This is a genomic window from Yoonia vestfoldensis DSM 16212 (assembly GCF_000382265.1).
Classification (GTDB): domain Bacteria; phylum Pseudomonadota; class Alphaproteobacteria; order Rhodobacterales; family Rhodobacteraceae; genus Yoonia; species Yoonia vestfoldensis.
Genome location: NZ_KB907984.1, coordinates 1 through 112,580, shown reverse-complemented (window position 1 = coordinate 112,580; position 112,580 = coordinate 1). Strand labels below are relative to the sequence as shown.

The 112,580-nt window shown below is 62.5% G+C and carries 111 protein-coding genes and 1 tRNA gene (1 of these 112 running past the window's edge); 60 read left to right on the top strand and 52 right to left on the bottom strand.

From position 1 onward, the window contains the following. Together H147_RS0113335 and H147_RS0113330 are read left to right on the top strand one after the other, a co-directional pair. Window positions 1–167, top strand: partial view of a YcgN family cysteine cluster protein gene (locus H147_RS0113335; protein WP_019955876.1) — the end only. Its footprint begins 304 nt before the window's first position; 167 of the gene's 471 nt are visible here — the last part of the coding sequence; the start codon falls outside the window, past its left edge; the stop codon is at window positions 165–167. Next, window positions 168–1,214, top strand: coding sequence for a threonine aldolase family protein (locus tag H147_RS0113330; protein ID WP_019955875.1), 1,047 nt, complete (start codon window positions 168–170; stop codon window positions 1,212–1,214). Here H147_RS0113330 and H147_RS0113325 read toward each other — a convergent pair. Together H147_RS0113325 and H147_RS0113320 are read right to left on the bottom strand one after the other, a co-directional pair. Next, window positions 1,183–1,944, bottom strand: coding sequence for an alpha/beta fold hydrolase (locus H147_RS0113325; protein WP_019955874.1), 762 nt, complete (start codon window positions 1,942–1,944; stop codon window positions 1,183–1,185). The two genes, H147_RS0113330 and H147_RS0113325, sit on opposite strands and share 32 nt — an antisense overlap. Continuing rightward, entirely contained in the window at window positions 1,944–2,540 is a 597-nt protein-coding gene (locus H147_RS0113320) for a 2-hydroxychromene-2-carboxylate isomerase (RefSeq protein ID WP_019955873.1), read from the bottom strand. Before H147_RS0113320 ends, H147_RS0113325 begins: the two co-directional genes overlap by 1 nt. A 118-nt stretch (window positions 2,541–2,658) precedes the next feature. Here H147_RS0113320 and H147_RS0113315 point away from each other — a divergent pair, with 118 nt between their 5' ends. Next, window positions 2,659–3,678, top strand: a complete 1,020-nt coding sequence (locus H147_RS0113315; protein WP_019955872.1) for a ribose-phosphate pyrophosphokinase — start codon at window positions 2,659–2,661, stop codon at window positions 3,676–3,678. A 60-nt stretch (window positions 3,679–3,738) separates the two neighbouring features. Here H147_RS0113315 and H147_RS0113310 read toward each other — a convergent pair whose 3' ends face one another. The 6 genes from H147_RS0113310 to H147_RS0113285 all read right to left on the bottom strand — a co-directional run bounded on the left by H147_RS0113310 (window position 3,739) and on the right by H147_RS0113285 (window position 9,683). Then, the gene (locus tag H147_RS0113310; RefSeq protein ID WP_019955871.1) at window positions 3,739–4,176 is read right to left on the bottom strand and encodes a F0F1 ATP synthase subunit epsilon; all 438 of its coding nucleotides are present in this window, start codon (window positions 4,174–4,176) and stop codon (window positions 3,739–3,741) included. Between the two features lie 12 nt (window positions 4,177–4,188). Next, a complete protein-coding gene (atpD, locus tag H147_RS0113305) occupies window positions 4,189–5,613 on the bottom strand; it encodes a F0F1 ATP synthase subunit beta (RefSeq protein ID WP_019955870.1) in 1,425 nt (474 codons plus the stop codon). Window positions 5,614–5,631: 18 nt separating this feature from the next. After that, window positions 5,632–6,504, bottom strand: coding sequence for a F0F1 ATP synthase subunit gamma (locus tag H147_RS0113300; protein WP_019955869.1), 873 nt, complete (start codon window positions 6,502–6,504; stop codon window positions 5,632–5,634). Between the two features lie 23 nt (window positions 6,505–6,527). Beyond that, a complete protein-coding gene (gene atpA, locus H147_RS0113295) occupies window positions 6,528–8,063 on the bottom strand; it encodes a F0F1 ATP synthase subunit alpha (RefSeq protein ID WP_019955868.1) in 1,536 nt (511 codons plus the stop codon). Then, complete coding sequence (locus H147_RS0113290; RefSeq protein WP_026352514.1) at window positions 8,063–8,623, bottom strand: F0F1 ATP synthase subunit delta; 561 nt, start codon at window positions 8,621–8,623, stop codon at window positions 8,063–8,065. Before H147_RS0113290 ends, atpA begins: the two co-directional genes overlap by 1 nt. A gap of 304 nt (window positions 8,624–8,927) precedes the next feature. Then, complete coding sequence (locus H147_RS0113285) at window positions 8,928–9,683, bottom strand: DUF2793 domain-containing protein (RefSeq protein ID WP_019955866.1); 756 nt, start codon at window positions 9,681–9,683, stop codon at window positions 8,928–8,930. A 157-nt stretch (window positions 9,684–9,840) separates the two neighbouring features. On the opposite strand from H147_RS0113285, the gene gmd reads away from it, so the two are divergent. The 4 genes from gmd to galE are packed head-to-tail and all read left to right on the top strand — an operon-like array spanning window position 9,841 to window position 14,395. Beyond that, window positions 9,841–10,962 (top strand): GDP-mannose 4,6-dehydratase, encoded by a 1,122-nt coding sequence (gene gmd / locus H147_RS0113280; RefSeq protein WP_019955865.1) that lies wholly within the window; start codon window positions 9,841–9,843, stop codon window positions 10,960–10,962. Continuing rightward, the gene (locus H147_RS0113275) at window positions 10,963–11,931 is read left to right on the top strand and encodes a GDP-L-fucose synthase family protein (RefSeq protein ID WP_019955864.1); all 969 of its coding nucleotides are present in this window, start codon (window positions 10,963–10,965) and stop codon (window positions 11,929–11,931) included. 7 nt (window positions 11,932–11,938) lie between these two features. Next, window positions 11,939–13,357, top strand: coding sequence for a mannose-1-phosphate guanylyltransferase/mannose-6-phosphate isomerase (locus tag H147_RS0113270; protein ID WP_019955863.1), 1,419 nt, complete (start codon window positions 11,939–11,941; stop codon window positions 13,355–13,357). 21 nt (window positions 13,358–13,378) lie between these two features. Continuing rightward, entirely contained in the window at window positions 13,379–14,395 is a 1,017-nt protein-coding gene (galE, locus tag H147_RS0113265) for a UDP-glucose 4-epimerase GalE (RefSeq protein WP_019955862.1), read from the top strand. On the opposite strand, the gene H147_RS0113260 is transcribed toward galE, so the two are convergent. The 6 genes from H147_RS0113260 to H147_RS19725 form a co-directional block, all read right to left on the bottom strand. Further along, window positions 14,392–15,912 (bottom strand): tripartite tricarboxylate transporter permease, encoded by a 1,521-nt coding sequence (locus tag H147_RS0113260; RefSeq protein WP_019955861.1) that lies wholly within the window; start codon window positions 15,910–15,912, stop codon window positions 14,392–14,394. The genes galE and H147_RS0113260 overlap by 4 nt on opposite strands. A gap of 4 nt (window positions 15,913–15,916) precedes the next feature. Continuing rightward, window positions 15,917–16,468: a tripartite tricarboxylate transporter TctB family protein gene (locus H147_RS0113255; protein WP_019955860.1), complete on the bottom strand. Its 552-nt coding sequence runs from the start codon at window positions 16,466–16,468 to the stop codon at window positions 15,917–15,919. Further along, on the bottom strand, window positions 16,468–17,421 hold the full coding sequence (locus H147_RS0113250) for a Bug family tripartite tricarboxylate transporter substrate binding protein (protein ID WP_019955859.1): 954 nt from the start codon (window positions 17,419–17,421) through the stop codon (window positions 16,468–16,470). Before H147_RS0113250 ends, H147_RS0113255 begins: the two co-directional genes overlap by 1 nt. Window positions 17,422–17,598: 177 nt before the next feature. Then, window positions 17,599–20,085 (bottom strand): sensor histidine kinase, encoded by a 2,487-nt coding sequence (locus H147_RS0113245; RefSeq protein ID WP_019955858.1) that lies wholly within the window; start codon window positions 20,083–20,085, stop codon window positions 17,599–17,601. Beyond that, entirely contained in the window at window positions 20,072–20,752 is a 681-nt protein-coding gene (locus H147_RS0113240) for a response regulator transcription factor (RefSeq protein ID WP_026352513.1), read from the bottom strand. The genes H147_RS0113245 and H147_RS0113240 overlap by 14 nt, the downstream gene beginning before the upstream one ends. Window positions 20,753–20,841: 89 nt before the next feature. Continuing rightward, window positions 20,842–21,267, bottom strand: a complete 426-nt coding sequence (locus tag H147_RS19725; RefSeq protein WP_019955856.1) for an OmpA family protein — start codon at window positions 21,265–21,267, stop codon at window positions 20,842–20,844. A 203-nt stretch (window positions 21,268–21,470) separates the two neighbouring features. On the opposite strand from H147_RS19725, the gene H147_RS0113230 reads away from it, so the two are divergent. The 4 genes from H147_RS0113230 (at window position 21,471) to H147_RS0113215 (ending at window position 25,279) form a co-directional block, all read left to right on the top strand. Next, window positions 21,471–22,610 carry a PQQ-dependent sugar dehydrogenase gene (locus H147_RS0113230; RefSeq protein ID WP_019955855.1) on the top strand — a complete coding sequence of 380 codons (1,140 nt, stop codon included), beginning with the start codon at window positions 21,471–21,473 and terminating at the stop codon, window positions 22,608–22,610. A gap of 182 nt (window positions 22,611–22,792) precedes the next feature. Then, window positions 22,793–23,638, top strand: a complete 846-nt coding sequence (locus H147_RS0113225) for a substrate-binding periplasmic protein (protein ID WP_245541148.1) — start codon at window positions 22,793–22,795, stop codon at window positions 23,636–23,638. Then, complete coding sequence (locus H147_RS0113220) at window positions 23,635–24,525, top strand: amino acid ABC transporter permease (RefSeq protein WP_019955853.1); 891 nt, start codon at window positions 23,635–23,637, stop codon at window positions 24,523–24,525. The genes H147_RS0113225 and H147_RS0113220 overlap by 4 nt, the downstream gene beginning before the upstream one ends. 4 nt (window positions 24,526–24,529) lie before the next feature. Then, window positions 24,530–25,279: an amino acid ABC transporter ATP-binding protein gene (locus tag H147_RS0113215; RefSeq protein ID WP_026352511.1), complete on the top strand. Its 750-nt coding sequence runs from the start codon at window positions 24,530–24,532 to the stop codon at window positions 25,277–25,279. 6 nt (window positions 25,280–25,285) lie between these two features. On the opposite strand, the gene H147_RS0113210 is transcribed toward H147_RS0113215, so the two are convergent. The 7 genes from H147_RS0113210 to H147_RS0113180 all read right to left on the bottom strand — a co-directional run bounded on the left by H147_RS0113210 (window position 25,286) and on the right by H147_RS0113180 (window position 32,744). Further along, window positions 25,286–26,758 carry a mannitol dehydrogenase family protein gene (locus tag H147_RS0113210; RefSeq protein ID WP_019955851.1) on the bottom strand — a complete coding sequence of 491 codons (1,473 nt, stop codon included), beginning with the start codon at window positions 26,756–26,758 and terminating at the stop codon, window positions 25,286–25,288. Beyond that, window positions 26,746–27,519: an L-iditol 2-dehydrogenase gene (locus tag H147_RS0113205; protein WP_019955850.1), complete on the bottom strand. Its 774-nt coding sequence runs from the start codon at window positions 27,517–27,519 to the stop codon at window positions 26,746–26,748. The genes H147_RS0113210 and H147_RS0113205 overlap by 13 nt, the downstream gene beginning before the upstream one ends. Further along, the gene (locus H147_RS0113200) at window positions 27,516–28,520 is read right to left on the bottom strand and encodes an ABC transporter ATP-binding protein (RefSeq protein WP_019955849.1); all 1,005 of its coding nucleotides are present in this window, start codon (window positions 28,518–28,520) and stop codon (window positions 27,516–27,518) included. The genes H147_RS0113205 and H147_RS0113200 overlap by 4 nt, the downstream gene beginning before the upstream one ends. Window positions 28,521–28,532: 12 nt before the next feature. After that, a complete protein-coding gene (locus H147_RS0113195) occupies window positions 28,533–29,363 on the bottom strand; it encodes a carbohydrate ABC transporter permease (RefSeq protein ID WP_019955848.1) in 831 nt (276 codons plus the stop codon). A gap of 9 nt (window positions 29,364–29,372) precedes the next feature. After that, window positions 29,373–30,239: a carbohydrate ABC transporter permease gene (locus H147_RS0113190; RefSeq protein WP_019955847.1), complete on the bottom strand. Its 867-nt coding sequence runs from the start codon at window positions 30,237–30,239 to the stop codon at window positions 29,373–29,375. A gap of 78 nt (window positions 30,240–30,317) precedes the next feature. Then, entirely contained in the window at window positions 30,318–31,631 is a 1,314-nt protein-coding gene (locus tag H147_RS0113185) for an ABC transporter substrate-binding protein (protein WP_019955846.1), read from the bottom strand. 90 nt (window positions 31,632–31,721) lie between these two features. Continuing rightward, the gene (locus H147_RS0113180) at window positions 31,722–32,744 is read right to left on the bottom strand and encodes a LacI family DNA-binding transcriptional regulator (protein ID WP_019955845.1); all 1,023 of its coding nucleotides are present in this window, start codon (window positions 32,742–32,744) and stop codon (window positions 31,722–31,724) included. A 128-nt stretch (window positions 32,745–32,872) separates the two neighbouring features. Here H147_RS0113180 and H147_RS0113175 point away from each other — a divergent pair, with 128 nt between their 5' ends. Continuing rightward, complete coding sequence (locus H147_RS0113175; protein ID WP_019955844.1) at window positions 32,873–33,268, top strand: hypothetical protein; 396 nt, start codon at window positions 32,873–32,875, stop codon at window positions 33,266–33,268. On the opposite strand, the gene H147_RS0113170 is transcribed toward H147_RS0113175, so the two are convergent. The 5 genes from H147_RS0113170 to H147_RS0113150 all read right to left on the bottom strand — a co-directional run bounded on the left by H147_RS0113170 (window position 33,265) and on the right by H147_RS0113150 (window position 39,521). Further along, entirely contained in the window at window positions 33,265–33,975 is a 711-nt protein-coding gene (locus tag H147_RS0113170; protein ID WP_026352510.1) for a L,D-transpeptidase, read from the bottom strand. The two genes, H147_RS0113175 and H147_RS0113170, sit on opposite strands and share 4 nt — an antisense overlap. 59 nt (window positions 33,976–34,034) lie before the next feature. Continuing rightward, window positions 34,035–34,370: a hypothetical protein gene (locus tag H147_RS0113165; RefSeq protein WP_162561671.1), complete on the bottom strand. Its 336-nt coding sequence runs from the start codon at window positions 34,368–34,370 to the stop codon at window positions 34,035–34,037. Between the two features lie 67 nt (window positions 34,371–34,437). After that, window positions 34,438–35,241, bottom strand: coding sequence for an SDR family NAD(P)-dependent oxidoreductase (locus H147_RS0113160; RefSeq protein ID WP_026352509.1), 804 nt, complete (start codon window positions 35,239–35,241; stop codon window positions 34,438–34,440). A gap of 27 nt (window positions 35,242–35,268) precedes the next feature. Beyond that, window positions 35,269–38,361, bottom strand: a complete 3,093-nt coding sequence (locus H147_RS0113155) for an efflux RND transporter permease subunit (protein ID WP_019955840.1) — start codon at window positions 38,359–38,361, stop codon at window positions 35,269–35,271. Between the two features lie 5 nt (window positions 38,362–38,366). Next, a complete protein-coding gene (locus H147_RS0113150; RefSeq protein ID WP_019955839.1) occupies window positions 38,367–39,521 on the bottom strand; it encodes an efflux RND transporter periplasmic adaptor subunit in 1,155 nt (384 codons plus the stop codon). A gap of 188 nt (window positions 39,522–39,709) precedes the next feature. On the opposite strand from H147_RS0113150, the gene H147_RS0113145 reads away from it, so the two are divergent. Then, a complete protein-coding gene (locus H147_RS0113145) occupies window positions 39,710–40,345 on the top strand; it encodes a TetR/AcrR family transcriptional regulator (RefSeq protein WP_019955838.1) in 636 nt (211 codons plus the stop codon). A gap of 177 nt (window positions 40,346–40,522) precedes the next feature. On the opposite strand, the gene H147_RS0113140 is transcribed toward H147_RS0113145, so the two are convergent. Continuing rightward, entirely contained in the window at window positions 40,523–41,146 is a 624-nt protein-coding gene (locus H147_RS0113140) for a hypothetical protein (protein ID WP_162561670.1), read from the bottom strand. 537 nt (window positions 41,147–41,683) lie between these two features. Next, complete coding sequence (locus H147_RS0113135; RefSeq protein WP_026352508.1) at window positions 41,684–43,057, bottom strand: phosphomannomutase; 1,374 nt, start codon at window positions 43,055–43,057, stop codon at window positions 41,684–41,686. Window positions 43,058–43,223: 166 nt separating this feature from the next. On the opposite strand from H147_RS0113135, the gene H147_RS0113130 reads away from it, so the two are divergent. Then, window positions 43,224–45,359: a calcium-binding protein gene (locus H147_RS0113130; protein WP_019955835.1), complete on the top strand. Its 2,136-nt coding sequence runs from the start codon at window positions 43,224–43,226 to the stop codon at window positions 45,357–45,359. A gap of 2 nt (window positions 45,360–45,361) precedes the next feature. Here H147_RS0113130 and H147_RS0113125 read toward each other — a convergent pair whose 3' ends face one another. Then, entirely contained in the window at window positions 45,362–46,450 is a 1,089-nt protein-coding gene (locus H147_RS0113125) for a polysaccharide biosynthesis/export family protein (RefSeq protein WP_245541147.1), read from the bottom strand. 147 nt (window positions 46,451–46,597) lie between these two features. Next, on the bottom strand, window positions 46,598–46,774 hold the full coding sequence (locus H147_RS19720) for a DUF1674 domain-containing protein (RefSeq protein WP_043699939.1): 177 nt from the start codon (window positions 46,772–46,774) through the stop codon (window positions 46,598–46,600). A gap of 67 nt (window positions 46,775–46,841) precedes the next feature. Here H147_RS19720 and H147_RS0113115 point away from each other — a divergent pair, with 67 nt between their 5' ends. From H147_RS0113115 to H147_RS0113075, 9 genes are all read left to right on the top strand, one after another. Next, a complete protein-coding gene (locus tag H147_RS0113115) occupies window positions 46,842–48,110 on the top strand; it encodes an RsmB/NOP family class I SAM-dependent RNA methyltransferase (protein ID WP_019955832.1) in 1,269 nt (422 codons plus the stop codon). Window positions 48,111–48,181: 71 nt separating this feature from the next. Then, window positions 48,182–49,906 carry a heparinase II/III family protein gene (locus tag H147_RS0113110; RefSeq protein WP_043699936.1) on the top strand — a complete coding sequence of 575 codons (1,725 nt, stop codon included), beginning with the start codon at window positions 48,182–48,184 and terminating at the stop codon, window positions 49,904–49,906. A 13-nt stretch (window positions 49,907–49,919) separates the two neighbouring features. Continuing rightward, window positions 49,920–51,509, top strand: a complete 1,590-nt coding sequence (gene purH, locus H147_RS0113105; RefSeq protein ID WP_026352507.1) for a bifunctional phosphoribosylaminoimidazolecarboxamide formyltransferase/IMP cyclohydrolase — start codon at window positions 49,920–49,922, stop codon at window positions 51,507–51,509. 10 nt (window positions 51,510–51,519) lie between these two features. Next, complete coding sequence (lspA, locus tag H147_RS0113100; RefSeq protein ID WP_019955829.1) at window positions 51,520–51,993, top strand: signal peptidase II; 474 nt, start codon at window positions 51,520–51,522, stop codon at window positions 51,991–51,993. A gap of 52 nt (window positions 51,994–52,045) precedes the next feature. Further along, the gene (locus H147_RS20545; protein WP_081625857.1) at window positions 52,046–52,264 is read left to right on the top strand and encodes a DUF3035 domain-containing protein; all 219 of its coding nucleotides are present in this window, start codon (window positions 52,046–52,048) and stop codon (window positions 52,262–52,264) included. Window positions 52,265–52,351: 87 nt separating this feature from the next. After that, the gene (locus tag H147_RS0113090) at window positions 52,352–53,683 is read left to right on the top strand and encodes a M16 family metallopeptidase (RefSeq protein ID WP_019955827.1); all 1,332 of its coding nucleotides are present in this window, start codon (window positions 52,352–52,354) and stop codon (window positions 53,681–53,683) included. Continuing rightward, the gene (locus H147_RS0113085) at window positions 53,683–54,993 is read left to right on the top strand and encodes a M16 family metallopeptidase (RefSeq protein WP_019955826.1); all 1,311 of its coding nucleotides are present in this window, start codon (window positions 53,683–53,685) and stop codon (window positions 54,991–54,993) included. Before H147_RS0113090 ends, H147_RS0113085 begins: the two co-directional genes overlap by 1 nt. 48 nt (window positions 54,994–55,041) lie before the next feature. Continuing rightward, on the top strand, window positions 55,042–56,853 hold the full coding sequence (mutL, locus tag H147_RS0113080) for a DNA mismatch repair endonuclease MutL (protein WP_026352506.1): 1,812 nt from the start codon (window positions 55,042–55,044) through the stop codon (window positions 56,851–56,853). Further along, window positions 56,850–58,082: a DNA recombination protein RmuC gene (locus H147_RS0113075; protein WP_019955824.1), complete on the top strand. Its 1,233-nt coding sequence runs from the start codon at window positions 56,850–56,852 to the stop codon at window positions 58,080–58,082. The genes mutL and H147_RS0113075 overlap by 4 nt, the downstream gene beginning before the upstream one ends. A gap of 26 nt (window positions 58,083–58,108) precedes the next feature. Here H147_RS0113075 and H147_RS0113070 read toward each other — a convergent pair whose 3' ends face one another. Next, entirely contained in the window at window positions 58,109–58,762 is a 654-nt protein-coding gene (locus H147_RS0113070; RefSeq protein ID WP_019955823.1) for a ChrR family anti-sigma-E factor, read from the bottom strand. A 1-nt stretch (window position 58,763) separates the two neighbouring features. Continuing rightward, entirely contained in the window at window positions 58,764–59,420 is a 657-nt protein-coding gene (locus H147_RS0113065; RefSeq protein ID WP_019955822.1) for a sigma-70 family RNA polymerase sigma factor, read from the bottom strand. 120 nt (window positions 59,421–59,540) lie between these two features. On the opposite strand from H147_RS0113065, the gene H147_RS0113060 reads away from it, so the two are divergent. The 6 genes from H147_RS0113060 to H147_RS0113035 all read left to right on the top strand — a co-directional run bounded on the left by H147_RS0113060 (window position 59,541) and on the right by H147_RS0113035 (window position 64,531). Next, a complete protein-coding gene (locus tag H147_RS0113060) occupies window positions 59,541–60,839 on the top strand; it encodes an NAD(P)/FAD-dependent oxidoreductase (RefSeq protein ID WP_026352505.1) in 1,299 nt (432 codons plus the stop codon). Then, window positions 60,836–61,591, top strand: a complete 756-nt coding sequence (locus H147_RS0113055; RefSeq protein WP_019955820.1) for a DUF1365 domain-containing protein — start codon at window positions 60,836–60,838, stop codon at window positions 61,589–61,591. The genes H147_RS0113060 and H147_RS0113055 overlap by 4 nt, the downstream gene beginning before the upstream one ends. After that, entirely contained in the window at window positions 61,588–62,814 is a 1,227-nt protein-coding gene (locus H147_RS0113050) for an MFS transporter (RefSeq protein ID WP_019955819.1), read from the top strand. Before H147_RS0113055 ends, H147_RS0113050 begins: the two co-directional genes overlap by 4 nt. A 3-nt stretch (window positions 62,815–62,817) precedes the next feature. Then, on the top strand, window positions 62,818–63,390 hold the full coding sequence (locus H147_RS0113045; RefSeq protein WP_019955818.1) for a DUF3833 family protein: 573 nt from the start codon (window positions 62,818–62,820) through the stop codon (window positions 63,388–63,390). A 1-nt stretch (window position 63,391) separates the two neighbouring features. After that, window positions 63,392–64,129 carry an SDR family NAD(P)-dependent oxidoreductase gene (locus tag H147_RS0113040; RefSeq protein WP_019955817.1) on the top strand — a complete coding sequence of 246 codons (738 nt, stop codon included), beginning with the start codon at window positions 63,392–63,394 and terminating at the stop codon, window positions 64,127–64,129. 75 nt (window positions 64,130–64,204) lie between these two features. Further along, entirely contained in the window at window positions 64,205–64,531 is a 327-nt protein-coding gene (locus tag H147_RS0113035) for a DUF3775 domain-containing protein (protein WP_026352504.1), read from the top strand. Here H147_RS0113035 and H147_RS0113030 read toward each other — a convergent pair. Both H147_RS0113030 and H147_RS0113025 read right to left on the bottom strand, forming a co-directional pair. Further along, complete coding sequence (locus tag H147_RS0113030; RefSeq protein WP_019955815.1) at window positions 64,516–65,580, bottom strand: saccharopine dehydrogenase; 1,065 nt, start codon at window positions 65,578–65,580, stop codon at window positions 64,516–64,518. The two genes, H147_RS0113035 and H147_RS0113030, sit on opposite strands and share 16 nt — an antisense overlap. Window positions 65,581–65,592: 12 nt before the next feature. After that, entirely contained in the window at window positions 65,593–66,237 is a 645-nt protein-coding gene (locus H147_RS0113025) for a histidine phosphatase family protein (protein WP_019955814.1), read from the bottom strand. 449 nt (window positions 66,238–66,686) lie between these two features. On the opposite strand from H147_RS0113025, the gene H147_RS0113020 reads away from it, so the two are divergent. The 3 genes from H147_RS0113020 to H147_RS0113010 all read left to right on the top strand — a co-directional run bounded on the left by H147_RS0113020 (window position 66,687) and on the right by H147_RS0113010 (window position 70,028). Further along, the gene (locus H147_RS0113020) at window positions 66,687–67,019 is read left to right on the top strand and encodes a hypothetical protein (RefSeq protein WP_019955813.1); all 333 of its coding nucleotides are present in this window, start codon (window positions 66,687–66,689) and stop codon (window positions 67,017–67,019) included. Between the two features lie 148 nt (window positions 67,020–67,167). Next, window positions 67,168–69,210: a DNA helicase RecQ gene (gene recQ, locus H147_RS0113015; protein ID WP_019955812.1), complete on the top strand. Its 2,043-nt coding sequence runs from the start codon at window positions 67,168–67,170 to the stop codon at window positions 69,208–69,210. Between the two features lie 125 nt (window positions 69,211–69,335). After that, window positions 69,336–70,028, top strand: coding sequence for a hypothetical protein (locus H147_RS0113010; RefSeq protein ID WP_019955811.1), 693 nt, complete (start codon window positions 69,336–69,338; stop codon window positions 70,026–70,028). Between the two features lie 30 nt (window positions 70,029–70,058). Here the strand turns inward: H147_RS0113010 and H147_RS0113005 are convergent, their stop codons facing one another. From H147_RS0113005 to H147_RS0112995, 3 genes are read right to left on the bottom strand one after another with little or no spacing between them, the layout of a single operon-like run. After that, complete coding sequence (locus H147_RS0113005) at window positions 70,059–71,102, bottom strand: succinylglutamate desuccinylase/aspartoacylase family protein (protein ID WP_019955810.1); 1,044 nt, start codon at window positions 71,100–71,102, stop codon at window positions 70,059–70,061. Further along, window positions 71,099–72,004 (bottom strand): 30S ribosomal protein S6--L-glutamate ligase, encoded by a 906-nt coding sequence (rimK, locus tag H147_RS0113000; RefSeq protein ID WP_019955809.1) that lies wholly within the window; start codon window positions 72,002–72,004, stop codon window positions 71,099–71,101. Before rimK ends, H147_RS0113005 begins: the two co-directional genes overlap by 4 nt. Next, window positions 72,001–72,471: an ATP-dependent zinc protease family protein gene (locus H147_RS0112995; protein WP_019955808.1), complete on the bottom strand. Its 471-nt coding sequence runs from the start codon at window positions 72,469–72,471 to the stop codon at window positions 72,001–72,003. The genes rimK and H147_RS0112995 overlap by 4 nt, the downstream gene beginning before the upstream one ends. A 106-nt stretch (window positions 72,472–72,577) precedes the next feature. Between H147_RS0112995 and truB the strand changes: the two genes are divergently transcribed. The 5 genes from truB (at window position 72,578) to rpsO (ending at window position 76,249) form a co-directional block, all read left to right on the top strand. Then, complete coding sequence (gene truB, locus H147_RS0112990; protein ID WP_019955807.1) at window positions 72,578–73,483, top strand: tRNA pseudouridine(55) synthase TruB; 906 nt, start codon at window positions 72,578–72,580, stop codon at window positions 73,481–73,483. A 33-nt stretch (window positions 73,484–73,516) separates the two neighbouring features. Further along, complete coding sequence (locus tag H147_RS0112985) at window positions 73,517–74,029, top strand: DUF1643 domain-containing protein (protein ID WP_019955806.1); 513 nt, start codon at window positions 73,517–73,519, stop codon at window positions 74,027–74,029. Beyond that, window positions 74,026–74,913, top strand: coding sequence for an alpha/beta fold hydrolase (locus H147_RS0112980; protein ID WP_019955805.1), 888 nt, complete (start codon window positions 74,026–74,028; stop codon window positions 74,911–74,913). Before H147_RS0112985 ends, H147_RS0112980 begins: the two co-directional genes overlap by 4 nt. A gap of 92 nt (window positions 74,914–75,005) precedes the next feature. Beyond that, on the top strand, window positions 75,006–75,848 hold the full coding sequence (locus H147_RS0112975; protein WP_026352502.1) for a calcium-binding protein: 843 nt from the start codon (window positions 75,006–75,008) through the stop codon (window positions 75,846–75,848). 131 nt (window positions 75,849–75,979) lie between these two features. Beyond that, window positions 75,980–76,249 carry a 30S ribosomal protein S15 gene (gene rpsO, locus H147_RS0112970; RefSeq protein WP_019955803.1) on the top strand — a complete coding sequence of 90 codons (270 nt, stop codon included), beginning with the start codon at window positions 75,980–75,982 and terminating at the stop codon, window positions 76,247–76,249. Between the two features lie 58 nt (window positions 76,250–76,307). Here the strand turns inward: rpsO and H147_RS0112965 are convergent, their stop codons facing one another. Beyond that, entirely contained in the window at window positions 76,308–77,219 is a 912-nt protein-coding gene (locus tag H147_RS0112965; RefSeq protein ID WP_019955802.1) for an endonuclease/exonuclease/phosphatase family protein, read from the bottom strand. Window positions 77,220–77,409: 190 nt separating this feature from the next. On the opposite strand from H147_RS0112965, the gene pnp reads away from it, so the two are divergent. After that, on the top strand, window positions 77,410–79,545 hold the full coding sequence (gene pnp, locus H147_RS0112960; RefSeq protein ID WP_026352501.1) for a polyribonucleotide nucleotidyltransferase: 2,136 nt from the start codon (window positions 77,410–77,412) through the stop codon (window positions 79,543–79,545). 194 nt (window positions 79,546–79,739) lie between these two features. Beyond that, a complete protein-coding gene (locus tag H147_RS0112955; RefSeq protein WP_019955800.1) occupies window positions 79,740–80,333 on the top strand; it encodes a putative outer membrane beta-barrel protein in 594 nt (197 codons plus the stop codon). A 53-nt stretch (window positions 80,334–80,386) separates the two neighbouring features. On the opposite strand, the gene H147_RS0112950 is transcribed toward H147_RS0112955, so the two are convergent. Beyond that, window positions 80,387–81,034, bottom strand: a complete 648-nt coding sequence (locus H147_RS0112950; RefSeq protein WP_019955799.1) for a peroxiredoxin — start codon at window positions 81,032–81,034, stop codon at window positions 80,387–80,389. A 123-nt stretch (window positions 81,035–81,157) separates the two neighbouring features. Here H147_RS0112950 and H147_RS0112945 point away from each other — a divergent pair, with 123 nt between their 5' ends. The 3 genes from H147_RS0112945 (at window position 81,158) to H147_RS0112935 (ending at window position 84,221) form a co-directional block, all read left to right on the top strand. Then, complete coding sequence (locus H147_RS0112945) at window positions 81,158–82,597, top strand: aldehyde dehydrogenase family protein (RefSeq protein ID WP_019955798.1); 1,440 nt, start codon at window positions 81,158–81,160, stop codon at window positions 82,595–82,597. Between the two features lie 96 nt (window positions 82,598–82,693). Further along, entirely contained in the window at window positions 82,694–83,623 is a 930-nt protein-coding gene (locus H147_RS0112940; protein WP_019955797.1) for a VOC family protein, read from the top strand. Window position 83,624: 1 nt separating this feature from the next. Further along, on the top strand, window positions 83,625–84,221 hold the full coding sequence (locus H147_RS0112935) for an alpha/beta hydrolase (RefSeq protein WP_019955796.1): 597 nt from the start codon (window positions 83,625–83,627) through the stop codon (window positions 84,219–84,221). Window positions 84,222–84,317: 96 nt separating this feature from the next. On the opposite strand, the gene H147_RS0112930 is transcribed toward H147_RS0112935, so the two are convergent. From H147_RS0112930 to H147_RS0112920, 3 genes are all read right to left on the bottom strand, one after another. Further along, window positions 84,318–84,962 (bottom strand): pseudouridine synthase, encoded by a 645-nt coding sequence (locus tag H147_RS0112930; RefSeq protein WP_019955795.1) that lies wholly within the window; start codon window positions 84,960–84,962, stop codon window positions 84,318–84,320. Continuing rightward, complete coding sequence (locus H147_RS0112925; protein WP_019955794.1) at window positions 84,959–85,612, bottom strand: YggS family pyridoxal phosphate-dependent enzyme; 654 nt, start codon at window positions 85,610–85,612, stop codon at window positions 84,959–84,961. Before H147_RS0112925 ends, H147_RS0112930 begins: the two co-directional genes overlap by 4 nt. A gap of 87 nt (window positions 85,613–85,699) precedes the next feature. Beyond that, entirely contained in the window at window positions 85,700–86,593 is an 894-nt protein-coding gene (locus H147_RS0112920; RefSeq protein WP_019955793.1) for a porin, read from the bottom strand. 390 nt (window positions 86,594–86,983) lie between these two features. Between H147_RS0112920 and leuS the strand changes: the two genes are divergently transcribed. Genes leuS through holA form a run of 3 tightly spaced genes read left to right on the top strand, consistent with a single transcriptional unit; the run spans window position 86,984 to window position 91,009 of the window. Beyond that, complete coding sequence (gene leuS / locus H147_RS0112915) at window positions 86,984–89,515, top strand: leucine--tRNA ligase (RefSeq protein WP_026352500.1); 2,532 nt, start codon at window positions 86,984–86,986, stop codon at window positions 89,513–89,515. Further along, entirely contained in the window at window positions 89,505–89,990 is a 486-nt protein-coding gene (lptE, locus tag H147_RS0112910) for an LPS assembly lipoprotein LptE (protein ID WP_043699913.1), read from the top strand. Before leuS ends, lptE begins: the two co-directional genes overlap by 11 nt. Then, window positions 89,987–91,009, top strand: a complete 1,023-nt coding sequence (holA, locus tag H147_RS0112905) for a DNA polymerase III subunit delta (RefSeq protein ID WP_019955790.1) — start codon at window positions 89,987–89,989, stop codon at window positions 91,007–91,009. Before lptE ends, holA begins: the two co-directional genes overlap by 4 nt. Window positions 91,010–91,379: 370 nt before the next feature. Here holA and H147_RS0112895 read toward each other — a convergent pair whose 3' ends face one another. Beyond that, the gene (locus H147_RS0112895; protein ID WP_162561669.1) at window positions 91,380–92,036 is read right to left on the bottom strand and encodes a YjbF family lipoprotein; all 657 of its coding nucleotides are present in this window, start codon (window positions 92,034–92,036) and stop codon (window positions 91,380–91,382) included. Continuing rightward, window positions 92,033–94,141, bottom strand: coding sequence for a YjbH domain-containing protein (locus H147_RS0112890; protein ID WP_019955787.1), 2,109 nt, complete (start codon window positions 94,139–94,141; stop codon window positions 92,033–92,035). The genes H147_RS0112895 and H147_RS0112890 overlap by 4 nt, the downstream gene beginning before the upstream one ends. A gap of 179 nt (window positions 94,142–94,320) precedes the next feature. Here H147_RS0112890 and H147_RS0112885 point away from each other — a divergent pair, with 179 nt between their 5' ends. Next, window positions 94,321–94,902 (top strand): glutathione S-transferase family protein, encoded by a 582-nt coding sequence (locus H147_RS0112885; RefSeq protein ID WP_019955786.1) that lies wholly within the window; start codon window positions 94,321–94,323, stop codon window positions 94,900–94,902. On the opposite strand, the gene H147_RS0112880 is transcribed toward H147_RS0112885, so the two are convergent. From H147_RS0112880 to H147_RS0112870, 3 genes are read right to left on the bottom strand one after another with little or no spacing between them, the layout of a single operon-like run. Then, window positions 94,884–96,047, bottom strand: a complete 1,164-nt coding sequence (locus H147_RS0112880; protein WP_019955785.1) for a TIGR03862 family flavoprotein — start codon at window positions 96,045–96,047, stop codon at window positions 94,884–94,886. The two genes, H147_RS0112885 and H147_RS0112880, sit on opposite strands and share 19 nt — an antisense overlap. Next, window positions 96,044–96,658, bottom strand: a complete 615-nt coding sequence (locus H147_RS0112875; RefSeq protein WP_019955784.1) for an enoyl-CoA hydratase/isomerase family protein — start codon at window positions 96,656–96,658, stop codon at window positions 96,044–96,046. Before H147_RS0112875 ends, H147_RS0112880 begins: the two co-directional genes overlap by 4 nt. After that, complete coding sequence (locus tag H147_RS0112870; RefSeq protein ID WP_019955783.1) at window positions 96,655–97,413, bottom strand: SDR family oxidoreductase; 759 nt, start codon at window positions 97,411–97,413, stop codon at window positions 96,655–96,657. The genes H147_RS0112875 and H147_RS0112870 overlap by 4 nt, the downstream gene beginning before the upstream one ends. A 117-nt stretch (window positions 97,414–97,530) precedes the next feature. Between H147_RS0112870 and H147_RS0112865 the strand changes: the two genes are divergently transcribed. The 6 genes from H147_RS0112865 (at window position 97,531) to lpxK (ending at window position 103,762) form a co-directional block, all read left to right on the top strand. Further along, window positions 97,531–99,033 (top strand): DUF2125 domain-containing protein, encoded by a 1,503-nt coding sequence (locus H147_RS0112865; protein WP_245541146.1) that lies wholly within the window; start codon window positions 97,531–97,533, stop codon window positions 99,031–99,033. A 117-nt stretch (window positions 99,034–99,150) separates the two neighbouring features. Continuing rightward, window positions 99,151–100,497 (top strand): TldD/PmbA family protein, encoded by a 1,347-nt coding sequence (locus H147_RS0112860; protein WP_026352498.1) that lies wholly within the window; start codon window positions 99,151–99,153, stop codon window positions 100,495–100,497. After that, window positions 100,484–101,275, top strand: coding sequence for a 3'(2'),5'-bisphosphate nucleotidase CysQ (locus H147_RS0112855; RefSeq protein ID WP_019955780.1), 792 nt, complete (start codon window positions 100,484–100,486; stop codon window positions 101,273–101,275). Before H147_RS0112860 ends, H147_RS0112855 begins: the two co-directional genes overlap by 14 nt. A 36-nt stretch (window positions 101,276–101,311) precedes the next feature. Beyond that, window positions 101,312–101,557 (top strand): DUF4170 domain-containing protein, encoded by a 246-nt coding sequence (locus H147_RS0112850; protein WP_019955779.1) that lies wholly within the window; start codon window positions 101,312–101,314, stop codon window positions 101,555–101,557. A gap of 21 nt (window positions 101,558–101,578) precedes the next feature. Beyond that, window positions 101,579–102,775 carry a 3-deoxy-D-manno-octulosonic acid transferase gene (locus H147_RS0112845; RefSeq protein ID WP_019955778.1) on the top strand — a complete coding sequence of 399 codons (1,197 nt, stop codon included), beginning with the start codon at window positions 101,579–101,581 and terminating at the stop codon, window positions 102,773–102,775. Continuing rightward, window positions 102,776–103,762, top strand: a complete 987-nt coding sequence (lpxK, locus tag H147_RS0112840) for a tetraacyldisaccharide 4'-kinase (protein WP_019955777.1) — start codon at window positions 102,776–102,778, stop codon at window positions 103,760–103,762. On the opposite strand, the gene H147_RS0112835 is transcribed toward lpxK, so the two are convergent. Further along, the gene (locus tag H147_RS0112835; RefSeq protein WP_019955776.1) at window positions 103,759–104,424 is read right to left on the bottom strand and encodes a DsbA family protein; all 666 of its coding nucleotides are present in this window, start codon (window positions 104,422–104,424) and stop codon (window positions 103,759–103,761) included. The genes lpxK and H147_RS0112835 overlap by 4 nt on opposite strands. A gap of 12 nt (window positions 104,425–104,436) precedes the next feature. After that, window positions 104,437–104,946, bottom strand: coding sequence for a DUF721 domain-containing protein (locus H147_RS0112830; protein WP_019955775.1), 510 nt, complete (start codon window positions 104,944–104,946; stop codon window positions 104,437–104,439). A gap of 66 nt (window positions 104,947–105,012) precedes the next feature. Between H147_RS0112830 and mutY the strand changes: the two genes are divergently transcribed. The 3 genes from mutY (at window position 105,013) to H147_RS21025 (ending at window position 107,544) form a co-directional block, all read left to right on the top strand. Continuing rightward, the gene (gene mutY, locus H147_RS0112825) at window positions 105,013–106,065 is read left to right on the top strand and encodes an A/G-specific adenine glycosylase (RefSeq protein ID WP_026352497.1); all 1,053 of its coding nucleotides are present in this window, start codon (window positions 105,013–105,015) and stop codon (window positions 106,063–106,065) included. A gap of 59 nt (window positions 106,066–106,124) precedes the next feature. Further along, entirely contained in the window at window positions 106,125–107,264 is a 1,140-nt protein-coding gene (locus H147_RS0112820; protein ID WP_019955773.1) for an alkane 1-monooxygenase, read from the top strand. A 106-nt stretch (window positions 107,265–107,370) separates the two neighbouring features. Next, a complete protein-coding gene (locus H147_RS21025) occupies window positions 107,371–107,544 on the top strand; it encodes a hypothetical protein (protein WP_019955772.1) in 174 nt (57 codons plus the stop codon). A 118-nt stretch (window positions 107,545–107,662) separates the two neighbouring features. On the opposite strand, the gene H147_RS0112810 is transcribed toward H147_RS21025, so the two are convergent. Continuing rightward, window positions 107,663–108,772: a site-specific DNA-methyltransferase gene (locus H147_RS0112810; protein WP_019955771.1), complete on the bottom strand. Its 1,110-nt coding sequence runs from the start codon at window positions 108,770–108,772 to the stop codon at window positions 107,663–107,665. Between the two features lie 88 nt (window positions 108,773–108,860). Next, the gene (gene rnhB, locus H147_RS0112805; RefSeq protein WP_019955770.1) at window positions 108,861–109,493 is read right to left on the bottom strand and encodes a ribonuclease HII; all 633 of its coding nucleotides are present in this window, start codon (window positions 109,491–109,493) and stop codon (window positions 108,861–108,863) included. Between the two features lie 234 nt (window positions 109,494–109,727). Between rnhB and H147_RS0112800 the strand changes: the two genes are divergently transcribed. Then, entirely contained in the window at window positions 109,728–110,009 is a 282-nt protein-coding gene (locus tag H147_RS0112800) for a hypothetical protein (RefSeq protein ID WP_026352496.1), read from the top strand. A gap of 25 nt (window positions 110,010–110,034) precedes the next feature. Further along, window positions 110,035–110,685 (top strand): winged helix-turn-helix domain-containing protein, encoded by a 651-nt coding sequence (locus tag H147_RS0112795; protein WP_019955768.1) that lies wholly within the window; start codon window positions 110,035–110,037, stop codon window positions 110,683–110,685. On the opposite strand, the gene H147_RS0112790 is transcribed toward H147_RS0112795, so the two are convergent. Next, window positions 110,682–111,707, bottom strand: a complete 1,026-nt coding sequence (locus tag H147_RS0112790; protein WP_019955767.1) for a LacI family DNA-binding transcriptional regulator — start codon at window positions 111,705–111,707, stop codon at window positions 110,682–110,684. The genes H147_RS0112795 and H147_RS0112790 overlap by 4 nt on opposite strands. A gap of 90 nt (window positions 111,708–111,797) precedes the next feature. Here H147_RS0112790 and H147_RS0112785 point away from each other — a divergent pair. From H147_RS0112785 to H147_RS0112775, 3 genes are all read left to right on the top strand, one after another. Continuing rightward, window positions 111,798–111,874, top strand: a tRNA-Arg gene (locus H147_RS0112785). Window positions 111,875–112,097: 223 nt separating this feature from the next. Further along, window positions 112,098–112,274 (top strand): hypothetical protein, encoded by a 177-nt coding sequence (locus H147_RS21365; protein ID WP_245541145.1) that lies wholly within the window; start codon window positions 112,098–112,100, stop codon window positions 112,272–112,274. A 144-nt stretch (window positions 112,275–112,418) separates the two neighbouring features. After that, on the top strand, window positions 112,419–112,580 hold a 162-nt coding region (locus tag H147_RS0112775; protein WP_019953608.1), incomplete at its 3' end, for a helix-turn-helix domain-containing protein.

Sequence of the window (112,580 nt, the reverse complement as noted above, 5' to 3'; positions counted from 1 at the left end):
ATCGCCTTGTGGCCGAAGGGCGCGACCTGTTCGACTGGCATCCGCTGATTTCGGGCGATCCAGGGTCCGTGCATCGCGCGGGTGTGTCGGTGCAGGGCATGACCATCCCCGAATTCGAGGTCGATGAAGACGATTGGGAAGACCATATCATCGAGGAGCCGCTTTAGATGTTTTTCGCCTCTGACAACACAGGCCCCGCGCATCCGAAAGTGATGGATGCCTTGGTCAAAGCCAACTCCGGCTATGCCATGGGCTATGGCGCCGACCCGATCATGGCCGAGGTCCGCCAACAGATCCGCGATGTGTTCGAAGCGCCCGACGCGGCGATCTATCTGGTCATCAACGGCACATCGGCCAATTCTCTGCTGCTGGCCACCATGTGCCAGCCGTGGCAGACGATTTTCTGCACCGATGTCGCCCATATCCACGAAGATGAATGCAATGCGCCCGAATTCTACACGCAGGCCAAGCTGTCGCTGGTGCAAGCAACCGCAGGCAAGATGACCGCCGACGCACTGCGCGCCAAGATCAAGGGCGAGGAAACGCGCGGCGTCCACGGCCCGCAGCGGGGGCCTGTTTCGGTAACGCAGGTGACCGAAAAGGGCACCGTTTATTCTTTGGATGAGATCAAGGCGCTGACCGATGTGGCGCGCGCATTCGGCCTGCCCACGCATCTGGACGGCGCGCGCTTTGCCAATGCGCTGGTGGCCCTCGACTGCACCCCTGCTGAAATGACATGGAAAGCGGGCATCGATGCGGTCAGTTTCGGTGGCACCAAGAACGGCGCTTTGGGGGTCGAGGCTTGCGTGATCTTTGACCCCAAGCTCGCATGGGAATTCGAACTGCGCCGCAAGCGTGGCGGGCATCTGCTGTCCAAGCACCGCTATCTGTCGGCGCAGATGCAGGCCTATCTGGCGGACGGGCTGTGGCTCGACATGGCGCGCGCGGCGAATGCGCGGTGTGCGCAACTGGCCGAAGGGCTGCGGCGGCACAACGCGGCAAGGATGCTGTTCGACCCTGCCGCCAATATCATCTTTTTCGACATGCCCCGCCGCGACCATCAGCGGATGCTGGCGGCAGGTGCTGTCTATTACGTCATGTCAGGCGATCCCGATCAGGGCGACGCGGACGAGATGCTGACAGCACGTCTGGTCACCGACTGGTCGATGACGGCCGATGGCGTCAGCCGGTTCCTCGATCTGCTGCACGGATAAGGGCTGCGACCTCAGCTGTGTGGGTCAAGGGTAGCATATGCCCTGCCCCCGCGACCACGTGATCCGTCGCATCAGGCAACCGCTGCGTCAGTGCGGCATGAATCGCACCGATGACAGGCGGGCTGTTGGCACCCCGGATCAGCGTGACAGGGATCGCGACCTTGGCAAGGCTTTCCGGCGTCGTGATCCCAGCCGGATCATCCTCGATCGCGGTTCCGCTGGCCGTGACAAGATGGATGCGGTCCATCAGATAGCCTTGGGTCCGTGGCGGCAGCGCGTCCCAAGGCACAGCGCCCCAAACGGCGTTGAAACGCGCAGCAGCATCGGATTGGTCATCCTGCGCCATCGCCTCCAGAAACGGGCGGAACCCTGCGGCGTGATCGGCATGGTCTGACGTGCCACGGGCGGCGGCGAAATAGACAGGCTCGATCAGGGTCAGGCGCCCCACGAGATCGGGCCGCTCCACCGCCAGCCGCAAGGCCACCGTCGCCCCGAAGGAATGACCGATCAGATGGGTCGGACCGTCACAACAGGCGGCAGCCCATGCCACCGCCTGCGCCTGAAAATCCCAACTGCCGTCCCAATCTGGGCTGCGCCCGTGGCCGGGCAGATCGAACAGCGTGGCCTGCCCGCCGACAGCCCCCGCCAGCGGCAGCAGGCTTTCATGCCGTGCCAGCATGCAATGGACCATGACGACAGGCGCGCCATGGCCGACAGTCACCTTGTGCATCAGATCTTGCCGGACAGATGCATATCCAGATCGGTCAAGCGATCCTCGCCCCAGAAACGGGCATCGGTGTCGGTGATGAAGAACGGCGCGCCAAAGGCCCCCGCCAGCACGGCATGTTCAAGGTTCTGCGAATAGGTATCGGCGCTGGTCATCATGTCGTGGTCCACAAGCGCAGGATCAAACCCTTCGGCCTGCAAACAATCGCGGATCACATCATCCTGGCTGATGTCACGCTCCTCGGCCCAGCAGGCCCGGGTGATCGCATAGACAAGGCCACCGACATCGGCTCCGGTCGCCTGCGCGGCAATGATCGCGAAGGACGACGGCGCAGGATTCGTCGGCCAGAACGCGGGTTTCACGTTCAGCGGCAGCCCCGCCACCTTGGCGCGGCGTTCCAGGTCCTGCAAGCGGTAGGCCTGACGATTCGGGTGCCGGTCCTTGGGCGGCACACCGCCGGTGCGCCCGAACAACCCCATAATATCGAGCGGTTTGTACGTGATCGTCGCACCATGTTTGCGCGCAATTTCTCCGGGGCGGAGACCGCAAAGGTAGGTGTAGGGCGACATGGTCGCAAAGTAGCAGTCGATATGCGGCATTTTGGCTATCCTTGGCTCAGCGAAATCTATCCGCGAAGGTACGCCTGTGCTAGTCGGTGTCAACGCTCCGAATCTGTGACTGACGAGTCTTGTCCCTGGCTGCCAAAGGACCTTTCCCATGCCGATGATAATGGAACCCAAGTTGATCAGCGGGAATGCCAACCTGCCGCTTGCCACTGCGATTGCGCGTCGCATGACGATGCACCGGGGGCGCGAAGTCAGCCTCGTCGATGCCCGCGTCGAACGGTTCAACGATGGCGAGATTTTCGTCGAAGTGTTCGAGAACGTCCGTGGCGAGGATATGTTCATCATTCAGCCCACCTCTAACCCCGCCAACGACAATCTGATGGAATTGCTGATCATCGCGGATGCGCTGCGCCGGTCGTCGGCGGCACGGATCACCGCTGTGATCCCCTATTTCGGATATGCCCGCCAGGATCGCCGGTCCAAGGCGCGCACGCCGATCACCGCGAAACTGGTGGCCAATATGCTGGTCGAAGCCGGTATCGAACGTATCCTGACCCTGGATTTGCACGCGACGCAGATTCAGGGTTTTTTCGATATTCCTGTCGACAACCTCTATGCCTCGCCGATTTACGCGCTGGATGCCAAACATCATTTCCGCGACATGTTGGATGACGTCATGGTGGTGTCGCCCGATGTCGGCGGCGTGGCCCGTGCCCGCGATCTGGCGCAGCGGATCGACGCGCCGTTGTCGATCGTCGACAAACGCCGTGGCAAACCCGGTGAAGTCGCCGAAATGACAGTGATCGGCGAGGTGAAGGACAAGGTCTGCGTCATCGTGGACGACATCGTCGATACGGCAGGCACCCTTTGCAAGGCCGCCGAGGTGCTGATGGAAAACGGCGCGCGCGAAGTCCATTCCTATATCACCCACGGCGTACTGTCGGGGCCAGCCGTGGACCGGATTTCGAAATCCGTAATGAAAACGCTGGTGATCACCGATACGATCGCACCGACCGCAGCCGTGCGGGCCTGCGCGAATATCCGCATCGTGCCGACGGCACCCATGTTCGCGCAGGCGATCCTGAACACGGCAAACGGCACATCGGTATCGTCATTGTTCGATCACAAGACGCTCGGGCCGATTTATGAGGGTCTTTATGCGGCGGAATAACCGCTGGTGAAACGCAAAAAGGCCCCGCCATGCGGGGCCTTTTTTGTTTGTTCAGCATTTTCAACCGAAGCTGGATTGCTTTGAGTCCAGACCGATGTGCGTGCCCACGGCGACCATGTCGGACAGCAGCTTGGCAGCGGCATCCACCACGTCTGGTTCGTCCTTTTGCTTGTCGCGTGCGTGGTCCAAGGCATTCCGGGCGTCCTCGACCATGCGGTCGAAAACCTCTTGCGTGACTTCGGACCGGGGCAGCGCCTGTTCGGCCAGAACCGACACGGATTCCGCGTTGATTTCGGCAAAACCGCCGGACACGACGTACTCGTCCATGCCACCATCATGCACGACCACCAGAACGCCGGGGCGCAGGGTGGTGATCGTGGGCAGGTGATTGGCCATTGCGGTCATGTCGCCTTCCGTTGCGGGAATGCGTACCTCGCTCGCCGCGACAGAGGCCAGACGGCGCTCTGGCGAGACGAGATCGAATTGTACATTTGCCATATCGGCAGCTCCTTATGCGGCGGCGGCAGCCATTTTCTGGGCTTTGGCTTTCACGTCTTCAATGCCGCCGACCATGTAGAACGCGCCTTCGGGGAAGTGATCGTATTCGCCCGCAACCACGGCCTTGAACGATGCGATCGTGTCTTCCAGTGGAACCTGCACACCCGGCGAACCAGTGAACACCTGCGCCACGTCGAAAGGCTGCGACAGGAAGCGTTCGATCTTGCGCGCGCGAGCCACGGTCAGCTTGTCCTCTTCGGACAATTCGTCCATCCCCAGGATGGCGATGATGTCCTGAAGCGACTTGTAACGCTGCAACATGTTCTGCACGTCGGCCGCCACGCGGTAATGCTCTTCACCCACGATGGCAGGGTCCAGCAGGCGCGATGTGGAATCGAGCGGGTCAACGGCGGGATAAATCCCTTTTTCCGAAATCGCACGGTTCAGAACGGTGGTCGCATCAAGGTGCGCGAACGAGGTCGCTGGCGCAGGGTCGGTCAAGTCATCGGCAGGGACGTAGATCGCCTGCACGGATGTGATCGACCCCGATTTTGTCGATGTGATGCGTTCTTGCATCTGGCCCATGTCGGTGGCCAGCGTCGGCTGATAGCCCACGGCGGACGGGATACGGCCCAACAGCGCGGATACTTCGGACCCTGCCTGCGTAAAGCGGAAGATGTTGTCGACGAAGAACAACACGTCGGAGCCGGACTGGTCGCGGAACGATTCCGCCATGGTCAGGCCGGACAGCGCCACGCGCATACGCGCCCCTGGTGGTTCGTTCATCTGACCGTAGACCAGCGCCACTTTGGATTTGGTCAGGTCGTCGATGTTGATGACCCCGGATTCGATGAATTCGTAGTAAAGGTCGTTGCCTTCACGGGTCCGCTCACCCACGCCCGCGAACACGGAATAACCCGAGTGCACCTTGGCGATGTTGTTGATCAGTTCCTGAATCAGCACCGTCTTGCCCACGCCGGCACCGCCGAACAGGCCGATCTTGCCGCCCTTGGCGTAAGGCGCCAGCAGGTCGATGACCTTGATGCCGGTGATCAGCACTTCGGACGCTGTCGATTGCGCTTCGAAGGGCGGCGCTTCGGCGTGGATCGAGCGGCGCTCGGTCTCGCCGATGGGGCCTTTTTCGTCGATCGGCGCGCCGACCACGTTCATGATGCGGCCAAGGGTGGCGTCGCCCACGGGCACGGTGATCGTGTTGTCCTGATCGATCACTTCCTGACCGCGCACCAGACCTTCTGTGCTGTCCATCGCGATGGCGCGGACGGTGTTTTCACCCAGGTGCTGCGCGACTTCCAACACCAGTTCCTTGCCGTTGTTGTCGGTGATCAGGGCGTTCAGAATCTCGGGCAGGTGATCGGTGAACTGCACGTCAACGACAGCGCCGATGACCTGCGTGATCTTGCCTTTTGCATTTGCCATAGTGGTTTTCTCCGGGGTCTAGAGCGCTTCAGCGCCCGAAATGATTTCAATCAGCTCGTTCGTGATGACGGCCTGACGTGAACGGTTGTACTGGATGGTCAGCTTGTCGATCATCTCGCCCGCGTTGCGGGTCGCGTTGTCCATGGCGGACATCCGCGCGCCCTGCTCGGACGCGGCATTTTCCAGCAGCGCGCTGAAAATCGCCGTGGCCACGCCGCGCGGCAACAGATCGGCAAGGATTTCCTCTTCACCGGGTTCGTATTCGTACAAGGTCACATCCGCATCGGCGTCCTGCTCGAACTTGGCGGGGATGATCTGCTGTGCGGTCGGGTGCTGCGACACGACGTTTTCAAACCGCGCAAAAAAGATCGTCGCAACGTCGAATTCGCCGCCGTCAAACCGTGCCAGCACATCGCGCGCGATGTCTTGCGCGTTGACATAGCCCACACGCTTGACCGCTGACAGGTCGATGTGGCCCACTGAATAGCTGCCGAAATCCCGCTTGAGCGCATCGCGGCCTTTCTTGCCGACCGTCAGGATCTTGACGGTCTTGCCTTGGCCCAGCAGTTTTTGCGCATGGATTTTCGCCAGCTTGGTGATGTTACCGTTGAAACCGCCGCAAAGACCACGCTCGGCGGTCATCACGATCAGCAGATGCACCTGATCGCTGCCGGTGCCCGACAGCAGTTTCGGCGCGGTATCCGACCCGCCCACCGACGCCGCTAGCCCCGCCATCACGGCATTGAACCGTTCGGTATAGGGACGCGACGCCTCGGCCGCATCTTGGGCGCGGCGCAATTTTGCGGCCGCGACCATCTGCATGGCCTTGGTGATCTTGCGGGTCGACTTGACCGACGCGATCCGGTTTTTAAGATCCTTAAGATTAGGCACGTTTTCGTCTCCTTATCTTAGGATTACGCGAAGTCGGCGGCGAATGCGTCCAGAGCGGCCTTGATCTTGGCTTCGGCGTCACCTTTGATCTTCGGATCTTCCTTGGTGATCATGTCCAGCACGTCCTTGCCGGTGGTCCGCAGGTATTTCAGCAGACCAGCCTCGAACCGACCGACATCCTTGACGGAAATCTTGTCGAGATAGCCCTTGGTGCCAGCATAGATCACGCAGACGATTTCCGCGTTGGTCAGCGGCGCATATTGCGGCTGCTTCATCAATTCGGTCAGGCGCGCGCCACGGTTCAGCAATTGCTGGGTGGCGGCGTCCAGATCGGACCCGAACTGCGCAAAGGCCGCCATTTCGCGGTACTGTGCCAATTCCAGCTTTACAGGACCGGCGACGGATTTCATCGCATTGGTTTGCGCGGAGGAGCCGACGCGCGACACCGACAGACCCGTGTTCACAGCAGGGCGGATGCCCTGATAGAACAATTCGGTCTCAAGGAAGATCTGGCCGTCGGTGATCGAAATCACGTTCGTCGGAATGAACGCGGACACGTCACCACCTTGGGTTTCGATGATCGGCAGCGCGGTCAGCGACCCGGCACCGTTGTCTTCGTTCAGCTTGGCAGACCGCTCCAGCAGGCGTGAGTGGAGGTAGAAAACGTCGCCCGGATAGGCTTCGCGTCCTGGTGGACGGCGCAGCAGCAGCGACATCTGGCGATAGGCCACGGCCTGCTTGGACAGATCGTCATAGATGATCAGCGCATGGCGGCCATTGTCGCGGAAATGTTCTGCCATTGCGGTGGCGGCATAAGGTGCAAGGAACTGCATCGGCGCCGGGTCGGACGCGGTGGCAGCCACGACGATCGTGTATTCAATCGCGCCGGATTCTTCGAGCTTTTTCACCAGCTGTGCCACGGTGGACCGCTTCTGGCCGATCGCGACATAGACGCAATAGAGCTTGTCATATTCGTTGGTCGCGGCGTCGTTATACGATTTCTGGTTCAGGATCGTATCGAGCGCCACAGCGGTTTTACCCGTCTGGCGGTCACCGATGATCAATTCGCGCTGGCCACGGCCAATCGGGATCATCGCATCGACCGATTTCAGGCCAGTCGCCATCGGTTCATGCACCGATTTGCGCGGGATGATACCGGGGGCCTTGCTGTCTGCAACGGCGCGCTTGGTCGTCTTGATCGGCCCTTTGCCATCAAGCGGGTTGCCCAGACCGTCCACGACGCGGCCCAGCAATTCGTCACCAATCGGCACGTCCACGATGGATTTGGTGCGCTTGACGACGTCGCCTTCCTTGATCTCGCGGTCGGACCCGAAGATCACGACGCCGACGTTGTCGGTTTCAAGGTTCAATGCCATCCCGCGGATACCGCCCGGGAATTCGACCATTTCACCGGCCTGCACGTTGTCCAGCCCGTAGACGCGGGCAATCCCGTCGCCGACGCTCAGCACACGGCCGACTTCGGCCACTTCGGCTTCTTGACCGAAGTTCTTGATCTGGTCCTTCAGGATCGCAGAGATTTCCGACGCTTGGATCGCCATTATCCGACCTCTTTCATGGTGTTCTGGAGTGCATTGAGCTTGGAGGCGATCGACGTGTCGATCATCCGGGAGCCCACTTTTACGATAAGACCGCCGATGATGCTTTCATCGACGGTTTGCTTGATGGTGACGGTCTTGCCAACCTGGCCCGAAAGCGTTTTGGCAAGCTTTTCTGTCTGCGCCTTGGTCAGGGATTTTGCGGCTGTGACCTCGGCGGTGATTTCGCCACGCTCTTCGGCGAGGCGGTCCTGCAGGACGGCCAGCATATGCGGCAGCACGAACAACCGCCGCTTGGCCGCCAGCAGGGACAGCACGTTGCTGACCGTCGTGGACAGGCCCATCTTTTTCGCGATGGCCAAAACAGCCGCGCCCTGTTCGTCGCGGTTGTACAATGGCGATGTCAGCAGCGTCCTGAAATCTGCACTGTCGTTTATCGCGGCCTGCAAAGCCGCGACGTCTGTTTCCAGTGCCTTGATGTCCTTGCCTTCCTTGGCGAGGTCAAACACGGCCGTCGCATAGCGCGCGGCGATGCCTGTGGAGATACCAGCAGTTTCGGACACGTCCACCCTTCCGATGTCTTGGGCCCAGCTTCACGACGCCCGACAAGAGGGCAGCAAAGGGGCAGCTCATTAGGCCTTCGTTTACACGAAAGCGTCAAAATCCTGCGCGATGTAGCAGACGTCCTATGGTGTCGCAAGCGCCATGCGACAAGAATCGATCCCGAAGGCCCGATATGGACCGCATGACGCAGCCGAACGGCGTTTTGCCCGGATTTCTGTCATTTTTCCGTTAAATTCTGCCCAGAAACGCAAAACGCAGGACCGTTGCTGGTCCTGCGTCTTTGCCTGCCGGAATGTGACTTTGCTAGAAAAGGTCTTGCCAGATCGTCCCGTCGAAACAGCGCAGCTTTGCAGTTGCAGAATCAAAATAGATGTCCCCCGGCTCCGCCGTTGTGGGGGCAGTACCGGGCGGCAGCCGAAGACCTTCGGCCAATCGCATGCGCCCCGTCGCGGCGGCGATACTGACCGCAGGCCGCCATGTCGTGCCATCGGCCGATACCTTGATGCTGAAATCGTCCTCACCGGCCAGCCCCATTTCGGCCCGTCCGCCATAGCCTGTCTGGAAAAGAACCGCCCCGGTGTCGGCCGCCGCCGCCTTGTTGATCTTGATCTGATGTCCGGCCCCTTCGTTGTCGAACAGCGTCGCGGGCGCGCGCAAGCTCAGCCGGTTGACCGGGTCGGCGGTCGTGTTGATCCCCACGCCGGGCAGGTTCTGTAAATCACCCTCGGGGGTCCAGATGCCATCCGCCCGTACGGAAAGCGCCGCAGCATCGGTGACCCAGGCAACCCAGCCGTCCTGCGGTGCGACAAACAGCCACCCCCCGCCCCGCCATGTCGCGATCATGCTGTCCTGACCTGCCCAATCGCCTGTCGCACCCGACGGCACGCCCCATGCCTGTCCTTCCGCGGGCGCGGCTGGCGGTGTGGTCTGCGACACGGATACCAGCGTCAGCTGCACGATCAGGTCCAACAATTCGATCGCCTCGTTATGGGTCACATGCTTTTGCGCCTGCGCCGGCAGGATGAACGGCAGGGACAGTCTCGGGGATTGGTCGGACATCGGGAACGGCACCTTTCATGATCGGGGATACCGCAATCTGCGCCTGAAACCTTAAGGCCCGCCTGCGGCACCGTTCGCGCATGTTACGGGTGTTAATCAATCCTTAAGCCTGCTACGCCAAAACGTGGTTAACAGAGCATCGTGATCGGACTGATTCATGACAAAGCGCGCGCTGATCACCGGCGTCACTGGGCAGGACGGGTCGTATCTTGCGGAGTTCCTGCTCGACAAAGGCTATGAGGTCCACGGGATCAAACGCCGTGCGTCGATGTTCAATACCGCCCGTGTCGATCACATCTATCAGGACCCGCAGACCGACGACGCCCGTTTTGTGCTGCATTATGGCGACCTGACCGATGCGTCCAACCTGACGCGGATCATCGCGCAGGTGCAGCCGGACGAGATTTATAACCTTGGCGCGCAATCCCATGTCGCCGTCAGTTTCGAAGCCCCCGAATACACCGCCGATGTCGATGCGATGGGCACCCTGCGCCTGCTTGAGGCGATCCGCTTTCTGGGGCTGGAAGGCAAGACGCGGTTCTATCAGGCGTCCACATCCGAATTATACGGACAGGTCGCACAATCGCCGCAAACGGAAACGACGCCTTTTCATCCACGCAGCCCTTATGGCGTGGCGAAACTCTATGCCTATTGGATCTGTGTAAACTACCGCGAGGCCTATGGTCTCTATGCCTGCAACGGAATCCTGTTCAATCACGAAAGCCCAAGACGTGGCGAAACCTTCGTCACCCGCAAGATCACGCGCGGGCTGACCAATATCGCGCTGGGGCTCGAAAGCTGCCTTTACATGGGCAACATCGACGCCCTACGCGACTGGGGGCATGCGAAGGATTATGTCCGGATGCAGTGGATGATGCTGCAACAGGACCAGCCCGAGGATTTCGTCATCGCCACAGGCGTGCAGCATTCGGTGCGCGATTTCATCCGGTGGTCTGCTGCTGAACTGGGTCTCGATCTGGATTTCACCGGCAAGGGGGATGCCGAAACCGCTGTCGTGACCGCCGTGCGCAGCGATCTGGCCCCCAACGTCAAGGTCGGCGATTCGATCATGCGGATCGACCCGCGCTATTACCGGCCCGCCGAGGTCGAGACGCTGTTGGGTGATCCGTCCAAGGCCAAGGCGCAGCTTGGCTGGACCCCGCAAATCACCGCCCGCCAGATGTGCGCCGAAATGGTCGCCGAAGATTACCGCGCCGCGCGCCGCCATGCGGTCCTGCGCGACTGCGGTCTTGACCTGCCGATGGCGATGCAGGGCTAGATGCGGATTTTCATCGCAGGTCATAACGGCATGGTCGGCAGCGCGATCCTGCGTCACCTGTCAACCATGGGCAGGCACGAACTGATCACAGCGGGCCGCCAGCAGCTCGACCTGACAGATCCGCGCGCGGTGCTTGATTTCATGTACGCCCGGCGCCCTGATGCTGTCGTGCTGGCCGCCGCCCGTGTTGGCGGGATTCTGGCGAATTCAACCTATCCTGCGGATTTCATCCACGACAACCTGATGATCGCGGCCAACGTGATCCACGCGGCCCACGCAACGGGTGTACGGCGCCTGCTCCAATTGGGATCATCCTGCATCTATCCGCGCGATGCCGCGCAGCCGATCAACGAAGACGCCTTGCTGACCGGCCCTCTGGAACCCTCGAATGAACCCTATGCGATCGCCAAGATCGCCGCGATCAAGCTTTGCGAAAGCTATAACAGGCAACACGGCACCGATTACCGATCCGTCATGCCGACCAATCTCTATGGTCCCGGCGATAACTTTCACCCAGAGAACGCACATGTGCTGCCCGGCCTGCTGGCGCGGTTTCATGCGGCTGCGCGCAGCGGTGCCAACACGGTAACGATCTGGGGAAGCGGGACGCCACGGCGCGAATTCCTGCACGTCGATGACCTTGCCGCCGCCGCAGTCTTCGTGATGGGACTGGAGAGCGCCGCCTATAACGCCGCAACAAAACCGATGCAAAGCCATCTGAACATCGGATGGGGAACGGATATCAGTATCCTCGACCTTGCGCGGATGATCGCGGACATCACCGGCTTTGAAGGGCAGATCATCTGCGACCGGACCAAACCTGACGGCACGCCGCGCAAAGTTCTGGACACCGGGCGGATGCAACGGCTGGGCTGGACGCCAAAGATCAGCTTGCAACTGGGATTGCGCGCAACTTACGATTGGTTTTTGTTGCAACAGCAAGCAGGTCATGCCCTGCGTTCGTCATAGGCAGGTCATGTCACGGATTGTCCCGATCATTTTGTGCGGCGGCGCGGGCACGCGGCTCTGGCCGCTGTCGCGCAAAAGCTATCCCAAGCAGTTCTCGGCGTTGACGGGGTCGGACAGCCTGTTCCAAGCTGGCTTGCGTCGTTTGAAAGGCGATGCTTTCGTTGCCCCCGTGGTCGTGACGGCGGATCAGTTCAGGTTCATCGCGGTGCAGCAGATGCATGCCGCGGGGATCACACCACAGGCTGTGTTGATCGAACCTTCGGGGCGTGATACCGGCCCTGCCGTCCTTGCCGCCGCACTGCACCTCGCGCAAAGCGATCCTGATGCGCTGATGCTGGTGGCCCCGTCCGATCACGTGATCCCCGACGCGGCGCTCTTTGCGCAGACCGTGGCGGCGGCGGTTTCTGCGGCACAAGCCGGGCAGATAGTGGCCTTCGGGATCACGCCCGAGCGGGCGGAAACCGGATACGGCTATCTTGAACTCGCCCGGCCATTGCAGGATTGCAACGGCGTTACGCCACTTGTCGGTTTCGTCGAGAAACCGGATGCCACCCGCGCCGCCGAAATGCTGGCCGAAGGCCGCTATCTGTGGAACGCGGGCCTATTTCTGTTCACGGTCAAGGACATTCTGGCCGCCTATGCGTTGTACGCGCCTGACATGGTCGAGGCGGTGCAGACGGCGGTGGATGACGCCCGCCATGATCTTGGGTTCCTGCGGCTCGCGGCGGAACCGTGGGACCGCGCGCCTGCGATCTCGATCGACTACGCGGTGATGGAACAGGCCGACAATCTCAGCGTGGTCCCATTTACCGGGCGCTGGTCCGATCTCGGCGATTGGGCGGCGGTCTGGCGCGAAACTGAAACCGACGGGCTCGCGCTGTCCGGCCCCGCCCATGCGATTGATTGCACCAATACCCTGCTGCGGTCGGAAAACGACGGGCAGGTCATCGTAGGGATCGGGCTGGACGACATCATCGCGGTCGCGATGCCCGACGCCGTCCTGATCAGCCACAAAAACCGCACGCAGGACGTCAAGCGGGCCGTGGCGTTGTTGAAATCGCACGGTGCCGATCAGGCCGAAAGCTTTCCCAAGGATCACCGCCCGTGGGGCTGGTTCGAAAGCCTCGCCATGGGCGAGCGTTTTCAGGTCAAGCGGATCGTCGTGCATGCTGGCGGCGCGCTGTCGCTGCAATCGCATCACCACCGCGCGGAACACTGGATCGTCGTCCAGGGGACCGCGCGTGTCACCTGCGACGGCACCGTGAAACTGCTGACCGAGAATGAATCCGTCTACATCCCGCTGGGGGCGACGCACCGTCTGGAAAACCCCGGCAAGCTGCCGGTCGTCCTGATCGAGGTGCAGACCGGCAGCTATCTGGGCGAGGACGACATCATCCGTTATGAAGATGTCTATGCCCGCGACTAGCGGCCTGACGAAAGACCAAGCATGCGCGTACTTGTCACTGGCGGGGCCGGATATATCGGCAGCCACACGCTGATCGAACTGATGGCGCAGGGCCACGAGGTCTGCGTGCTGGACAATTACACCAATGCCACGCCCGAGGTGCTGACCCGCGTGCGCAGCCTGACCAACGGCAAGATGACCGATGTGCGCGGCGATGTGCGTGATGCCGCAACGCTCGATCGCGTGATGCAGGATTTCGCGCCCGAGGCTGTCGTGCATTTTGCGGGGCTAAAGGCCGTGGGCGAAAGCCAGCAAAAACCCCTCGACTATTACGACGTGAATGTGGGCGGCACCTTGGCGCTGCTGCATGCGATGGACCGCGCGGGGTGTCGCCGGATTATCTTTTCCTCCTCTGCCACGGTCTACGGCGAACCCGACTACCTGCCCTATGACGAGGCGCATCCGACCCGTCCGACCTCGGTCTATGGCCGCACGAAACTGATGGCCGAACAGGTGCTGACCGATTGGGCCGCAGCGGATGCCAGCCGCAGCGCGATTTTGTTGCGTTATTTCAACCCGGTGGGGGCGCATGGCTCTGCCCACATCGGCGAGGATCCCAAGGACGTCCCCAACAACCTGATGCCCTATATCGCACAGGTGGCCGTGGGTCTGCGCCCTGCGCTGACGGTGTTCGGGGATGATTACGACACACCCGACGGCACCGGCCTGCGCGACTATGTTCACGTGGTCGATCTGGCCCGCGCGCATGTCGCGGCGATTGACTACGCCGCCAAGACACCCGGCGCGCGGCCTTTCAACATCGGCACCGGCCAAAGTTACAGCGTGATCGACATGGTCCGCGCCTTTGAACGCGCCTGCGGACAGCCGATCCCGACGGTGCCGGCCCCCCGCCGCGCAGGCGACATTGCGGCGATGCAGGCGAACCCCGCGCGCGCGCAGTCCGAATTGGGCTGGCGGGCCTCGCATGATCTGGATGCGATGACCGCCAGCACATGGGCGTGGCAATCCGCCAATCCCAAAGGCTATGACCCCGTTTAGGCTGTCCGACCGGCCCGCCGCGTGGCGTTGCGCAACAGCGCCCACAGACGGGGGCCGAACACCGACAGCAGCGCGATGGTATAGATCGCGAGCGAAATCCGCGATTCGATCAGGAACATCCAGTCACCCTGATTGATCATCAGACCGCGCCGCAACTGTTCCTCGGCCAAGGGCCCAAGGATCGCACCCACCAGCGCGGGGGCCAAAGGATAGCCGAAGCGGCGCATCACGAACCCGATCAGCCCGAAGCCCAGCAGTAGGATCAGCGCGAACGGCGAGCCTTGCGCGCCGACGATCCCCAATGTGGCGAAACACAGAATACCCGCATAAAGCCAAGGGCGCGGAATCATCAGCAGTTTCACCCAGATGCCGATGAACGGCACGTTCAGCACCAAGAGCATCAGGTTGGCGATGAAAAGGCTTGCCACCAGACCCCAGACCAGTTCGGCGTTGTTGGTGAACAACAGCGGGCCGGGTTGCAGACCGTATTGCTGGAACCCCGCCAGCATCATCGCCGCTGTCGCCGACGTGGGCAGGCCCAGCGTCAGAAGCGGGATCAGCGTGCCCGCGGCCGAGGCGTTGTTGGCGGCCTCTGGTCCGGCCACACCTTCGATGGCGCCCAGACCTTCGTCGAATTCGCGGCGGGCCTCGCCTTTCGCCAGACGCTTTTCAGTCGTGTAGGACAGGAAGGTCGGAATTTCAGCGCCCCCCGTGGGCAGCGGCCCGAACAGGAACCCAAGGCCGGTGCCGCGGATGTAAGGCCGGATGCAGCGCTTGAAATCGCCCCAGTTCAGCCAGACAGACCCGGACACGGCCTGCGCCTTTTCCTTGTGGTTCACATATTGCGACGCCAGATACATCGTCTCGCCGATGGCAAAAAGACCGACAGCCACGATTGCGATCGAGATATTGTCGCTCATCTCGGGGATGCCGAAGGCAAGGCGAACTTGTCCCGTCAGTTTGTCCGTGCCGACGATGCCGATGGTCAGGCCGATGAACAGCGCGGTCAGCCCGCGCGACATCGACCCGCCGAACGCCGCCGAGACGGTCATGAAGGACAAGACCATCAGCGCGAAATATTCCGCCGTGCCGAATGACAGCGCGACCATCACCATAAAGGGCGCGACAACCGCCAGACCCAAGGTTGCGAACATCCCGCCAAAGAACGACCCGAAGGCCGCAGCGCCCAAGGCCTTGCCGCCCCGGCCACGCTTGGCCATGCGGTTGCCTTCGAGCGCGGTCATAATCGACGCGGTTTCGCCGGGGGTATTCAGCAGGATCGACGATATCGCCCCCCCGTACATGCCCCCGTAATAGATGCCCGCGAACATGATCATCGACCCCGTCGCGCCAAAGGACAGGCTGACCGGCAGCAGCAAGGCGACGGTCAGCGCAGGCCCGATGCCGGGCATGACGCCCACGGCGGTCCCCAGCATCACGCCCAGCAACGCGAACATCAGGTTCGACGGTTGAGTCGCGGTCGCAAGACCCTCGAACAGCAGAATGAAGGTATCCATCAGCTTACCTCAGCAAAAGATCGATGGCCCGCTCGACCGGACCGGCCGGCAGCGACAGCCCCAACCCGTAACGGAACAGCAGATACAGCAGCGTCGACAGCACAGCCCCGATGGCAAGGTTCAAGAGCAGTGTCGCCTGACCAAAGGCACGCGCGGCAAAGGCGAACAGCACTGCCGACCCCGCGATAAAGCCGGTGCCGCCATACAGCATGAAAATCTCGATGACGATGCCACCGACCAGCCAAGACAGCGCGCCTAAGTTCAGCGGATCGCGCGCCTCGAACGCACCGCGCCAGGCCATGATGGCGGTGATCACGGCCATGACCGAAATGCCGGCAGCGACCAGATAGGGCACGATCTCTGGCCCGAACTGGGCATAGGACCGGCGGATCGGATAGCCTGACGCATCATTGACGATGACCATGGCCAGCCCGAACAGCGCCACCGCAATCACCAGTCCGGCCAGATCGCGTTTGCCCGTGCCTTGCCCGGCCTCGTCGTCGAAAGGCAGCCGAAGGTCCTCTTCGGCTGCTTGGTTTTTCGGATCGCCCGACATTACTCGGTGATTCCCAGATCGGCGAGGATCGCGGTCGTCGCGGTGATCTGCGCGTCCAGATAGGCCGCGAATTCGTCACCGGCGAGATAGGTGTTCACCCAGCCCTTGGTTTCCAGTTCGGCGTTCCATGTATCGGAGGCCGCCATCGTGCCGATCACGTCGAGCAGCGCCGCACGCTCTTCGTCGCTGATGCCGGGGGCGGCAGCGATCATGCGCCAGTTCTGCACATCGACGTCAAAGCCCTGTTCGACAAAGGTCGGCGCGTCCAGATAGGCCTGACGTTCCGGCGCGGTGATCCCGATGACCTTCAGCGCACCGGCCTCGATCTGGCTGGAAAACTCGCTGAAACCCGACACACCGACGCTGACCTGACCACCCAGGATCGCGGCCAACGCTTCACCACCGCCCGAATAGGGGATGTAGTTAATCTGCTCTGGCGCCACACCGGCGGCCTGCGCGAATTTGCCCGCAGCGATATGATCGACGCCACCGGCAGAACCGCCTGCCCATGTCACGCCACCGATGTCGGCGCGCAATGCGTTGGCAAGGTCTTCGGCGGTGCTGATCGGGCTGTCGGCAGACGCGACGACGACGACATATTCACCCGTCAGACGTGCCAGCGGGGTGATGTCGCTCAGCGTCACGTTGCTTTCGTTGGCGATGATCGCGCCGACCATGACATAGCCGCCGACGATCGTTGCGGATGCATCCCCGGTCGAACGGTTGACGAATTGCTGCAACCCGATGGTGCCACCGGCACCGGCCACGTTTTCAACCTGGATGTTCGGCACAAGCCCTTCGCTTTGCAGCGTGGACTGGATCGTGCGTGCGGTCTGGTCCCAACCGCCGCCCGGGCCTGCCGGTGCCATGATGCGCAGTTCCGATACCTGTGCCACGGCGGCAGACGCCATGACCGATGCGGCCACAAAGGCTGCGATTCCAAAATTCTTCATGTTTTCCTACCAAAAGGTCCAATTGACCGCGCAAGCGCGGAGCGGAGAGAGGAGATGTCTGGAACAGGTGCGCAACCATCGCCCAAAGGCTTGCCGTTGCCGTTTCCCCCCAGTCCCGGCACCTCCCATGCCCGACTGCGGGAAAGACTAGCAGCGGTTCCTGTCACCGTCCTGTCATCACGGGCGGCCCGGTGCCACGATTTCCTGCCATGTGGTCAAAAACCGGCTACGCCGCTGCGGATCGAGCGCCACCAGAAGCACGGGCGCAAGCGCGATCGGCTGGATCACACCCAACCCCATCGTCGAAATCCGTTCGGGCGTCCATGTGCCGGAGACACCGGGCATGATCGCACCCAACGCAGATGGCCCCGTACCCACGCGCTGCCCGGCGGGCGAAAGTGCGAAATCGACAAAGGCCCGCGCCAGATCGGGGCTGGTCGTCTGGCGGGGGATCAGCATGGTCCGCGTCAGGACCAGTACATAATCATCCGGCACGATGATTCCGATGGGTGCACCCGCCGCCTGCCGCGCAAAGGCATAGGACCCAAGGACGTTGTAGCCGAGGATCAGATCGCCGCTTGCAACGCTGTCCAATATCTCGGGGCTTGAATCACTGAGCCTTGCGCCGACCCTTCCGAAGGCCGCAGCAAGACGCCAGAACTGCGACGAAATCTGCTGATCCTGCGACGCCAACAGATAGCCCACCCCGCTGCGCGCGATGTCATAGGTGGCGACGCGCCCTGCAAAGCAGGCGGGCTGTTCCTCCAGCATCACCGCGAGGTCAAGATGCGTGCGCGGCTGTGTTCCGGGCGGCATCAGGCGCGGGTTGTAGATGATGACGGCCGGTTCATAGGTGAAACCGATTACCTCGGCCCGCCATTGCGCCCAGCTTGGCAACACGTCGAGCCAGGGGGATTGATAGGCCATCGCATGGCCGTCATTCGCCAGTTTGAGTTGCAGGTCGGACGCCGAAGAGATCAGCACATCCGGTGCGGGGTCCAGCGTACCGGCCAGAAAACCGTCATAAAGCGCCAGACTGTCGGTTTCGAGATAGGTGATTGCAACGCCGGGATTTTCCGCCTGAAACGCGGCGATGTAAGGCGCGAAAAGCGCGGTGTCGGTCGTACCCGCAATAGCAAACCGCCGTGTTTCAGGGGCATCGGACGCGAAAAGGATCGGCTGTGCTGAAACCGGACTGGACCAGCCCAGCACCGACGCAACACATGCCAGCAATATTGCCCCGGCGCCGGTGACCAGCCGCTTTCGCGGACCAGCGCCGCGCGCATCGACATCGACATCGACCGGCAAGGCCACGATAACCTCAAGCCCGCCGCCCGGGCGATCACCCAGAACAAGCGTACCGCCATGTCCGGCCACCACCCGCTGCGCAATCGCCAGTCCGAGCCCCGACCCGACTGTGCCGCCCGCATCCGTCCCGCGCACGAAGCGTTGCAGCACGCGTGTCTTGTCGGCATCGGGTATCCCCGGTCCCCGGTCAAGAACAGCCACACACACCTGGGCATCGGCCTGCTGGACCACGACGACGTCGATGACCTCCGATGAATAGGCCAGCGCGTTGTCGATCAGATTGCGCAGCATTTCCCTCAGCCCGACGCGATCGCCCACCACAACGAGCGTGTCGGTGCCAGCGCCGACATCCGTCCTGACACGCGGGCGCAGATCGGGATCGAGCCTGCCGACGACCTCTTCAACCAGCGCGGTGATCGAGATTGGGCGCATCTTCTCGGTCTCCATCCGGTGCGAAATCGTGGCGTCCATCAACAGCTGCGTGACAAGATGGCTTGCCTCCACGGCGGATGTGTGAATCCGGGCGACGCGGGTGCGCAGTTGCGTGGCGTTGGTTTCGTCGATCGCCATTTCCGATTGGGCCCGCAGCGATGCCAGCGGATTGCGCACCTGATGCGCCGCCTCTGCGACGAGGTCACCCATGCGCGCGGTCGATTGCTCGAGCCGGCCCATGAAGTTGTTCAACCCGCCGACCAGACGCTGCACCTCGATCGGGACAGGCACGTCAAGCGCCGAAAGATCGTCGGGCCGCCGCCGCCGCAGGGCCCGGTCGATCACCGCAAGCGGCGCGAAGGCGCGGCCGATGACGATCCACACCAGCGCCAGGGCCAGCAAAGTCAGCACGCTGACCGGCACCAACGCCGCGCCGACGATCTCGCCTGCGAGTGCCACACGTGCGCCCCGCGTCTCGGCAACCCTGATGGTGACCCAGCCCGTGCCTTGCGCGGTCGAGATCAATCGCCCCAACCTGACCATGCGGACTGGCTCGTCGTTGTGGCGAATGTCGGAAAAGACGGGATCGACCGACGTGGCCAAGGGCGTCTCGGGGGCAAGGTCGGGATAGCCCGTCACATGTTCGCCCTGCGGGCCGAGAACAGCATAGAAAATGCGTTCCTCGCCCGACACCATCGCGAAGGCGGCAAACGGCATTTCGACGACCACCGCGCCGTCTTCGACCAGAACCGCCCCCGCAATTGACAGCGCCGCCGCGGATAGCAGCCGGTCCAGCGCCTGATCGGCGGCGCGGTTCGCATAGTCCCGGATAAAGACCACAAGCAACGCAGCGGCGACCAGCAGCATCGTCGCCGCAAGGATCAGGACGCGGCGGCGCAGGGACGGCGGGCTAGGTCTGCGCATCCTGCACCACGCGCGCCATGTATCCGACACCGCGCACTGTCACGACATCCACCGTGCTGCCCGCGATCTTGCGCCGCAAACGCGACACCAACAATTCCAGCGCATTTTCCGATCCCCCGTCTTCAAGATGCGAAAGCCGAGACATCAGCCTTTCACGGGTCACGACGCGGCCAGCCTGTGCCATCAGCGCTTCGAGCAGGCCGAATTCGCGACGTCCCAGATCAATCACCTGACCGGCCAGCGTCACGATCCGGCCACCCGGATCAAGCTGCAGGTCACCCAGTTGCACAAGCGATGTGAATTGGCCTGCGGGCCGCCGCACCAGCGCGCGCAGCCGCGCCTCCATCTCGCGCATGTCGAACGGCTTGACGAGGTAATCGTCGGCTCCAAGATCAAGCAGGCTGACCTTGTCGTCGATTTCGGCCCTCGCCGTGATAACGAGCACCGGCAGGTCGCGCTGCTGCCGCCTGATCTGGCGCAAGATCACGATCCCGTCCGCAGCCGGCAGGGTCAGGTCAAGAATGACGGCGTCGACAGGATCATCCTCCAGCCCGGCGACGACATCCTGCCCGTCCCTGTTCCACGTCACGATATGACCCGCCATGCGCAAACGGCGTTCGACGGCTTCGCCGACATCGTGATTATCTTCAACCAAAAGAACTTTCATCGCCGATTTTGAAACCATGGGCCGCGTCAAGTAAAGTGCGATCCGATCATGCCTTTGGTCTGCATGCAGACGCAACCAATACCATCCATTCAGTTCCCGATGATCTCGACCCGGCGGTTCCGGGTTCGGCCTTCTTCGGTCTCATTGTCGGCAATCGGCTCTGCTTCGCCCCGCCCTTCGGCGACAATGGCGACCCCTGACAGGGCCGGTTGCGCAGCAAGATAATCCCGAACCGACAGTGCCCGTCCCTGCGACAGGGTCAGGTTGTAATCGTCCCTGCCTGTCGAATCCGTGTGCCCGACCACGCGAAACCGGGAAAGGTCCGCCGCAGCGATGTCCTGCGCCGACGCGTTCAGTGCTTCTTGTGCTTCGGGGCGCAGGTCGGTGCTGTCGACCGCAAACAGGACCGCACCGTCAAGCACGAACCGCAGGCTAGAGCCGATTGCGGCAACCGCGTCGATATCCGCACCGGCAAACCGGGTGCCGCGATCGATCCCGTCGTCGGTCAACCGCACAAACCGAAAGCTGGCGACGGGTCACGCCCGTCAACGCGATGATGCCCGCGCGTCCACCCATCGCCAAATCGAAACGATCCGACGGGACCGCGCGAAGGTACTTTCCCTGGTTTCCTTCGGTCGGCAGTTGGCAGGTTTGTGATGGAACACGGCGTCCGGCCTCACGTTGCCCTGATGAACGCAACAGACAAAGAGGTATCACCATGCACACGACAACCACGCTTTCGGCCGTGATCGCGCTTGTGGCAGGCGCGCCGGTGTTTGCGCAATCCTATTCGGTCGAAACCCTCGCCACGGGTCTGGACCGCCCATGGGCCATGACGTTTCTTCCCGACGGAGAGGACATATTGATGACGGGGCGCGGCGGCACGTTCCTTCTATACGACGCCGCAACCGGCGATGTGAACGAGCTGGACGGCGCGCCCGATGTCGACACCGCCGGTCAGGGCGGATTGCTCGACGTGGCGCTTGCGCCTGACTTCACCGACAGCAACACGATCTACATGACGTGGTCCGGCGCCGTCGACGGCGGCACCACGACCCATCTGGGGCGCGGCACGCTTGATCAGGTGGCGGGCACCGTCACCGACATCGAGACCCTGTTTCAGGTCAGCCCCGGCATCGACAGCGATGCGCATTATGGATCGCGGATCGTTTTCCATGACGACCACATCTACATGAGCACCGGCGACCGCGAGTCCAAGGCATTCGGTCCCGACCACATCGCGCAGGACCTGTCGAGCGAGAACGGCAGCGTCATCCGCCTGACGCTGGACGGAGAGGTGCCACAGGACAATCCCTTCGTCGACACAGACAACGCGGCCCCTGCGATCTGGTCTTACGGGCACCGCAATATTCAGGCGATGACCGTGCATCCCGACACCGGCGACATCTGGCTGGCTGAACATGGTGAAGCAGGCGGCGACGAGATCAACATCGTGGCGCGCGGCGAAAACTATGGCTGGCCGCTTGCGGCGTTTGGCGTAGATTACCGGACAGGCGAACAATTCGCCCCGACGCACGAGGCAGGCGATGGTTTTGTCGCGCCCGCCTATCACTGGGGGCCAGGCCGGGATGATCACTTTCCACCCTCGGGCATGACATTCTATGATGGCGATGCCTTCCCCGATTGGCAGGGCCATCTTTTGGTCGGAAACCTGTTGCAGCAATATCTGGGCGTCTTTCCGGTCGACGGCGCAAACGTGTCCGAGCCAGAGCGCGTTCTGGAAGGCGAGGGCCATCGCATCCGCGATGTCGCGGTCGGACCGAACGACGGGTATGTCTATGTGCTGACGGATGGCAACGATGTGCCGCTTCTTCGGCTGGTGCCGTCCGAAGGGTGACAGACTGCAAGATCTGATCATACCGTGCCGCGATTCTAGGCATTCGGCTGCATGATGTGCGCTGGCGGACCCCTGAATGCCGCCAGCGCCTTGCATCGCGCTTGACCAAGACGTGCAAGCAGGCGATTTTGCCGGAACCGCACGCCACTTGGGGAATGTCGGCACAGATGAAAGGATCATTTATGACAGACTACATGATCAACGCGGCGCGGCGCGGCGCGCTTGCGTTGTTCGCGGGCGCGCTTGTGGCCGCGCTGCCGCTGATGTCCAACGCACAGGAAAACACACCGATGGACCCGCGCCTGACGACGCCGGGCTTTCTGACGGTCGGCACGGGTGATCCGGTCTATCCACCATGGATGCTGAACAACGATCCCGCCGGCGGCGAGGGATTCGAGAATGGGTTGGTCTATGCACTGGCCGCTGAAATGGGCTTTGCGCCCGAACAGGTCGTCTGGGTTGCCCAGACTTTTGATCAGGCAATCGCGCCCGGTGCCAAGCCCTATGATTTCGGCATCCAGCAGATTTCCGTGACCGAGGCACGGTCCGAGATCGTCAGCTTCAGCCAGGTTTATTTCCAACCCGACAAGGCGGTCATCGCCCTGCCCGGCAGTGCCGCTGAAACCGCTACCAGTTTCGAAGACCTGCGCGGGCTGCGCTGGGGGGCCGTGATCGGAACGACCGATAACGATTACCTTGTGAACATCCTCGGCGTGACTGATGCCGCTATCTACAACGAACAGGTCGACGTGTTCCAGGCGTTGCAGGCAGGTCAGATCGACGCAACGCTGGCTGCCTTGCCGACGGCGCTGTTCATGACCGCCGTGCAGGTGCCCGAGGCAGGCATCGTCGCACTCGTGCCCGCCGACGAAAACGACAACGGCCATGGCCTGCTGTTCGAATTCGGCAGCCCGCTTGTGCCTTGGGTCGATGAAGCGCTGAGCGCGATCATCGCACGCGGTGTCGTCGATGAACTGATCGCGACCTATCTGGTCGCCGATCCGGATCTGCCGATCATCTCGGAATGACCAACAGACCTGTCGCCGCGCCACATGGTGCGGCCAATGATCCGACGCGGCGGGGACCACCCCCGCCGCCGCCACGGCGCGGTTTCGACTGGAAGGCAGCGGCAGCCCCGACAGCGATCGGGCTGTTCAGCTTTGTCGTGGTGTTCGGCCTGATCGGCTGGACCGTCACCTCGGCTGAACAATGGCCACGGATCAAACTGCAATTCTTCAATCTCGACGCCATGGTCGCGGCCTTTCCGCGCGTGCTTCAAGGGTTCTGGGTGAACATGCAGGTCTGGCTGACGGTGCTGGCCTGTGTGCTGGTCTGGGCGCTGGTGCTTGCGGTCGTGCGGTCCTTGCGTGCACCGTGGTGCGCGCCGTTCCGGTTGATGGTGGTGATCTACATCGACATTTTTCGGGGCGTTCCCGCGTTGCTGCTGGTGCTGCTGTTCGGCTTTGGCATCCCGGCGCTGAACCTGCCGGGCTTGCCCAATTCCGGGCTGTTCTGGGGTGGCGTCGCCATGGTTCTCAGCTATGCGGCCTATGTTGCGGAAATCTACCGATCCGGGATCGACGCGGTCCACCAAGGCCAGCGCGCAGCGGCAAAGTCGCTCGGGCTCAGCGAATGGCAGACCTTGCGCTATGCGATCCTGCCGCAAGCGCTGCGCAACGTGGTGCCCGCGCTGATGAACATCGTCGTCGCCTTGCAAAAGGACGTGGCGCTGTTGTCCGTCATCGGCGTGCGCGATGCCGTGCGCGAGGCGCAAATCTATACCGCCTCGACCTTCAATTATTCGTCGCTGATCGTGGCGGCGGGGCTGTTCCTGCTGGCGACCATCCCGATGGCGCGGCTGGCGGATTACCTGACACGGCGCGACCGCGAACGGCGCCTGCAAATCGCCGGATGACGAGATGACCACCCCTATGATCGACATCGACACCGTCACCAAATATTTCGGTGACAAGCTGGTGTTGGACCGCGTCAGCCTGCGCGTGGACCCGCACGAGGTCGTCTGCCTGATCGGCGCATCGGGGTCGGGCAAGTCCACCCTGTTGCGCTGCGTCAACCGGCTGGTCGACCATGATTACGGGGTGATCAGGCTGGATGGTGTGCCTGTCGATGACCCCGCCTTCGGCAAGACGGGACTGCAAAAGCGCGCGGGCATCGTGTTTCAGTCGTATAACCTGTTTCCGCATATGAACGTGCTCGACAACATCACGCTGGCCCCCCGCCGCGTGCATGGCCAGTCGCGCGCCGAGGCAGAGGATCGCGGGCGCGAGGTGCTGGCGCGGTTCGGCATGGCGGGGTTTGCCGCATCCTATCCCGAACAGCTGTCCGGCGGGCAGCAACAGCGCGTGGCCATCGCCCGGGCGCTGATGACCCGCCCGGATGTTCTGCTGCTTGACGAGATCACCGCTGCCCTTGACCCCGAACTGGTAGGCGAGGTGCTGGCGATCATCCGTGGCCTGAAAGACGAAGGCATGACCATGATGATCGTCACCCACGAGATGGGTTTCGCGCGCGATTGCGCGGACCGGGTGGCGTTTCTCGACGGTGGCGTGATTCTGGAGCAGGACACGCCCGACCGCCTGTTCGGCGCGCCGAAAGAGGCGCGCACGAAGGCGTTCCTGCAACGGATCATCGCGTCAGGTCGGCTCTGACCCGACCTATGCGAATACGGCGATCGTGGCTTGCACTCCGGCGGTCTGCAACTGCTGGTAAGCGGTGACGAAGGCTTCGGCAAAACGCGGGGCGTCTTTCAGGTCGCCATAGATGCTGCGCTGTTCGAGCCACGCCATGGGCCGCGATTGCGCCTCGAGCGCTGCGGCCTGCAAGGCAGGCCAAGCGGGGTCGTTCGGGGCGATCGGAGTGCCATCCTCGGTCCGGCCAAGGCAATAACGCGCCCAGATCGCCGACACCAGCGCCAGCCCCGCAACCGGTGTGCCGCGCGCCAGACCGTCGCGGATCGACGGCACGATGAACCCCGCATGGCGGCTCGACCCGTCAAAAGCGACACGGCGTGTGGTATCCGCGATTTCGGGATTTGCGAAACGCCGCGCGATCAGGTCGATATAGGCGCTAGGCGTCTGGCCGGGCACGGGGGCGACGTGGGGTGCGATCTCCTGTTCCGCAATGCGGTGGAACAATGCGCGGATGCCGGGATGCGCCATCGTCGCGGCAATGGTGCCAAGGCCCAGCAGTTCACCTGCACCGCAGATCACCTGATGCCCGCCGTTCAGGATGCGGATCTTCATCGTCTCATGCGCATGCACATCGGCGGCAAAGGTTGCGCCCGCGCGGTCCCAGTCGGGGCGGCCTGCGCAGAAGTGATCCTCGATCACCCATTGGCGAAAGTTTTCATGTGTGACGGGTGCTGCGTCGTCGATGCCGAAAGACTGCGCCAGCGCCACCTCATGCGGGCCGGTGGCGGGGACAATGCAATCGACCATCGCATTGGGGAAACTGCACGCCCTGTCGATCCACGCGGCAAGATCGGGGTCCGACAGGCGCGCCAAGCCCACGACGGTCTGCCGCAAGATTGCGCCGTTGCCTTGCAGGTTGTCGCAGCACAGGCCGGTGAACGGGCCGGTCCCTCGCGTCCGCCGTTGCGCAAGAGCCGCGACCATCGCGCCAAAGGCCGTGCGCGGAGACTGCGGATGGGCGGCGTCATGGCGGATATCGGGGTGGGTGGTGTCCAGCCCGCCAGTCGCCGCGTCGATGTAATAGCCGCCTTCGGTCACGGTCAGCGACACGATGCGGATATCAGGCTGCGCCATCCGCGCGATCAGGGCGGCGTTGTCCGCCTCTACGGGCAGGAAATCGACCATCGCCCCCGTCACCTCGGCCGATTTGCCCGAAGGGTCGAGCGCGATCAGCGTCGTCAGGCAATCCTGCGCCAACAGCCTGTCGCGCATCGCGGCGTCACCGGCGCGCACACCTGCGCCGATGATCGCCCAGTCATGGGCCAGCCCCATCTGCATCAGCCGGTGCGTGTACCATGCCTGATGTGCGCGGTGGAAATTGCCAAGCCCGATATGCACGATCCCGGGCGACAGGTCGGCGCGCGCATAGGTCGGGGCCTGCACGCCAGCGGGTAACGCGCCCAAAGTCGCCAGCGACAGCTTTGTCAGCTCATCCATTGGCCACCGTCCACGTTATAGGTCTGGGCGACGATGTAATCCGCCTCAGCCGAGGCAAGGAAGACGGCCATGCTGGTCAGGTCCTGCGCGGTGCCCATACGGCCATAGGGAACGGCGGCACCGACTTCGCGTTTCTTCTGGCCCGGTGCCTTGTTTTCGTATTTGGCGAAAAAGGCATCCACCCCGTCCCAATGTTCGCCGTCGACGACACCGGGAGCGATGGCGTTGACGTTGATGCCATGCGCGATCAGGTTCAGCCCTGCCGATTGGGTCAGGCTGATGACGGCAGCCTTGGTCGCGCAATAGACAGCGACCAGCGCCTCGCCCCGTCGCCCTGCTTGCGACGCCATGTTGATGATCTTGCCGCCTTGACCGCGCGCGATCATGTGGCGGGCGACGGCCTGCATCGTGAACAGGGTGCCAGCGACGTTGATATCAAAGCAGCGTGCAAAATCGTCTCTGCTGATCTCTGCAATGGGCGCGGCAGTGAAGATTGCGGCATTGTTGATCAGGATGTCGATCTGCCCGCAATGCGCCACGGTGGCATCAACCGCGCTGTCGATGCTGGTCTGATCGGTCACGTCCATCTGCACGGCAAAGGCGGCGTCGCCCAGACGGGCGGCCTCGGCCTGTGCACGGGCAAAGTCGATATCGGCCAGCGCGACGCGCGCACCTTCGGCGATATAGCGTTCCGCAAAGGCCAACCCGATGCCGCGTGCGGCCCCGGTGATCAGCGCGGTTTTTCCTGTCAGTCGTGTCATGCGATGCGCAACCCTGTTTCGTCAAAGCGGTGGATGACATCGGCGCGCGGTGTCAGGTAGATGCGGTCTCCGTGGCGGAACCCGACCTCGCCATCGGCACGCACGGTGATCACATCGGCCAATCCGGTCTGGTGGACGTGAAAGAATGTGTCCGACCCCAGATGTTCGGACACGCCGACAACGCCGGACCATTCCCCCGCCTCTGCCGACACCGCGATATGTTCGGGGCGGATACCGATGGTGTGGGCGTTGTGTTTTGCAGCTTCGGCCCCCCCGATGAAATTCATCCGCGGCGACCCGATAAAGCCCGCCACAAACAGGTTGCGCGGCGCACGGTAAAGATCGAGCGGCGCGCCCACCTGTTCGATATGGCCCGCGCGCAGCACGACGATCTTGTCGGCCATCGTCATCGCCTCGACCTGATCATGGGTGACATAGACCATCGTGGTTTTCAGCCGTGTGTGCAGTTCGCTGATCTCCAGCCGCATGCCGACACGCAGGGCGGCATCAAGGTTGGACAGGGGTTCGTCGAACAAAAACGCCGACGGTTCGCGCACGATAGCGCGGCCAATGGCGACGCGCTGGCGCTGCCCGCCCGACAATTGCCCCGGACGGCGGTCCAGATAATCGGTCAGGTTCAGCACGGATGCGGCCTGCGCGATGCGCCGGTCCTGTTCCGCCTTGTCCATCCCCGCCATGCGCAAGGGAAAGGCGATGTTCTTGCGCACCGTCATATGCGGGTAAAGCGCATAGGATTGAAACACCATCGCCAGCCCGCGTTTGGAGGGCGGGGCGGCTGTCGCCTCGACCCCGTCAATCTCGATCCGGCCAGAGGTCACATCCTCCAGCCCCGCGATCAGGCGCAACAGCGTGGATTTCCCGCAACCCGACGGCCCGACAAAGACGGTGAATTCGCCATCCTCGATGGTCAGGTTCAGGGGGGGGATGACGGTGACATCGCCAAAGGCTTTGGTCACGTCTTTCAGAACGATGCGTCCCATGGGTCAGGCTCCTTATTTCACCGCGCCGAAGGTCAGGCCGCGCACAAGTTGTTTCTGGCTGAACCAGCCAAGGATCAGGATCGGCGCAATCGCCATCGTCGACGCGGCAGAGAGTTTGGCGTAGAACAGGCCTTCGGGGCTGGAATAGCTGGCGATAAAGGCGGTCAATGGCGCGGCATTCGCGGCGGTCAGGTTGAGCGTCCAGAACGCCTCGTTCCAGGCCAGGATCAGGTTCAGCAAAGCGGTAGACGCGATACCGGGCAAGGCCATCGGCAGCAGGACATAGGTGATCTCATTGCGCAATCCAGCGCCGTCCATGCGGGCGGCCTCCAAGATCTCGCCGGGGATTTCCTTGAAGTAGGTGTAAAGCATCCAGATGATGATCGGCAGATTGATCAGCATCAGGATCACGACTAGCCCTGTGCGGGTATCCAGCAGGCCCATTTTGATGAAGATCAGGTAGATCGGATAGATCACACCGACCGCAGGCAGCATCTTGGTCGACAGCATCCACAGCAGGATATCCTTGGTCCGGTGCGATGGCACAAAGGCCATCGACCAGGCCGCAGGCACCGCGATAAGCAGCCCCAGAACGGTCGACCCGCCCGCGATGAAGATCGAATTCCACAGGAAACGTGCGTAGTCGGACCGGTCCAGAACGGTGCGGTAATTGTCCAGCGTCCAGTCGAAAAAGAGCCACACGGGCGGGTCGGAGACGGCCTGAGCTTCGGTCTTGAAACTGGTCAGGACGGTCCAGAGGATCGGGAAAAAGATCAGCAATCCGATGGCCCATGCGAGCGCGGTATTGACCGATTTGCGGGTGGTGGTGACGGTGCGTGCCATGACTATTCCCTACCGGTCCAGGTTCTTGCCGACGATGCGCATCAGGAACAGCGCCACGATATTGGCGAGGATGATCGCATAGACCCCACCCGCAGACCCAAGGCCCACGTTCTGGCTTTCCAGCACGCGCTGGTAGATCAGATAGGTCAGCGTGCGGGTCCCGAAGGCGCCTTGGGTGGTGACAAAGATTTCAGCGAAGATCGCCAGCAGAAAGATCGTCTGGATCAGGATCACGATGGTGATCGCGCGCGACAGATGCGGCAGCGTGATAAAGAAAAAGCGGCTGAACGGGCCTGCGCCATCCATTTCGGCGGCTTCCTGTTGTTCGCTGTCCAGCGACTGGATCGCGGTCAGCAGGATCAGCGTGGCGAAGGGCAACCATTGCCACGACACGATCAGGATGATCGAAGGCATCGACGCCTCGGACAACCACAACACAGGCTCCGCACCAAAGAACCGCGACAGATGCGAGAACAGCCCGTTCACCGGATCCATGAACATGTTCTTCCAAACCAGCGCCGACACCGTAGGCATCACGAAAAACGGCGCGATCACCAGAATCCGCACGATCCCCTGCCCCCACATTGGCTGGTCCAGAAGAATGGCCAGCACTACGCCAAGCACGACAGTAATCACCAGCACCGACCCGACAATGACCAGCGTGGTCACGACAGAAGGCCAGAACGCGCTGGAGGTCACGAAACTGGCGTAATTCTCGAACCCGACCCAGCCTTGGAACCCGCCGCGCATCGGCAGATAGCGTTGAAAGGAAAACAGCACCGTCATGGTCAGCGGCACCAGCATCCAGCCCAGAAGCAGGATGACGGCTGGTGCCAGCATCAGGCGTGCAGCATTGCGAGAAGCCTTGGTCGACATGGCTCTGACCCTTTTGCATGACGGCGGGAAAAAACCAGAGGGGTGTTGACGCAACCCCTCTGGCAGGGGGAGGAAAGCCTAGTAGCCTGCTGCTTCCATGGCATCGGTGGTCAGCGCCTGGGCGTTGGCCAGTGCCTGTTCGACGGTCTGCTGGCCAGCCAGCATATTGGCGAACTCTTGTCCCACTTCGGTCGCAATCCCTGCAAATTCGGGGATCGCCACGAATTGCACGCCTGTATAGGGCACGTCCTGAATGCTGGGCGATGTCGGGTCAGCCGAATTGATCGACTGCAACGTCATCTCGGCAAAGGGGGCTGCCGCCAGATAGTCAGCGTTTTCGTAAAGCGAGGTGCGTGTGCCCGGTGGAACGTTGGCCCAACCTTCGTTTTCAGCGACAAGTGCGGTATAGTCGCTGCTGGTGGCCCAAGCGATGAAGGCTTTTGCAGCCTCGGTCGATTGCGATCCGGCAGGAACGGCCAACGACCATGCCCAAAGCCAGTTGCCGCGACGGCCCAAGCCGTTGTCCGGTGCCAGCGCGAACCCGACAGAATCGGCCACGGTGGAATCATTGGGGTTGGTGACGAAACTGGCCGCAACGGTCGCGTCGATCCACATGCCGCAGCGCCCCTGTTGGAACAGCGTCAGGTTTTCGTTGAACCCGTTGGTCGCCGCACCCGGAGGACCGTAGTTGGTCATCAGATCGTTGTAGAAGGTCAGCGTCTCGGCCCATTCGGGGCTGTCGAACTGGGCGTTCCAGTCCATGTCGAACCAGCGCGCGCCAAAGCTGTTGGACATGGCGGTCAGAAACGCCATGTTCTCGCCCCAGCCGGCCTTGCCACGCAGGCAGATGCCATAGACATCGCCTTCTGTCATGGCGGCGGCAGCTTCGCGGATGAAGTCCCAAGTCGGTGCATCGGGCATGTCCAGACCGGCGGCTTCCATCAGGTCGGTGCGATACATCACCATCGAGCTTTCGCCATAGAAAGGTGCCGCATAAAGCGAACCATCCACGGTCAGGCCGTCGCGGATCGCGGGCAGCAGATCGTCCGCGTTCCATTCGGCGGGCAGATCGTCAAGCGACACAAGCCAGCCATTCGCGCCCCAGATCGGAACCTCGTAAGTGCCGATGGTCATCACGTCGAACTGGCCGCCGTTGGTGGCCACGTCCTGCGTCACGCGCTGGCGCAGCACGTTTTCTTCCAGCGTGACCCATTCCAGCGTGATATCGGGGTATTTTGCGTTGAAATCCGCCGTCAGGCCCTGCATGCGGATCATGTCGCCGTTGTTCACGGTCGCGATGGTGACGGTCCCTGACGGCGACTGCGCAAAGCTTGCCGAAGCGGCAGCAATGGCCAGCGCACTCGCCAGACCGAGTGACGTTTTGATAGACATCCGAACTCCTCCCTAGGATCAATAGATGATGGGCGCAGGCTAGGATAAATAGTCACGCGACGTCAATCATAATTTTGCGCGCGTAAACTTTTACGCTGATGCGCGCATCACGAGCTTGCCCTCGAACAGGATTTCAAGCCTGTCAGGCGCAGGCGTTTCCCCTTCGATCATCCGGAAAAGCGTTTGCGTGGCGCGCTTTGACACTGCTTCGTAATCCTGCGCGACGGTGGTCAGCGGCGGGCAGGTAAAGCGCGAAAACGGATGGTCGTCGATCCCCGCGACCCGCATCGCCGACCCTGCGTCAAACCCGACACGCAGGCCGCGCGCATAGCAGGCCGACAGAAACCCGATCGCCAGACGGTCGTTGCTGCACAAAACGGTGTTCGATTCGTGCTGGCCCGCATCGAGGATTTGCAGCGCCCCTTCATAGGCGATGCGTTCGAATTCCCAGCCCGTCCCCGCCACGCGGAGGACCTGCGGATTGTGGCCCAGCCGTTCCATGATCTGAAGATAGGCATTGCGACGCTTGTTCGCGTTCGGGTTGACAGGGTCCATCTCGAAGAAACACGGCGGCGCGCCGGTGCGGCACAAATATTGCACGATCTGGCCCACGAATTGGGCGTTGTCCGACCCGATGAACGCCTTACCCACCCCTTCGATGTTACTGTCGAACAGAACGGTGGGAACATCCTTGCAGAACCTTTCGATCTCTGACTTGTCCGACCTGCGCCCCAAAGGTGCCAGCAGCACGCCCGCAGGTTTCAGCGACCGCAGGCTGTCAAGAATGTCGTTTTCCAGTTTCTGATCGCCATGGGCGCTGAACAGGATCGGCCAGAACCCCGCGTCGATGCAGCGCTGTTCGATATTGCGCGCGATTTCAGCAAAGAACGGGTCCGCCAGATACGGCACGACGACCCCGACATTGCGTGTCTGTTTGCGGTTCTGGTTGATCGCAAAGATGTTCGGGCGATAGTCGAATTCGCCCAGCGCCTTTTCGATCTTTTCGCGCGTTGTCGGGCGCACGCTGGACGGGTCGTTGAAGTATTTCGACACGGTCGGGCGGGAAATCCCCGACAGGCGGGCGAATTCCTCCATGTTTCTGATCTTGGTCATCCGGTCCCATATCGCAGTTCTTCCCACTTAGCATACCGCAAACATGCCGCGGCGAAACCCATAAGCGACGCGCGTCAAGAAACACGCAAACTTCGTGCAGCGCCCCGCGCAACCTGCTAGGGTGCCGCATGCTCAGATTTTTCGATATGTTCGGCCGGTCCTCGGAATTGACGGCCCTTGACGAAGCACTCAAGGCGGCGGGCCTGCACCCGCTGTTGATCCCCGAACCCGTGAAGCTGACGATCCTGCAACTGCAACGCAAACATGCCACGCAGAACCGGGCGCAGGCGTTTGCTGACGCCGCGCAGCTTTTGGCCTATTGCGTGCTGGAACAGGCCCAATTTGCGGCCGTCAACGGCGCTGGCGCAGCGGAAAACGCCGAAAAGCGCGTGGCAGCCGCGCTCGACGGGGCCAACCCAATGGACGAAAAACTGATCTTGCTGGCGCTACATTCGGGTGTGATCTCTGAAGAGATGGCGGACCGGTTCGACATCGACAGCGACGAACCGGCCACAGGTCCCTAATAGACCCCCGCAAAAGACGTCGGCGCAAGCGATGGCAACACACGTATCGCGGTGCCGTGCCGCACCCGTGCGTGCAGGTCGATCACGTCATGATCCAACAGCCGCACGCAGCCCGACGAGACCGCCTGCCCCAGATATTCCGGCTCGCAGGCGCCGTGAATGCGGTAAAGCGTGTCCTCGCCGTTCTGGAACAGATAAAGCGCGCGCGCGCCGAGCGGATTGCCGGGCCCCCCGGCCATTCCACCGTTCGCAACGGAATAGGGTTCTAGTTCCGGCTGACGCGCGACCATTTCGTCAGGCACCCGCCAGCGCGGCCAGCTGCGGCAGAATTGCAGGCGGGCATTGCCGCTCCATGCAAAGGCATCCGCACCGGTGCCCGCGCCATAGCGCATAGCGCGGCCGTTCTGGCCCACCAGATGCAGAAAGCCCGCGTCGGGATCGACGATGATCGTGCCGGGCACATCGTCCGGAAACGGGTTGTCGACCTCTTGCCGCCACAGATGCGGCGGCACGACGTTTTCGGGCACGGCGGGGATCGGGAAAGGTTCATCCGTGATCGCGCCGTAATGCGCGGGCAAAAGCGGCATCACGGGGCTTTCGGGCAGGATGACGGGGGCTTGCGGCGGTGCGGTGTCCCGCGCGGGCAGACCGCAGGCGGACAGCGCCAAGGCAGAGCCTCCGGCAAAAAAGCTGCGTCGTTTCAACATATGTCTGGTCCTAGGTGGCTGATGTTCAGGATCGCCACGCCTTTGCGCGGCGGCGAAGATCAGCCCCGACGCGGCGGGTCCAGATGGCTGCCGGTCGTCACCCCTCCGGGCAAGGCGATGGCGACAGCAAACGGCGCGTCATTTGCATGCGGGATACCGCCCATCATCGTCGCGCTATGATCGACAATCGCGGGGAAACACTGCGCACCCGTCAGGATCGCGATCCGGCACCGCTTTTCCTTGGCCCCAGCATGCACAGCCGCGTCCGACACACCAGTTATTTCGTTGCTGGCAGGGGTCGCGACGAACAGGGCCTGCGGCGACGCCGCTTGCGCCAACGCGCCCAAGGGCAGGGTGACGACAATCAGGCAATAGATCAGAAAACTGCGGCACATCTGCATAGGTCCGACTTAAGCAATGTCAGACCAGACCACAACGCGGATTGCCCCGCGCGACATCAACTCACCGCGACGAAGGCGCGCCTGCCATGCCCTTCATGATCGCGCCCAGCACACGGACGCGACCGGCCCGCGGCAACATCGCAAGCGACCAGCCCAAAAGCTTGGCCAGAAAACCGGGGCGGACCGTTCCTCTTTTGCCCAAAGCAGCCAACGCGCCGCCTGCGATTGTTTCAGGCGTTGCGGCCTGCCCCATCTGCATCCCCGCGCGCGCGGCAAAGCCGGTGCCGACAGGGCCGGGTGCGACAGACAGGACACTGACGCCACGCGCACCCAATTCGGGCGCGATACCTTCCGCAAAACTTTGCACAAAGCCTTTGGTCGCGGCGTAGGTCGCCGAATAAGGCGCGCCGCTGAAGCCCACGAGCGAGCTGAACAGAACAATACCGCCCCGGCCCTGCTGCGCCAGTCGTTGCCCGAAACCATGGCACAGGGCCACGACCGACCGGCAGTTCAGATCGACCATATTGGCCTCTGTCGCGGGATCGAGATCCAGAAACGCCCCTGCGGACCCGAAGCCCGCCGCCGCGATGACCAGTCCGACAGAGGCCGCATCGGTCTCGACCAGCAAGGCGGGCACGGCGGCGGGGTCCGACAGATCACTGGCAATGACCTGAACTTCGACGCCGAAGCGTGCAGAAAGGTCCGTGGCGAGGGTCTCCAGCACATCCTGCCGCCGGGCGACAAGGATCAGATCAAAGCCCCGCTCGGCCAGCGCGACAGCAAAGGCGCGCCCGATCCCGTCACTGGCCCCGGTGATCAGCGCAGAGGGGCCGAAGCGGCCTTTGAAATTGTCGTCCTTGGTCATGATGCGCCCTTTCATCTGGCGTTGTCGTTAGGCGTCGGCAAGGCGAAGCGGCCTGTCGGCGGCCGGTCTGCGCGACTGGGTCAGCGCGAACATCTGCGGCGTGAAAGCAAAGGCGAGCGTCACGGACAGGGCAACGCCACCCGCGACCGACATCGCGAACGGCGGCCAGAACCCACCGCCCCCAAGGATCAGCGGCAAAAAGCCCCCGACCGTTGTGATCGTGGTTGAAACGATGTGCCGCGCCGATCCAGCGACCACATCGACCATCGCAGCGCGGTCACCGGCACGGGCGCCTGCGTCCTCTTGCAGCCCCGACAGCACGATCAGGGCCGCGTTGATCGACACGCCGATGGACCCGATCACCCCGATGATCGCGTTGATCCCGAAAGGATAGTTGAAAACCGCAAGCGCCAGCATCGACAGCCCAGCCGACAGGCCCGCCACTGCAAAAGAGATCAGCGTCAGGCGGAAGGAATTGAACGTCATCACCACGACCGCGATGGACAGGGTGATGATCAGCCCCAATGGGGCGACCAAGGCCTGCACCGTACTGTCGCGTGCGTCGGAATCGCCGCCGGTCTCCAACCTCACCCCCTCTGGCAGAGTGAAATCGCCTGCCTCAAGCAGCGCCATCGCCTCGGCCAGCGCGACGGCGGGCAGGACGCCCGGCATCAGGAAGGCCTGCACGTTGTTGACACGCTCGCCGTTGCGGCGGGTGATCGTGCTTTCGGACGGCTCCATCCGCAATGCGCCCAGCGTCGACAATGGCACGGCGGGAAACTGGCCCGCTGCCGCGATCTGCGCAGCGCCCGGTGCCAGGATCGGCATATCACCGATGGCCACCGGATCACCGCGCAGGCCCGCGCCAAGACGGACACGTACCGGCAATTCCTCAGTCCCCTCGAGCAGCGATCCACCCGTCACACCTTCAAGCCCCGCCTCCATCTGGCGGGCGATCTGGCCAAGGTCGAGGCCAAGCAAACGCGCGCGTGCCTCGTCCACATCCAGCGTCAGTTTGGGTGTGCCCCCCGCGACGCCGGTGCGGACCATGGCCACGGACGACACCGTCGCCAGCCGCGCGCGCAGATCGTCGCCCGCAGCCCGCAGCGCGTCGATATCCTGCCCGACAAGGCGCAGTTCGACGGGCGCATTGACCGGCGGCCCTTGGGTCAGGCCACGGATCACGAACCGCGCTTGCAGGAATTGCGGCGGCAGGCCGGTTTGCAGGTGGTCCAGCAGGCGTGCCGTCGCATCGGGCGATGCGGTGCGGATCAGCGCCTCGGCAAAGGCGGGGGCCTGATCGCGGCCACCGACCATGTTGTAATAGAACGCAGGCGCGGACCGGCCCACAACCCATGCGACGTCAAGGATGTCCTGTTCGGCGGCAAGAACCGCATCGACCGCGCGCACGATGCGGAGGGTTTCGTCGATGCCGGTACCGGGGGGCAGGTCGACTTCGATATGGAACTGGTCACGGTCAACGCCGGGAAAGAATTGCGGGGTCAGGCCGGGGAGCGACAGAAAGCCCAGCACCGGCAGGACCAACGACAGCGCCACCGTGCGCCAGGGATTTGCCATCGACAGGGCGAGAACGACACGAAAGCCGCGCATCAACAGCCCCTCCCGCGCGGGCACGCCATCGCCCGGCAGCAGCCAGCGGCCCGCAATCGCTGGCGTGATCGTGACAGCGACGACAAAGGACCAACCCAGCATCACGATGACCGCAATGGCGATGGACCCGACGAAGTCCCCCGCTGGCCCCGGCAAAAGCAGCAACGGCAAAAAGGACAGGATCGTCGTGACCGTCGAGGCCGCCAGCGGCATCGTCAGCCGCCGCACCGATCCTGCGACGGACTCCAGCCGCGACAGCCCTGCGCGCAGGCGTTTGCCGACCTCGTCGGTCATGACGATGGCGGCGTCCACCAGCAGGCCAAGGGCCACGATCAATCCGGTCACGCTCATCTGATGGATCGGCACGGCCAGCGCGTTCAGCGTCGCAACCGAGGCCAGCGTGACCACCGGCAATACCATCGCGACGATCAGCGCTGACCGCGCGCCCAGCGTGACGAACAGAACCGCAACGACCAAGGCCAAACCGATCGCCATGTTCAGGCCCACCTCTGCCAGCCGGTCGGATGTGTAGCGGCTTTGGTCGAACACCGTCTCGATGGTCAGGCCCCACGGCAGGGTTTCCGCCTGCGCGGCGACGTCATCACGGATCCCGGCCATCCAGCGGTCCACCTGCAAACCCTCGCTCAGCTTGGCGGACACAAGAATCGCAGTGCGGCTTTGAAAGAACGCAGCCTCGGCCACGGGGGCGCGGGGGCCGCGCGTGATGCTGGCCACATCGCCCAGCAGGGTGACGCGGCCTTGGGCATCTTCGCGCAGCACGACCGCGCGCAGACGGTCCAGCGATGTGATTTCCCCCGTGATGCCGAGCACAAGATCGGTGGCCTCACCGCGCAACCGGCCCGCCTGCACCTTGGCATCGGCGGCGCGGATCGCGGCGGATACCTGATCCGCCGTCATGCCCAATGCGGCGATCCGGTCGGGGTCGAGTGTCACCAGCACTTCTTCTTCCGGCAGGCCATGCAGATCGACCAGCGACGTACCCGCCACACGGCGCAGGCGGTCAGCCAATGCCTCGGCTTCGCGCGCGGCACGGGTCGCGCTGAAGCCGTCGGGCATCGTCAGCGCAAAAATCGCGGCATAGCCGCCCGCACCGTCGCTATTGAACGCGGGTTCCTGCACGCCGTCAGGAAAATCGCGCTGCGCATCGGCGACGGAATCGCGGACCTGCGCCCAGATCTGTTCGATCATCGCGGGGTCGATGGTTTCCACCAGTTCGACCGCAATCACCGAAACGCCCGTGCCCGAGGTCGAGGCGACCTCGGCGATTTCGGGGATGGCGCGCAATTCGGTTTCGATCTTGGCAGTCACCAACGCCTCGACCCGCGCGGGATCGGCACCGGGAAAGACGGTGGTGATCGTGGCGAAGATATTGGTGATGGTCGGGTCTTCCTGCCGCCCGATGGACACAAGCGACGACGCCCCCGCCGACAGGATCACCAAAAGCGCCAGCAGGACAAGCCGGGGTTGACGAAAGAACAGCGTATCCATGACGGTCACTCCTGCGGGGTGGCGGCAAGTTGCACGATCTGGCCCGGCGCGACGCGATCGGGCGCTTGCGCGACGATGCGCGCGCCGGGGGGCAGTTCACCGCGCAGGAAGACCTGCGCGCCATCGCTGTGGATCACCTCGACCGCAGCCGGCAAAATGCGGTCGCCGTCCGGTGTCTGTTCCAGCGCCATCACCGACCAACTGCCGCGCACACCTTCGCGCAGGGCGGACAATGGCGCCCAGTATCCCGGCTCTGGCACGACCTGTGCCAGTATCAAAGAGACGTTGTCGCCCAGCACCGGGTCCAGATCGGCGGGCAGATCCAGCACGATGGACCGGCTCCGCGTACCTGGGTCCAGATCGGGGCGGATCTGACGGATCGTGGCCGTCCCGACGGTGCCACCGACAACGACGCTGACGCGGTTGTCAACCTGCAATCCTGCCGCAAGATCGGGGGGCAGTCCGACGCGGGCCCGTGCCGGGGCCGCATCGAACAGAACCAGCACATTCTGCCCAGCTGCGACCGTCTGTCCCGGATCAGCAAGGCGCGCGCCCACGCGTGCCGCGAATGGCGCAATCAGCACCGATTTTTCAATCTGCACGTCAACGCCCGCGATCCGCGCCTGCGTCGCCGCCATCCCGGCCTCTGCGCGTGTGAGGGCAAGACGCGCGTCATCCTGTGCCGCTACCGACCGGAAACCCCTTTCGGTCAACGCATCATTGCGTGACAACGTCAACCGCGCGAGTTCGGCGTCAGCGGCGAGCGCGGCAAGCTCTGCTTCGAGCGCGGCACGTTGAGGTGTCAATGCGCTGGTGTCCAGACGGGCAAGGACAGCACCGTCGGCAATGAGATCACCCTCTTCGACCAGCACCTCTGTCACACGACCGCCCAATTCGAACCCGAGATCAATGCGCGCGGCCGCTTCGATCTGGCCGGTGAAGCGGCGGGAAACAGTATAGCTGTCGACATGCGCGATCTGCATCGCGCCAACTGTGGTTGCAGGTGCAAGCGATACGGCACCCGCGTCGCCTTGCGCCGATATCAGGGCGAAACCCGCGTAGACAGTCGCACCCGCACCGCCAAAAACCACGAGCGTCATGCCCAATGTCAAGACGCGGCGCAGACGGCGGCGCAAACCGGTTGTCGCAGGATGGGTCATGGCCCGATCCCTTCATATGTGAGCATCACTTACATATGTGAGAATCACTCACTTTGGCAAGAGGTTTTCATTGCGGCCAGAATCGGCGATGTTGCGCTTGGCGCTAGCTTGCAAACCAATGTGAGCGATGCTAACTTCTGTTGCGCCCCATATAAATGCAAGCCACTTGCACAGAAGGACCAATCACGATGTCCGATGACGTTCTCTCAGTTGGCACGACCGGGGGGGGCGTAACCCCAAAAACCGCCTATCACCACGGCGATCTGCGTGCGCAATTGATTGCCGCGGTGCGCGATCTGGTAGAAACACATGGGCCCGACGGATTTTCCGTCGCCGAAGCCGCCCGGCGGGCAGGCGTCAGTTCGGCGGCACCCTATAAGCATTTCAAGGATCGCGACGAAATCCTGCGGTGCGTGGCAGCCGAGGCCATGGACAGACTTTACGCCGCGATGGCCGCTGCATCGGACCCCTATCCCGCAGGATCGCACGAGGCCGTGGCAGCGATCGGACAGGCCTATGTGGACTTCGCCAAAGCCCAGCCCGGCGTGTTCCGGCTGGTGTTCGGGCTGACCGACGGCCACGAGAACGCCCCGGAACTGCAACAAAAAGGCGATAGATGCTTCGGCGTCGTGGTCGCGCATGTGGCCACCCGCCGCAATGCCCCGGAGGACGACCCGGATGTTCTGAGCTACGCCTATATCCTGTGGTCTTTCGTGCATGGCCATTCGTTTCTGGCCATCGATATGAAGCACCATGATGTCGGTACGGAAATCGACGACTGGGCATTCCTCATGCGCGTCAGCCGCGCGATCCTTGCTTCCTGATCCGGTTCGCGACGGGACCGCGTCCGGGGCGCTGTCACCAAAGACGCGACCCGGGGAAACGCGGACAGATCGAACCGCAACGGCGGATCAGGCAAGAAACGACGTTCAGAACCAGTGGATCGTTCATACGCTGGGTGAAAAGGCTGACTGAACCGCCACCCCCGAACACCCCGACGCTTAGCTACCCCCCAGAACGAAGGTCGATCCGACCCCCCATGATGTGTCACCGTCAAACGACTGGGACATCACACCATAGATGTCAGCCCGTGATGAAATGCCATAGCGGAGCCCGAAAGCCATCGCATCTGCACCATCGTCCGTTCCCGACAATCCGGCAGCCCCGGTCCATTGCCCGATCATCGGCGCCCGCGTCTGCAAGGCAGCGAGGCCGCGGTCGGCGGCAGCGCGCGACATGCTGATATCGCGACCGTCCACCCCGTCAATGCCGTCCAGACCGTCAGCGCCCGGCGCGCCTTGGGCGGCAGGAGCAGGCGTGGCGCTAAACAATTGCGCGCCAGATGCCTTGGTGACGCTGTTGCGGTCACCCGATTCAAAGTTCGCGATATAGGTGCCGCCGGTGCCACCCGGAACGACGACATTCGTGACACCCGGATTAACGATAAACGACACCGTGCCGCCGCCGTGCTTGCTTAGCCCGACGGTTTGTGGGCCGGTCGCGGTGCTGGTGAGCCGCCATGCGGTATTGCCGTTGGCATCGACGCCGAGGCTGGTCAGATTGTTTGCGTAGCCTGCATTCGCTGTGAATAGTAGTGTCAGGATAAGTGCGGTGGATTTCATCATTTTGCCTTTCAGGGAAATTTGGGATCGGACATGTTTGACGACCGCCAGCGACCAATCGCGACGATTTGCATCAAAAGGTTTAATGTCCGGTATTCGGCCAGGGCGGACCTGTGGAGGCCGGCCCACTTGACTGCCTGTGGCAGCACAGTTTGCCCGATGCATATGCACCAAGGCCATGGTTTCCCCGAAAAGTGATGAGAATACCGCAAACGGCGCGCGTGGCAGAATGCTGTCTGCGGCGAGATCATGAAGCAACATAGAGACACTCTTTACACAGGGGTCGGTAACAACGATTGGCCCGGTTGTCGTTAACAGAATGCTAATGCAGATTGTAATATGTCTTTTTAGACAGCGTCACTGAATGGATCTGAAACAGAGGCTCTTTTGCACCGTTATTGTTTCGATATGAAATACAGATTGCCTTTAATTCGACGCAAGTTCGGGTTGTATTTTGCCGAATCACTCAGACGCCTGGTGGTTGCCAAAACCGCTGAACCGCGTCGTTCTGGCGGCAATGGTACTGCCCTGACGACGCCGTCAAGCGTTCATGAGGACGTGACGCAACCGCGCCAGCCCCGCGTTCAGCGTCGATTCAGCGCGATCGGGGCTGTCCGCCTCGATGTAAAGCCGCAGTTCGGGGGCATTGCCCGAAGGGCGCAGATGGACGATCCGGCCATCCATGCAAGTAATCCGCAGGCCATCCGTGAGGTCGACCGTTCGTTCGGCAAGATCGAGACTTTCAAGAAAGCCCGCACGCCGCTGCGGATCATCGGTCAGCGCAGCAACGAGCGCGGCTGACGTTTGGATCGGCACATTCTGCAACCTGTCGGCGGCGGTGACCCGCGCAGGTTGCGCCGCCACAAGCCGCGACAACGGCGCGCCCGTGGCTGCCGTCAGCACTGTCAGCATCGGCAGCATGGCGTCACGCGTCATCAAGGCCGGCAGCGGCCCAGCGGGCCCTTGCGCATCGAAGCCCAACAGAAACCCGCCGTTCGCTTCGTATCCCACGACCTTGCCGCCCAGCGCCTGCATCCCCGCGATCACATGCGGAGAGCCGATCCGCGTGCGCAGCACCTTCGCGAACCCGGCAGCGTCCGCCCCGGAATTAGAGGATATCGGGGTCACCAGATGTTGCGCAGCAAGACAGGCAGCCGTGATCTGCCCCATGATATCACCGGGCATGATCCGGCCGGTTTCGTCGGTCATCAGCGGACGGTCGCCATCACCGTCCGTCGACAGGATCGCCGCGACGCCATGGGCGCGCGCCCATATGGCAAGCTGTGTCCTGATCTGCGGATCGACCGCCTCTGTATCGACCGGCACGAAGGTGTCGGACCGGCCCAGCATCACGACCGTCGCCCCCAGACCCCGCAGCAGGTCCGCCGTCAGGTCCCGCCCCACCGCGCTATGCGCATAAAGCCCAAGCCGCAGACCGGACAAGACCGTGCCGAAAGCCTGCAGATATCTGTCCTGATAGGCGCGACCGACATCGGCGGATTGCGGCGCAGGACCGGCAAGGTCGGCACGGTCCTGCCCGAGCGCGTCCAGAATAGCGGTTTCATGGGCCTTTGTGATCTCGCCCTCGGGCGTGTAGAACTTCAGCCCGTTACGATCGGCAGGAATATGGCTGCCCGTCACCATGACGGCCGCCGCACCCGCCCGCATCGCGTCAAGCGCCAGCGCAGGCGTCGGCACAGCCCCGCAGAGCGTGACCGCAAGCCCCGCCGCCTGCCCGGCCGCCGCCACGGTTGCGGCAATGGCGGGCGACGATGCGCGCAGGTCATGCCCCACGAACAGCCCGGTTCCCATCGGGCAGCTGGCAGCAAAAGCGCGCACATGATCGGTGACAAGCGCGGGCGTCAGGTCGGTGACAAGTCCGCGCAATCCGCTGGTGCCGAATGAAGGGGGCATCGTGTCTCCTGCTGGTGTCGGGCCGTTCTAGCGTGGCGGGGGATCAAGGGCAATTGAACGAAATGCGCGGCAAGAGTCATAAGCTTGCCGCAATTCGGCCACGGGTCATCCCCGCCTCCGGGCCAAAAGGAAGGTCCGACAAGGCCGATCCTGGGGGGGATTGACGATGTCCACATTGCTCTCGGTCACTTATCTGACCACGCCTGATGAACTTGCATGGTCCCGGATCACCGATCTGGACATCGTGCAGTTCGGCGGCGCGGAGATGCTTGTCGGCATCACCCGCTTTGACGGCGTCGTGCAAGGCTGGACCATCGGTGGTCAGGCGCTGGCGGCTGGTCCGGTGTTGGCGCTGGATGGCGGCGATGTGGCGGGCGGGCGCGGGTCCATCGTCACCGTGCAAAGCCCGACCGGTGCCGCGCTTTTGATCGGGGGCGGTGCGGACGGGGCGTTCCAGCAGGTCGGGTTGGCAGGTGGCCAATGGACCAGCAATGCGACCTATCCCATTCTGCCGGGCTTCCTGCCGGGGCTGACCGCATCCGTGGGGAACGACCAGATCGTTTATGGCGCACTGGCGGGCCGTGACGGCGTGGCCGCCTTGCGGCTCGACGTGGACGGGCCGTTCATCGCGGAGCTGGCGACCACGCCGACCGGCGGCCCCGTCGCCGCAATGACCACGGCGGCGGGGTTTCTTTACACAACCGACGCAACCAACAGCCTGACGGGATGGCAGGTTTCGCCCAACGGCACCCTGTCGCAGGTCGCGGCCCTGACGCCCGCAACCGGCCTTTGGATCACCGATCCGACCGTGCTGGACAGTGCCGTCTTTGATGGCGTCACCTATCTGGTGATCGGTGCCGCCGGCAGCAGCAGCCTGACCGTGGTCGAGGTCGGCGCGCAGGGGCAACTGTCGATCCGCGACCATCTGATCGACACGCTGCACACGCGGTTCGGCGGAGTGACCGCGCTCGACATGGTGACCGAAGGCGGGCGCAGCTATGTCATCGCGGGTGGCGCGGATGACGGGGTTTCGCTGTTCATGCTGTTGCCGGGCGGGCAATTGGTGGCGCTTGCCCACATCGAGGATACGACCAGCATCGGTCTGGACAATATCAGCGCGATTGCCGCGCGCGGGCGGCTTGGCGGGCTCGACATCTATGCCGCCAGCAGCAGCGAACCCGGCGTGACACAGTTGCGGTTCGACACCGGCGCGCCGGGCGTCACGCTGACCGCCATGCCGCCGGGCGGTGCGCTGACAGGGACAGTCGGTGCCGATGTGCTGATCGGCGGCGCGGGTGCGGATATCATCAACGGCGGTGCCGGTGCCGACATCCTGCGCGATGGCGGCGGCGAGGATGTGCTGACCGGAGGGGCAGGCGCGGACCTGTTCATCCTGACCGCCGACAGCAACACCGACACCATCACCGATTTCACGCTGGGCGAGGATCGGCTGGACCTGTCGCTCTGGCCGATGCTGCGCGACATCAGCCAGTTGACGATGACCATCACACAGACGGGTTTCAGCATCGGCTATGGTGACGAAGATCTGATCATACACAGCGCCGATGGCGCGCCCATCGACTATCGTTTGTTGAACAACGCCGATCTGCTGGGCGCGATGCGCCTGCCAGCGACCCTGACCCCCGGCTTTGCGGGTCCCGTCACACCGCCCCCTACGCTGACACCCGACGCGCCGGACAGCGTGCCGGATCAGGGCGGTCCGTTTTCCATGCAGGCCGCGCTGCGCGTGCTGGCGTCCGACAATGTCGCGGATCTGCGCGGTGCCTTGCAGGGGCAGCCGGTGCCAGCCCCCACCGGGGACCGCGCGATGACCGGCACGGGCGGCAACGATTCCCTGACAGCGGGCGCAGGCGCGGACCTGTTGCTGGGGCGGGGCGGCGATGACCTGCTGACCGGCGGTGCCGGTGCGGATATCATCATGGGCGGCAGCGGAAACGACGATCTACGCGGCGGGGACGGCCATGACCTGCTGATCGGCGGCAATGGCGACGACCGGCTGGAAGGCGGGAACGGAAATGACCTGCTGATCGGCGAGGCAGGGGCAGATACCTTTGTCTTCAACCGCGGGCAGGACCTGATCGCCGATTTTGAGCAGGGGCGCGACCGGATCATTCTGGACGAAAGGCTATGGACGGGCCTGACCTCTGCCGCGGACCTGCTGTTCGTTTATGGGAGCCACGATGACACGCGCGTCACCATTGATTTCGGCAACGGAGACATCCTCTGGATCGATCACGTGACCGATTTCAACGCGTTCGCCGATGATATCGCGCTGTTCTGACGCTAGTTCGTGGCCGACCGCAGGCTTGTCGCCAGACCGAACACGGTCAGGGCGGGAACCAGCGCGCTTTCGGTGCCATAAATCAGGTCGCCGTCCTGCACCATGAACTTGCCTGCCGAAAACAGCCCGTCCGCCGTGGTCAGGTCGATGGTGAACACGACCCTTTCCTGCGGCGGGCCGGTCACGCCGTCGCGGACCTCTGAAAGGTCATATTCGCGCAGGATCAGGATGCCCTTGGGGTTTGCGGTGCTGGCAGCAACACCACCGATCAGCGCCATCGCCTGCAAGGCGGACACGTCGGTGGTCGGAAATTCGACTTGCGACTGCAAGCCTGTGGCCCCCAGCGCCAGAAATTTGCGTTCATCCGGCACGATCAGCACACGGTCGCCGCCTTGGATGGCGACATCAAGCCCCGGTTCTTCCAGCAACCGCTTCAGCGGGATGCCGTAAACCCGGCCACCGCGCGTCAGCCGGACCTGTGGATTGACATAAGTCGGGATCACGCCACCCGCCAGCGACAAAAGATCCAACAACCGGAAATTGCGGTCGGGGATCTGATAGATACCAACCGCACCCACGCCACCTGTGAGGTTGGCGGAATTGCCACGCCCCGGTTCCACGACAAGCTGGACCTGTGCGGACGGGATCGTGCGCACCAGTTCTTCCTCGATCCGGGCGCGGGCGGTGTCAGGTGCCATACCCGCGACGGCCAATTCACCGATATAGGGCACAAAGATCCGCCCGTTCGAACTGACCTGCGCCTCTTGCAAGGGTGTCGCGCGCTGACCGACCCCCGCCAGAAGCGAGTTTTCCTCGGCGTCCCAGATCGTCAACTGAATGGAATCGCCCGGCGCGATCAGCAGCGACGCGGGCTGTTGCACGGCGGGCAGCCACGGCAGTTGCGTGATGTTGCGGTCGGGCCAAGCCCGCAGAATGGGCAGGGTCGCGCGGTTCACTTCGTAGACAGTGAAATCATAGGCGGGTGCTTCGCCTTCGGCCGCAATATTGGCATCGGCTGCGGCGAGAACCTCGGACTGGAAACCGGCACTGCGCGGCAGGCTGCACCCTGTCATTGCGATACAGGCTGTCACGGCCAGGATCCGCTGCAAAATCAAAACCACTGCCCCTTTTGACGTCTTGTCGTCATTTACGCAGAAGTTTCACGCCACGACAATATCAGCAGCATAGAAGTCTGGCGCGGTGGTGCGTGCGCAACAGAAATCGTGCGACTGCGACCGTCAGAAATCGATCGCGATGCCCTTTTTCTCCCAGTCGCCAAAGCGGACAGGTTCCGGCCCGTCGCGTCCGCCCAATTCGGGCGGCAGGTCAAGTTTGGCGGCTTTGCGGCGTTCGGCGGCCTCTGCCAGCGCGCGCTGGGCGGCGGGGGGCAGGTCCTTGGGGGCGTCGTCGGTCATGGCGCTGTCCTTGTCGGCGGTCATGGTTTGATATACGCCGCCCTGACCCAGCTTCAAGAGTGACCCCATGGACCAATCCGGTTTGCTACCGCGCCGCAGCGCCCATCACCTGCTGACGCAGATCACGACCGAAGGCCGCCTGATGGCCGAATTGATCGCAGGCGGTGCGCTGGCGCAGCTGGCGCCCGACGACCGGGCGCGCGCGCAACGGCTGGCGACAGACGCGCTACGCGGGCTGGACCGCGCCGACCGGATGCTGAAACCCTATCTGAAAAAGCCGCCGGGCGATCATGTGATGAACGCGCTGCGGCTTGGGCTGATCGAACTGATGCAGGGCGAGGCAGCGCATGGCGTGGTGAACGCCTATGTCGAGATCGTCGAACGCAACAAGCGCACGCAGACGATGAAAGGGCTGGTCAACGCCGTCCTGCGCCGCATCGCCGACGAAGGACCGGAGGCCTGGGCCAAACGCCCCGTGCCGCTGACCCCCGGCTGGCTGCGTCAACCACTGGTCGCCGCATGGGGCCGGGATGCCGTGACAGGAATGGAGGCCGCGCATTTCACCGGCGCGCCGCTGGATCTGACGGCGAAAGGCGATCCCGAAGCCTTGGCCGCATCCTTGGGCGGCGTGGTTCTGCCGACCGGCACGGTGCGGCTATCGCAGGCGGGGCAGGTGTCCGGCCTTGCAGGCTATGACGCGGGTGACTGGTGGGTGCAGGATGCCGCCGCCGCCATCCCCGTCAAGCTGCTGGGCGATGTGGCGGGGCTGCGGGTGCTCGACCTGTGCGCCGCCCCTGGAGGCAAGACCTTGCAACTGGCGGCGGGCGGTGCCGATGTCACCGCCGTCGATCTGTCGGAAAAACGGATGACGCGGCTGTCGGACAATCTGACCCGCACAGGTCTGACGGCAACGACCCTGATCAGCGACGCCTTCGCCATCACCGACGGCAGTTTCGACGCTGTCTTGCTGGACGCGCCCTGTTCGGCCACCGGCACGATCCGGCGACATCCTGACCTGCCCTATGCCAAGGACGGGTCCGAATTCGGCGACCTGATCGCGCAGCAAGAAGCGATGATCGACCATGCGCTGACGCTGCTGCGCCCCGGCGGGCGGCTTGTCTATTGCACCTGTTCACTGTTGCCCGACGAAGGCGAGGTGCAGGCGGAAGAGGCGCTCTCCCGCCACCCAGGCCTGCGTCTGGTGCCCCCCGCGATTGCCGGCCTGGACCCCGCATGGATCACCGAGGAAGGCGGTTTGCGCCTGCGCCCCGACTATTGGCCGGATCTGGGCGGCATGGATGGGTTCTATATCGCCGTGCTGACAAAGCCCGCGTGACTTGACCGGCTGGCTTTCCTATGGTCCGCATGAACCGGGCTGACCAGCCTGCAACTTTTGGGCCGCAGTCGATGGCAGAGCATTCAACATGGCGGGGCCGCCTTGCGGCCTTTTTCGAACGGCACCACGCAAAGCGGGCCGGACGTGCCGCCGTCACTACGACCTTTGCCTTGCCGCCCGAACCACGCCGGATCGGGCTGATCGGGAAGGGCCGACAGTTGACTGCGGGCGAGTTTCTGTTCTCGGGCCTGCGCATCACGGCACCTGAACTGTCGATCTGGGATATCGCGCCAAAACGCCCCGACGTGATGGCCGATATCCATCGCTGTGACTGGCTAGATGATCTGGCTGCACTTGGCGACGATGCCGCGCGTGCCAAGGCGCAGGTTTGGGTGTTTGCATGGATCGCGCGGTTCGGGGCAGGCACCGGACCAGGCTGGCAGGTTGGCATCACGGCGCGACGCTTGCGCAACTGGATCGACCACAGCGATTTTCTGCTGCGCAAGAAGGACAAGACCGCGCAAGCGGCTTTCATGCAAAGCCTTGCGCAGCAGGCGCTTTTTCTCGGAAGACGCTGGCAGCACGACACAAAGGAAATCCCCACAATTGCGGATGCGATCAATGTCTGGCTGACACTCAACGGGACGGGCGCGCCTGTGGATCAGGCCGTGCAGGCACTGGCGACCGCCTGCCGGACACAGGTCGATGAGACAGGTGCGATCGCGTCCCGCAACCCGGCCTCTTTGCTGGCGATTCTGTCGGACCTGGTGGACACCGCCGCAACGCTGACCGCTGCAGGACGACCCTTACCGCCCGATATCACCCAAACCATCGATCGCATCGTCCCGGTCCTGCGCGGCCTGCGCCATGCCGACGGCGCGCTTGGCCGGTTTCATGGCGGCGGACGTGGTGCAGAGGGACAGCTTGACGCGGCACTGGCCGGGTCCGGGGTCAAGACCCCTGCCACGCAACCGACGGCCATGGGATTTGCACGCCTGACGGGCGGGCGCACAACACTGATCGTCGATGCCGCAGCACCGCCGGTCGGCGCAGCATCGCGCGACGCCCATGCCAGCACGCTGGGGTTGGAACTCACCTCGGGCCGCCGCCCCCTGATCGTGAATTGCGGATCGGGCGCGCGGTTCGGTGACGACTGGCGGCGCGCAAGCCGGGCCACGCCCAGCCATTCCACGCTGGGGCTGGATGGTGCGTCGTCATCGCATCTGGGCCGCACATCCGACGAATGGCTGACAGACGTACCCAGCCTTGTGCGCGCAGAGGTCTTCGCCAAAGGCGACGGGAGCAAGATTGATCTATCGCACAATGGCTATCAGCCGACCCACGGGCTGACCCATGCACGCCTGCTGCATCTGTCTGCCGACGGGCGTCACCTGTCCGGCGAGGATCTGCTGACAACGCTCGGCCCAGAGGACGAGGCGCAGTTTGACCGCCTGTTCGACCAGAGCCTGCGCGCAGGGATCCGCTTTGCGATCCGGTTTCATCTGCACCCGGACGTCACCTGCACACCCAAAATGGACGGATCGCTGGTATCGCTTGGTCTGAAATCAGGTGAAATCTGGGTGTTCCAGCACGACGGCGCTGCACAATTGACGATCAGCCCGTCAGTTTATCTGGAAAACGGGCAATTAAAACCGCGTGCCGCGCAACAGGTGGTTTTATCCGGCAGCGCTTTGTCCTATGCGACACGCGTCCGGTGGTCGTTCGCCAAGGCTGATAACACCCCGCTTGCGGTGCGTGATCTGGCCCGCCAAGAACCATTGGACATCGCTGAATGATCTCGAGGACCTGATGACCGACCTTGCACCGTTGCGCCGCGCGCTGATTTCCGTTTCCGACAAGACCGGGCTGATTGAACTGGGCCAAGCGCTTGCCGCGCGCGGTGTGGAAATCCTGTCCACCGGCGGCACCGCCAAGGCGCTGCGCGAAGCCGGGCTGGACGTGCGCGACGTGTCCGATTTCACGGGATTTCCCGAAATGATGGACGGTCGCGTCAAGACGCTGCATCCGGTGGTCCATGGCGGGTTGCTGGCACGGCGCGATCTGGAAAGCCACCGCGACGCGATGGTCGAACATAATATCGGGCCGATCGACCTGCTTGTCGTGAACCTCTATCCGTTCGAGGACACCGTCGCCAAAGGCGCCGATTTCGACACCTGCATCGAAAACATCGACATCGGCGGGCCTGCGATGATCCGTTCGGCCGCCAAGAACCACGCGTTTGTCGCCGTGGTGACGGATGTCGCGGATTACGACGTGCTGCTGGCGGATATGGATGCGCATGACGGCCAGACCACACTGGCCCTGCGCCAGCGCCTTGCCCAGACCGCCTATGCGCGCACCGCCGCCTATGACACGGCTGTCAGCACCTGGATGGCGGGGGCCATAGGCGATGACACGCCGCGTCGCCGGTCGTTCAGCGGGACCTACAAGCAGACGATGCGCTATGGCGAAAACAGCCACCAATCGGCGGCGTTCTATACCGATGGCACGGGACGGCCCGGTGTCGCGACCGCCGTGCAGCATCAGGGCAAGGCATTGTCCTATAACAACATCAACGACACCGATGCCGCGTTTGAACTGGTGGCGGAATTCGCCCCCGCAGACGGCCCTGCCGTGGCGATCATCAAACACGCCAACCCTTGTGGTGTTGCACGGGGGGCCTCGTTGCTGGAGGCTTACCAGAACGCCTTTGACTGCGACCGCACCAGCGCCTTTGGCGGGATCGTCGCGCTGAACCAGCCGCTGGACGAGGCGACGGCAAAAGCCATCGTCGAGATTTTCACCGAAGTCGTGATCGCGCCCGGTGCGTCCGATGCCGCCAAGGCGGTGTTTGCGGCCAAGAAAAACCTGCGCCTTCTGACCACCGACGGTCTGCCCGATGTGACCGCCCCGATCACCACGTACCGGCAGGTCGCGGGCGGGATGCTGGTGCAGGACAAGGACACCGGCCATATCGGGATGGATGATCTGAAGGTCGTGACCAAAGTCGCGCCCACCGATGCGCAGATGGCGGACCTTTTGTTCGCATGGAAAGTCGCCAAACACGTCAAGTCCAACGCTATCGTCTACGTCAAGGACGGCGCGACCGTGGGCGTCGGCGCGGGCCAGATGTCGCGTCTGGATTCCGCGCTGATCGCCGCCAAAAAGGCCGAACGCATGGCCGAGGCGATGGGCCTGCCCGCACCCCTGACCATCGGGTCTGCCGTCGCGTCGGATGCGTTTTTCCCCTTTGCCGATGGCCTGCTGGAAGCCGCCGCCGCCGGTGCGACCTGCGTGATCCAGCCCGGTGGGTCGATGCGCGATGACGAGGTGATCGCCGCTGCCGATGACGCCGGTATCGCGATGGTGTTCACCGGCATGCGCCACTTCCGGCACTAGGAGAGCACCGATGCGCCTGATGTTCTGGACCGGGTTCTGGGTCTTTCTGATCGACCAGATCAGCAAGTATTTCGTCGTTCACTGGCTGGGCCTGATCACCGACCCGGACGGGATCATCGAGGTCTGGCCGCCTTTCATCGAATTCCGCATGGCGTGGAACCGTGGCGTGAATTTCGGCCTTTTCGCTGATTACGACATGCGCTGGGCCTTGGTCGCGCTTGCGCTGTTGATCACCGGCGGCGTGATCTGGTGGCTCAACCGCACAGGAGGCACCAAATGGGTCTATATCGCGGGGGGTTTCCTGATCGGCGGGGCGATGGGCAATGTCATCGACCGGATCATCTATGGGGCTGTCGCGGATTTTCTGAACATGTCCTGCTGCGGGATCAACAATCCATATGCGTTCAACGTCGCGGATATCTCTATCTTCATCGGGGCCATCGGGCTGGCCTTTCTCGCCGATGACAGCAAGAAACCCGCGTGACCTTGGCAGGTTCATGCGGTAATCATCCAGGACAAAGCAAAAAGGACCTCTGATGCGCGCCCTTGTATTTTCTGGAATTGCCCTTGCTTTGCTGGGAGGGTGCAGCAGGAACGACGGCTCTTTGCGTGACTTCGGGACCGTGACAATCGGCCCGGCCGAACAGGCGCTTGTGACCGCGAACCCACTGCTTATGCCGCCGACGCTTGATCTGCCACCGCCGACACCGGGACAGGCCAACCGCGCGAACCCGCGCCCGGCAGCCGCGCGGTAGCAAGGCCTTCACATCGGCGTATGGCGGCTTGAACATCGGGCCGGGCGGCGTAGCTTGAAGCATAACGAACGACACCGGAGGGGGCCCATGTCACGCTTTTTCGCCGCAATCGTCCTGACCTTTCTGGCGCTGACCGCCGCCGCAGAACAGGTCACGACCTACACGCTCGACAATGGCATGGATGTCGTCGTGATCGAGGATCGCCGCGCGCCTGTCGTCGTCCACATGGTCTGGTACAAGGTGGGGTCGGCGGACGAACCCGAAGGCATATCCGGTGTCGCGCATTTTCTGGAACATCTGATGTTCAAGGGGACCAACATGCTTGCGCCTGGTGAGTTTTCACAGGTGGTCGCGGCCAATGGCGGCAGCGACAATGCTTTCACCAGTTTCGATTATACCGCCTATTTCCAGCGTGTCGCGGCCGACCGTCTGGACCTGATGATGCAGATGGAAGCGAACCGGATGACCAATCTGGCGCTGACCGAGGATGACATCACCTTTGAACGACGGGTCGTCCTGGAAGAACGCGCACAGGTCACCGAAAGCAGCCCCGGTGCGCTGGCGCGTGAACAATTGATGGCCGCGCAATACCAGAACCACCGCTATGGCGTGCCGATCATCGGCTGGCAGCACGAGATTGCGCAGCTCGACATGCCGGAGCTTCTGACTTTCTATGAACGCCATTATGCCCCCAACAACGCGATCCTGATCGTCGCCGGTGATGTCGACCCCGAAGAGGTGCTGGCGCTCGCGCGCGAACATTACGGCCCGATTCCGGCCAATCCCGACCTGCCGGAACGTCTGCGTCCGACAGAGCCGCCCCAGCGCGCCGAACGGCGGATTACCTATGTCGATCAGCGCGTCAGCCAGCCCTATCTGACCCGCAGCTACCTAGCGCCACAACGTGAAACCGGCGCACAGCAAGATGCTGCAGCACTGGTCTATCTGGCAGAATTGCTGGGCGGGTCGCCCTTTACATCCGAGCTTGGCCGCGCGTTGCAGTTCGACACGCAGACCGCGCTTTATACCAACGCGAGCTATAGCGGCATGTCGCTGGACCAGACGACCTTTTCATTCGTGGTGCTGCCGGCCGAAAACGTGTCCTTGTCCGAAGCAGAGGCCGCGATGGACAACGTCATCGCCGCCTTCATGGACAGCGAGATCGACCCGGCCCGGATGGAATCGATCCGCACCCAATTGCGCGCGTCCGAGGTGTACGCACTTGATGACGCACAAGGTCTGGCGCGGCGGTACGGCATGGCGCTCAGCTCGGGCCTGACGGTCGCGGATGTGCAGGCCTGGCCCGACATCCTGCAATCGGTGACGCCTGAACAGATCAAGGATGTGGCCGCCCGCATTTTCGACCGGAACAAGGCCGTGACTGGCTGGGTTGTCGCCACCCAAGAGGAGGCACGTTGATGCTGCGTATCCTGACGATCCTCTGGTTCGCCCTGCTTGCAGGTGCAGCACAGGCCGAGATCGACATCAAACAGGTCACATCCGACGGCGGGATCAATGCCTGGGTCGTCGAAGAACCCAGCATTCCGTTTGTCGCCTTGGAAATCCGGTTTCGTGGTGGCGCATCGCTGGACCTGCCCGGTAAGCGCGGCGCGACCAACCTGATGGCCGCCCTTCTGGAAGAAGGCGCCGGTGATCTGGAGGCGCAGGCCTTTCAGACAGAACTGGAACGTCTTGCGACGCAGTTCAGCTTTCGCGCGACCGACGACACGATTAGCATTTCCGCGCAATTCCTGACCGAGAACAAGGCCGAGGCGCTGGCGCTGCTGGAACAGGCCCTGACCGCCCCCCGCTTTGACCAATCCGCCATCGACCGGGTGCGCGCGCAAGTGCTGGCAGGTATCGCCAGCGACGCGCTCAACCCCCGCAGCATCGCCGATGCGGCCTTTGATGCGGCGGCTTTTGGTAATCACCCCTACGGCTCGTCGCTTGATGGCACGGTCGACAGCGTGACCGCGCTGTCGCGCGACGATATTCTGGACGCCCATCGCAACGCGCTCACCCGTGATCGGCTATATGTGTCGGTCGTCGGCGATGTGACGGTCGATCAGGTCGGCCCGATGCTGGATACGCTGCTGGGTGACTTGCGCGCCGAAGGGCCGCCACCGCCTGCCGATGTCGCGTTCGGGCTGGACGGCGGTGTCACCGTCATAGATTTCGACAATCCGCAATCCTTTGCCCTGTTCGGCCATGCTGGCATGAAACGCGATGACCCGGATTTCTTTGCTGCCTTTATTGTCAATCACGTCTTGGGTGCGGGCGGCTTCGAATCGCGCCTGATGACCGAAGTGCGCGAAAAGCGCGGCCTGACCTATGGGATCGGCAGCTTTCTGGCGCCGATGTTCCACGCGGAAACGGTGATCGGCAGCGTCGCCTCTTCGAACGAAACGATCGCGGAGGCGATCGAGGTGACGCGCGCCGAATGGGCACGTATGGCCGATGAAGGTCTGACCGAAGCCGAGCTTGCCGCTGCCAAGACCTTTCTGACAGGCGAATACCCGCTGCGATTCGACGGCAATGCCGCGATTGCGTCGATCATGGTGGGGATGCAGATGATCGACCTGCCGCCCGATTACGTCATCAACCGCAACGATTACGTCGAAGCGGTCACATTGGAAGACGCAAACCGCGTCGCGGCAGAGCTGTTGCGCCCTGACGCGCTGCATTTCGTGGTGGTGGGCCGCCCCGAAGGGCTGGAAAGCACCCAGTAACGCGAAACGCCCCTGTCAGAATCGCGCGGTCATGCTATGGATTGTGGCATGACCGCATCCGCCCCCCAGATACAGCCCCGTCCGGTGATCCGGCAGCTGGATGAAGCCGCCATCAACCGGATCGCGGCAGGCGAGGTGCTGGAAAGGCCCGCCTCTGCCGTCAAGGAACTGGTGGAAAACAGCGTCGATGCTGGGGCAACCCGGATCGAGGTGGTGATCGCCGATGGCGGCAAGACCCTGATCCGCGTCAGCGATGATGGCTGCGGCATGGCCGCAGACGATCTGCCGCTCGCCCTGTCGCGCCACGCGACGTCCAAGATCGACGGGTCGGACCTTCTCAACATCACCTCTTTCGGTTTCCGGGGCGAGGCGCTTGCCTCGCTTGGCGCAGTGGGTCGTCTGCTGATCACCAGCCGCATCGCGGGCGACAGCGCGCATAGCATCGCGGTGTCGGGCGGGCGGATCAGCGACGTGCGCCCCGCCGCGCTGACCGCTGGCACGGTCGTCGAATTGCGCGACATGTTCTACGCTACGCCTGCGCGCCTCAAATTCCTGCGCACCGACAGGGCCGAGGCACAGGCCGTCGCCGATGTCGTCAAGCGGCTGGCGATGGCCGAACCCTTTGTCACCTTTGTCCTGCGCGATGCGTCGGACGGCGACACCCGCGTTGTGTTCCGCGCAGATGCACAGACAGGCGATCTGTTCGATGCGCTGCACGGGCGGCTGCAAACCGTGCTGGGCCGCGATTTTGCCGATAACGCGCTGCGGATTGATGCGGAACGCGACGGGTTTCACCTGTCCGGCTATGCCGCCTTGCCCACCTATTCGCGCGGGGCGGCGGTGGCGCAATTCCTGTTCGTCAATGGCCGTCCGGTGCGCGACAAGATGCTGCTGGGGGCCTTGCGCGCCGCCTATATGGACGTGCTGTCGCGCGACAGGCATCCGGTGGCGGCGCTGTTTGTCGACTGCGACCCAACGCTGGTCGACGTGAACGTGCATCCGGCAAAATCCGAGGTCCGCTTCCGCGACCCCGGCACCGTGCGTGGGCTGATCGTGTCCGGCCTGCGGCACGCGCTGGCAGGGGCGGGCCACCGCGCATCCAGCACCGTGGCCGATGCGACACTTGGTGCGATGCAGCCGCAACCCGTCGCACCGCGCGTCTACCAGATGGACCGCCCGAGTTTCAGCGCGCGGTCGCTGACCTTTCAGGCGCAGGCCCCCGGCTTTGCGGAAATGGCCGCTGCCCGCGTGGAACCACAGGCCGACGATACCAGCGCCGACCTGCCTTTGGGGGCCGCACGTGCGCAGGTGCATGAAAACTACATCATCGCGCAGACCGCCACGGGCATCGTCATCGTTGACGGTCATGCCGCACACGAACGGCTGGTCTATGAAAAGCTGAAAAGCCAGATGGCCACCAATGGCGTCGCGGCCCAAGCGCTGCTGATCCCCGAAATCGTGGAACTGTCCGACCACGAAACCGCCGCCCTGCTGGATATCGCGGATGATCTGGCACGCCTTGGCCTGACGATTGAACCGTTCGGCGGCAACGCCATCGCCGTGCGCGAAACGCCTGCGATCCTGGGCGAGATCAACGCCGCCGCCATGCTGCGCGACATCCTCGACGAACTTGCCGACCAAGGTGACAGCGCATCCTTACAGGCCCGGATCGACGCGATCCTCAGCCGTGTTGCCTGTCACGGCTCGATCCGCACGGGGCGGCGGATGCAGGCCGCGGAAATGAACGCGCTCTTGCGCGAAATGGAAGCGACGCCGCATTCCGGCCAATGCAACCACGGACGGCCCACTTACGTGGAACTGAAACTCTCTGATATCGAAAGATTGTTTGGCCGCACATGATCCAGATCGGTGATACTTCCTACGCGTTCAGCGATCCGGTCGTGCTTGCGGTGCTTGGCGGGCTGGCCACCGTGCTGCTGATCCTGATCCTGCTGGTCACGACCCTGCGTCGCGCGGGGCAATCCGCCGAGGCAGTGACATATGTCGCGCAACAGATGGGCCGGATGTCGCAGGACATGATCGGGCTGGCGCAGGGGCAGAACCAGTTGGCGGGCAATATCCAGACCGTCAGCGACGCGCAGGCCAATGCGCAGGTCCGGGTGATCCAGACGATGGAGGCGCGGCTGGCCGAGGTGCAGGCACAGGTCGCCGAACGGCTGGCCGATAACGCGCTGAAATCGGCGCATTCGCTGGCGGAAATGAACGAACGGCTGAAGGAGACGCTGACAGGCAGTTCCGAGAAGACCACCAAAAGCCTGACCGAATTGCAGGAACGGCTGGCCACCATCGACCGCGCGCAGACCAATATCGAAAAGCTGTCGGGCGATGTGTTGTCCTTGCAGGATATCCTGTCGAACAAGCAACGGCGCGGTCTGTTCGGGGAAATCCAGCTGACCGATATCGTGTCAAAGGCGCTGCCCACTGACAGTTTCACGCTGCAGGCAACATTGTCCAACGGCAAGCGCGCCGATTGTCTGGTGCACCTGCCCAACCCGCCCGGCCCTATCGTGATCGACGCGAAATTCCCGTTTGAATCCTACGAGGCGCTGGCACGCGCCGATACGCAGGAGTTGCAGAAAATCGCGCTGCGCGATCTGGGCTATGCGGTCCGCAAACATATCAAGGACATATCGGACCGTTACATCATCGAAGGCGAAACCGCCGATGGCGCAATCATGTTCCTGCCATCCGAGGCGGTCTATGCAGAACTGCACGCCCGCCTGCCCGAAGTGGTGCGCGCCGGTTTCGATGCCCGTGTCTGGATCGTCTCGCCCACGACCTGCATGGCCACGCTGAACACGATGCGCGCGATCCTGAAAGATGCGCGGATGCGCGAACAGGCGGGTGCCATCCGCAAGGAATTATCGCTGCTGGGTGGCGATGTGGACAGGCTGGTCACACGCGTGGGCAACCTTGACCGACATTTCGGTCAAGCGGCGAAGGATCTGGAAGATATCAAGATTTCAGCGGAGAAAGCGGGCAAGCGTGCAAACCGCTTGGATAACTTCGACTTTGCCGAAATCGCGCCGGATGACGCACCGTTGCCGATCGCGCCACCGGAAACGTAGGGCGGGGTTCACCCCGCTGCCCCCTGTCAAATGCCAATGAACCGCTGCGCGATGCGCGGCAGCAAGGCGTTGAACCGCAAAGGCGCGTCTGTTGCGGCCAGACAGATGCAATCCGCACCCTGTTCCGCGACCGGCGTGTGGTTCAAATCCTCGTTCGCGACCTCGATATCGCCCGCGCCGAAACGGTCTGTTTCGTCGACGAAGGCACCTTGCAGCACCAGCGTCAGTTCAGTCCCGCGATGCCCATGATCCGGCACAGCCGTGCCTGCGGGGATGCGCAGCAACCGCACGCTGGCACCGCCTTCGGTTTTCAGTACCATTTGGCTGACCCCGCCGCCGATCTTGCGCCATTTGACGCGGTCCAGATCGCCGTTGACGTAATCGCGCAGGGGCGCGGGAAAGACGCCGCCCGCAGGCTTTGCCTTTGGCAATGACGTCTGGGGCGCGTTCATGATCCGCGCCATGGCGTCAGCAAGCGCATCTTCGGCCATATCGACAGGTTCTGCATCCAGCATCACCTCGCCGCCCACCGCCTCGAATTCGGCAAGCGCCGCGCGGCAGGTGTCGCACATGGAAATATGGGTAGCGACCACCAGATTGAACGCCTCTGGCAAGGTGCCAGCGGCATAGCCCATCAACAGGGCATCGGTCAGGTGGTGTTTGATCTTTGTCATCTGCATGTCACTTCATTGTGTGGCGCAGGCGTTCCAGCGCCAGCCGTATCCTTGATTTGATCGTGCCAAGCGGAAGGCCGGTTTCGGCGGCGATTTCGCTATGGCTCAACTCGCCGAAATAGGCGCGTTCGATCAGCTTTCTTTGTTCTGCGGGCAAAGCGGCAAGCGCCTGCCCGAGTTGTTCCGTTTCCTGTTGCAGACCCATGGCATCGGCCTGTTCAGGTTCGGCCTCTGGTCCCCAGGGCAAATCCTCGGGCTCGGGCCGCTTTTGTTTTCGCAAAAGGTCGATCCGGCGGTTCCGGGCGATCGTGAATATCCAGGTGGACACACTCGCCTTTGCCGGATCGAACAGATGGGCCTTGTTCCACAAGGTCACCATCACTTCTTGCGCGCATTCTTCGGCCAGGTCCGGGCTGGCCCCCGATTTCATGAGAAACGATTTCACACGCGGGGCGAAATAGGCGAACAATTCGGCAAAAGCCGCCTTGTCCTTGGCGTCACGCACGGCGGCAACTTGCGTCACCCATGCCATGCGTTTGGTCGTTGCCTCTGCCATCACCCGATTTGCCCCCGTGGCGCGAATACCCGCGTTGCCTGTCCTTTTATAGACGGGCATCACGGTGACTGCATCAGCTTTCGCAAGGGTATGCATCTCGTTCAACATGTGTTTATTACGCCGCGATCTGGCGCTTGGATCAGTGGGTCACAAAGTATTTTGCGTGATCCGTCCCAAACCGCGCTACGTAACTAACAGACAAGAAACGACCGGGGCGACGGAGACAGTATGCTGGTAGAGACAGGGACAACCGCGCCCTTGAAGATTGCGGTGATCGGGGCGGGGATTTCGGGGATGGGCGCGGCCCACACATTGGCAAGGGATCACCACGTGGTCCTCTTCGAGGCTGAAAACCGGCTGGGTGGCCATGCCCGCACAAGGATGGCAGGCCAGCATGGCGACCAGCAGGTCGACACCGGTTTCATCGTTTTCAACTATGCCAATTATCCGCATCTGACGGCCCTGTTCGACGATCTCGACGTGCCGGTTATCAAAAGCAACATGAGCTTTGGCGCGTCTTTCGGCGGTGGCAGGCTGGAATATGGCCTCGCCAGTCTGGATGCCTTGTTCGCCCAGCGCAAGAACGCAGCCAACCCGCGTTTCCTGCGGATGGTCCGCGACATCCTGCATTTCAACAAACACGGTCTGGCGGCCAGTCAGGACCAGAGCCTGACCATCGGCGGGTTGCTGAAAAAACTGCGCCTGTCGGATTATTTCCGCGACCATTATCTTCTGCCGTTTTCGGGCGCGATCTGGTCCACGCCCAAGGAAAAAATCCTCGATTTCCCCGCCCATGCGATGATGACATTTTTCGACAATCATGCCCTCTTGGGGGCGACGGGCCAGCATCAATGGTACACGGTCGACGGTGGCTCGCAGGCCTATGTCAGCCGCCTTGCCGCCGATATGGCGCGCCGCGATGTCGATCTGCGGCTGGGTGCGCCTGTCGATGCAGTCCGCCGCCGGCCCGGCTGGGTCGAGGTCAAGGCCAAAGGCGGCGAGTGGGAACGCTTTGACGAGGTGGTTTTCGCCAGCCATTCCGACCAGAGCCTTGCCATGCTGTCGGACGCCTCGCAGGTCGAACGCGACACCTTGGGCGCGGTGCGCTATCAGCCCAACAGCATCGTGCTGCATTCGGACACCTCCATCATGCCCAAGCGCAGGCAGGTCTGGTCGTCTTGGATCTATACCGAGGCGACCGATCAGCAGGGCGGCGAGATCGACCTGACCTATTGGATGAATTCGCTTCAGCCTTGGCTGAAGGCCGACACGCTGATGGTCACGCTGAACAGCCGCCGCCCGATCCGCGAGGACTTGATCTGGGACGAGGTGACGCTGCACCATCCGGTCTATGATCTGGCCGCCCTTGCCGCCCAGAAAACAGCCGCTGCGATGAACGGCACAAACCGCACGTGGTTCTGCGGCGCATGGATGAAGAACGGTTTCCACGAAGACGGGCTGTCCAGCGCGCTTGAGGTTGTCGAAAAACTGAACGCGCCCGAACGCATGGCGATGGCGGCAGAGTGACCGCGCGGGTCGAACATATCGCCGGGGAAACTTATCACGGGCGGCGGGGTGCGACCAAGAACGCGTTCCGCTATTCCATCGACTATGTGCTGCTGGATCCGGAAACCGCACCCGACGCGCCTGCGCTGTTTGCACGCAACGGCGGCAACCTGATGTCGCTGCATGACACCGACCACGGCGGGCCGCCCAAGCAAGGACGCGGTGCCGCATGGGTCCGCGATGTGCTGACCGCGCATGCGGTTCCGCAACCCGACCGGATCATGCTGCTGGCGCAGCCGCGTGTGCTGGGCCATGTGTTCAATCCGGTGTCGTTCTGGCTGTGCTATGACGACAATGCCCTGACCACGATCATCGCAGAGGTCACCAACACCTTCGGCGATCGCCATTCCTATCTGTGCCGCCATGACGACGGGCGCGCCCTTACCAAGACGGAAACGCTGGCAGCGCAAAAGGTGATGCATGTTTCCCCTTTCCAGCCCGTAGAGGGTGGATATGTGTTCCGATTTGATATCCAGCCTGACAGCGTCGGCATCTGGATCGACTACACCCGCGGCAATGGCGGGGTCATCGCCACGCTGACGGGCGCGCGCCGCCCGATCAGCAATGGCAGCATCCTGCGCGCCGTACTGCGCCGTCCGTTCGGGTCGCGCCGTGTGCTGGCGCTGATCCACTGGCAGGCGGTCAAGCTGTGGTGGAAGGGTGCCACGTTCCGGTCGCAGCCCGCCCCGCCGCAGGACGAGGTCAGCCGGTGAAAGCCCTGACCGAAAGGTTGCCTGCCTTCAGCCTTTTCGCGGCGGTCCTGTCGGGGGCCGGTCTGCCGATCTATATCTATGCACCGAAATACTATGCCGACACCTATGGCGTCAGCCTGTCAGCATTGGGTGCGGTATTGTTTGGCCTGCGGCTGTTCGACGTGGTGCAGGACCCCGTGCTGGGCTGGATCAGTGAACGGCTGACGCGGTTCAAGAAGCTTGCGATCACGCTGACCGCCTTTGCGCTGGCGCTGTCGATGATCGGGCTTTTCGCCGTGGCCCCGCCCATCGCGCCGATCTGGTGGTTCGGCCTGACGATCACGGGGCTGTTCACGGCGTTCAGTTTCCTGACGATCAATTTCTACGCCCAAGGGATCAGCAAGGCAGGCACGGCCGACGGTGGCCATGTCCGGCTGGCCGCGTGGCGCGAGAGCGGGGCCTTGCTGGGGGTCTGCATTGCCGCTGTCATCCCTACCGTGCTGATCGGTGTGGTGGTCGACCCCTTTGCGGTGTTCGCCTTCGGCTTTGCCGTGGTCACGCTGATTGCCGTGTTCTTCATGTGGCCGGAATGGAAAGGCCGTGTGGCGCAGGAACCGTCCCATATCCGCGACATCCTGGCCGACCCTATCGCGCGGCGGTTGCTGATCCTTGCACTGGTCAATGCCACGCCGCTGGCGGTGTCATCCACCCTGTTCCTTTTCTACGTCGAAAGCAGGCTGGGCGCGCCCGGTTGGGAAGGGGCGCTGCTTGTTCTCTTTTTTCTGGCGGCGGCGCTGTCGTCGCCCGCATGGTCCGCGCTTGCCCGCCGGTTCGGGGCAAAGCGCGTCTTGCTGGCTGCCATGGTCCTCGCCATAGCGTCATTCGGCTATACGCTGACTTTATCGACCGGCGATGTGATCCCGTTTGCGATCATCTGCGTATTAAGTGGTGCAACGATCGGGGCAGACCTGACCTTGATGCCCGCGATGTTCGCCAAACGCATGGCCGTGATTTCGCCTACCGGCGGGCAAGGTTTTGGCCTTTGGTCGCTGGTCAACAAGTTCACGCTGGCCTTTGCGGCAGTCGTCCTGCTGCCGTTGCTGGAAAGATCCGGTTTCGTTGCCGGCGCGACCGATTTGCCGGACGCGGCATTGACGACCCTGACGGTGCTTTACGCATTGGTGCCGTCGCTTTTGAAACTGTTGGCGATCGGCCTTCTGGTCGCCACAAAGCTCGAGGAATAAACGATGTCGTTTATCACCTATATTTTGATCGGCGCGGCTTTGATGGCGGCGGCTGTCTATGCCAAGACCCGCTTTGCGTCGTTCCTCGCGCAGAAACCGGACGATTATACCGATGGCCCGATGTTCGACATCCGCGAGAGGTTCAATGGCCCTATCGTGTGCGAAGGCGTCATTTTCGGCCCCACCGGCAAGGTCTCGTCGCGGTTCGTCGCCGATTTCCACGCGACCTGGAACGGCAATGTCGGCACGATGGTCGAAAAGTTCCATTATGACAGCGGATTGAAGCAGGACCGTTGCTGGACCCTGACCCTGTCGAATGACGGCACGATCAAGGCCGAAGCCCCCGATGTCGTGGGCACAGGCACCGGAAAGCAGCAAGGCTCCGCCGTTGTGCTGAATTACCGCATAAAACTGGCCGACGAGGCTGGCGGTCACGCGCTTGATGTTACAGACTGGATGTATCTGACATCAAACGGGTCGATCATGAATCGCAGCCAGTTCCGCAAGTTCGGGATCAAGGTTGCCGAGCTTGTCGCCACAATGCGACCGCGGGATCAGGCCTACGCGGGAGAATGACGTGACCGAATGGCAAGGAAAACGCTACTGGATCGTGGGTGCAAGCGAAGGGCTGGGGCGTGAAGTTGCCCTGACCCTCAGCCGCGCCGGGGCAGAGGTGATCGTGTCCGCCCGGACCGAAGACAGGCTGAAAGATCTGGTCGAGGATTTGCCCGGCAAGGCATCTTACGTCACCGTCGACGTCGCTGACCGCGCATCGGTGGAGTCCGCCGCTGCCGAGGTCGGGCAGATCGACGGGGTCGTCTATCTGGCCGGTGTCTACTGGCCGATGAAGGCGCAGGACTGGGACAACGAAAAAGCCGACATGATGGGCGAGGTCAATTTTCTGGGCGCTTCACGCGTCGTGGGGTCGGTCATCAAGGACATGGTCGCGCGCGATGCCGGTCACATCGTGCTGGTCGGCTCGCTGTCGGGCTTTCGCGGCTTGCCCGGTGCCATCGGCTATTGCTCGTCCAAGGCGGGCATGATGGCGCTGGCGGAATCGATGCAGGCCGATCTGCGTAACACGGGCGTGCATGTGCAGCTGATCAACCCCGGTTTTATCAAGACACGCCTGACCGAAAAGAACGATTTCAACATGCCGTTCATTATGACGCCGCAGGATGCAGCGAAAGAAGTGTTCGAGCATATGAACACCGACACGTTCAAGAAGAGCTTTCCCTTGCTCTTTTCTTGGGTGTTCCGCGGGTCACAGTTCATGCCCGACTGGATGTATTATCGGCTGTTCGGCGCGAAGTGACCGGCGCATCTGTTGCGCCAGATCAAGGCCGCCTGTGGTATCATCGCGCAAGGTCGCACCAAGGGAGGGCCGCAGATGTTACCCATTTCAGCAGACAAGGTGGCCGAGGTCATCATCCTCGCACGTGAACTCGACCGCGCCGGAAATGAATTCGACGGTTTCGTCGATCGTCTGAACGAAGATGAACAGGCCGGGCTTGTCGCACTGTTCTGGATCGGGCGGGGTACATTCGACCCCGAGGATCTGGCCGAGGCTGTCCGCACCGCAATGGCCGAAGCCACGACACCCACAGCGACCTATCTCAAGGGATCGCCCCACCTGGCCGACCATCTGGAAAGCGGGCTGGAGGCGCTGGGCATCGACAGCAGCGAAGTCGAGGACGACCTTTACCGCCCCGTCTGACCCATCGCGCGGTCGAACCAGACCTGCGCGCCTGCCCAGACGCCGCTGTCCATCCGGTCCAGCGTCGACAGATGCGGCAGCAGTTGTTCGGCGAAATCCTCGCTGCTTTCGGCGGGCAGCATGCTGGGCAGATTGTCGATGGCGGTCACGTCCAGCACAGGGCTGTCATACACGCGCAAGGCAGGCGCGTCCCAAGTCGTTGTGCGGTCATAGACCTTGACCGGGGAAAAATCGCTGTCGGGGTCGCAGGCGATATCGCCGATCACCGACAGGCGGCGCGCGGCGAGTTTGGCACTGGCGGGCACAAAGACCGGCGTGCCGGGACGCGCAAGAATGCAATTCAGAAAGATATCATGCGCCAGCACCTCTGGGAAAGGTCCGCCCTGCGCGGTTTCAGCCATGTCCCATTTCGTGACCGGCACGCCCATCGCGCTGCACAGGTCCGCAGCGCCGGTGCCCACACGGCCCAGCGCCCCGATGATCAGCGCCGTGGGGCGGGCGGTGCCCAGCGCGATCAGTCCTTCCTGCAAGTCGCCCAACAGATGCGCCGCCGACGGATAGGCGCGCACCGGCCCCGCGATCTGCCCGCGTTGCTGCGCCATCCAGCACAGCAACGCCACCGCCGCCCCCGCATAGCCCGCCCAATAGCCAAAGGCCGCAACGCGCCGCCCGTCCTCATCCGTCAGATATTCGAGATCAAGCAAGGTCCCCCCGCCTGCGCGGAACCTGTCCAGCAGGACCTGTCCTGCCGGCTGCCCCTTGTAGGCATGACCGAACATGATGTGACGATGCCGTAGCGGCGTGCCGTCATCGGGCAGTTCCTTCAGGCCAAAGATCACCGCATCGGCAGGCGCATCCGGCCAGCCGAATTCCGGTGCGATGTCACAGCCTGCGGCGGCATAATCCGCGATGGGGATGATCCGCTGGCGGCTCTCCTCGACCGTGACGCGAAAGCCCGCGGCGATCAGGCGCGCGGCCCCTTGCGGCGTCAGGCCGGTGCGTTCTTCATGTGGGCGACTTTCGGACCGGACCCAAAGGTGGATGCTCATCTTGGGGGCCTTTCAGAAATGGGTCAGCGCATGGGCGCGGTCCGCCGTATCCAGATGCGGCACGGCGTTGAAACTGGCCAAAATCGGCCCTTGCGGGATCACATGGATTCGGTGGACCGATGAATTCAGGATCGGCAGCAGGATATGCGCCATCCGCGTCGGATCGAGGTCAAGCAGATGGCGGATGATCATCCCGATCACGCCGCCCGATGTCACGCAGAGCACGCGGACACCCGGTTGTGCCGCCTCTTGCAGCACACCCGTGACGCGCGTTTCAAAGGAGGCGAAGGTTTCCACCCCCATGATCTCGGCCCGGTGCCAGGCTTGCATGACCTGCGGGACATGGGCGGCGAATTCGTCAGGCCCGGGAAACGGCACGCCATGCACATCCTGCAAGGCACGGCCAAGGTTGAAATAGTCCATCTCGTTCAGGCGATGGTCGATCACTGGATCGGCATAGCCCAACCCCGTCGCCGTTTCGCGGTGCCGGCGCAGGCTACCGCTGATCACCTTGTCGAAAGGCCGTTCGCGGTCGCGCATGTAATCGCCCAGCCACGCGGCCTGCTGGTGGCCAAGCTCTGACAGGCGGTCATACCCTTCTTCGTCGCGCGCGCTGGAATTGGCCTGCCCGTGCCGGACCAGAATGATTTCGCCCATTTGGATGCTCCTTTGCGGACAGGGTTAAGCGGTGCGGGCGACATTGACAACGCTTGCGGGATGGCTCGAAGGCGGCAATCGACCCGAAATGTTAGCGCAATCGGTAACGCCGGTGAGAGGCGGCCGAAATATTCGGCGATCACGGATTTGGGTAGCGCTGAAATCTGTGATCGTCCGCAACACCGGCCTGCCGACCATCGTCGTCGGAACGCACAGAGCGGATGCAAAGACTGTGCACCATTGCACACAATGGCCGTCATGGGCAGATGCCGTGTTCTGTCAAGGAGGTGGCTCAATCACGTTTCGCCCCGTTTTCGTGATCTCTCCCGCTCTTTCCCCACGGCGCATTTCGGCCAATCTTTGTTTCACAGCAGCGCAACATTTTGCACTGCTTCAACAAATCAAAATACGGCATTCCGCCGTCAACCAACTGAAAAGGAAAGAGTATCATGTCCATTAAAGCATTCGCCATCGCCGCAGTCGCACTTGCTTCCACAGCGTCCATCGCATCGGCAAACAGCTATTTCGAACTGCCCCGCGCACAAGACTCCACCAGCAACCTCGAGCTGGGCATTGTCCGCGCCGCAGCTGACGGTGTGGTCGAGATCTACAGCCGCACCGATGATGACCAAGCTGTTCTGCTCGGGACCCAGGCCGTGCGCGCCGGTGCCAACACCGACGTCCGCGTCAACACGGGCACACCGCTGCTGAGCGATGTTGTCGCCGTGCTGAAGGTTGATGGCGAAATCGTCGCCACCGAAACCTACCGCATCGACCGCTAATACCGGTTCCGACATCTCCCTGTCGCGATTGGCCGTCTCTGTTCGCAGAGGCGGCCTTTTGCTTTTTGCACCTGTACGGGTTGTTCACCGATTCCGGTTATGGGATTGTCGCCAGCAATCAAGAAAATCCAGTTACAGGTCCCCCTTCATGCCCGCTGCCACGCTTTTGCGCGACGTCTTTGGCTTTGACGCCTTCCGGCCCGGCCAGCAGGACATCGTCGAGGCTGTCGCCGCAGGGCGCAACACGCTGGCGATCATGCCCACGGGTGGCGGCAAATCCTTGTGTTTCCAGCTGCCCGCGCTGATGCGGCAGGGCGTGACCGTGGTGATTTCTCCGCTGATCGCCCTGATGCGCGATCAGGTGCGTGGCTTGCAGCAGGCGGGTGTGGCGGCCGGTGCGCTGACATCGGGCAATACCGAGGAAGAGACAGAGGCAGTCTGGTCCGCTCTGGAGGCGGGCACGCTGAAACTCCTCTACATGGCCCCCGAACGTTTGTCCGCCGGTGGCACCGTGCAGATGCTGCACCGCGCCGGTGTCAGCCTCATTGCCGTGGACGAGGCGCATTGCGTCAGCCAATGGGGCCATGATTTCCGCCCTGATTACCTGCGCATCGGGGAATTGCGTGAAGCACTGGATGTGCCGCTTGCCGCCTTTACCGCCACGGCGGATGCCGAAACGCAGGCGGAAATCGTGCAAAAACTGTTCGCCGGACAGCAGCCCGCGACATTCCTGCACGGGTTCGACCGGCCCAATATCCATCTTGCCTTTGCCGCCAAGGACAGCCCGCGCCAGCAGATCCTCGCCTTTGCTGCCGCGCGCAAAGGGCAGTCGGGCATCGTCTATACCGGCACCCGCGCCAAGACCGAAACCTTGGCGCAGGCTTTGCGCGAGGCGGGTCATCTCGCTTGCCATTACCACGGCGGGATGGAGGCCGAGGACAGGCGCATCGTCGAACGCCGCTTCCAGCAGGAAGACGGGTTGATCGTCTGTGCGACGGTGGCCTTTGGCATGGGCATCGACAAACCCGATATCCGCTGGGTCGCGCATGCCGATCTGCCCAAGTCGATCGAAAGCTACTATCAGGAAATCGGCCGGGCAGGCCGCGACGGCGCCCCTGCGGAAACGCTGACCCTGTTCGGCCCCGACGACATCCGCTATCGCCGCCAGCAGATCGACGAAGGACTGGCCCCCGCCGACCGCCGCGCTGCCGATCATGGCCGCTTGAACGCGCTTTTGGGGCTGGCAGAGGCACTGCATTGCCGCCGCCAGACGCTGTTGTCCTATTTCGGCGAAACCAGCGATCCTTGCGGCCATTGCGATCTTTGCAACAAGCCCGCCGAAGTGTTCGACGCGACGACGCCAGTGCGCATGGCACTATCGGCGGCGTTGCGGACCGAGGAGTATTTCGGCGCGGGCCATCTGATCGACATTCTGCTGGGTCAAGCGACCGACAAGATCAAGGCGCGCGGCCATGACAGCCTGCCGACCTATGGCGTGGGCCGCGATTACGACCGCCGCCAGTGGCAGGCGATTTTTCGGCAGATGATGGGCCATGACCTGTTGCGCCCCGACCGCGACCGGCATGGTGCCTTGCGCATGACCGACCACGCCCGCCCGATCCTGCGCGGCGAAGCGCAGATCATGCTGCGCCGCGACACGATCACCGCCGCCAAAGGCGCGGGGCCAAAGGTGCACACGCTGGTCAGCGAAGACGACGCGCCGCTCTTGTCCGCGTTGAAAGCAAAACGCCGGTTTCTGGCCGAACAGGCCGGTGTGCCTGCCTATATCATCTTTAACGACAAGACCCTGATCGACATGGCTGAAAAACGCCCCGCGACGCTGGATGACATGGCCCATATCGGGGGCGTCGGGGCGAAAAAGCTGGAAAGCTATGGGCGCGCTTTTCTCGAGGTGATCGCGGGCGAGGCGGAAAACCTGCACCCCAGCCGCCGCAAACTGGCCGGCCGCGACGAAGGGCTGATCTATGACCGCCTGCTGGCCGCGCAAAGCGCGCTGATCCGTGGCCCTCATGGCGCGGACAAGCCGATGACCTGTTCGGCGTCGATGCTCGCCAAGGTCGCGCAGTTGCGCAACGCCGACATCACCAGCCTGACGCGGCTGATCGGCGACCGGCACGCCGAACGGTTCGGCGATGCCTTTCTGGACGTGCTGGACAGCGACGGCGGCTAATGCGGCAGATAGGCAACAATGCGACACCCGCATAGGCTTTACCGATCCCTTTTTTATACAACCCAGAGCGCGATTCGGTTAACTCCTTGACGGACACACCGTGAACCTTAAGGAACTGAAATCCCATGAAACTTGGCCTTATCAGCGCCGTCGGCGCAACCATTGTCCTGTCCGCTTGCGGCGGATCTAGCTCCAGCGAGAATGTGGATGCCAGCGTAACGCTAGATCAGTTGAAGGACCGCGCTGCGGTGGCGCGAAACACCTTCGAATTAACGCCAGTGGACGAAGATGGTTTCCAAAACGTAATTCCGGTTGAGCCTAATCAAGTTCCTGCAAGAGGAGAACTTAACTACACGGGTATCGCAGCGGTCATTTCGGGTGAGGCATTCAACGACGCTGCCGATGACGTGATAACACTAGCCGCCCTTGGTTCATCAACAATGACCGTTAACTTTGACACTCAAGTCATCACCGGCAGCGCCAATAACTTCTTTGAACTGGACAACCCTCAAACAGCGCTGAGCGGCCCGATTGACACCATTCAAGCAGTTCAAGGACAGCGGATCGACGGATCGCTGACGTACCGGTTTGATCAGCGCGCGGATGGCCAAAACTTCTATACGGGTACAGTCAGTGGAACCTTGTTCCAACGCAACGGAGAGCAGCTCGATCTCGCTGAAAACATGGAAGGATTCTTTAGTGGCACCAATGGTCGCGGTTTTTTTGGCTCAACATCTGACGATATCATCGTTGATGAGCTGGACTCGCCAGGTGTTCCCTTCAACAGCGTAGGCCTCCTGATGACGCGCGATAATTGAACGAAGCGTGCGGCCAGTTCTGCTGGCCCGTCAAATAATCTCGTCCTCATCAAACAGCGGCGCTTCTTCCAGTTGCGCGGTGAGGTCGCCGAGGGCGGCCTCGGCCTGACCGGCGGATTTCACGGCGGCGACGTGCAGCAGCGCGTCGCCTTCGTGCACGATGGGCATCACCGCGCGGCCGACGATGATGCCGCCATAAGGCGTGCGCACCTCGACCTCGCCACCGCCGAAGGGGTCGGAAATGGCGGCGACCAGATCGCCAGCTGCCACCACATCGCCTTCGGCCTTGAACATGCGCAATAGCCCGCCGGCGGGCGCGCGGACCCAGTGACTATCGGAACAGACGAGCGGCTGCGCCTTGGGTGCGGCGATGCCCGCCTTGGGCAAAAGCCCCACGTCCTTGAGCACGCGCAGGATGCCTGCGAGCCCCGCCCGTACGGACAGTTCGTCGAACCGCATCCCCTCGCCTGCCTCATAAAGCAGGATATTGACGCCCTTGCGCTTGGCCTCCAGCCGCAGGCTGCCGTCGCGCAGGGCGCTGGTCAGGATCACCGGCGCGCCGAACACACGGGCAAGGCGGAGGGTTTCGGCATTGTTGCCCGACACCCGCACTTGCGGCAGGTTCGTGCGGTGGATCGCGGCGGAATGCAGGTCGATGCCAAGGCTGCAGCGTTCCACGATCTCGGTCATGAAGATATGCGCAAGCCGCGACCCCAGCGAGCCGTTGGGCGAGCCCGGAAAGCAACGGTTCAGATCGCGTCGGTCGGGCAGATAGCGTGAATGGTTCAGAAAGCCGAACGTGTTGACGATCGGCACCACGATCAGCGTGCCCGCCACGTTTTTCAGCGTGCCGGTGCGCAACAGGCGGCGGACGATCTCGACCCCGATTACCTCGTCTCCGTGGATGCCCGCGCTGACGAACACGGTGGGCCCGTCCTTGCGGCCGTGGATCACATGGGCGGACAGGGTGACAGGCGTGTAATCCGACAGGGTGCTGACCGGAATATTGACTGTCTTGCGCGTGCCTGCCGCGATCTGTTCGCCTGCAATCTGATAGGCCGCGCGTTTCGTCATCCCTTGCCTTTGGTCTTGGTCGCGTTGGGTTTGGCGTTCTTTTCGATATATTCGATGATCTTGGTGGCGATATCCAGCCCTGTCGCCTTTTCCACGCCTTCCAAACCTGGGGAAGAGTTCACCTCCATCACCACTGGCCCGTGGTTGGACCGCAGCATATCGACGCCGCAGACGTTCAGCCCCATCGCCTTGGCCGACCGGATCGCGGTAGACCGTTCCTCTGGCGACAGCTTGATCACTTGCGCGGACCCGCCACGGTGCAGGTTGGACCGGAATTCGCCTTCGGCACCCGTGCGTTTCATCGCGGCGACGACCTTGCCGCCGACCACGATGGCGCGGATATCGGTGCCGCCCGCTTCCTTGATGAATTCCTGCAGCAGGATGTTCACACCCGCGCCACGGAACGCCTCGACCACGGATTTCGCGGACCGGTCGGTATCGGCCAGAACGACGCCGATGCCTTGCGTGCCTTCCAGAAGCTTGATGACCACGGGCGCGCCGCCTGCGAGTTTCAGCACCTCGTCCGTCTGGCGCGGATCATGGGCAAAGGTCGTGACTGGCAGCCCGATCCCGTCACGCGCCAGCAGTTGCATGGACCGCAGCTTGTCGCGCGACCGGCCGATGCCGACGCTTTCGTTCAGGGGAAACACGCCCTGCATCTCGAACTGGCGCAGCACGGCCATGCCGTAGAAGGTGACCGATGCGCCGATGCGGGGGATCACGGCGTCATAGCCTTCAAGCTTTTCGCCGTTGTAATACACTTCGGGCCGGCGCGACGCGATGTTCATATAGCAGCGCAAGGTGTTGATGATGTCGAGCTGGTGCCCCCGCGCCTCGGCCGCTTCTTTCAGGCGGCGGTGGGTGTAAAGCTCTGGATTGCGGGCGAGCATGGCGATTTTCATTTTGCGGCGCTTTCAGGTTGCGGCAGAGGGCTGACAAGATAGGTATGTCGGGCGTGAACGGCGATGTTTTTATGACGCAAGGCCCGCCGCCCAAGGATCAGCGGAAACTGCATGCTGCCCCTGTCGGTCAGGGATATGTCGATCTTCCACTTGCGTCCGGCCAGAATCATGGGTGTGCGAATGACGATCCGCGTCTCCGGCTGGCCGCTCGTATTGGTGATATCACGCTTTGTGAAGACGGCAAATTCGCAGATGCGCGCCGGACTGCCGGGGATGTCGGGGCAGCGGAACCGGACCCATTTTTCGTCCCGCTTGTAAAAGGTCTCGATCTCTTCGGCATGGAGCGCGGTGGTCTTGGCGCCGGTGTCCACCTTGACCGCAAAATCCGAAAGCCCCAGATCAGGCAGGCTGATCCGTTCCTGCCAGCCGATGATCAGCAAAGGATGCGTTGAAGGGTCAGATAGCATGAGATCGGTCCGGTTGTGGCGTCACCCCGACATAGCGCGAACCGCCGCGCCTTGACCAGCAGAGTGCGCGCGCATAGCAAGCCGCCAACGGATAAAGGGCAAGATCATGGCGCGCAGACGCAAGGGACGCGATATTTCAGGCTGGCTGGTGGTGGACAAACCGGCGGGCATCACCTCGACCACAGTGGTCAACCGCGTGCGCTGGGCGTTTGAAGCGAACAAGGCAGGCCATGCCGGCACGCTCGACCCCGAAGCGACAGGCGTGCTGGCCATCGCCTTGGGTGAAGCGACAAAGACCGTGCCTTACATCACCGATGCGCTGAAGGCCTATGAATTCACGATCCGCTTCGGGCAGGCCACCAACACCGATGACGCCGAGGGCGAAGTCATTGCCACCAGCGATACCCGCCCTGAAGATGCCGCCATCAAGGCCGCGCTGGCGGGGTTCATCGGCGATATCATGCAGGTTCCGCCGCAGTTTTCCGCTGTGAAGGTCGACGGCGAACGCGCCTATGCCAAAGCCCGCGAGGGCGAGGCGATGGACCTGGCCGCCCGCCCGTTGTGGGTCGAGGAACTGCTGCTGGCCGACCGTCCCGACGCCGATCATGCCGTGCTGGAAATGACCTGCGGCAAGGGTGGCTATGTGCGGTCCATCGCCCGCGATCTGGGCGATGTGCTGGGCTGCAAGGCGCATGTGCGGTCCTTGCGCCGGATCTGGTCGGGGCCGTTTCAGGCGACCGACGGGATCACATTGGAACAGTTGGACGCGATTGCGCGCACGCCGGAGCTTGATGCGCGGCTGCTGCCGCTGGAAGTTGGACTGGCCGATCTGGCGGAGGTCCGCTGCACTGCCGAAAGCGTGGCGCGGTTGCGCAACGGCAATCCCGCAGCGGTGATTGCCAGCGGCGTGGATTATGGCGAAGAAGTCTGGGCCAGCCATGACGGCAAGGCCATCGCCATCGGCAGCTACCGTGGTGGCGAATTACACCCGACCCGTGTGTTTGTCGCGTAAGGTGGATTGCAATCCACCTTACCTGACTGGCGCATGATCACACGCCAGCATATCACCGATCTTGCCGCATCAACTGCGACCTATTCGGATTGCGATGCTTACCGCTATGACCTGACCCGCATCTGGGACCAAAGTGCACCGCGCCTGTTGTTTGTGATGCTGAACCCCTCCACAGCGACCGAACTGCACAACGACCCCACGGTCGAACGCTGCGAACGCCGCGCCCGCGCCTTGGGCTTTGGTGCCTTTCGGGTCACCAATATCTTTGCATGGCGCGATACCGATCCGCGCGCCTTGCGCCGTGCGGCTGACCCCATCGGCCCCGCTAATGATGCCAGTTTGCTCGCCGCGGCGGTTTGGGCCGACCAGATCATCGCCGCATGGGGCACACATGGCGTGCATCTGGGGCGCGGCGCGCAGGTGGCGGAATTGCTGCGCCAAACCGGCACGCCATTGCTCACGCTTGGCTTGACCAAGGACGGGCATCCGCGCCACCCTCTCTACGTCAGCTATGACCAGCACCCAAGGGGATGGAGCGTCCCATGATCCAAGGTTTCACCCCGTCCCGCGTTGCCTGCGGCGATGTCACCCTGTCGGTGCACCGCGCGGGCCAAGGCACGCCGCTGATCCTGCTGCACGGCTATCCGCAGAACCACCATTGCTGGGAAAAGGTCGCGCCCGCCCTTGCGCAGCAGTTCGATGTCATCATCCCCGACCTGCGCGGCTATGGCGACAGCGACGCGCCCGCCGATGATGCGGACCACACGACGTATTCCAAACGCACGATGGCCGCCGATATCGCCGCATTGATGGACGCGCTGGGGATCGACCGTGCGCATGTCCTGGGCCATGACCGTGGCGGGCGGGTCGCCTATCGCTTTGCGCTGGATCATCCCGACCGGATCATCCGGCTTGGCATCATCGAGATCGTGCCGACGGGCGATTTCTGGGCCAATTGGTCGGCCGATCTGGCGATGAAAGCCTATCACTGGACCTATCTGGCGCAGCCCGCGCCCTTGCCCGAACGGATGATCGGCGCGGACCCTGCGGGATACATCGACTGGACACTGGCCGCATGGACCATGGACAAATCGCTGGCGGTGTTCAGCGATGCGGCCCTTGCCAGTTATCGCGCGCAGGCCGCCGACCCCGTGCATCTGCACGCGATGTGCGCTGATTACCGCGCAGGCGCGACATTCGACCGCGCGCTGGACGAGGCCGACAAGGCGGTAGGGCGCAAGATCGCCGCCCCCCTGCATTTCCTCTGGGCGCAAGGCGGGTTTCCGGCGCAAACCGGCGACCCCGCAGCGCTCTGGCGGCCATGGGTGGACCGGATGACCGATGCGTCCTGCACATCCGGCCATTTCGCGATGGAGGAAAACCCGCAGGCCGTGATCGACAGCTTTCTGCCGTTCTTCGGCGCGGATTAACCACCCGGATCGATTCAGGACCATCGCTGAAACGACCTGTGATAGACACCTGCGGTGGTCGGGTCAGGCCCGGCAATAGGCAGGTGGTGTCGATGGTTGTCATCATGGGATTTCTGGGCATTGCCCTGACGGCGATGCTGTTCGGCGGCGGCGAAACCGCCGAGGATGACCCCCGCCCCGCCGCCGAAGATGACGCCGACGCAGCCACCGACCAGATCATGCCGATTGATGCCATGCTTGCCATCAGTGACGATGACACGGTGATCTTTGCCGAAGACGACGACGATGTGATCATCAGCGGTGCGGGTAATGATTATCTCGACGGCGGCGACGGCAACGACACGCTGCACGGCGGCGCAGGCGGTGACGTGCTGCACGGAGGGCGCGGCGACGATATCCTGCATGGCGGCGACGGTCAGGACGAACTTTACGGCCATATCGGCAATGACACGCTGCATGGCGACGCGGGCAACGACAGGCTCGTCGGAGGCGATGGCGACGACCGGCTTTTCGGGGGTGACGGCGATGATGCCGTCATGGGCAGTCTGGGCGATGACCTGCTCGTCGGCGGGTCGGGGGCAGATACCCTGTTCGGCGGGGCAGGCAACGACAGGCTGATCGACCGCGATGATGCAGAGCGTGACTACCTGAACGGTGGCGCAGGCGAGGATTACCTGTCCGGCGGGGCGGATGATCTGCTGAACGGTGGCACAGGTGCCGACACGTTCAACCTGCGCCCCGGCGTTTTCGTGACGGTCGAGGATTACGACCCCACGGTCGATGTGATCGAGATCGAACATACGGGCGAGCCACCTGTCCTGACGACCCAATTGGCCGACGACGGCACATTGCTGCTCGCAGATGGCGCGGTGATCGCCAAACTGACCAATTTCGCGCAACCCGATCTGGCGACGATCACCTTCCTGCGCGTATAAATCCCTTTCCTTTTGCGCCAAATCCCCTTATAGGCAGCCATCCGCGCGGGAATCTTCCGGGCGGCACCTCCACGGGCCTTGCTGGACGACATCCCGGCCTGCGCCATTCACCCTTAGACAAGGAGACCCCGATGTCGATTACTGCCGAAGAAAAAACACGGATCATGAAAGAATTTGCAACCAAAGAAGGCGACACCGGTTCGCCCGAAGTGCAAGTTGCGATCCTGTCCAGCCGCATCGCGACGCTGACGGAACACTTCAAGACCCACAAGAAAGACAACCACGGTCGCCGTGGCCTGCTGAAAATGGTCGCCCTGCGCCGCAAGCTTCTGGACTACACCAAGTCCAAGGACGAAGCCCGCTACCAGAGCCTGATCGAACGTCTGGGCCTGCGCCGGTAATCCGCGTCAACGCTTGTGACAGCAGAAACGCCCGCCATCCGGTGGGCGTTTTTTTTGGTCATGGCAGGGTAAAATCCGCCGCCACAGGATAGTGATCCGTCGGCCATTCACCGTCGAACTTTTCACGCGACACGAACGGCCCGCCGACAAGTGCTGCGCCACCGGCATAGCCGATATGGTCTATCGCGGCGAACAGGTTGATGCCGCGGTTGAAATGGAACGTCGCCCCTTGCACGGGTGCGTATTCGACGCCGATATCGGACAAGAGCCCAAGGATCGGCGACCCCAGCCGCGCGTTGAAATCGCCCATCACGAAAACAGCCTCGCCCGCGTCGATCCACGGTTTGATCCGTTCCGCGACCAGCGCGATGGATTGTTCGCGGTTCGACAGGCTCGCGAAATCGGTGTGCAGGTTGACGACGCGAAACGGGGTGCCGGTGGCACTGTCCTCAAACTCGGCCCAAGAGGCAAAGGCGGGATACGACCCGTTGAAGGTCCGCGCATAGATCACATCCGGCGTGTCCGAGAAAAAGAACCACCCCTGATCCAGCATCCGCATCCTGTCGGTGCGGTACAGGATCGGCTGGGTCGACGGGAACTGATCAACGGGACCGACGGCAGCAGCGGCATAACCGGGGTTGTTGGCCAAAAGCCAATCCAGCGTCAGGTTCACGTCGCTTTGTGACCCGCCGCCAAAGCTTTCCATTTCCTGAAACGCCATGACATCGGCGTCCACCGCCTTGAACGCCAGATCAAGCGGCCCCTTGCGCCGTTCCCAATCACCCACCGACCAAGGGCCGGTTTGCTGCCTCAAGATGATGTAATGCACATTATATGTCGCCAGCCGCAACGCCTGTGCGGGCGCGGGCGGCACAGCGTCACTGCCGGAATTGCGCACGTGCTGGCAGCCCGTGACGGCCCCCAGAACCAAGATCAGGCCGACCAGCCCGGTCAGAAACTTTTTCAACATGCATGACCCCGATCCGCGGCAATACCCCTCAACCTAGGGCCTCTTTCCAAAGAGGCCAATATCCGCTAAGGCCCACCTATCTTTGAGAAGCCCGGCGCCCGCATCCCAGCGCCGATACAAAGAAGATACAGGGATGAGGGGGAATACGCCCCCTACGCAAAATGGGCCGCGGCCCGACTAGGACATGATGATGTTTAACGAAGTGAAAAAATCGATGCAGTGGGGCGAAGAGACGCTCACACTCGAAACCGGCAAGGTGGCCCGTCAGGCTGACGGGTCGGTCATTGCCACGCTGGGCGAAACCAGCGTGATGGCGAACGTGACCTTTGCCAAGGCACAAAAGCCGGGGCAGGACTTCTTCCCGCTGACCGTGCATTACCAAGAGAAATATTATGCCGCCGGCAAAGTGCCAGGCGGCTTTTTCAAGCGCGAAGCGCGTCCCACCGAAAAAGAGACGCTGACATCCCGCCTGATCGACCGCCCGATCCGCCCGCTGTTCGTCCCCGGCTTCAAAAACGAAGTCTTGGTGATGTGTACCGTGCTGAGCTTTGACGGCGTCAACGACCCCGACATGATCGCGATGATCGCGGCCTCGGCTGCGCTGACGATTTCCGGTGCGCCCTTCATGGGGCCAATCGGTGCCTGCCGCGTGGGTTTTGTGGATGGCGAATACATCCTGAACCCCGAAATCGACGACATGCACAACCTGCGCACCAAGCCCGAACAGCGGCTTGATCTGGTTGTCGCCGGCACCAAAGACGCCGTGATGATGGTCGAATCCGAAGCCTACGAGCTGACCGAAGAGGAAATGCTCGGCGCGGTGACTTTCGCGCATGAGCAGATCCAGCCGGTCATCGACCTGATCATCGATCTGGCCGAAGATTGCGCCAAGGAGCCCTTCGATTTCCAGCCAGAGGATTATTCGGAGCTTTACGCCGCCGTGAAATCCGCAGGCGAAGACAAGATGCGCGCCGCCTATGCGATCACTGACAAGCAGGAACGCACCAGCGCCGTGTCCGCCGCCAAGGCCGATATCGTCGCCGCGCTGACCGAAGACCAGCAGGCCGACACCAACCTTGGCCCCGCGCTCAAGAAACTGGAATCCGCCGTGCTGCGCGGTGACGTGGTCAAGCATGGCCGCCGCATCGACGGCCGCGCGCTCGACCAGATCCGCCCAATCGTGTCGGAAACCGGCATCCTGCCCCGCACCCACGGGTCGGCCCTGTTCACCCGTGGTGAAACGCAAGGTCTGGTCGTGACCACGCTGGGCACCGGCGATGACGAACAGATGATCGACTCGCTGACCGGCATGTATAAAACCAACTTCATGCTGCACTACAACTTCCCCCCCTATTCGGTGGGCGAAGTCGGGCGCGTCGGTTCCCCCGGTCGCCGCGAAATCGGCCATGGCAAGCTGGCGTGGCGTGCGCTCCAGGCGGTTCTGCCTGCGCCGACCGATTTCCCATACACGATCCGCATCGTGTCCGAAATCACTGAATCCAACGGCTCTTCCTCGATGGCGTCGGTCTGTGGTGGCTCCTTGTCCATGATGGACGCAGGCGTGCCGCTGAAAGCCCCTGTCGCCGGTGTGGCGATGGGTCTGGTCATGGAAGACGACGGATCCTATGCCGTGCTGTCCGATATTCTGGGTGACGAAGACCACCTTGGCGACATGGACTTCAAGGTTGCGGGCACCGAAAACGGGATCACCTCGCTCCAGATGGATATCAAGATCGCAGGCATCACGCCCGAGATCATGAAGAAAGCACTGGAACAGGCCAAGGCAGGCCGTCTGCATATCCTGGGCGAAATGTCCAAGGCGCTGACCGGCGCACAGGAATTCAGCGTCCATGCGCCCAAGATCGAAACCATGCAGATCCCCGTCGACAAGATCCGTGAAGTCATCGGTTCCGGCGGCAAGGTCATCCGCGAGATCGTGGAAACATCGGGTGCAAAGGTCGATATCAACGATGACGGCGTGATCAAGCTGGCATCGAACGATGCCGAGGCGATCAAGCGCGCCTATGACATGATCTATTCGATCGTGGCCGAACCCGAAGAAGGCAAGATCTACAAGGGCACCGTGGTCAAACTGGTCGATTTCGGCGCTTTCGTGAACTTCTTTGGCAAGCGTGACGGTCTGGTCCATGTGTCCCAGATCGAGAACAAGCGCCTGAACCATCCGTCGGATGTGCTGAAGGAAGGTCAGGAAGTCTGGGTCAAACTGCTGGGCTTCGACGATCGCGGCAAGGTCCGTCTGGCAATGAAGATGGTCGATCAGGCCACCGGTCAGGAAATGGCCAAGGAAGAGGCAGCAGAGGAGTAGTTTGTGCGCCAACGCTTAATTTTACGTCAAACACCCGGCCGTTGGCCGGGTGTTTTGCGTTTTGGGTGTTGTATTGATACGACAATTTCGAAAGAACTGCAGAAACGCCGCTATTATCGGGTGTGCGGGTCAAAAATGTTCCCATATGTTGTGAAGGCTTGACGTTGCGTCATCGCCTTCAGGAGGGGTCATTCATGAAAACAAATACCATTTCGGCGGCGTTGGTCGCTTGTTTAACAGGTGCTGCTACGCAGGCGCAGGACTTCAGCGACGTGTCGGTCGGTGTCGGCCTGACGAGCTTTGGTTACGCGTTACAGGGTGAGTATGAAATCCAGCCAAATATCGGCATCCGTGCCATCGTCATGGGCGCTCCCGACATTAACGATACGTTCGACGATGACGATTTTACAGCCGACGGCACGTTGGAATTGGGCGGCTTTGCAGTCGTCGGGGATTACTATCCACTGTCGAATGCATGGCGGTTGTCGGCGGGCCTGTTCCTGTCGAACACGGAACTGAGCGGCACCTTCGACGACGAGGGCACCGTCTATGAAGGCAAGGTGGCGTTTGAAAACGAGATCGCACCGATGATCACAACGGGTTTCAAATATCCATTCGGCAGCGGCTGGGCTTTTTCTGGTGATGTCGGCGTGATCGTATCGTCGTTGGAAATCTCTTCAGACACGACCGACGAAGATGCAATCGACAGCATTGCAGAAGCGAATGCCGACCTGTCCGATGTTCCCGTATTCCCCTACATCGGCTTCGCGGTCAGCTATTCCTACTAAGACCGAAGCACCCGCGAAAAGGCCCCGGCAAGATACCGGGGCCTTTGTCGTTCTTACAGCTTGGTCGTACGCAGATACGGGAACACGGTGGTGAAATCACCGAACTTTGCCTTCGCATCTTCATTGCTGACGGTGGCGGGGATGATCACGTCATCGCCGACGTTCCAGTTGGCGGGCGTCGCGACACCCTTGCCATTGGCGGTCTGCAATCCGTCCAATGCGCGTAGCACCTCGGCGAAATTGCGCCCGACGTTCATGGGGTAGGTCATCGAGAGTTTCAGCTTCTTGTCCGGCCCGATGATGAACACCGCCCGCACGGTCGCGCTATCGGCAGGCGTCCGCCCATCGGGCAGATAGGCGTCAGCGGGCAGCATGTCGAAGGCCTTGGCGACGGTCAGATCCTCGTCCGCGATGATCGGAAATCCCGCCTTGGCGTCAGCGAATGTTTCGATGTCATGCTTCCACTTCTTGTGGTCCTCGACCCCGTCGACGCTGATGCCCATGACCTTGGTGCCGCGCTTGGCCCATTCATCGGCCAGCTGGGCGACAGCGCCGAATTCCGTCGTGCAGACCGGCGTGAAATCCTTGGGGTGCGAAAACAGGATCGCCCAGCTGTCGCCGATCCAGTCATGCAGTTTGATTGTGCCCTGATCGGTTTCGACGGTCAGATCAGGGATTGTATCATTGATGCGCAGGCCCATTGGGATGCTCCTTCATTTCAGGGTTACACCCATTACATAGGAACGGTCGGGCACTTGTGCCACAGCCGCTTGCGCCGGAACGGGGCAGATGCCACACCTTTGCCAAAGTGCAGGAGAGAGATCATGATCGAACAACGCAATTTCTATATCAACGGTGCATGGGTTGCGCCCGCCAAACCCCACGACCATGACGTCATCGACCCATCGACCGAGGAGGTTTGCGCTGTCATTTCCTTGGGTGATCACGCCGATACGAACGCCGCCGTCGCCGCCGCCAGCGCGGCCTTGCCCGCGTGGTCTGCGACCGACCCCGCGAAACGCGCGGATTACGTCCGCGGTATTCTGGCCCAGTATGAAGCCCGCGCCGAAGAAATGGCGCAGGCGATCAGTCTGGAAATGGGTGCGCCGATCGACATGGCGCGCAACGATCAGGCCCCGTGTCTGCCGTGGCATCTGGAAAACTTCCTGAAAGCATTTGAACATATCGAATGGATCAAACCGCTGGGCCCGCATGCGCCCAACGACCGGATCGCGCTGGAGCCGATCGGCGTCGTCGGGTTGATCACGCCGTGGAACTGGCCGATGAACCAGGTCACGCTCAAGGTGATCCCCGCGCTGCTGGCCGGTTGCACCATCGTGCTGAAACCCTCCGAAGAAGCGCCGCTGTCCTCGCTGCTGTTCGCGGAATTCGTGCATGACGCGGGCGTGCCTGCTGGTGTGTTCAACCTTGTGAACGGCGACGGCATGGGTGTCGGCAGCCAGTTGTCGCGGCACGAGGATGTCTCGATGATCAGCTTCACCGGATCGACCCGCGCGGGCAAAGCTATCTCGCTCGCCGCCGCCGAAACGCTCAAGCGGGTGACGCTGGAACTCGGTGGCAAGGGGGCCAACGTGATCTTTGCAGATGCGGATGAAAGGGCGGTCAAACGCGGCGTACTGCATTGCATGGACAATTCCGGCCAGTCCTGCAACGCACCGACGCGGATGCTGGTCGAGCGGTCGATCTATGACCAGACCGTCGAAGCCGCCGCCGAAATCGCCAACAGCATCGGTGTTGGTCCGGCCTCTGAACCCGGCCGCCATATCGGGCCTGTCGTCAACCGCAGGCAATGGGACCAGATCCAGACCATGATCCAGGTCGGCATCGACGAAGGTGCGCGGCTTGTCGCGGGTGGCTCCGGCCTGCCCGAAGGGATGAACCGCGGCTATTACGTCCGCCCCACGGTCTTTGCCGATGTGAACAACCAGATGCGTATCGCGCGCGAGGAAATCTTTGGCCCCGTTCTGTCGATCATCCCCTTCGACACCGAGGAAGAGGCCATCGCCATCGCCAACGATACGCCCTACGGCCTGACGAACTATGTCCAGTCGCAGGACGGCGCGCGTCGCAACCGCATGGCCCGTGCGCTCAGGGCGGGCATGATCGAGATGAACGGCAAATCGCGCGGGGCTGGTGCGCCGTTCGGCGGGATGAAGATGTCCGGCCGCGCCCGCGAAGGCGGCGTCTGGGGCATCGAGGAGTTTCTGGAGGTCAAGGCGATCTCTGGCTGGGCCGCAGAATAAGCTCATGTGCGCGGGCGCACCGATCTGGTGCGCTCGCTGCTATTTAGTGCGTCGTGGAATCCTCTATTTATCCCCCAACGGATAAGGAGACGAACCATGATCAAGCAAATAAATGGGCTGCACCACGTCACATCACTTGCCAGTGGTGCCCGCGAAAACAACGCTTTCTTCACCAACGTCCTTGGCCTGCGACGGGTCAAGCAGACGGTCAATTTCGACGCGCCCGACGTCTATCACCTGTATTACGGTGACGAGACCGGCAGCGTCGGTACTGTGATGACCTATTTCCCCTTCCCCAACGCCGGACGCGGACGCGCTGGCGCGGGTGAAGTCGGGCGCACGTCCTTTGCCATCCCCACAGGCACATCGCAGGCATGGCTGGACCGGCTGGCCACGTTCGAAACCGATGGCGTGTCACAGGACACCCGGTTCGGTGAAAAGCGTGTGCTGTTCAACGGCCCTGACGGCGATCAGTTCGCGCTGGTGGAACGCAACGATGACCGCACCCCCTGGACCGGCAACGGCGTGAGCGAGGATATCGCGATCCGCGGCTTTCATTCGACCGACATGCGCCTGCGCGATGGCGATGCGAGCGCGGAATTGCTGCGCTTCATGGGCTATGAAAAGCTGGACAGCGAAAACAACGTGACCCGCTTTATCGTGCCGGGCGGCAATGACGCCAATGCCATCGACATCGAGGTGACACCCTCCGCGCCACGTGCGGCGCAGGGGGCAGGATCGGTGCACCACATCGCCTTTGCCGTGGACAACCGCGCGCGACAGTTGGAAGTGCGCGAGGCGCTTCTTGACACGGGCTATCAGGTCACGCCGGTCATCGACCGCGACTATTTCTACGCGATCTATTTCCGCACGCCCGGCGGTGTGCTGTTCGAGGTGGCGACGAACGAACCGGGCTTTGCCCGCGACGAGGATACCGCAAACCTTGGTGAGGCGCTGAAACTGCCAAGCCAGCACGAACATCTGCGGACGCAGTTGGAAAACCTGCTGGAACCGCTGGAAGGGTAACATGACCTATCACGCAAAACGCACGACGGGGGCAGCGGGCGCACCGCTGTTCCTGACCTTTCACGGCACCGGCGGGTCGGAAAGCCAGTTCCACGATTTCGCGGAACAGCTGATGCCCGGCGCGCATGTCATATCACCGCGCGGGGATGTGTCCGAACACGGGGCGGCGCGGTATTTCAAGCGCACCGGCGAAGGCGTCTATGACATGGACGATCTCGCCCTGCGCACTCGCGCCATGGCGGATTTCATCGCGGCCGAGGTCAGCGGCACAAATGCGCCGCGCACCATCGGGCTGGGCTATTCCAACGGGGCGAACATCCTTGCCTCGGTGGCGATGCTGGAACCGGGTCTGGTCGATGATCTGATTCTGATGCACCCGCTGATTCCCTTCAACCCCGCCCCGCAGCCCGGCCTGAACGGGCGGCGCGTGCTGATCACGGCGGGCGAGAATGACCCGATCTGCCCGTCCGACCTGACCCATGCGTTGGCGGGCTATCTGACCGCACAGGGCGCGGACGTGCAGGTGCATTGGCACACGGGCGGTCACGGCATCGCGCAAAGCGAAATTGCCGCCGTACAGGAATTCCTGACCGCCTGAGGTCGGGATGTGTTGTGAAAGAGTAGCGCCGCGTGTTTTGCGGCAGTTTGTCAAAGAGTATCGCCGCATGTTTTCTGGCGATTGATCGCGGGGTGTCTAGAAGGGGCACTTCGCGGTTATGCGCATCCCCTGCCCGCCATCGGGGTGACGGAACTGCAATGTCTCGGAATGCAGCATCAGGCGCGGATGGTCGCGTGCAGGACCCGTCGCATAGAATGGATCGCCCAGAATCGGATGGCCCAGTGCCAGCATATGCACGCGCAGCTGGTGTGACCGGCCTGTTTTGGGCATCAGCCGCACGCGGGTCTCATTGCCGCCTGTGCGCACGACGCGCCAATCGGTCACGGCGGAGCGGCCGTTTTCGTGGTCCACCATCTGCAAGGGGCGGTTCGGCCAATCGACGATCAGCGGCAGATCGACGGTGCCGGTCTTGTCCGCGATTTCACCCCAGACACGCGCAACATAGGTTTTCTTGGTCTGACGGTTCTCGAATTGCAGGCCCAGATGGCGCTGCGCATGGGGGGTCAGCGCAAAGATCATCACGCCCGATGTGTCACGGTCGAGCCGATGCACCAGCAATGCGTCGGGAAACACCCGCTGCACCCGCGCGATCAGGCAATCCGCCAGATCCTCGCCTTTGCCCGGCACGCTCAGCAGCCCGCTGGGTTTATCGACCAGCAGCACCTGATGGTCGTGGTGGAGGATGACAAGCGGGTCTTGGGGCGGGGCGTAATCGCTCACCCCGTGGCCCGTTCACCAAAGATCGCAGAGCCGATGCGCACATGCGTCGCCCCCAGCGCGATGGCGCTTTCGAAATCGCCGCTCATGCCCATCGACAGGCCCGCCAGACCGTTCCGCGCGGCCATTTTCGCCAAAAGCGCGAAATGCAGCGACGGTTCCTCGTCCACGGGCGGGATGCACATCAATCCCACGACAGGCAGGTCCAGCGCGCGCGCCTCGGCCACGAAACCATCGACATCCGCTGGCAGCACACCCGCCTTCTGCGGTTCCTCGCCGGTGTTGACCTGCACGAACAGGTCAGGACATTCCCCGCGTTCCTGCGCCAGCCGCGCCAGTACCTGCGCCAGCTTTGGCCGGTCGAGCGTGTGGATCGCCTGCGCCAGTTCCACCGCAGCCCGGGCCTTGTTGGTTTGCAACGGGCCGATCAGATGCAGGGCGATCCCGTCATAGGTTTCGCGAAAGCGCGGCCATTTGCCCGCTGCCTCTTGCACCTTGTTTTCACCGAACACGCGATGGCCCTGATCCAGCACGGCAGCGACCCGCGCGTCGGGCTGCACCTTGGATACAGCGATCAGCGTGACGTCCTGCACAGGGCGGCCCGCCTTTTCGCAGGCGGCGGCGATACGGGCCTGTATTTCGTAAAATGACATCAACGCACCTCAATCAGGCGTCCTGTGGCAAAAGTAAAAAGAGCGGGCACGATGGCCCGCTCTTTCCAGAAAAGTGAAGTCGGTAGATTAGAACTTCAGGACGACACCGAAGTCAGCCACGGTGTAGCTGTCATCGTCGAGGAATGCGTTGTCGACTTGGCCGATACCACCAGCGAGGCTGAGGCCACCGCCGAGGTCATAGGATGCGCCAACACCGAAGTCGACTTCGTCGTTGACGAGATCGGTTGCACCGATCGAAGCCGAAATCACGATGTCACCCAGCGGATAGGATCCGGAAGCACCGTAGCCTGCGATGTCAGCGGTGTCGTTGACATGGTAGAACAGCGACACGTTTGCACCGGCGACAGTCACGTCGGCACCCACAAGGTAGATTTCGGCGCCGCCAAGTTCAGTGATTGCCGCGCCAACAGTGAATGCGCCGCCATCATAGGATGCACCAAAGGAGTAATCTTCGTCTGGTGTAGCTTCGCTGTCAGCGACGTTGCCCGACGCAGCGAATGTCAGCGGGCCGGTTGTGTAAGTGACCAGCAGGTTTGCTGTCGAGCTGTCGAAGAACGATTCGGCGGTGTCGTCGATGCCGATGCCGTCAAAGCCGATGTCGCTGATCCCGCCAACGACGACGCCGTCAGCACCGTCAACATTGCCAATCGCAAGGCGCAGGCCGCCGGCAGCGATGAACAATTCTGGGTCATCGATGAAGTCGCTCTGGTTGTTGACGTCCAGATCGAGGTCAAGCGATGCACCCGCAGTCAGGCCCGAGTCCAGCGTGATGGAACCGACGACGTTGAAGTCGAGTTCATAATACAGCTGTGCTTCTTCAGTGTTGCCAGCCAGACCGTTGCTTGCGTCACCGGAGTTGTACTTCAGACCGACGTTGGCTTCGCCAGTGACGGCCACGTCTGCAGCTGCGTAACCAGCGGTCATCACCAGCGCAGTTGTTGCAAGAAGGATATTTTTCATTGTGGAGTCCCTTTCCGTTTTCCATCGCTCAACCGAACCGCGTCCGTATTGATTGGCCCTGTGTTTCGGCCTCTCGGTCACCTAATGCAAGAAGCAGCGAGACGAAGACCGTTCGCGGTCCGCTTTTGATGCAATTTTGCCACAGCAACCATCAGGCCCGCCACAGGGCAGCGTTGATATAGACGCCCTCGGCGCAAGACTTGTCGCGAACCACGAAAAGCGCGGGACATGCGCCGAATGTTCGGCTTTTCAACAGTTTTTGCCTGACGATGACATCCCCAGGCGAGAGCGGGCCTTTGGCGCCGCTCTTTGCGTTTGCGGGTATAGCCATCGCCGCCGCGTCGGATTATGACAGGGCGACGCCTTTTTGCCCCCGTGAAAGACCAAGTGATGACCCCCTATTCCCCCGCTGCAATCGAACCCAAATGGCAGGACATCTGGGCCGAAGGCCAGATCTTCACCGCCAGCCGCAGCGCGGACAAACCCAAATATTATGTGCTGGAAATGTTCCCCTATCCATCGGGGCGCATCCACATCGGCCATGTGCGCAATTACACGATGGGCGACGTGATCGCGCGCTATAAACTGGCGACAGGGCATAATGTGCTGCACCCGATGGGCTGGGACGCATTCGGGATGCCCGCCGAAAACGCGGCGATGGCATCAGGCGGCCACCCCAAGGACTGGACTTACCAGAACATCGCCGACATGCGCGCGCAGATGAAACCCCTGGGGCTGAGCATCGACTGGTCCCGCGAATTCGCCACCTGCGATCCCGAATATTACGGCCAGCAGCAGGCGCTGTTCATCGACTTTCTGTCCAAGGGCCTGATCTATCGCAAGAAAGCGGTGGTGAACTGGGACCCTGTCGACATGACCGTGCTGGCCAACGAACAGGTGATCGACGGCAAAGGCTGGCGGTCCGGCGCCGAGGTCGAACGCCGCGAACTGGTGCAATGGTTCTTCAAGATCAGCGATTATTCCGAAGAATTGCTCGACGCGCTTGATACGCTCGACAACTGGCCCGCCAAGGTGAAACTGATGCAGGCGAACTGGATCGGCAAATCGCGCGGGCTGCAATTCAGCTTTACCCGCACCGATGGCGGGCAGATCGAGGTCTATACCACGCGCCCCGACACATTGCTGGGCGCGTCTTTTGTCGGCATCTCGCCCGATCACCCGCTGGCCAAGGAACTGGAAGCCAAGGATGAAAAGGTCGCGGCCTTCTGCGCCGAATGCCGCAAGGGCGGGACGACGGCCGAAGCCATCGAAAAGGCCGAAAAGCTGGGGCTGGATACCGGCCTGACGGTCAAGCACCCGATGGCGGGCCAGCCTGATCTGCCCGTCTATATCGCGAATTTCATCCTGATGGATTACGGCACGGGCGCGATTTTCGGCTGTCCTGCCCATGACCAGCGCGATTTCGATTTCGCCACCAAATACGGCTTGCCGATCATCGCGACCTTCCTGCCAGATGCGGACGCCCCCACCGACCTGACCACCGCCTATGTGCCGGCCAAAACCGAAAAGGTATTCTACACCAAAGGCTTCGCGGGCGACCAGTGGCAGACCGGCGAACAGGCCGTCGACGCCGCCATCGCCCATTGCGAGGCGAACGGCATCGGGCAAGGTGTGACCAAGTTCCGCCTGCGCGACTGGGGCCTGTCGCGCCAGCGCTATTGGGGCTGCCCCATTCCCATCGTGCATTGCGACGATTGTGGCGCTGTGCCCGAGAAGAAAGAAAACCTGCCGATCGAGCTGCCCTATGACGTCACCTTCGACGTGCCGGGCAACCCGCTCGACCGCCACCCCACATGGCGCAACTGCGCCTGCCCCGCCTGTGGCAAGCCCGCCCTGCGCGAAACCGACACGATGGACACTTTCGTCGATTCGTCATGGTATTTCGCCCGCTTCACTGCGCCCCATGCGCCGACGCCCACCAATATGGACGACGCGGCCTATTGGATGAACGTGGACCAGTATATCGGCGGGATCGAACACGCGATCCTGCACCTGCTTTACAGCCGCTTCTTCGCCCGCGCGATGCAGATCACCGGCCACCTGCCCGACACCGCGATTGAACCGTTCAACGCACTATTCACGCAAGGCATGGTGACGCATGAGATTTACATGACCCGCGACGAGGCGGGCCGCCCTGTCTATCACTTCCCGCAGGATGTGAAAAACGGCAAGCTGGCCGATGGCACCGAGGTCGAGGTGATCCCTTCCGCCAAGATGTCGAAATCCAAGAAGAACGTCATCGATCCCGATGACATTCTGGCACGATACGGTGCCGATACCGCGCGCTGGTTCGTGCTGTCCGACAGCCCGCCCGAACGTGATGTGGAATGGACCGCCTCTGGCGCGGATGCCACCAACCGCCATCTCGCACGGGTCTATCGCATCGCGTCTGAAATTGCGGCGGCCCCCGATGCGCCCGGCACCGGCGATGACGACCTTTTGCGCGCGATGCACCGCTGCATCCATGACGTGACGATGGGGCTGGAAACCTTCGGCTTCAACGCGGCGATTGCAAAGCTTTACGCCTTTACCAATACGCTGGGCAAATCCACCGCCTCTGGCGGTGCCAAACGGCAGGCGGCGCTGGTGCTGGCACAGCTGATGTCCCCCATGACCCCGCATCTGGCCGAGGAAATCTGGGCCAGCCTTGGTGGCGATGGGCTGATCACCATGGCGCCCTGGCCCGTCGCCGACCCCGCCATGCTGGTGGATGACCACGTCACCCTGCCCGTGCAGATCAACGGCAAGCGCAAGACCGAGATCGTCGTCGCCGCTGATGCCAGCGTGCAAGCGGTGGAAACCGCCGTGCTGGCGCTGGACAGCGTGCAAAGGGCGCTGAATGGCGCTAGCGTCAAGAAACTGATCGTGGTGCCCGGACGGATTGTGAACATTGTCATCTAGGACCCCTTCCCGCCGCCTGTTCCTGCTGGGCCTTCTGGCCCTTGGCGGCTGTGGGTTCGTGCCGGTCTACGGCACCGACAATGTCCTGCGCGGCAGGATCGCGTTTGACACCCGCGACACCGTGCCCGGTTTCCGGCTGCGCGAACGGCTGGAACAACGGCTCGGTGTGCAAGAGGTCCCGGATTATGTGCTGGGGGCGCAGATCACCGACAGGCGGCGCAGCCTTGCGATCACCACGTCGGGCGACAACACGCGCTTTAACGTGATTGGCACCGTCACATGGGTCCTGACCCATGCCACGACAGGCGAGGTGATCGCCAATGGCAGCCATGAAACCTTTACCAGCTATTCCGCAACCGGATCGACAACCGCGACGCAAGCCGCAGAGGCTGACGCGACAGCACGACTGTCGGTGGCCTTGGCCGACATGATCGTCAGCCGCCTGCTGTTGCTGGCCCCGGACCTGCCACGATGAAACTGGCGGGCGACGCCGCCTCCGGCTATCTGCGCAAGCCCGATCCGGCGCATGCGGGGCTGTTGATCTTCGGTGCTGACCCGATGCGCGTGGCGACCAAACGCCAAGAGGCGATTGCCGCCCTCGTCGGCCCGCAGGGCGAAGAGGAAATGCGCCTGACGCGCATCAACGCCGCCGACCTGCGCAAGGACCCTGCCCGGCTCGACGATGCGATCAAGGCGCAAGGGTTCTTTCCCGGCCACCGCGTCGCCTTTGTCGAGGATGCCACCGACACGCTGTCCAAGCTGGTCGAGGCGGCGCTTGCCGAGTGGCGGCAGGGCGATGCGCAACTGGTCGTGACCGCCGGGCAATTGACCGCCAAATCGCCCCTGCGCAAGGTGTTCGAGAGCCACCGCAACGCCATGGCAATCGGCATCTATGATGATCCGCCCAGCATGTCCGACATCGCGCGCGCCTTGACAGAGGCGGGGCTGGACCAACCAGGCCGCGACGTGATGGATGCGCTGTTCGCGCTGGCGAATACGCTCGAACCGGGCGATTTCCGGCAGACGGTGGAAAAGGTCGGACTGTACAAGCAGGGTGATGCCACGCCTTTGACAATCGCGGATGTCATGGCCAATGCCCCGCAATCGGCAGAGGTCGATGTCGACGATGTGCTCGATGTGGTGACCGCCGGTCAGGTCGATCAACTGGGGCCGGTATTGCGCGGCCTATACGCCCAAGGGGTGACGCCCGTGACGCTCTGCATCGGGGCGATGCGGCATTTCCGGCGCTTGCATGTCGTGGCCTCTGATCCGGGCGGTGCCGGTGCGGGTGTCGCGCGGTTGCGTCCGCCGGTGTTTGGCCCGCGCCGCGACAAGATCGCACGGCAAGTCAGCCAATGGGGCCGCGACCGTCTGGAAAAAGCCCTGACCGCGCTGACCGACACCGACCTGCAACTGCGGTCGGCCAGCACTGCCCCGCAGGCGGCGCTGATGGAACGCACGCTGATCCGGCTGGCGATGATGGCGCGGCGCTGACGCAAAAAGGCAGCCCCGAAGGTCTGCCTTTTCCTGGTCCGACCTTGCGGTCAGGCACAGATATTAGTCGGACGAAGCTGCGATCAGCAGGGCGGCCAGAACGCCAACCACAACGAATGCTGGGTTGATGGACGAACCGGCAGGTGCTGGCTCTTCCATCACGACGACGGGGGCTTCCATTGTTGCTGGGGCCAAGCTGCCTGCGTTTGCGGCAACTGCGGAAACAGCGATGACTGCGGATGCAGCGAGTGTAGTTGTAAGGCGCATGTCGGTACTCCAATTAATGCACGGGTGGTGCGTCACGGCGTGACTTTCCACATATATCCCTTAAATCAGGCCCTTGCGGAAAAACCAAGAGTCTCGAAAACGATCAGAAAACGTCGATTTGCAGGTAGCCCGCATCGGGCGACACGGCCTGCAAGCTACGGATGATCTGCCCCTGCCGATTTACCCAATAAATATTGGTGAATTGGAGCTGTTCACTCACGCATTTCTCCTCGAAACGGGTCGTATTGTAGGTCTGTTCGCGCCGTTCAAAGGGGTCCGGTCCCATTGAAGCGATGCTACATTGCAACACTCTTGGCGAAATCTGATCGAGGTTATCCAGAAAGTCATGCCTGCGTTCGGCTGTCCCGCCACCCGCGCGGATCGCGGCCCAGGTTTGCACGGTGTCAGCGCCCATCAGGTCGCGCGGCAATCCACGGGTCGCGACGACAATTCCGTTCTCCATCGTGACGCTTAGGTTCGCGCTCCCGATCCATGTCACGCGCGCGCCGTTCGTGCCTGCGACGACAAGCGTGTCCCACCGCCCCAGATCGCGAAAGTTGACGCGTACGAACTGGCCCGGGTTCGCCGCGATCTGTTCGTCGGTCGCGACTTGCGGCGGAGGCGGCGCCACGGGCGTCCGCCCTGCAAGCGTGCTTGCGGCGGTCACAAGCTGCGTCCCGATACCGCCCTGCGCCAGCGGTCCGCAGGACATCAGCCCAAGGGCTGCCAGTGCCAGCGCCGATTGTCTGATCACGTTCATCGCCAGAACCGCCCCCATGTATCCGTTAAATCTGCTTCATGCGCATCGCGGACGACATCGTACAAACGCCCATCGACGCTCAGCCGTGCGCCGCCGTCGCCCGACCGGGTGCGTACTTGTGTTCCGTAAGTGCCGCGCGACGTATCCCCTATGAAAAAGTCCTGCGGGATCGAGATACGGACACCTTTGTTGTAGGATCCGTCCCCAAAGTCGTCATAGCTGATATCGGTCTGGGTGACGTAGGCTCCGACGCGGATACCGTTGCTGTATTCGCGATCAAGCGACAGTGTCGCCCCCCAGTCACCGGCCAGATAGCGACCGACATCAAGCTGCGTGTGATAGCCATTGCCAAAGTCGTAATAGGCAGACAGATGGCCGGTCAGCACATCGTAATCATATTCGTCAAAGCCCAGCAGCATGTCGGTATCACGCTGTGCCACATAGTTGAGTTCGACCCCGAGGCCAAACGCGCTGTCGACAGGTTTCCATAGCACTTCTGTCGAAACACCGCCAAACATGCTTTCGAGATAGCCAAGGCTGACCCGGCTATAAAGATCAGTGCCGGGCCTGCCATAATGGCTGAGGGTCAGGGCCTGCAAAACCGGCAGACCGTCGTCGCCGTAAAACTGGCTATCGGTGCGGACATTCTGGATATCAGGCGTGCTGTCGGATCCGGGATCGCGCCTGTCGGCTTTCAGCACGCTTTGCACGATTGCCCCCGAGGCTATGAGTTGCGGGGTGATCTGGTAGACGCCGCGCAGGCTCAGCCCGGCGGACACTGCAATGTTGCCATCACCACCAAATGGATTGATCGTCAGATACGGGCCAAACCCCCATTGAAACGCATCCCGCGCAGGGCGCGCATCGGCCAGCGAATCCGCCGGCCAGGCATCGCCAAAAGCAACGCCCGCGCGCAAGGATTCGGCAGCGCCGGGACGGTTTTCAAGACGCTCGATATCGCTGCGCGCGATCGTGACGGCGGACAGGCCGATCCCGCGCGCCTCGGGTTCCAGAATGAACGTGTCGATGCTGTCGGGCATCACCTGCGTCAGCAACCGGGCGACGCGCCCCATCGCCTGCGCCTGCGATCTGTAGCGCCCGTTGACATAGCGGACCCGCGCTGTCGTGTCGGTCATTTCCAGACCTGTCAGCGTCTGCCCTTCCATCTGCAACAGCTGTGAGGTCGCGGCCCGCAGGCCCGGTTCCGTCGCGCGGTTCCAGCTTTGCGCTGCCTGCACGTCGCGCAGCTTGACCGGCGTCGGCGCGGATTCGCTGCCGCTTTGGGCCGGACGGTTGTTGGCGTTCAGCGAAAACGTCCCCGACACCCCGACATTGCGCCCCGAGAGCGACGCGAATGACAATTGCACGCTATCGTTCGGGCGGTAGGTCACACCCAGATTGTAACGGGTGTCAGTCTCTAGTGCGGGGGAAAATGGCTGTTCGGGATAGGCGATCGTGGAATATTCCGCAACCACGCCCCAGCGGTCGTTGATCTGGTAGGTCAGGCCGCCAAAGGCTGCCGCATCGCCGCGAAACCAGTAATCCGACCCCAGCTGGCCTTCGGGATCCGCATCATCAAACACAGGCCGCGCCCCAAGGCCCGACAGCGGATTGTCGAAACCGTCGCGGGTCGCCATCGCGCCCCAACCGAGGCCTGCCGTCACAGTCAGATTGTCGCCGAAACTCTTGGTTGCGACCACATATTCCGACGCAAACCGCCCCGGCGTGAACACATCGCGCAGGCCAAAGGCCAGGGCCGGCAGATAGGCGGATTCGTCCAGCAGACGGTAATGCAGATCAAAGCTGCGCTCGAACTCGCCATCAATGATCGTCGATGTCGGGTTCCCGTAAAGATCGACCACCGAATACCGCGCAGCCAGGGTCGCCCGATCGGTCAGCTGATAGGTGAAGGTCGCACGGAAATAACCCTCCTGATAGGCCAATGACCCTGCTAGCGTATCTTTGGCGGGGGATTGCGCTGTTGGCATGTCGATCATGCCGGGCATCCCGTTGAAACCGAAATTCACATCGCTTTGCTGGGCATGCGCCGCGACACCGGCCATCAGTGCGATGACCGACGTGGTGGCAAATCTGGCTTTGTTCATGCGGCTGCTCCGTCCCTGACTTGCCACAGGTCTAACTTGCCCTGCCCGCAATGCAAACGCAGATTGCCAAGAAACTGCCCAGGTGCTGCATGCTTGGCACAAAATCGGGCCAGATCGGGAAATTGCGTTGCAAACTGTCTTCGGACACAGCCTTATGCCGAAAAGCTTGGGGAGGCGGCATGTATCAGGTCATCGGTCCGAAAAAATCACGCGCCTTGCGGGTGCTCTGGGCGCTGGAGGAATTGGGCGCGCCTTATGACCACCTGCCCGACATGCCGGGGTCGGATGCGGTCAAGGCGCTGAACCCGTCGGGCAAGGTGCCGGTCCTGATCGCCGAAGGTGCCACGCTGACGGATTCCACCGCGATCATGACCTATCTGGCTGACCGGCACGGTGCGCTGATCCCCGCCCCCGGCACCATCCAGCGCGCGCATCACGACGCGCTGATGCATACCGTGCTGGACGAGATGGACGCGATACTGTGGATGGCGGCGAAACACAGTTTCATCCTGCCAGAGGCCCAGCGCCTGCCCGCGATCAAGGACAGCCTGCGCTGGGAATGGGCGCGCAGCCTTGACCGGCTGGCACCGCGCATCGCGGGCCACTGCCTGATGGGCGATGAATTCACGATTGCGGATATCCTCTGCGCGCATTGCCTGAATTGGGGTGCGGGGATCAAGTTCGAGATCGCACCCGATGGAGTGCAGGCCTATCAGGAACGGATGCGCGCGCGTCCCGCGTTTCAGCGGCTTTTGGCGTAATCCGCTGCCGCAAGACCCGCCTGACGCCCTGTCGCCATGCTGGCGCTGATCAGGTAGCCGCCTGTCGGCGCCTCCCAATCCAGCATTTCACCGGCACAGAACACGCCCGGACGGTCGCGCAGCATCAGATCATCGGTCAGCGCGTCGAGCCTGACACCCCCCGCCGTGGAAATCGCCTCGTCCAGCGGGCGGGGGCCTGCGTGACGGATCGGCACCGCCTTGATCAGCGGGGCCAGATCGTCGGGATAGGGCATCCCGAATTCCGCCAGCAGCGCAAGGCGCACAGGGTCCAGCCGCAGGACCTTGCGCAGGTGGTTGGTGACGCTCGCCTTGCCGCGCGGTTTCGCCAAGGCGCTGCGCACCTGTGCCAGCGTCCAGTCGGGCAAAAGGTCCATGACCAGCGGCGCACCTTCGCGCATCGCGCGCGACAGCGCATAGATGCCGCCGCCTTCTATCCCGCGTGCGGAAATGATGCATTCGCCCCGCGTCGTGACCGCCCCCGCCGTCATCGCCACCGCCTTGACCGGCGCACCAAGGTGCCGCGCCATATGCGGCGACCAGTCGACGACAAAGCCCATATTCGCAGGCGCAAAAGGGGCCGTGACATCGGGCAGATGCTGCGTCCATGCGCCATCCGACCCCAGCCGCGCCCAACTGCCCCCGCCCAGCGCCAGCACGACGGACTTGGCGCGGATTACTTGCACACCTTGGGGCGTATCGAACACCAGCGCATCGTCCTGCCAGCCGGTCCAGCGCCAGCGCGTCTGCAAGGTCACACCCGCCGCCCCCAACCGCGCCAGCCACGCGCGCAGCAAGGGCGAGGCTTTCATCGCCACGGGAAACACGCGGCCCGTTGATCCGGTGAACAGGGGCTGATCCAGCCCTTCGGCCCAGCGCATCACATCCTGCGGGCCGAAACCGGCCAGAATGGTGCGCAAACTGTCGGGCAAAGGGCCGAAGGCCGCCAGATAGCTGGCCATATCCTCGTTCTTGGTCAGGTTCAGCCCTGATTTACCCGCCATCAGGAACTTGCGCCCGACAGACGGCATGGCGTCCACCACCGTCACAAAAGCGCCCCGTGCGGCGGCACCCTCTGCCGCCATCAGACCGGCAGGGCCTGCGCCAATCACAAGGACATCGGTCATGCGGGGTCGATCATCCGCTTGATCGCGGCAACATGGGCGGGCGTGGCGGCACAGACATCCGCCCCCAGATCGCGGGCTGTTTGCAGCAGCGCCTCATCCGGCGCAATCCGGTCGATCAGGCCCCACGCCAGCGCCGTTTCCGCGTCGATCTTTTGCCCCGCCATCAGGATCATCTTGGCCCGCGCCGGGCCGATCAGCCGCGCCATGCGCACCGGATCGGACGGTTGCGGCAGAAAGCCCAGTTTCATCACCGGATAGAAAAAGCGTGTCTGTGCCACTGCGATCCGCAAATCGCAGGCCAGCACCATGCCCAAGGCACCCCCCGCCGCTGTGCCGTTCAAGGCGGCAATGGTCAGACCACGGCAGGCGGCAATCGCGCCTGACAGCCGTTCCCAGACCGGATCGGTGGCCAAACCAGCGCGCGCGGCATCCAGATCGGCACCGGCGCTGAACACGCGGCCTGTGCCGGTCAGGATCAGTAACTTTGCATCGCGCGCGCCTTGGGCAATATCGGCAAGGTCTGTCAGCATCGCAGCCGTCAGCGCCCCCGCCTTGTCAGGCCGGTCGATGGTGACGATCAGACTGTCGCCGTCCCTGTCAGTGCGGATCATGCAAGGCCGACCATCTTGCGGATATCCGCGTCGCGAAGGCTGACGTCCTGCCCCAGATAGGGGTCCGCCTCCGGCGTACACATCCAGACGAGCGCCTTTGCGGGCCATGCGGGCGGGATATGCACCGACCAATCCAGCTGGCTGACGGGGCTGATGCCGGATTCCTTGATATCGCGCTGCATCTGGGTTGCGACAGTGCCGGGCGACAGGCCCAGAACCCGCAGCCCCTTAGCGCGACATTCCAGATCGACCGTGCGGGTCAGCATGTAGGCGCCTGCCTTCGACGCGCAATAGGCGGTCCAGCCCTGCACCGGGTTATGCGCCGCCCCCGAAGAGATATTGAGGATCGTGCCGTGCCCCTGCGCGATCATGCCGGGGACGACCGCGCGCATCCCGTACATCACGCCCTTGAGGTTGATATCGACCGTGCGCGCCCAGTCGTCAGGGTCAAGATCACCGAAATCGCCCATCGGATCGACGATACCTGCGTTGTTGATCAGCACGTCCAGCCCGCCAAAGGTCTGGGCCGTGGCGGCGACAGCCTGTTCGACCTGCACGTAACGGGAGACGTCACAGGGAATCGCCAGCGCCTTCTCTCCGATATCGCCTGCAATTCGGGCAATATCGTCGGTTGTGCGCGCAATCAGGGCAACATTCGCGCCTTGCTTGGCAAATTCCCGCGCAGCAGCCTCTCCGATGCCGCGGCTTGCACCGGTGATCAGAACGGTTTTCCCCATCAAATCGAACTTTTTCACATCAATCCCTTTCGGTCTGGCCAGCGGATGAGTAACACTTTCGTCGATGCTATCCTTCCTTGGCGTTTGTTGGAAGACTCGGACCGGATAGGCAAACCCAGAATGGAAGGGAACTCGATGACCTGTAGAACGACTTTGCGCGGTGCTGTCTGTCTAGCGGCACTCTTGACTGGCACTGCGGCAATGGCCGATGTGTCCGCCCAGCAAGTTTGGGACGACTGGAAAGCACAGTTGAGCCTGTACGGCCCGGACACGCTGACGGTCGGATCCGAAGACATGTCCGGCGACACGCTGACCGTGCGCGACATCGCGCTGAACATGGTGCAGGAAGAACTGAACGTCAGCGCCGCCATGGGCGACATCATCCTGACGGAACAGGGCGACGGGACCGTTGCCGTGACGATGGCCGACAGCTTTCCTGTCACCGTAACCGATGACGCAGGTGTGACCGTGACCGTGCTGGTCACCCAGTCCGGTCTGGAGATGATCGCCAGCGGCACCGCCGACGCCATTGATTACGCCGTCAGCGCCGACAGCTATACCGTTGCGTTGGAGAATATCGTCGATGGCGACTTCACCTTTACGGGCGATGTCAGCCTGACCGGCAACAACCTGACAGGCACCTATACCACCCGTCTGGGAGAGATGCGCGACCTGACCTACGAAGGTTCATTTGAATCAATCGACATTCTGGTCGATGTGCAGCTTCCCGACGGCGGCGGCGAATACATCACCGGCGGTGGCAAGATCAGCGGGCTCAACATGCAGGCCGAATTGGCGATGCCGCTGGATGGCGTGATGTTCGATGAAAACAACCAGATCGCAGACGGCACCTCGATCTCTGCCGGGTATACCGTGGACAGCAGCGAATACGTGTTCGACATCAATGCCGATGGCGATCAGGTGTCGGGGTCGTTCAGTTCGGGTGCAGGCTCGCTGACGACGCTGGTCAGCGCCGAGACGCTTGCCTATTCCGGCCGCACCACCGATATCGTCGCGACGTTCATCTCGAATGCCGCACCTTTCCCGATCGACATCGGTCTGTCGGCCTATGGGTTCAACCTTGAGATGCCCGTCGCCGCATCCGACACGGCCCAGCCCTTTGCCTTTGGCATTGAACTTGCCGATCTGACTGTCAGCGACATGATCTGGTCGCTGTTCGATCCGTCCGGCGTGCTGCCGCGCGATCCCGCGACGATCAAGATCGGTCTGGCCGGCATGGCCCGTCCGCTGTTCGACGTGATGGACCCCACGCAGGAACAGGCGATGATGAACAGCGACATGCCGTTCGAATTGTCCGAAGTCTCGCTGACCGACCTCGACATCTCGGTCGCGGGTGCCAGCGTGACGGGCGACGGTGCCTTTACCTTCGACAACAGCGACATGGTCACATTCGCCCCGCTGCCCCGCCCCGAAGGCGAGGTGACCGTACAAATCAACGGGCTGAACGGTCTGCTGGACAATCTGGTGACCATGGGACTTCTGCCCGCCGATCAGGTCATGGCGCCCCGCATGATGATGGGCATGTTCGCCCGCTCAACCGGCGACGACCAGTTGGAGACCCGGTTGGAAGTCACCGAAGATGGTGAGGTTCTGGCGAACGGTCAGCGCATCCGCTGATCGGTTTCGAACATTATTGCGGCGCGTCGGGAGACCGGCGCGCCGTTTGCATGTCGTGTCACAGCCTTGCAGCGCCCTTGCCCGCGCACTAGGTCTTTGATGAGCAAAGGAAGCGCCATGACACAATCCCTGTCCGACCTGACCCACCAATTGATCGACATCGCCCGCAAGGCCGGGGCCGATGCCGCCGATGCCATCGCGGTGGACGGCACATCGCTGTCGATCGACGTGCGGGGTGGTGCGCTCGAACATGCCGAACGTTCGGAAGGGATCGACATCGGGCTGCGGGTGCTGATTGGCAAACGGCAGGCCTGCGTGTCGTCGTCCGATACCAAGCCCGACACGCTGCGCCAGATGGCCGAACGCGCTGTAGCCATGGCGATGGAAGCCCCCGAAGACCCCCATGCGGGTCTTGCCGATCCCGCGCAACTGGCGCAGGCGACGGACAATGCCGCGCTGGAAATGCACGACCCCGCCGATGAACCCGATCCCGCGATGCTGCAGGATCAGGCCGCCCGCGCCGAGGCGGCGGCGCTGCGCAATGCGGGCGTGTCGCAGGTGCAATCGGCCTCTGCCGGGTATTCCCGCCGCCGGGTGCATCTGGCCGCGACCAACGGATTTTCCGCAGGCTACACCCGCACCGATAGCGGCCTGTCCTGTGTGGCGATCAGTGGGACCGGCACGGCGATGGAACGCGACTACGACTATGACAACCGCGTCTTTCGCGCCGACCTGCGCGACGCCGATGCCATCGGCACCCGCGCGGCGGAACGCGCGGTGGAACGCAGCGGCGCACGCCGTCCCAAGACGGGCGCCTATCCGGTGCTGTTCGACGAACGCATCGCCAGTGCGCTGATCGGCCATCTGTTGCAGGCCACGAACGGCGCCGCCATCGCGCGCGGGTCAAGCTGGCTGCGCGACGCGCTGGGCGCGCAGGTGCTGCCCAAGGGGCTGTCGGTGATTGAGGATCCGCACCGCGCGCGTGTGTCCGGATCGCGGCTTTACGACGCCGAAGGCCTGCCCACCGCGCGCCGCGCCATCGTCGATGACGGGGTGCTGACGGGCTGGACGCTGGACCTTGCGACAGGGCGCAAGCTGGGGCTGGACAGCACCGCCAATGCGGCACGGTCCACGGGCGCGCCACCATCGCCCAGCCTGACGAATATCAGCATGACCCAAGGCACAGCCTCGCGCGACGATCTGATCGCGCAGATGGGCACGGGGCTGCTGGTCACCTCGATGATCGGGTCCACGATCAACCCCAATACGGGCGATTATTCGCGCGGGGCGGCAGGGTTCTGGGTGGAAAATGGGGCTATCGCCTATCCGGTGAACGAATGCACCGTTGCGGGCAATCTACGCGACATGCTGCTGACGCTGATCCCCGCCAATGACGCGCAGCTGCATCTGTCGCGCGCGGTCCCGTCGCTTTTGGTCGAAGGTCTGACCCTTGCGGGAGAGTGATCTTGCCCTGCTGGTCACCGCCGCGCGCAAGGCGGGGACCATCGCGACAGGATATTTCGGCCAATCGCCGCACGTGACCGACAAACCGGGCGGTGCCGGCCCCGTGACCGAGGCAGATCTGGCCGTCGACCGGATGCTCGCCGACTTTCTGCGCGACAAACGCCCCGACTATGGCTGGCTGTCCGAGGAAACGCAGGACGGCCCAGCGCGTCTGTCTACCACACGCCAGTTCGTGATCGACCCGATCGACGGCACGCGGGCCTTCATCGACGGGGCAAAGGACTGGTCCCATTCCCTTGCAATCGTCGAAAACGGCGCGGTGATCGCCGCTGCCGTCTATCTGCCGCTGCATGACCTGATGTTCACCGCCACGGCAGGGGACGGGGCGCGCCTGAACGACACCCCGATCATGGTCAGCCGGTCAGCGCTGCATGCGGCCACCGTATTGGGATCAAAGCCTAATTTCGCTCCTGCCCTGTGGAAAGGTGCTGCGCTGCCGCCGTTCAAACGCGCGTTCCGGTCGTCGCTGGCCTACCGGCTCTGCCTTGTCGCGCAAGGCCGGTTTGACGCGATGCTGACCCTGCGCCCCAGCTGGGAATGGGACATCGCCGCCGGTGCGCTGATCGTGGCCGAGGCGCGCGGCACAGTCACCGACCCGCGCGGCCTGCCGCTGGTGTTCAACAACCCGCATCCGCAGGTGCCCGGTGTCATCGCGGCAGGGCATGAATTGCACGCCGATATCGCAGCGCGGCTTGAGCCTGCGGCGCCAAACCATTAGGGTCTCCGCAACGACAAGCAATCCAAGGAATTCCCGATGACACAGCGCCTGCACCTTGTTTTTGGCGGCGAACTGGTCGATCCGACCAAGAATGCGTTCAAGGACGTTGCGGCGATCGATATCGTTGGCATGTTCCCGAATTACCAGACCGCCTATAACGCATGGAAGGCTGCGGCACAGCGCACCGTAGACGATGCCCATATGCGGTATTTCATTGCCCATATCCACCGCCTGCGGGACGAAGAAACCGCCGCATCCGCAACCGAAGAATTGGGCGTCTGACGTCGGACGAAGGGCAGGATCATGGCGCGATCCCTCAAAATCGCGGCCTATATGGCGGGGCTCCGGCGCGGCAACGGGGACAAGTCCAGCCGTGCATTTCCCACCCGGCCGGACGGCGCGATCGTCTGGGCGCGGTGCAGCCTCCCGGAACAGCTGACCGCCATCGAGACGCTGCAACGCAAGCTGGCCGACGATGCCGACCCCATCCAGATCATCGCGACCGTGCCCGACTGGGACCCTGCGCTGGCAGGGCGCGCTGTACCCGAACCCAAAGGCAAGGACAGTATCCGGGCCTTTATCAGCCATTGGCAACCGCTGCTGGCGATCTGGGTGCGCGGCGATCTGGACCTGGTCTTGCTTGAGGCGATCCATTCTGCCCGTGTGCCCAGTGTCCTTGTCGATGCGTCAGGCGACGGACTCGATCAGGTGGCAGGCGGTTGGGTGCCGGGGGCGATCAGGTCGTTGTTGTCGACATTCGACACCGTGCTCGCCGTAGATTCCGCGGCCGCGGAAAAGCTGATCGCTGCCGGAACACCACAATCGCGTATCGTCGTCACCGGGTTGATGGAGGATTGCGGCCGCGTCCTGCCCTGCAACGAGGCGGACCGCCGCGACGTATCCGCAGCCATCGGGACGCGCCCTGTCTGGCTTGCCGCGGCAGCGCGCCCAAACGACTGCAAAGCGCTGTGCCAGGCCCATCAAGAGGCCGGACGCCGCGCGCATCGCCTGCTGTTGATCGTCGTACCAGACACGCCCGACAGCGCATTGCAACTGGCCGACGACATGCGTCAATTCGGATTTCATGTCACCCTGCGGTCGGAAAAAGCCGAACCGTCGGAACCGACGCAGGTTTTTGTCGTCGATGGCGATCCCGATCTGGGGCTTTGGTATCGGATTGCGCCGGTCACCTACCTTGGCGGTACGCTTTTCGGTGGCGGCTGCCGTGACCCGTTTGAACCTGCGGCCCTTGGGTCTGCCGTGCTCTATGGCCCGCATGTTGCGCCGTATCAGCGCCATGCCGCGCGGCTGAACGCCGCTGTCGCGTCGCGTCTGATCCGGTCGGCGGACACGCTCGGCCCGACCGTCGAATCATTGCTTGCGCCTGACAAAGCCGCGGCTATGGCCCATGCCGCATGGGATGTCACATCGCGCGGGGCCGATGTCACCAACCAGATCGTCGCGCTGATCCGGCAGCGGCTTGAAGACAGGGTGGCCTAGATGCGCGCACCCGGGTTCTGGTTCACCGCGCCGCAAAGCCCCGCGCTTGCCGCACGGCTGTTGGCGCCTTTGGGCTGGCTCTATGCATCGGGAACGGCGCAAAGATTACGCAGGCCTGCCAAGCTGCGCGCCACTGTGCCGGTCATCTGCATCGGCAACCTGAACGCGGGCGGCACGGGCAAGACGCCCACGACCATCGCCCTGATCGACAGACTGCGCGCGCGCGGACGCAATCCGCATGTTGTGTCGCGCGGCTATGGCGGGTCGCTGACCGGACCGGTGCAGGTGAGCGAACGCCGGCACAAGGCGGATCAGACCGGCGACGAACCGCTGTTGCTGGCGGCTTTTGCGCCGACTTGGGTCGCGCGCGACAGGGCCGCAGGTGTCGCCGCAGCGCAGGCCGCAGGCGCGGATATGATCTTGCTCGATGACGGCTTCCAGAACCCCGATGTGGCAAAGGACCTGTCAATCATCGTCGTCGATGCCCTGCGCGGGTTTGGCAACGGGCGGGTGATCCCCGCTGGCCCTTTGCGCGAACCTGTCGCGCGCGGTCTGGCGCGGGCGGACATGCTGTTATCCATCGGCCCGCCCGAGGCGCAGGACAAATTCGCCGCCGACTGGCCCGTGGCGCTGCCGCATCTGGTGGGCCATCTGGCCCCGCTGCCGACGGGGATGCCATGGCGCGACCTGCGCCTTTTGGCCTTTGCAGGGATCGGCCACCCCGAGAAATTCTTTCGCACCCTGCGCGACATGGGGGCCGATGTCGTCCGCGCCGAGGCGCTGGCCGATCACCAGCCGCTGACGCCCGCCTTGATCAAACGGTTGCAGATCGAGGCGCAGGTTCAGCGCGCACAGCTTGTCACAACGGAAAAAGACGCCGTACGATTGCCCGACGCCTTTCGGATGCAGGTGCTGACGCTGCCGGTCCGGCTGCATCTGACGGATTGGTCCGCCATGGATGCAGCCTTTGACCGGCTTGGGCTTTAGCCGATCCGCCCGTCAAGCACGTTGGCGAATTCGGGATAGGCCATATTGCTGTAAAGACGCCCGTCGATCAGGAAGCTTGGTGTCGAATTGATCCCGTCACGTTCGGCGTTCGCCTGATACCATGTATAAAGCGCTTCGGCTTTCGGGCCATTGGACAAAGCCGCATCAAGCGCTGCATCGTCCAGACCCGCGACCTTGGCCATGCGGCGCAGATTTTCGACGATCACGACGGGATCGCCGCCTGCCAGCCATTCGCGCTGCTGTTCATACAGCATTCCGGAGAAGGAAAAGAAGAAATCAGGGTTGTTCTGGCTGCGCGCGATCATCGACGCCCAGAGGCCCGGACGGTCGAAATAGACCTCGCGATAGACAAAGCGGATCTTGTCCGTGTCGATGTAGTTTTCCTTGATCTGCTGGAACTGGTCGGCGTGGAACGACGCACAATGCGGGCAGGTGTAGGACGCATATTCGATCACTTCGACCGCGGCATCGGGGTTGCCCATGACCATTTCCATCACCTCGGGCAAGGCACCGTCAGTGGATTGTGCATTCGCCGCACCGGGCAGCAGGCCGGTGACCGGATCGGGACGGCTGGCCAGCCAACCGGCACCAGAAATCAGGGCGGCGCCACCGGCGGCGGCCAAAAGCGTTCTGCGTTTCATATCTACCTCTGTTCAGTTCTTCTGTTTCGCAAGGACATGGCCACCAAGTCTGGCCAGGGCTGCCCGTAAATCGTCGCTGTCTATTTTCTCAGATAGGGCGGTTGCTTTGCAAATCACGTCTGCGCTGGGTTGCGTTACACGTTTCGGCGCGGGCGCAAAGGCCACCCGCCCGTCGGCAAAGCCTGTGGGCGCTGTCTGCGTGATCCGCACCCGCGCGATGGCGCGGTAGCCGTAACAGGCATTCACCTTGTCGCGAATCTGGTCCTTTTGCATCTCCAGCATCGGGGCCTGCGCGCCCGTGGTCAGCAAGGTCAGCGTCGCCCCCATGCCGCCACGCCCATAGCTGACATTGACGGGCGTCGCGATTTGCGCGGTGATGTCGCCCACCACCTCGGCCCAATGCGTCAAAAGGCGCGTCACCGCAAAGCCGCGTTTTTCGCTGGCGCTGCGGATGCGGGTCTGCACCAGCGCTGCGGCGCGCGAAAAACCGTAGGTCGTGCCATTGGGTCGTGGCTGTTTCATGGCTTTGCTTTACCTTATGTCTGGCCCAGCGCCAAGCCTGCGCTGCCGCCTATCGGGGAAACCGCCTTGAACGATCTCAGCTCTGCCTTGCTTGACTGGTACGACCGCCACGCCCGCGCCATGCCGTGGCGTGTGCCGCCTGCCGACCGCAAGGCAGGTGTCGCCCCCGACCCCTATGCCGTCTGGCTGTCCGAGGTGATGCTGCAACAAACAACCGTTGCCGCCGTGCGCGATTACCACCGCAAGTTTACCGCCCTTTGGCCCACCGTGCGCGATCTGGCGGCAGCGGATGATGCCGCTGTCATGGCAGCCTGGGCGGGGCTTGGGTATTACGCGCGCGCGCGCAACCTGCTCAAGTGCGCGCGGGTCATGGTGGCGGATCATGGCGGGCAGTTCCCAAGCGATCTCGCAACCTTGCTGACCCTGCCTGGCATCGGCCCCTATACGGCGGCGGCGATTGCGGCCATTGCGTTCGATGCGCCCGAAACCGTGGTCGATGGCAATGTGGAACGCGTCATGGCGCGGATGTTCGATATCCACACGCCCCTGCCTGCCGCCAAACCGGAATTGACCGCGCGCGCCCGCGCGCTGACGCCTGCCGTGCGCGCAGGCGATTATGCGCAGGCGGTGATGGACCTTGGCGCCACGATCTGCACGCCGCGCAATCCGGCCTGCGGGATCTGCCCTTGGCGCGCACCTTGTGCCGCGCGGATCGCAGGCACCGCCGCCGATCTGCCGCGCAAGACGCCCAAGAAAAAGACACCGACGCGATACGGGATCGCCTATGTCGCGCGGCGCGCCGACGGGGCGATCCTGCTGGAAACGCGCCCCGACAGCGGGCTTTTGGGCGGGATGCTGGGCTGGCCTTGCAGCGACTGGGTGGAAGACCCTGCACCCGCGCCGCCGATCGCAGCCGATTGGACAGCGGTCGAGGCCGAAGCGCGCCACACCTTCACCCATTTTCATCTGCATCTGCGGATCATGGTGGCCCATGTGCCGCTGGACGCGCAGCCCGACCGTGGGCATTTCGTCGCAAGGCCCGAATTCAGCCCTGCGGCCCTGCCCACCGCGATGCGCAAGGTTTACGATTTGGTTGCCGATCTGGTGCAGATTGATTGAGAGGCTGCCGCTTTGCAGCTAGGATCATCGCATCACCACGACAAAAGGAATCCACGCCGATGACGCCGTCCGCCGCGCCTGAAACCGGCCCTATCCCTTCGGCCTTGCCGTTCTGGCTGTCGCTGGGGCTGATCCCGCTTGCGGTTTTCGCCGCAACGCAGGGGGGCTGGGCGCTGCTTTTGTTGCCTATGGCGACTTGGTGGCTGTTTTCGGGCCTTGATTACGTTGTCGGGCTGGACAAGGCGAACCCCGACCCCGCAACACCCGAAAAGGCGCTGTTCTGGCACAAGCTGATCACACTGCTGTGGACACCGCTGCAACTGGTGACGATCTTTGGCGTGCTGCACTATGTCGTGACGACCGACCATCTGTCGCGGGTCGAGGAGTGGGCGCTGTTCGCGGGCCTGGGCATCCTGTCGGGGACCATCGGGATCACCTATGCGCATGAGTTGATGCACCAGAAACCGAAACTGGAACGCTGGCTGGCGGATATCCTGCTGGCGTCTGTGTTCTATTCGCATTTCCGGTCAGAACATATGCTGGTGCATCACCGCTATGTCGCCACCCCGCGCGATCCGGTCACGGCGCGCTATGGCGAAAGTTTCTACCGCTTCTTTCCGCGCGTGCTCTATCAGTGTTTTGTCTCCGCTCTCGGGGCGGAAAAGGCGATGCTGGCGCGCAAGGATCTGCCCGCGACGCACCCGTCCAACCCGTTCTGGCGCTATCTCGCTTTGCAGGTCCTGTTCGTGGGGCTTGCGGCCTATATCGGCGGGCTGTGGGGCATTTTCCTGTTCGCGACACAGGCGTTCTGGGCGGTTTTCCAGCTGGAACTGGTGAATTACGTCGAACATTACGGGCTGACGCGCAAACATCTGGGCGACGGTAAATACGAACACGTCAAACCGCGCCATTCGTGGAACGCGTCGCAGCGCGCGTCGAACTGGCTGCTGATCAACCTGCAACGCCATTCCGACCACCATTACAAACCCGACCGACGGTTCCCGCTGCTGCAGACCTATGCCGAGGATGAAGCCCCGCAATTGCCCTATGGCTATCCGGTGATGACGATGATGGCGCTGCTGCCACCGCTTTGGCGCAAGACTATGCACCCGCGGATCAAGGCATGGCGCGAGGCGTTTTATCCCGAAATCAGGAACTGGCGGCCTTATAAATATGCGCGCAACCCGATGCCGCGTTAGCGGGATAGCGCAGTCATCTACATGGCCGCCGCGCGGATCGGGAACCAAAACGCCGCGTTGGGGTTTCACCTGCACATCACATTTCTGATAAACAGGAGCGGAACCAATGCGCATCAACACTTTTTCGCGCGTGATCATGAGCGCGGTCACGCTCTTGGCACTGGCGGCTTGCGGCGACAACACGAATGAACGCGCGGCGACTGGCGCACTTGGCGGGGCCTTGGTCGCGGGGCCCATCGGCGCAGCCGTCGGTGGCGCAGCCGGTGCCGCCATAGAATAAGAGCAACGCAAAAAAAATCCCCGCCATCTTGCGATGACGGGGCAAAGTTAGCGCCAGCGGTCCCTGCCACCATGACAGGGTTCGCCGCTGGCGCCGGCGGTATCAACGTTGGTGAAACTTAATGTTTCTCCATCTCGGAGCGGATCTGCTGACGCAGCAGATCGATGGGCACCTTTTGCCCGTCGCGTTTGAATTGCCAATAGGTCCAGCCGTTACAGCTTGGTGCGCCTTCCAGATAGGCGCCGACCTGATGGATTGATCCTTTGATGTCGTCCCCGATCAGCGTGCCGTCGGCACGGACCTTGGCCTTGTGACGGCCGTTCATGGACCACAATTCCTCACCGGGGCGCAGCATACCGCGTTCGACCAATACACCGAAGGCGACGCGCGGCTCGGACCGTTTGGACGACGACACCTCCAGCGCTTCGGTGTCGAATTTGCGGGTGTTGGCGATGCGCTTTTCCGCGACCTTGCGATAGGCGGCTTCGCGTTCGATCCCGATGAAATCGCGGCCCAGCATCTTGGCGACAGCGCCGGTGGTGCCGGTGCCGAAGAACGGATCAAGGATCACATCGCCCGGATTGGTCGTGCCCACGATCACACGGTGCAGCAGAGATTGCGGTTTCTGCGTCGGATGCGCCTTGTCGCCTTGGTCGTCCTTGAGCCGTTCGTGGCCGGTGCAAATGGGCAGCACCCAGTCGGACCGCATCTGCACACCTTCGTTCAGCGATTTCAACGCTTCGTAGTTGAAGGTGTATTTGCTGGCCTCTTCCTTGGACGCCCAGATGAGCGTTTCATGGGCATTGGTCAGGCGCTTGCCCCGGAAATTCGGCATCGGGTTGGATTTGCGCCAGACGACATCGTTCAGAATCCAGAACCCCTGGTTCTGCAACTCGGCCCCCATGCGGAACACATTGTGATAGCTGCCGATCACCCAGATCGCGCCGTTTGGTTTCAACAGGCGGCGGGCGGCGGCCAGCCAGGCTTTGGTGAAACGGTCATAGGCGGCGAAGCTGTCGAACTGGTCCCAGGCGTCGTCAACGGCGTCGACCTTGGAATTGTCGGGGCGGTGCAGATCACCTTTCAGTTGCAGGTTATAGGGCGGGTCCGCAAAGATCAGGTCCACCGACCCTGCCGGCAGGCTGTTCATCACTTCGATGCAATCGCCATCGATAATCGTGTTCAAGGGCAGCGCTTGCGCCACCTTTGCCTTTGTCTTGACCGTCATGTTCGCCTCATTGCCCCGGCGGATTGCCCGCTCTTTGGTTGGGCCTAATCTGAGTCAGAGACGATTCTCTGTCAAAACCTTTATTGAATCAATCACTTATGATTTGATCTTGATACAAGATATTGTGGACGGGTTTGAACGAACGCCTATGGTGTGGGGTCACACCAAGAGCGGCCAGCGCGGATTTATGGGCAGGCGTGGGATATCCGGCGTTCCCGTCCCAGCCATAGCCCGGAAACTGTTGCGCCAAATCCACCATGTGGCGATCGCGCCACACCTTGGCCACGATGGACGCCGCCGCGATCGACAGCGACCGCGCGTCACCCTTCACGATAGCCTCAGCCGAAAGGGTCAGATCGCGTGGCACCATGTTCCCGTCGATCAGCAGATGGTCGGGCGGCGTCGCCAGCCCCGCAACCGCACGGACCATCGCCATGTGGGACGCGCGCAGGATGTTGTGGGTGTCGATCTCTGCCACGCTGGCCTGCGCGATGCTGACGTCCGCACAATCCATAATCTGCGCAAACAGCGCCTCGCGCCGGTCCAAGGTCAGCTTCTTGCTGTCGTTCAATCCGGCCAGAACCCGCGCGCGGTCCAACATGACCGCCGCCGCGACCACAGGCCCCGCGAGCGGCCCGCGCCCGACCTCATCCACACCGGCGATCCGCAGATGGCCGCGCCCACGGGCGGCATCTTCAAAGGTAAAATCAGGCAGCATCATGCGCCCAGTGACCAGACGGCAGCCCGCAGCGCAAGAAAAAAGGGGCAGAGCGTCAGACCTGACCCCCTGCCCTAGGCGGCGCGGCAACCGGGGCAAGACACCGCGCTGTGTCGTGCCATGACGATGCGGCGCGTCCCGCGTGCAAGACAATATCATGGACTGGCCAAGACCCTGTGCAGGCGATAACGAATGATGCTATTGAATATCAGCGTGGCGTTGGATCAGATCGGAATCATGAAAACTTTTTCCTTCTCTTTCCTGATCTTTTGTCTGACCGCAACTTTTGCGCAGGCCGCGTGTTATGCCGATTACAAAGCCAAGCAGGACGACCCCCTGCGGCTGCATTACGGCGTGACCGAAGTCCGTGGCGATTGCAGCGTCGGCTCCGCCGAAGCGCAGCTCCGCGACAGTCTGCCCCGCGACGGATGGCAATTGTTGAATGTGCTCGGGGTGTTCGACGACACCGGGTTGGAAGAACGAAGGGACAGCGCCGGTGAGTTCTACCTCCGCTACTGAATCGCGCGAAATCGGCAACCGGATCGTGGTGGCAGGAATTGCCGCCATCGTCTTGATCCTGGGGATCACGGCCGTTTTGCTGTTCATCAACCTGCCCGATGCCAACGCGTTCAACATGCGGGTCGAACGGCTGTTCGTGGAAAACGACACGCTGACAGGCAATGCCGAAATCAAGCTGCTGGAAATCCTCGCCGGATCGGGCACCGCGTTTTCGGATACGCTGGCCTCTTACCGCTTTGTGATCTTCGTGCTGCTGATCTTTGCAACCGCCCTGCTTGTGGCCGCCGTCGCCTTTCTGGTGATGCTGATCGCGCTGAACCGCCGGATGGGCCGGATCGAACGGCAGGGGATCGAGGTGAATTCCCTGTTGATCAGCCGCGACCAGAAATCGGTCTATCTGAACGATTTCGAATTCAAACTGACGGATGCCGCCCTTGAAACCCTGTCGGTTCTGGCCGAGGCGCGCATGGACGACGAGGTGCTGTCGGGGGCCGAGATCGAAGGCGTGATATCGGGCCGCGACCCATCCGATTGCGACGAGGCGGCAGGGGCGACCCGCATCAAGCGCCTGCGGGATACTTTGGGTAATCAGCTTGTCAGCGAACTTCTGGTCAAGAACATCGCGCGCAAAGGCTATATGCTGGCGATCGACAAGAACGTCATCAAAATGGTCTAGGTCCGGCGCAAAGTCTCGCCCAGTGACAGCTTCGGGCTGAGCATGACGACGGTTTCATCCTCGGTCGCCAGCCCCAGATTTCGCGCCACGATGATCTGCGCTGCCTTTACCCCGATCTCGCGGCGGCAGGCATCCATCGTCGCCAGCCTGCGCGGCAGACCATCCAGCAATTCAACGCCGTTGAACGCGGCCAGCCCGATCTGGCCGGGGATGGCGACACCCTGTTCCAACAGGTATAGCAAACCACCCGCGCCGATCATGTCATTGGAATAGTATAGAAAATCCAGATCAGGACTGCGCGCGATCATCTTCGCCGTCATCTCGCGGCCCTTGGCCAGTGCTGATCCACCGGAATAGAATTCTTGATCCGCGATCTCGATCCCCGCCTTGGCCAGCGTGCGGGTGAACCCTTCGAACCGTTTGCGCGCGCGGTGATCCAGCGGCATCTTGGTCCCCATGAACCCGATCTTCTTGTACCCAGCCGCGATAATCTCTTCGGCCATCTTGCGCCCTGCACGACGGTGCGAAATGCCGACGCAGGTGTCGATCGGCTCTCCATCGGTATCCATGATCTCGACCACCGGAATACCCGCCTGCCGCAGCATGGCGCGCGACGCCTCGGAATGTTCCAATCCGGCGATGATGACGCCGGACGGACGCCAGGACAGCATTTCGAACAGGACCTTTTCCTCTTTCTCCGGCAGGTAATCCGTGACGCCGACGACCGGTTGCAGGTCGGTGTCTTCGAGCACCTCGGATATGCCGGCCAGCACCTCGGGAAAGACCATGTTGCCCAGCGAAGGGATGATCACCGCCACCAGATTGACGCGCGACGACGCCAGCGCGCCCGCGATCTTGTTGGGGACATAACCCAGCCGTTTCGCCGCATCCTGCACCTTCTGGCGGGTTGCGGCGCTGACATCGCCCTTGTTGCGCAAAACGCGGCTGACGGTCATTTCACTGACGCCCGACGCCTCGGAGACGTCGCGCAGGGTCAGGGGGCGTTTGTGGTCGCTGGTCAAGGGAAAGGTCCTGTCTATTCGTTTGATCAAGGTTAGCGGGCCCGAGAGACGTTGACCAGACAAGCAAACGCAGGCATTGAACAAACCGGCGGCCCCGTGGCTCAACAGGATAGAGCAGCCCCCTCCTAAGGGGCAGGTTGCAGGTTCGAATCCTGCCGGGGTCACCAGAAAACCTAGTAAAATATGGCTTTTTGTCAGGGGTTTGCGAAAGCGGCTGCAGAAACGCCCGTTTGATTTCCCGGAAAATCTGGGGCGGCAGATGGGATTTCTGTACAAAACCTGTAAAAGTTGAGGCCGGTTTCGGGCGTAGCGAGGCCTTTCAAGAGCTGGCGCGTCGCAGACGAATGTGCCGACCGCCGGTTCAGCGGCGCCGCGCGCAAACAGATCATCATGTTCCTGGCCGACAAGGCGAGCGACGACGGCTCCGGCATCTGGTGCTCCAAGGGTGCGATGCAGCGTCACACCGAACTGGGCGAAAGCACCGTGAAGCGAACGATCAGCGATTTCCTGCACGACGTCAAGCGTGATGCATGTTGCGCCATGCGCGGACCACGACTACAAGGATAAGCACCTCATTTCGACCAAAATGAAGATATCATGTTGATTGTCACTGAGAACTGACCCGGCAGCAGCAGAAATTGTCATCGAGAATTGACCCATGTGCAACCTTACCCCGGCTTGAATCAGCTGGGAGCACTTGGAGTGATAGACATGGGATTTTTAAAAGTTATCCGGAAATGGGCGCTGCGTGACAAGATGCCCATTCGCGAGATCGCGCGGCGGACGGGCGTGTCTCGCAACACGATCAAGAAGTATTTGCGGGAGGGGATTGTTGAACCTGCGTTTCACGCGCCAGATCGTCCCAGCAAGCTG

What these genes read in the sequence shown, in the direction of transcription:
- H147_RS0113330 (WP_019955875.1), top strand. Translation starts at nt 168, where the DNA reads ATGTTTTTCGCCTCTGACAACACAGGCCCCGCGCATCCGAAAGTGATG.
- H147_RS0113325 (WP_019955874.1), bottom strand. Translation starts at nt 1,944, where the DNA reads ATGCACAAGGTGACTGTCGGCCATGGCGCGCCTGTCGTCATGGTCCAT.
- H147_RS0113320 (WP_019955873.1), bottom strand. Translation starts at nt 2,540, where the DNA reads ATGCCGCATATCGACTGCTACTTTGCGACCATGTCGCCCTACACCTAC.
- H147_RS0113315 (WP_019955872.1), top strand. Translation starts at nt 2,659, where the DNA reads ATGCCGATGATAATGGAACCCAAGTTGATCAGCGGGAATGCCAACCTG.
- H147_RS0113310 (WP_019955871.1), bottom strand. Translation starts at nt 4,176, where the DNA reads ATGGCAAATGTACAATTCGATCTCGTCTCGCCAGAGCGCCGTCTGGCC.
- atpD (WP_019955870.1), bottom strand. Translation starts at nt 5,613, where the DNA reads ATGGCAAATGCAAAAGGCAAGATCACGCAGGTCATCGGCGCTGTCGTT.
- atpA (WP_019955868.1), bottom strand. Translation starts at nt 8,063, where the DNA reads ATGGCGATCCAAGCGTCGGAAATCTCTGCGATCCTGAAGGACCAGATC.
- H147_RS0113285 (WP_019955866.1), bottom strand. Translation starts at nt 9,683, where the DNA reads ATGTCCGACCAATCCCCGAGACTGTCCCTGCCGTTCATCCTGCCGGCG.
- gmd (WP_019955865.1), top strand. Translation starts at nt 9,841, where the DNA reads ATGACAAAGCGCGCGCTGATCACCGGCGTCACTGGGCAGGACGGGTCG.
- H147_RS0113275 (WP_019955864.1), top strand. Translation starts at nt 10,963, where the DNA reads ATGCGGATTTTCATCGCAGGTCATAACGGCATGGTCGGCAGCGCGATC.
- H147_RS0113270 (WP_019955863.1), top strand. Translation starts at nt 11,939, where the DNA reads ATGTCACGGATTGTCCCGATCATTTTGTGCGGCGGCGCGGGCACGCGG.
- galE (WP_019955862.1), top strand. Translation starts at nt 13,379, where the DNA reads ATGCGCGTACTTGTCACTGGCGGGGCCGGATATATCGGCAGCCACACG.
- H147_RS0113260 (WP_019955861.1), bottom strand. Translation starts at nt 15,912, where the DNA reads ATGGATACCTTCATTCTGCTGTTCGAGGGTCTTGCGACCGCGACTCAA.
- H147_RS0113255 (WP_019955860.1), bottom strand. Translation starts at nt 16,468, where the DNA reads ATGTCGGGCGATCCGAAAAACCAAGCAGCCGAAGAGGACCTTCGGCTG.
- H147_RS0113250 (WP_019955859.1), bottom strand. Translation starts at nt 17,421, where the DNA reads ATGAAGAATTTTGGAATCGCAGCCTTTGTGGCCGCATCGGTCATGGCG.
- H147_RS0113245 (WP_019955858.1), bottom strand. Translation starts at nt 20,085, where the DNA reads ATGCGCAGACCTAGCCCGCCGTCCCTGCGCCGCCGCGTCCTGATCCTT.
- H147_RS0113240 (WP_026352513.1), bottom strand. Translation starts at nt 20,752, where the DNA reads ATGAAAGTTCTTTTGGTTGAAGATAATCACGATGTCGGCGAAGCCGTC.
- H147_RS0113230 (WP_019955855.1), top strand. Translation starts at nt 21,471, where the DNA reads ATGCACACGACAACCACGCTTTCGGCCGTGATCGCGCTTGTGGCAGGC.
- H147_RS0113225 (WP_245541148.1), top strand. Translation starts at nt 22,793, where the DNA reads ATGACAGACTACATGATCAACGCGGCGCGGCGCGGCGCGCTTGCGTTG.
- H147_RS0113220 (WP_019955853.1), top strand. Translation starts at nt 23,635, where the DNA reads ATGACCAACAGACCTGTCGCCGCGCCACATGGTGCGGCCAATGATCCG.
- H147_RS0113215 (WP_026352511.1), top strand. Translation starts at nt 24,530, where the DNA reads ATGACCACCCCTATGATCGACATCGACACCGTCACCAAATATTTCGGT.
- H147_RS0113210 (WP_019955851.1), bottom strand. Translation starts at nt 26,758, where the DNA reads ATGGATGAGCTGACAAAGCTGTCGCTGGCGACTTTGGGCGCGTTACCC.
- H147_RS0113205 (WP_019955850.1), bottom strand. Translation starts at nt 27,519, where the DNA reads ATGACACGACTGACAGGAAAAACCGCGCTGATCACCGGGGCCGCACGC.
- H147_RS0113200 (WP_019955849.1), bottom strand. Translation starts at nt 28,520, where the DNA reads ATGGGACGCATCGTTCTGAAAGACGTGACCAAAGCCTTTGGCGATGTC.
- H147_RS0113195 (WP_019955848.1), bottom strand. Translation starts at nt 29,363, where the DNA reads ATGGCACGCACCGTCACCACCACCCGCAAATCGGTCAATACCGCGCTC.
- H147_RS0113190 (WP_019955847.1), bottom strand. Translation starts at nt 30,239, where the DNA reads ATGTCGACCAAGGCTTCTCGCAATGCTGCACGCCTGATGCTGGCACCA.
- H147_RS0113185 (WP_019955846.1), bottom strand. Translation starts at nt 31,631, where the DNA reads ATGTCTATCAAAACGTCACTCGGTCTGGCGAGTGCGCTGGCCATTGCT.
- H147_RS0113180 (WP_019955845.1), bottom strand. Translation starts at nt 32,744, where the DNA reads ATGACCAAGATCAGAAACATGGAGGAATTCGCCCGCCTGTCGGGGATT.
- H147_RS0113175 (WP_019955844.1), top strand. Translation starts at nt 32,873, where the DNA reads ATGCTCAGATTTTTCGATATGTTCGGCCGGTCCTCGGAATTGACGGCC.
- H147_RS0113170 (WP_026352510.1), bottom strand. Translation starts at nt 33,975, where the DNA reads ATGTTGAAACGACGCAGCTTTTTTGCCGGAGGCTCTGCCTTGGCGCTG.
- H147_RS0113165 (WP_162561671.1), bottom strand. Translation starts at nt 34,370, where the DNA reads ATGTGCCGCAGTTTTCTGATCTATTGCCTGATTGTCGTCACCCTGCCC.
- H147_RS0113160 (WP_026352509.1), bottom strand. Translation starts at nt 35,241, where the DNA reads ATGACCAAGGACGACAATTTCAAAGGCCGCTTCGGCCCCTCTGCGCTG.
- H147_RS0113155 (WP_019955840.1), bottom strand. Translation starts at nt 38,361, where the DNA reads ATGGATACGCTGTTCTTTCGTCAACCCCGGCTTGTCCTGCTGGCGCTT.
- H147_RS0113150 (WP_019955839.1), bottom strand. Translation starts at nt 39,521, where the DNA reads ATGACCCATCCTGCGACAACCGGTTTGCGCCGCCGTCTGCGCCGCGTC.
- H147_RS0113145 (WP_019955838.1), top strand. Translation starts at nt 39,710, where the DNA reads ATGTCCGATGACGTTCTCTCAGTTGGCACGACCGGGGGGGGCGTAACC.
- H147_RS0113140 (WP_162561670.1), bottom strand. Translation starts at nt 41,146, where the DNA reads ATGATGAAATCCACCGCACTTATCCTGACACTACTATTCACAGCGAAT.
- H147_RS0113135 (WP_026352508.1), bottom strand. Translation starts at nt 43,057, where the DNA reads ATGCCCCCTTCATTCGGCACCAGCGGATTGCGCGGACTTGTCACCGAC.
- H147_RS0113130 (WP_019955835.1), top strand. Translation starts at nt 43,224, where the DNA reads ATGTCCACATTGCTCTCGGTCACTTATCTGACCACGCCTGATGAACTT.
- H147_RS19720 (WP_043699939.1), bottom strand. Translation starts at nt 46,774, where the DNA reads ATGACCGACGACGCCCCCAAGGACCTGCCCCCCGCCGCCCAGCGCGCG.
- H147_RS0113115 (WP_019955832.1), top strand. Translation starts at nt 46,842, where the DNA reads ATGGACCAATCCGGTTTGCTACCGCGCCGCAGCGCCCATCACCTGCTG.
- H147_RS0113110 (WP_043699936.1), top strand. Translation starts at nt 48,182, where the DNA reads ATGGCAGAGCATTCAACATGGCGGGGCCGCCTTGCGGCCTTTTTCGAA.
- purH (WP_026352507.1), top strand. Translation starts at nt 49,920, where the DNA reads ATGACCGACCTTGCACCGTTGCGCCGCGCGCTGATTTCCGTTTCCGAC.
- lspA (WP_019955829.1), top strand. Translation starts at nt 51,520, where the DNA reads ATGCGCCTGATGTTCTGGACCGGGTTCTGGGTCTTTCTGATCGACCAG.
- H147_RS20545 (WP_081625857.1), top strand. Translation starts at nt 52,046, where the DNA reads ATGCGCGCCCTTGTATTTTCTGGAATTGCCCTTGCTTTGCTGGGAGGG.
- H147_RS0113090 (WP_019955827.1), top strand. Translation starts at nt 52,352, where the DNA reads ATGTCACGCTTTTTCGCCGCAATCGTCCTGACCTTTCTGGCGCTGACC.
- H147_RS0113085 (WP_019955826.1), top strand. Translation starts at nt 53,683, where the DNA reads ATGCTGCGTATCCTGACGATCCTCTGGTTCGCCCTGCTTGCAGGTGCA.
- mutL (WP_026352506.1), top strand. Translation starts at nt 55,042, where the DNA reads ATGACCGCATCCGCCCCCCAGATACAGCCCCGTCCGGTGATCCGGCAG.
- H147_RS0113075 (WP_019955824.1), top strand. Translation starts at nt 56,850, where the DNA reads ATGATCCAGATCGGTGATACTTCCTACGCGTTCAGCGATCCGGTCGTG.
- H147_RS0113070 (WP_019955823.1), bottom strand. Translation starts at nt 58,762, where the DNA reads ATGCAGATGACAAAGATCAAACACCACCTGACCGATGCCCTGTTGATG.
- H147_RS0113065 (WP_019955822.1), bottom strand. Translation starts at nt 59,420, where the DNA reads ATGTTGAACGAGATGCATACCCTTGCGAAAGCTGATGCAGTCACCGTG.
- H147_RS0113060 (WP_026352505.1), top strand. Translation starts at nt 59,541, where the DNA reads ATGCTGGTAGAGACAGGGACAACCGCGCCCTTGAAGATTGCGGTGATC.
- H147_RS0113045 (WP_019955818.1), top strand. Translation starts at nt 62,818, where the DNA reads ATGTCGTTTATCACCTATATTTTGATCGGCGCGGCTTTGATGGCGGCG.
- H147_RS0113035 (WP_026352504.1), top strand. Translation starts at nt 64,205, where the DNA reads ATGTTACCCATTTCAGCAGACAAGGTGGCCGAGGTCATCATCCTCGCA.
- H147_RS0113030 (WP_019955815.1), bottom strand. Translation starts at nt 65,580, where the DNA reads ATGAGCATCCACCTTTGGGTCCGGTCCGAAAGTCGCCCACATGAAGAA.
- H147_RS0113025 (WP_019955814.1), bottom strand. Translation starts at nt 66,237, where the DNA reads ATGGGCGAAATCATTCTGGTCCGGCACGGGCAGGCCAATTCCAGCGCG.
- H147_RS0113020 (WP_019955813.1), top strand. Translation starts at nt 66,687, where the DNA reads ATGTCCATTAAAGCATTCGCCATCGCCGCAGTCGCACTTGCTTCCACA.
- recQ (WP_019955812.1), top strand. Translation starts at nt 67,168, where the DNA reads ATGCCCGCTGCCACGCTTTTGCGCGACGTCTTTGGCTTTGACGCCTTC.
- H147_RS0113010 (WP_019955811.1), top strand. Translation starts at nt 69,336, where the DNA reads ATGAAACTTGGCCTTATCAGCGCCGTCGGCGCAACCATTGTCCTGTCC.
- H147_RS0113005 (WP_019955810.1), bottom strand. Translation starts at nt 71,102, where the DNA reads ATGACGAAACGCGCGGCCTATCAGATTGCAGGCGAACAGATCGCGGCA.
- rimK (WP_019955809.1), bottom strand. Translation starts at nt 72,004, where the DNA reads ATGAAAATCGCCATGCTCGCCCGCAATCCAGAGCTTTACACCCACCGC.
- H147_RS0112995 (WP_019955808.1), bottom strand. Translation starts at nt 72,471, where the DNA reads ATGCTATCTGACCCTTCAACGCATCCTTTGCTGATCATCGGCTGGCAG.
- truB (WP_019955807.1), top strand. Translation starts at nt 72,578, where the DNA reads ATGGCGCGCAGACGCAAGGGACGCGATATTTCAGGCTGGCTGGTGGTG.
- H147_RS0112985 (WP_019955806.1), top strand. Translation starts at nt 73,517, where the DNA reads ATGATCACACGCCAGCATATCACCGATCTTGCCGCATCAACTGCGACC.
- H147_RS0112980 (WP_019955805.1), top strand. Translation starts at nt 74,026, where the DNA reads ATGATCCAAGGTTTCACCCCGTCCCGCGTTGCCTGCGGCGATGTCACC.
- H147_RS0112975 (WP_026352502.1), top strand. Translation starts at nt 75,006, where the DNA reads ATGGTTGTCATCATGGGATTTCTGGGCATTGCCCTGACGGCGATGCTG.
- rpsO (WP_019955803.1), top strand. Translation starts at nt 75,980, where the DNA reads ATGTCGATTACTGCCGAAGAAAAAACACGGATCATGAAAGAATTTGCA.
- H147_RS0112965 (WP_019955802.1), bottom strand. Translation starts at nt 77,219, where the DNA reads ATGTTGAAAAAGTTTCTGACCGGGCTGGTCGGCCTGATCTTGGTTCTG.
- pnp (WP_026352501.1), top strand. Translation starts at nt 77,410, where the DNA reads ATGTTTAACGAAGTGAAAAAATCGATGCAGTGGGGCGAAGAGACGCTC.
- H147_RS0112955 (WP_019955800.1), top strand. Translation starts at nt 79,740, where the DNA reads ATGAAAACAAATACCATTTCGGCGGCGTTGGTCGCTTGTTTAACAGGT.
- H147_RS0112950 (WP_019955799.1), bottom strand. Translation starts at nt 81,034, where the DNA reads ATGGGCCTGCGCATCAATGATACAATCCCTGATCTGACCGTCGAAACC.
- H147_RS0112945 (WP_019955798.1), top strand. Translation starts at nt 81,158, where the DNA reads ATGATCGAACAACGCAATTTCTATATCAACGGTGCATGGGTTGCGCCC.
- H147_RS0112940 (WP_019955797.1), top strand. Translation starts at nt 82,694, where the DNA reads ATGATCAAGCAAATAAATGGGCTGCACCACGTCACATCACTTGCCAGT.
- H147_RS0112935 (WP_019955796.1), top strand. Translation starts at nt 83,625, where the DNA reads ATGACCTATCACGCAAAACGCACGACGGGGGCAGCGGGCGCACCGCTG.
- H147_RS0112925 (WP_019955794.1), bottom strand. Translation starts at nt 85,612, where the DNA reads ATGTCATTTTACGAAATACAGGCCCGTATCGCCGCCGCCTGCGAAAAG.
- H147_RS0112920 (WP_019955793.1), bottom strand. Translation starts at nt 86,593, where the DNA reads ATGAAAAATATCCTTCTTGCAACAACTGCGCTGGTGATGACCGCTGGT.
- leuS (WP_026352500.1), top strand. Translation starts at nt 86,984, where the DNA reads ATGACCCCCTATTCCCCCGCTGCAATCGAACCCAAATGGCAGGACATC.
- holA (WP_019955790.1), top strand. Translation starts at nt 89,987, where the DNA reads ATGAAACTGGCGGGCGACGCCGCCTCCGGCTATCTGCGCAAGCCCGAT.
- H147_RS0112895 (WP_162561669.1), bottom strand. Translation starts at nt 92,036, where the DNA reads ATGAACGTGATCAGACAATCGGCGCTGGCACTGGCAGCCCTTGGGCTG.
- H147_RS0112890 (WP_019955787.1), bottom strand. Translation starts at nt 94,141, where the DNA reads ATGAACAAAGCCAGATTTGCCACCACGTCGGTCATCGCACTGATGGCC.
- H147_RS0112885 (WP_019955786.1), top strand. Translation starts at nt 94,321, where the DNA reads ATGTATCAGGTCATCGGTCCGAAAAAATCACGCGCCTTGCGGGTGCTC.
- H147_RS0112880 (WP_019955785.1), bottom strand. Translation starts at nt 96,047, where the DNA reads ATGACCGATGTCCTTGTGATTGGCGCAGGCCCTGCCGGTCTGATGGCG.
- H147_RS0112875 (WP_019955784.1), bottom strand. Translation starts at nt 96,658, where the DNA reads ATGATCCGCACTGACAGGGACGGCGACAGTCTGATCGTCACCATCGAC.
- H147_RS0112865 (WP_245541146.1), top strand. Translation starts at nt 97,531, where the DNA reads ATGACCTGTAGAACGACTTTGCGCGGTGCTGTCTGTCTAGCGGCACTC.
- H147_RS0112860 (WP_026352498.1), top strand. Translation starts at nt 99,151, where the DNA reads ATGACACAATCCCTGTCCGACCTGACCCACCAATTGATCGACATCGCC.
- H147_RS0112850 (WP_019955779.1), top strand. Translation starts at nt 101,312, where the DNA reads ATGACACAGCGCCTGCACCTTGTTTTTGGCGGCGAACTGGTCGATCCG.
- H147_RS0112845 (WP_019955778.1), top strand. Translation starts at nt 101,579, where the DNA reads ATGGCGCGATCCCTCAAAATCGCGGCCTATATGGCGGGGCTCCGGCGC.
- lpxK (WP_019955777.1), top strand. Translation starts at nt 102,776, where the DNA reads ATGCGCGCACCCGGGTTCTGGTTCACCGCGCCGCAAAGCCCCGCGCTT.
- H147_RS0112835 (WP_019955776.1), bottom strand. Translation starts at nt 104,424, where the DNA reads ATGAAACGCAGAACGCTTTTGGCCGCCGCCGGTGGCGCCGCCCTGATT.
- H147_RS0112830 (WP_019955775.1), bottom strand. Translation starts at nt 104,946, where the DNA reads ATGAAACAGCCACGACCCAATGGCACGACCTACGGTTTTTCGCGCGCC.
- H147_RS0112820 (WP_019955773.1), top strand. Translation starts at nt 106,125, where the DNA reads ATGACGCCGTCCGCCGCGCCTGAAACCGGCCCTATCCCTTCGGCCTTG.
- H147_RS21025 (WP_019955772.1), top strand. Translation starts at nt 107,371, where the DNA reads ATGCGCATCAACACTTTTTCGCGCGTGATCATGAGCGCGGTCACGCTC.
- H147_RS0112810 (WP_019955771.1), bottom strand. Translation starts at nt 108,772, where the DNA reads ATGACGGTCAAGACAAAGGCAAAGGTGGCGCAAGCGCTGCCCTTGAAC.
- rnhB (WP_019955770.1), bottom strand. Translation starts at nt 109,493, where the DNA reads ATGATGCTGCCTGATTTTACCTTTGAAGATGCCGCCCGTGGGCGCGGC.
- H147_RS0112800 (WP_026352496.1), top strand. Translation starts at nt 109,728, where the DNA reads ATGAAAACTTTTTCCTTCTCTTTCCTGATCTTTTGTCTGACCGCAACT.
- H147_RS21365 (WP_245541145.1), top strand. Translation starts at nt 112,098, where the DNA reads ATGTTCCTGGCCGACAAGGCGAGCGACGACGGCTCCGGCATCTGGTGC.